Origin of the sequence: Streptomyces platensis (genome assembly GCF_008704855.1) — a bacterium.
GTDB classification, from domain to species: Bacteria; Actinomycetota; Actinomycetes; order Streptomycetales; family Streptomycetaceae; genus Streptomyces; species Streptomyces platensis.
In genome coordinates this window covers 3,951,685-4,064,344 of sequence record NZ_CP023691.1, presented here as the reverse complement: position 1 = coordinate 4,064,344, position 112,660 = coordinate 3,951,685, and the positions used below count along the sequence as shown (strand labels likewise).

Genomic DNA, 112,660 nt, shown 5'->3' with positions numbered 1-112,660 from the left:
GTGGTGGACTGGTCCTGCGAGACCCGCGGCAGGTCGATGCCGATCTGGTTGAACGCGGCCTGCGTCAGGCCGGAGCAGTCGTACGAGGAGGGGCCGCTGGAGCCCAGCACGTAGGCCTTGCCGAGCTGCGCCTTGAGGAAGGCGACGAGCGTGGCGGAGCTGCCGGTGGCGGTCGACGCCGGGGCGGACAGGGTCGAACGCTCGGAGGAGCGCGAGGCACGGGCCTCGGCGGCCTCCTTGGCCTTACGGGCTTCCTCGGCCTTCTTCTTCGCCGCGGCCTTGGCCTTCTTCACGGCCTCGGCCTTGTGCTTCTCCGCGGCCTTGGCGGCGTGCGAGAAGGCGCTGTCCTGGAGCGCCTGACGCTCGTAGTTGAACGCGACCTGCTCGGCCGTGTCGGCGCTCCTGGCGGCGCTGGTCGCCAGCGCCGTCGTGATCGTCGGCATCTCCTGGGTTTCGGAGACGGGCTTTTCCGCGGCGTTGGCCGGCACGGTGGCGCCGGTCACCGCGAGGGTGAGGAAGCCACCGGTCACGCCCGCCCGCAGCGCCCGCGAGGACGCGGAAGGACGGCGGGGCTTCCGGTGGCTGGGTATGAGTGCGTTCGGGGACATGGCAATAACGGCTATCAGGCGCCGCAGGTTGCTGCCAAGAAAGGTGCAGTGCGCCACACTTGACGCGTACGCGACGAACAAAACGGACTTTTGTCCGCTCGCTGCCCCCGCGGCGGGATGTCCGAATTTCGCGATCATGTTCCTACGCATGGCATTTGCTGCTCCATGCGGGCCCGGCGGGCGCCTACCACTTCCGCATCCGCCACGCCAAGGCTTCCCGGGCGTCAAGCGCTTAGTGCTGGAAATAGCGTGGGATAGGTCACTCTTGAGTGTCCGTTATGTTCCCGTGATCTGGCATCGGCCGGCCACTCGTGAACGGAAGCACGTGTCGACGATCACGACCGGGTCACGAGCGGGCCGGATCTACGGGCCCGCCGCGTATAGCAGTTGACCGCGTCCAGCGCCAATTTGCTTGTAGCGACAACCACTTGATATTGGCAACCCCGCACTGACCAGCGGTAACACCAGGGAATGTCACCTCTCGTGATCACTCGCGCGCTTCGCGTATGAAGATCACTGCTCATCCGACTTCATGATCCTTCGCCGGGTGGTGGAGATCACAAAGGCGTTGTTCACCCCCGTGTCGCAGATCACAGACCAGCGGGCATAAGATGCAGGCGGCTCGGGCTTGTGAACTGCCTCACATAGGCACGATCTCCATGGGGCAGCCGGAGGGCCCGGGCGGACCGCCATCCAGTCATCGTCGACTGAAGGGAGCGAGGACGGTGAACGCTTATGCGCCCATCCTCGTACTGGGAGCCCTCGGGGCAGGCTTTGCGATCTTCTCCGTCGTGATGGCCACCCTCGTCGGGCCCAGGCGTTACAACCGGGCCAAGCTCGAGGCCTACGAGTGCGGTATCGAGCCGACGCCACAGCCGTCCGGTGGTGGCCGCTTCCCGATCAAGTACTACCTGACGGCGATGCTCTTCATCGTCTTCGACATCGAGATCGTCTTCCTCTATCCCTGGGCCGTCACCTTCGACGCCCTGGGGCTTTTCGGGCTCGTCGAGATGCTCCTCTTCGCGCTCACCGTCTTCGTCGCCTACGCCTATGTCTGGCGTCGTGGCGGCCTGGAATGGGACTAGGGGTCACACATGGGACTTGAAGAGAAGCTGCCGAGCGGCTTTTTGCTGACCACTGTCGAGCAGGCCGCGGGCTGGGTGCGGAAATCCTCGGTCTTCCCTGCGACCTTCGGGCTGGCCTGCTGCGCCATCGAGATGATGACCACCGGCGCCGGGCGCTACGACCTCGCCCGCTTCGGCATGGAGGTCTTCCGCGGCTCGCCGCGACAGGCGGATCTGATGATCGTGGCCGGCCGGGTCAGCCAGAAGATGGCGCCCGTGCTGCGGCAGGTCTATGACCAGATGCCGAACCCGAAGTGGGTGATTTCCATGGGGGTTTGCGCCTCGTCGGGCGGAATGTTCAATAACTATGCGATTGTGCAGGGCGTCGACCACATTGTTCCCGTTGACATTTATTTGCCGGGTTGCCCGCCGCGTCCCGAGATGCTGATGGACGCCATTCTCAAGCTCCACCAGAAGATCCAGGACACCAAGCTCGGGGTCCATCAGGAGCAGGCCGCCCGTGAGGCGGAGGAAGCGGCACTCAAGGCGCTGCCGCTGATCGAGATGAAGGGGCTGCTGCGGTGAGTGAGCAGAAGAACCCCGAGCGTCCCGAGCCGGAGGGCCCGGACGAGGCGGTGCCCGCGCAGCGCGAGGACACCGGCGAGGCGATCGCCACCCGCCGCGGCATGTTCGGCGCCAACAACGGCGGGGACACCACCGGCTACGGCGGCCTCGTCCGCACGGTCCGGCTGCCCGGCGCGGCCCAGCGGCCGTACGGCGGACCGCGCGGCAGGGGTGGGGGCACCTCCCGGTCGAGCGGAGCCGAGAGTGGGGGAGGCTACGGGGAGTTCGACGAGATCGCCGACGAGCTGGAGGGCGCCCTCGACGAACAGGGGCTGGTCCCCGAGAACGTCATCGAGAAGACCGTCGTGGACCGCGACGAGCTGACCTTCCACATCGAGCGCGGCCATCTGCCGGCCGTCGCCAGGATCCTGCGGGACGACCCGGCGCTGCGCTTCGAGCTGTGCACGGGGGTGAGCGGAGTGCACTTCCCCGGCGACAAGGGCCGTGAGCTGCACGCCGTCTACCACCTGCGCTCGATCACCCATAACCGGCTGATCCGGCTGGAGGTCTCCGCCCCGGACGCCGACCCGCATGTGCCCTCGCTCGTGGAGGTCTATCCGACCAACGACTGGCACGAGCGAGAGACCTACGACTTCTTCGGAATCGTCTTCGACGGCCACCCGGCGCTGACCCGGATCATGATGCCGGACGACTGGCAGGGCTTCCCGCAGCGCAAGGACTACCCGCTCGGCGGCATCCCCGTCGAGTACAAGGGCGCCCGGATTCCGGCTCCCGACCAGCGGAGGTCGTACAGCTGATGACTACTGCACCGCACTCCCACTCCTCGTCCGGCCACCGCACCTCCAGCGACTTCGACACCCAGGAGTCCCTGGCCCGCGAGACCACCGAGGGGACCGTCTACAACGTCTCCGGTGGCGACTGGGACGAGATCGCCGCGGCCGCCGTGAAGGCCGACGACGAGCGGATCATCGTCAACATGGGGCCGCAGCACCCGTCCACCCACGGGGTGCTCCGGCTGATCCTGGAGATCGACGGCGAGACCGTCACCGAGGCCCGCTGCGGGATCGGCTATCTGCACACCGGCATCGAGAAGAACCTCGAATTCCGGACCTGGACGCAGGGCACCACCTTCGTGACGCGGATGGATTACCTGACGCCCTTCTTCAACGAGACGGCCTACTGCCTGGCCGTGGAGAAGCTGCTGGGCATCACCGACCAGATTCCCGACCGGGCCTCGGTCATCCGCGTGCTGCTGATGGAGCTCAACCGGATGTCCTCCCACCTCGTGGCCATCGCCACCGGCGGGATGGAACTGGGCGCCACCACGATCATGATCTACGGCTTCCGCGACCGTGAGCTCATCCTCGACCTCTACGAGCTGATCACTGGCCTCCGGATGAACCACGCCTACATCCGGCCCGGCGGCCTCGCCCAGGACCTGCCCCCGGGCGCGGTCGACCAGGTGCGTGAGTTCGTCAAGAAGATGCGGAAGAACATCGGCGAGTACGACAAGCTCGCCACCGGCAACCCGGTCTTCAAGGGCCGGATGGAAGGCATCGGCTATCTCGACCTGGCCGGCTGCATGGCCACCGGCGCCACCGGGCCCATCGTGCGCTCCGCCGGACTGCCGCACGATCTGCGCAAGACTCAGCCGTACTGCGGCTACGAGGACTACGACTTCGAGGTGCCGACCGCCGACACCTGCGACTCCTACGGCCGGTTCCTGATCCGGCTGGAGGAGATGCGCCAGTCGCTGCGGATCGTCGAGCAGTGCCTGGACCGGCTGGCGCCCGGCCCGGTGATGGTCGCGGACAAGAAGATCGCCTGGCCCGCCCAACTGGCCCTCGGCCCGGACGGCCTGGGCAACTCCCTCGACCACATCAAGAAGATCATGGGCACCTCGATGGAGGCCCTGATCCACCACTTCAAGCTGGTGACCGAGGGCTTCCGGGTCCCGCCGGGGCAGGCCTACGCGGCCGTCGAGTCACCCAAGGGCGAGCTGGGCGTGCACGCGGTCAGCGACGGCGGCACCCGCCCCTACCGGGTGCACTTCCGCGACCCCTCCTTCACCAACCTTCAGGCCATGGCGGCGATGTGCGAAGGCGGCCAGGTCGCCGACGTCATCGTCGCCGTCGCGTCCATCGACCCCGTGATGGGAGGCGTCGACCGGTGAACGCCACTCCGGCAAACCAGGACGTGCAGCTGGGGATGCCCGCGCTCCCCGCCCCCGATTACCCGGCGGACGTACGGGCCCGGCTGGAGACGGACGCCAAGGAGGTGATCGCCCGCTACCCCGGCTCGCGGTCGGCGCTGCTGCCGCTGCTGCACCTCGTGCAGGCCGAGGAAGGGCATGTCACCCGTACCGGCATCCGCTTCTGCGCCGAGATGCTCGACCTCACCACCGCCGAGGTCACCGCCGTCTCGACCTTCTACTCCATGTACCGCCGCAAGAGCAGCGGGGACTACCAGGTCGGGGTCTGCACCAACACGCTGTGCGCGGTGATGGGCGGCGACGCCATCTTCGCCGAGCTCAAGGAGCACCTCGGCGTCGGCAACGGCGAGACCACCGGGGACGGCGCGGTCACCCTCGAACACATCGAGTGCAACGCGGCCTGCGACTTCGCCCCGGTCGTGATGGTCAACTGGGAGTTCTTCGACAACCAGACGCCGGAGACCGCCCGGCAGCTGGTCGACGACCTGCGGGCCGGCCGGACCGTCGAGCCCACCCGCGGTGCGCCGCTGTGCACGTTCAAGGAGACGGCCCGGATGCTCGCCGGCTTCCCGGACGAGCGGCCGGGCGCCGTCGAGGCCACCGGCGGCGCCGGCCCCGCCTCGCTGATCGGGCTGCGGCTGGCCAGGGGCGAGGCCGCTCCCGGCCGCGGCGCCGACCATGTCGTCTCCCCGCGCACCACGGCCGACAGTGCGCCCTCCGACGAGCCCCCGTCCGGCCACCCCGCGGAGGAGGCGCCCGCCGGCCACCCCAGCTCCCATGACGCACCGCAGGAGACCTCGGCCTCCGATGAGCAGCACCCGTCCGGTCCCACAGCAGAGGAGGGGGAGTGATGACAGTGGCAGCCGAACACGGGGGTGCCTCCCGGCGCGAGACCGGCGGGGACCACCCCGAGAAGCTTCTGACGCCCGTCCTGTCCGCCTTCTGGGACCAGTCCGCGTCCTGGACGCTGGAGACCTACCGCCGGCACGAGGGCTACGAGGGACTGCGCAAGGCACTGGCGATGCCCCCGGACGACGTCATCGCCTACATCAAGGACTCCGGGCTGCGCGGCCGCGGCGGCGCGGGCTTCCCCACCGGGATGAAGTGGCAGTTCATCCCGCAGGGCGACGGCAAACCGCACTATCTCGTCGTCAACGCCGATGAGTCCGAGCCCGGGACCTGCAAGGACATCCCGCTGCTCTTCGCGAACCCGCACTCCCTCATCGAGGGCATCGTGATCGCCTGCCATGCGATCCGGTCGAACCACGCGTTCATCTATCTGCGCGGCGAGGTCGTGCCCGTCCTGCGGCGGCTGCACGAGGCGGTGCGCGAGGCCTATGCGGCGGGCTTCCTCGGGAAGAACATCCTGGGCTCGGGGCTCGACCTGGACGTGATCGTGCACGCGGGCGCGGGCGCGTACATCTGCGGTGAGGAGACCGCGCTGCTCGACTCGCTGGAGGGCCGTCGCGGACAGCCCCGGCTGCGTCCTCCCTTCCCGGCGGTGGCGGGCCTGTACGCCTGCCCCACTGTCGTGAACAACGTGGAGTCCATCGCCTCGGTTCCCGCGATCATGAACCGGGGCAAGGACTGGTTCCGCTCGATGGGCAGCGAGAAGTCCCCGGGCTTCACGCTCTACTCGCTCAGCGGCCATGTGGCCAACCCGGGCCAGTACGAGGCCCCGTTGGGCATCACCCTGCGCCAGCTGCTGGACATGAGCGGCGGGATGCGCCGTGGCCACCGGCTGAAGTTCTGGACGCCGGGCGGCTCGTCCACGCCGATGTTCACCGACGAGCATCTCGATGTCCCCCTCGACTACGAGGGCGTCGGCGCGGCCGGCTCGATGCTCGGGACCAAGGCGCTCCAGTGCTTCGACGAGACCACCTGTGTGGTCCGGGCGGTCACCCGCTGGACCGAGTTCTACGCGCACGAGTCCTGCGGCAAGTGCACGCCCTGCCGTGAAGGGACGTACTGGCTGGTGCAGTTGCTGCGCGACATCGAGGCGGGCAAGGGGCGGCCGGGCGACCTCGACAAGATCGACGACATCGCCGACAACATCAACGGCAAGTCGTTCTGCGCCCTCGGCGACGGCGCCGCCTCGCCGATCTTCTCCTCGCTCAAGTACTTCCGCGAGGAGTACGAGCAGCACCTCAACGGCAGGGGCTGCCCCTTCGACCCGGCCAGGTCGACCCTCTGGGCCGACAACGACGCTCACCTGGGGGTGAAGGCATGACCGTCACGACCACGGGGTCGGACAGCGGCTCCGCCGCCCGTCCCTCGGGGGGCGGCGAGGCAGCGATCCCGCCGGAGGACCTCGTCACCCTGACGATCGACGGCATCGAGATCTCCGTCCCCAAGGGGACGCTGGTCATCCGCGCCGCCGAACTCCTCGGCATCGAGATCCCGCGCTTCTGCGACCATCCGCTGCTGGACCCGGCGGGCGCCTGCCGGCAGTGCATCGTCGAGGTCGAGGGCCAGCGCAAGCCGATGGCCTCCTGCACCATCACCTGCACCGACGGCATGGTGGTCAAGTCGCAGCTGACCTCCCCGGTGGCCGAGAAGGCCCAGCGCGGGGTGATGGAGCTGCTGCTGATCAACCACCCGCTGGACTGCCCGGTCTGCGACAAGGGCGGTGAGTGCCCGCTCCAGAACCAGGCGATGCAGGTCGGCGACCCGGAGTCGCGCTTCGAGGGCCGGAAGCGGACGTTCGAGAAGCCGGTGCCGATCTCCACACAGGTGCTGCTGGACCGTGAGCGCTGTGTGCTCTGCGCGCGCTGCACCCGCTTCAGCAACCAGATCGCCGGCGACCCGATGATCGAACTCGTCGAGCGCGGCGCCCTCCAGCAGGTCGGCACCGGAGAGGGCGACCCCTTCCAGTCGTACTTCTCCGGCAACACCATCCAGATCTGCCCGGTCGGGGCGCTCACCTCCGCCGCGTACCGCTTCCGCTCCCGCCCGTTCGACCTGGTCTCCTCGCCGTCGGTGTGCGAGCACTGCGCGGGCGGCTGCGCGACCCGTACGGACCACCGGCGCGGCAAGGTCATGCGGCGGCTGGCGGCCGACGACCCCGAGGTCAACGAGGAGTGGATCTGCGACAAGGGGCGGTTCGCCTTCCGGTACGCGCAGCAGCGCGACCGGCTGGAGCACCCCCTCGTGCGCAACCCGGAGTCCGGCGAACTGGAGCCGGCGAGCTGGCCCGCTGCCCTGGAGGCGGCGGCCCGCGGGCTGGCCGCGGCCAAGGGGCGCACCGGCGTACTGACCGGCGGCCGGCTGACCGTCGAGGACGCCTACGCCTACGCCAAGTTCGCCCGGATCGCGCTGGGCACCAACGACATCGATTTCCGGGCCCGGGTGCACAGCGCCGAGGAAGCCGACTTCCTGGCGTCCCGGGTCGCCGGCCGCGGCCGTGACCTGGACGGCGGGGGTGTCACGTACACCGCGCTGGAGAAGGCGCCGGCCGTACTGCTGGCCGGTATCGAGGCCGAAGAGGAGGCCCCGGGCGTCTTCCTGCGGCTGCGCAAGGCGCACCGCAGGAGCGGACAGCGCACCTACGGGCTGGCCGCCTACGCCTCGCGCGGACTGATCAAGGCGGGCGGCACGCTGCTGCCGGCCGCACCCGGTACCGAGACCGAATGGCTGGACGCGCTCGCGGGCGGGGTCGGCCTGGAGGGCGAGGGCCGTACCGCGGCCGAGGCGCTGCGGGCCGAGGGTTCGGTGATCGTCGTCGGTGAGCGGCTGGCGGCGGCGCCCGGCGCGCTGACCGCCGCGCTCCGCGTGGCGTCGGCCACCGGGGCCCGCCTGGTGTGGATCCCGCGGCGGGCCGGTGAGCGCGGCGCCGTCGAGGCGGGGGCGCTGCCGGGACTGCTGCCGGGTGGCCGGCCGGCCACCGATCCGCGGGCCCGCGACGAGGTCGCCGCCGCCTGGGGCGTGGCCGCACTGCCGCACCGGCACGGCCGGGACACCGGCCAGATCATCGAGGCCGCGGCGACCGGCGAGCTCAGTGCGCTCCTGGTGGCGGGCGTCGAGATCGCCGACCTGCCGGACCCGGCCGGCGCACTGGCCGCGCTGGACCAGGTCGGCTTCCTGGTCAGTCTGGAGCTGCGGCCCTCGCAGGTCACCGAACGGGCGGATGTGGTCTTCCCGGTGGCGGCCGTGGTGGAGAAGGCCGGGACGTTCCTCAACTGGGAGGGCCGGGCGCGGCTGTTCGAGGCCGCGCTCAAACCGGACCAGATGACCCGCCGGCATCTGCTGCCGGACTCCCGGGTGCTGCACATGCTCGCCGACGCCCTCGACGTCCATCTGGCGCTGCCGGATCTCCGTTCCGTACGCCGCGAACTGGACCGGCTCGGCGGCTGGGACGGCCCGTACGCGGGCGAGCCCGCGGAGACCGGGCGGGCGCTGCCCCGCCCCGACAGCGGGGAGGCCGTCCTCGCGGGCCATCGGCTCCTGCTGGACCAGGGGCGGCTCCAGGAAGGCGACCCGGCGCTGGCCGGTACCCGCCACCCCGCGGTCGCCCGGCTGTCGGAGACCACCGCGCAGGAGACCGGGGTCAAGGACGGCGATCTGCTGGCGGTCACCGGGCCGGCCGGCGCGGTCCGGCTGCCGCTCCAGGTCACGCCGATGCCCGACCGGGTGGTGTGGCTGCCGCTCAACTCCACGGGCGGTGGGGTCGCCGCCGATACCGGGGCCCGCCCCGGTGACCTGGTGAAGATCTCCGCCGCCCCGGGCACCCCGGAGCAGCCCGAGGAGGTGGACGCATGATGCAGCTCGATCAACTCGCCGCCGCCGGCAGCACGCTGGCCCAGGAAGACCTGTCGATGTTCGGCCGCGACCCGTGGTGGCTCGTCCTCATCAAGGCGGTCTTCTGCTTCGCGTTCCTGATGCTGACGGTGCTGTTCTCGATCGTCTGGGAACGCAAGGTCGTCGCCTGGATGCAGCTGCGCATCGGCCCCAACCGGCACGGTCCCTGGGGGATGCTCCAGTCCCTCGCCGACGGCATCAAGCTGATGCTGAAGGAGGATCTGGTCGTCAAGCGGGCCGACAAGGTGGTCTATCTCCTCGCGCCGGTCGTGGCGGCCATCCCGGCCTTCATGGCGATCGCGGTGATCCCCTTCGGGCCCGCGGGCAACGAGATCTCGATCTTCGGTGTCCGCACCCCGATGCAGCTGACGGACCTCCCGATCGGCATCCTCTACATCCTGGCCACGGCCTCGGTCGGCATCTACGGCATCGTGCTGGCGGGCTGGTCCTCCGGCTCGACCTATCCGCTGCTCGGCGGGCTGCGCTCGTGCGCGCAGATGATCTCGTACGAGATCGCGATGGGGATGTCGTTCGCGGCGGTGTTCCTCTACAGCGGGTCGATGTCGACGTCGACCATCGTGGAGTCGCAGCAGAACCGGTGGTACATCCTGCTGCTGCCGGTGTCGTTCATCATCTACATCGTCGCGATGGTGGGTGAGACCAACCGCGCGCCGTTCGACATGCCGGAGTCCGAGGGCGACCTCGTCGGCGGCTTCAACACCGAGTACTCGTCCATCAAGTTCGCGATGTTCATGCTCGCCGAGTACATCAACATGGTGACCGTCTCGGCCGTCGCGATCACCCTCTTCCTGGGCGGCTGGCGGGCTCCCTGGCCGATCTCGACCTTCTGGGAAGGCGCGAACCACGGCTGGTGGCCGCTGCTCTGGTTCACCCTCAAGGTGCAGCTGCTGCTGTTCTTCTTCATCTGGCTGCGCGGCACCCTTCCGCGGGTGCGCTACGACCAGTTCATGAAGCTGGGCTGGAAGGTCCTCATCCCGGTCTCGCTGGTCTGGCTGATGCTGGTCGCCACCGTCCGGGCGCTGAAGAACGAGGGCTACGACTTCTCCCAGATCGTGCTGTACGTCGCCGGCGGCGCTGTTCTGCTGCTGCTGATCTCCCTGCTCGTGGACTTCTTCCGGCGCGCCGAGGTGGCGGAGGAGACGGACGGCGACGGGGCCTTCGACCCGATGGCGGGCGGCTTCCCCGTGCCACCGCTGCCCGGACAGAGCCTGCCGCCGGTGCCGCGCCGCAGGCCGCGCCGGGAGCGGGAGCTGATTGTCAGTGGCGGGGCGGACACTGTCAGTGACGGAATCGGAAACGACGGAAAGGGGGGCGACGGTGCCTGAGTTCCAGAACCCCGTGGCCGGCTTCGGCGTGACCTTCAAGGCCATGTTCAAGAAGCGGCTGACCGAGCAGTATCCGGAGGAGAAGAAGCCGACGGCGCCGCGTTTCCACGGCCGCCACCAGCTCAACCGCCATCCGGACGGGCTGGAGAAGTGCATCGGCTGCGAGCTGTGCGCCTGGGCCTGCCCGGCGGACGCGATCTACGTCGAGGGCGCGGACAACACCGACGAGGAGCGCTACTCCCCGGGCGAGCGCTACGGCCGCGTCTACCAGATCAACTATCTGCGCTGCATCCTGTGCGGCCTGTGCGTGGAGGCCTGTCCGACCCGCGCGCTGACCATGACCAATGAGTACGAACTCGCCGACAGGTCCCGTGAATCGCTCATCTACACCAAGGAAGAGCTGCTCGCGGGCCTGGAGGAGACCATGGTCGACAGCCCGCATGCGATCTACCCCGGCATGACGGAGAAGGACTACTACCAGGGCCTGGTGACCGAGGCCGCGCCGGGGACGGTCCGTCAGACCGCCACCTCCAAGGGCGAGAAGACCGACGAGAACCCGCAGGCGAAGGGGGCGCACGCATGACCGGCCTCGCCGCCGCGGCCTCCATGACCTCCACGGGGGAGGCCGTGCAGTTCTGGATCCTGGGCAGTGTCGCCGTCATCGGCGCGCTGTGCACGATCCTGATGAAGCGCGCGGTGCACAGCGCACTGTCGCTCGCCGGGACCATGATCGTCCTGGCGGTCTTCTACCTCGCCAACGGCGCCTACTTCCTCGGCGTCGTCCAGATCGTCGTCTATACGGGCGCGATCATGATGCTGTTCCTGTTCGTCGTCATGCTCGTCGGTGTCACCGCCGCGGACTCCCTCAAGGAGACGCTCAAGGGGCAGCGCTGGCTCGCCGCCGCGGCGGGCCTCGGCTTCGGCATCCTGCTGATCGCCGGGATCGGCAACGCCTCGCTGAAGCAGTTCAACGGCCTGGGCGAGGCCAACGCCGGCGGCAATGTGCAGGGCCTGGCGGCGCTCATCTTCACCAAGTACGTCTTCGCCTTCGAAGTCACCGGCGCGCTGCTGATCACGGCAGCCGTCGGCGCGATGGTGCTCACCCACCGGGAGCGCACGGAGCGCGCCAAGACGCAGCGTGAGCAGTCCGAGGCCCGGATCCGCGAGGGCAAGCAGGTACCGCCGCTGCCCGCCCCCGGCGTCTACGCCCGGCACAACGCCGTCGACATTCCGGGGCTGCTGCCCGACGGCACCGTGTCCGAGCTCAGCGTCAACCCGACGCTGCGGGAGCGCGGTCAGATCCGCGATGTCTCCGGAGCGTCGCTCGCCGAACTGAAGGCGCTGGAGCGGCGCTCCGAGGACTGGCTGGGCCGGGGCTCCGAGGACGAGCCCGGCCCGTCGTCGTCCGGTGGCGCGCCGTCGGCGGAGCACAAGGAGGGGGCCAAGAAATGAACCCGGTCTACTACCTCTATCTCGCCGCCCTGTTGTTCACCATCGGCGCGGCCGGGGTGCTGATCAGGCGGAACGCCATCGTGGTGTTCATGTGCATCGAGCTGATGCTCAACGCCTGCAATCTCGCCTTCGTCACCTTCTCGCGGATGCACGGGAATCTGGACGGCCAGATCATCGCCTTCTTCACGATGGTCGTCGCCGCGGCCGAGGTCGTGGTCGGTCTGGCGATCATCGTGTCGATCTTCCGCACCCGTCATACGGCCTCGGTCGACGACGCCAGCCTGATGAAGCTGTAAGGGGTCGCACAAAGTGGAGAACTTGATCGCGCTGCTTGTCGCGGCACCGCTGGTCGGTGCGGCCCTGCTGCTGTGCGGCGGCAACCGACTCGACCGCACCGGCCACTTGATCGGCACGCTGTTCTCGGTGGCATCGTTCGCCCTCGGGGTGGCGCTCTTCGCCGACATGCTCGGCAGAGGCGCCGAGGACCGTGCCCTGCATCAGCATCTGTTCAGCTGGATCCCGGTCGGCGGCTTCCAGGCCGACGTCGCGTTCCAGCTCGACCAGCTGTCCATGACGTTCGTCCTGCTGATCACCGGTGTCGGCTCGCTGATCCACATCTATTCGATCGGCTATATGGAGCACGACGAGCGGCGCCGCCGCTTCTTCGGCTACCTCAATCTCTTCCTCGCGGCGATGCTGCTGCTCGTCCTCGCCGACAACTACCTTCTGCTGTACGTCGGCTGGGAGGGCGTCGGCCTCGCCTCGTACCTGCTCATCGGGTTCTGGCAGCACAAGCCGAGCGCGGCCACCGCGGCCAAGAAGGCGTTCCTGGTCAACCGCGTCGGCGATATGGGCCTGTCCATCGCGATCATGCTGATGTTCACGACGTTCGGGACCTTCGCCTTCGGCCCGGTGCTCGCCGCCACCGGCACGATGACATCAGGCGCTGCCGCGCCGGGCTCCGAGGGCAAGCTGACCGCCATCGGGCTGATGCTGCTGCTGGCCGCCTGCGGTAAGTCGGCGCAGGTACCGCTCCAGTCCTGGCTCGGTGACGCGATGGAGGGCCCGACCCCGGTCTCGGCCCTGATCCACGCCGCCACGATGGTCACCGCCGGCGTGTATCTGATCACCCGCTCCGGGGCGATCTTCAACGCCGCGCCGACCGCCCAGCTGGCGGTCGTCGTGGTCGGTGCGGTCACGCTCCTCTTCGGTGCGATCGTCGGTTGCGCCAAGGACGACATCAAGAAGGCGCTGGCCGGTTCGACGATGTCGCAGATCGGCTACATGATCATGGCCGCCGGTCTCGGCCCGATCGGCTACGCCTTCGCGATCATGCACCTGGTCACCCACGGCTTCTTCAAGGCGGGCCTCTTCCTCGGCGCCGGTTCCGTGATGCACGGGATGAACGACGAGGTGGACATGCGCCGTTACGGCGGTCTGCGGAAGTACATGCCGGTCACCTTCGTCACCTTCGGCCTCGGCTATCTGGCGATCATCGGCTTCCCCGGTCTGTCCGGCTTCTTCTCCAAGGACAAGATCATCGAAGCGGCGTTCGCCAAGGGCGGCACCGAGGGCTGGATCCTCGGCGGCGCGGCCCTGCTGGGCGCGGCGATCACCGCGTTCTACATGACGCGGGTGATGCTGATGACGTTCTTCGGGGAGAAGCGCTGGAACCCCGACGAGGTGCATCCGCACGAGTCGCCGAAGGTCATGACGCTCCCGATGATCGTGCTGGCCGTCGGATCGGTCTTCGCGGGCGGGCTGTTCAGCGTCAACGAGGCCTTTGTGAAGTGGCTGGAGCCGGTCACCTCGTTCGCGCACGGCCACTCTCCGGTCAGCGCCACCACGGTCACCGCCGCGACGATGGTGGTGCTGCTCATCGGTGTCGGTATCGCCTGGCTGATGTACGGCCGCAAGCCGGTGCCGGTGCTGGCCCCGCGCGGTTCGCTGCTGACCCGGGCCGCCCGCCGCGATCTGCTCCAGGACGACTTCAACCACATCGTCTTCGTACGCGGCGGCGAAGAGCTCACCGGCACCCTCGTCCAGCTGGACCGCACCGTCGTGGACGGCGCGGTCAACGGCACGGCGGCGTCGATGGGCGGGCTCTCCGGCCTGCTGCGCCGGTTGCAGACCGGATTCGTCCGTTCGTACGCGGTCCAGATGCTGGGCGGCGCCGCCGTTCTCGTCGCCGCGACCCTGCTGATGAGGGGTGTCTGAGCCATGTCATTTCCCCTGCTGACGGCGGTGGCCGCGGTCCCGGCGGTCGGTGCGATCGCCACCGCCGCGCTGCCCGCCGCCAAGCGCACCGCGGCCAAATGGCTCGCGCTGGTGTTCTCGCTGCTCACCTTCGCGCTGGCGCTGGTCGTCGCGTTCCGCTTCGATCCGGGTGCGAAGGGCCCCTTCCAGCTCACCGAGTCGCATGCCTGGATCAGCGACTTCGGCGTCCGCTACGAACTCGGCGTGGACGGCATCGCGGTCGCCCTGATCGCGCTGACCACCCTGCTGATCCCCTTCATCATCCTGGCCGGCTGGCATGACGCCGACCCCCTGGAAGAGGCCACGCCCAACCGGCGCTGGCGGCCCACCCAGGGCTTCTTCGCGCTGATCCTGGCCGTCGAGGCGATGGTGGTCCTCTCCTTCGAGGCCACTGATGTCTTCCTCTTCTACATCTTCTTCGAAGCCATGCTGATCCCGATGTACTTCCTCATCGGCGGCTTCGGGGACCGGGCGGGCGGGGACGGCGAGGACCAGGCCGCGAGCCGGCGCTCGTACGCCGCGGTGAAGTTCCTGCTGTACAACCTCGCCGGCGGACTGATCATGCTGGCCGCGGTGATCGGGCTGTACGCCGTCACCGCCGACCAGCTCGGCACCGGCACGTTCTCGCTCCAGCAGATCGTCGAGGCCCGGGCGGCCGGCAAGCTCGACATCGGCACCGGCACCGAGCGGCTGCTCTTCCTCGGCTTCTTCTTCGCGTTCGCGGTGAAGGCGCCGCTGTGGCCGCTGCACACCTGGCTGCCGGGCGCCATGGGGGAGTCCACCGCACCGGTCGCGGTGCTGATCACCGCGGTGGTCGACAAGGTCGGCACGTTCGCGATGCTCCGCTTCTGCCTCCAGCTCTTCCCGGAGGCCAGCAGCTGGGCGACGCCCGCCATCCTGGTGCTCGCCCTGATCAGCGTGCTCTACGGCGCGCTGCTGGCGGTCGCCCAGCGGGACATCAAGCGGCTGATCGCCTATGCCTCGATCTCCCACTTCGGCTTCATCATCCTGGGCATCTTCGCGATGACGTCCCAGGGCCAGAGCGGCGCGACGCTTTACATGGTCAACCACGGCATCTCGACCGCCGCGCTGATGCTGGTGGCCGGCTTCCTGATCAGCCGCCGCGGCTCCCGGCTCATCGCGGACTACGGCGGCGTCCAGAAGGTCGCCCCGGTCCTCGCCGGTACGTTCCTCATCGGCGGTCTGGCCACCCTGTCGCTGCCCGGTCTGGCGCCGTTCGTCAGCGAATTCCTGGTCCTGGTCGGCACGTTCAGCCGCTATCCGGTGATCGGCATCATCGCCACCCTCGGCATCGTCCTCGCCGCGCTGTACGTCCTCGTGCTCTACCAGCGGACGATGACCGGGCCGGTGAAGACCGAGGTGCGCAGCATGCCCGACCTCCGGGTGCGGGAGCTGCTGGTGGTGGCGCCGCTGGTGGCGCTGCTGCTCTTCCTCGGGGTCTATCCGAAGCCGCTCACCGACCTCGTGAATCCGGCGGTCGGCCACACCCTGTCCGTCGTGGACAAGAAGGACCCCAAGCCCACTGTGCAGGTGGACGCCGGGCCCGGTGGAGGCCGGGCCGGCCAGGCCGTGCAGGATCAAGACCGGGAGGCCGCGAAGTGAGTTCCGTGGCAAGTGTCCACAGCCTGTGGACGGTGGCGCACGGCGCACCGGGCAAGATCCCGGCGCCGCACATCGAGTACGCCCAGCTGTCGCCGACGCTGATCGTCCTGGGCGCGGCGGTGCTCGGCGTCGTCGTCGAGGCGTTCGTGCCGCGCCGGCACCGCTACTACTCCCAGCTGCTGCTGACCGTGGTGGCGCTGGCCGCCGCGTTCGCCGCGGTGATCGGGCTGGCGGCCGGCGGCTTCGGCTCGGCCAAGGCGCATATCGCCGCCATGGGCGCCCTCGCCGTCGACGGGCCCGCACTGTTCCTCCAGGGCACCATCCTGCTGGTGTCCCTGGTCGCGGTCTTCACGTTCGCCGAGCGGCGGCTCGATCCGGCGGCGCACGGCAAGCGCGTGGACTCCTTCGCCGCGCAGCCCGCGGCCGTCCCCGGCGGTGCCGCCGAACAGGCCGCGGTCAAGGCGGGGTTCACCACCACCGAGGTCTTCCCGATCGCGCTCTTCGCGGTCGGCGGCATGCTGGTCTTCCCGGCGGCCAATGACCTGCTGACCCTCTTCATCGCGCTGGAGGTCTTCTCCCTCCCGCTGTACATCCTGTGTGCGCTGGCCCGCCGCCAGCGGCTGCTGTCGCAGGAGGCCGCGGTGAAGTACTTCCTCCTCGGCGCCTTCTCGTCCGCCTTCCTGCTGTTCGGCGTGGCCCTGCTGTACGGCTACGCGGGCACGGTCACCTACGCCGGGATCGCCGAGGTGATCTCGGACGGTGCCAAGCAGATCGATCCGGCGCTGGCCGGCACGATGGGCAATGACGCGCTGCTGCTGATCGGCGCCGCGCTGGTGCTGATGGGGCTGCTGTTCAAGGTCGGCGCGGTCCCGTTCCACATGTGGACCCCGGACGTCTACCAGGGCGCCCCGACCCCGGTGACGGGCTTCATGGCGGCCGCCACCAAGGTCGCGGCCTTCGGTGCGCTGCTGCGGCTGCTGTACGTCGTCCTGCCGGGCATGCGCTGGGACTGGCAGCCGGTGATGTGGGGCGTCGCGATCATCACGATGCTGGGTGGGGCGATCGTCGCCATCACCCAGACCGACATCAAGCGGCTGCTGGCCTACTCCTCCATCGCGCACGCCGGCTTCATCCTCGCCGGTGTCATCGCCACCAGCGAGGAGGGCATCTCCTCGGTGCTCTTCTACCTCGCCGCCTACTCCTTCGTGACCCTCGGTGCCTTCGCCGTCGTCACCCTGGTCCGGGACGCCGGCGGGGAGGCCACCCAGCTGTCCAAGTGGGCCGGGCTCGGCCGGCGTTCGCCGCTGGTGGCCGCGGTCTTCGCGGTCTTCCTGCTGGCCTTCGCGGGCATCCCGCTGACCTCCGGGTTCGCCGGAAAGTTCGCGGTCTTCAAGGCGGCGGCGCAGAGCGGCGCGGGCTGGCTGGTGGTGGTCGGTGTGCTCTCGTCGGCCATCGCCGCGTTCTTCTACATCCGCGTCATCGTGCTGATGTTCTTCCAGGAGCCCAAGGCGGACGGCCCGACCGTCGCGGTGCCCAGTCCCCTGACGACCACGGCCATCGCCATCGGCGTCGCGGTCACCCTGGTGCTCGGCCTGGCGCCGCAGTACTTCCTCGATCTGGCCGGCCAGGCCGGGGTCTTCGTGCGCTGACCACGGCGGCGCGGTACGGCAACGGCCGCCGCCCGGAGCCCTCGGGGGGTTCCGGGCGGCGGCCGTTTGCGTGGCGGGGCGGTCAGCTCTTGGGCATCCCGCTCGGCATCTCCGGCATGTCGGGGATCTTCACGCTGCCGTCGGTGGACTTGGTGTACTTCTCGGTGGGGCCGTTCTTCCAGTCGACGGTCAGGGTCTTGCCGTCCGCGCCGGGCTTGAGGGTGCCCATGGTGCGGGTGGTGTCCCCGTCCGTGCACTTGAGCGCGGCCATGGTCATCCCGGCCATCTCCTGGACCTTGCCCAGACAGGCGGCCTTGTGGCCGTTGCTGAACGCGACGGTGCCCTTGGTGACCACCAGGATCAGCTGGTTGCTCTTCGGGCCGGACTTCCAGGCCCCCTCGAACGCGGCGGGGTCCGCGGGCTTGTCGCCGCCTTCCGGAGCCGACGGCGCGTCCGGCGACTTGCTCGGCGTGCTGTCCTTGCCGCTGTCGTTGCCGCCGCTGCTTCCGCAGCCGCTGAGCAGCATCGCGGCGATGGCTGCCGCCCCGGCGATCTGCGCTGCCTTGCGCACGTACGTCTCCTCCGTTGTGGGACCAGGAGACGTGAGGCTAGCAGCGGGCCCGGCAGCCGTCCGAGCCGTCGCCCGGTTTGCGGCAGCGCCGGTACGGAGTTGGTGTGCGGCTGTGACGTGGGAGCGCCGGTGAGGCGGAGGAAGGGATGCCCCGGGGGGCTCGGCCGGGCCGGGCCCGGTTCGGCCCGGCCCGGTCCGGGCTCAGGGGGAGGCCGCGTTCGCCCCCGCCTCCTTGTCCTGGCGGACCGCGCGCTGCACCGCACGGGCCGTCCAGAACTCGCCCGCGAACCGCTTCATCTCGCGGCGCACGGGCCGGTGGCCGCGGCCGGTCAGCAGCCGGCGGTCCAGATCGGTCGCCGAGGCCAGCGCGGCCAGCAGCCGGCCCCGGCGGTCCGGGAACCCGGCGTCGAGCGCCCCGGCGAAGCGGTCCCGGGCCGGGCCGGTGAGGTCCACCGCCCCGGCCGGGAAGCGCTCGTACGGGAACAGGCCCAGGGCACGCCGGGTCGTCCGGCGCAATGCGCCGCGCTGCTCCAGCCGGCGCACACACAGCTCCTGGACCGGCCGGCCGGTCCGGCGCACCCAGCGCTCCGCCGTGATACCCCGGCCCCGCTTGTCCGGGCCGGGCAGCGCCGCCAGCGCGCCGTCCAGCACCGGATCGCCCAGCGGCAGGGGGTTGAGGACCGTGATCCGGTCGCCGCCGCCGACGGTGAGCCGCCCGGCCTCCTCCAGATCGGCCAGCACCGCACCGGCCACTCCGTACCGCAGGTACCTGGCGTTGGTCAGGAACCCGCCGCGGTCCGGTTCGAGGGCGAGCAGCAGCAGCTCCTCCGGGAGGGTGAGCGGTGCGCCGTTCATCCCGTGGGCAGGATGCGGCCGGTGACCTCGCCCAGGCCGATGCGGGCGCCGTCGGGGCCGGGCGCCCAGGCGGTGAGGGTGACCTCGTCGCCGTCCTGGAGGTAGGGGCCCTTGCCCTGGGTGAGTTCCAGCAGGCAGCCGAGCTGGTCGGGGTCGGGCCCGGAGACGGTGCCGGAGGCGAACAGATCGCCGGTGCGCAGCGAGGCGCCGTTGACGGTCATATGGGCGAGCTGCTGGGCGGCCGTCCAGTACATGGCGGAGAACGGCGGCCGGGAGACCGTCTCGCCGTTGATCCGCACCTCGATACGGATGTCGATGCCGCCCGGCTCCGCACCCGCGTCGTCGAGGTAGGGCAGCAGCGGGAAGTCCCGGGCGGGCGGCGCCGTACGGGCCTCGTCGAGGGCGTCGAGCGGGGTGATCCAGGCGGAGACGGAGGTGGCGAAGGACTTGCCGAGGAACGGGCCGAGCGGCACGTACTCCCAGGCCTGGATGTCGCGGGCGGACCAGTCGTTGAGGAGGCAGACGCCGAAGACATGGTCGCGGAACGCGCCCAGTCCGACCGGTTCGTGGAGCGTGGAGGGCGCCCCGACGACGAAGCCGACCTCGGCCTCGATGTCGAGACGGAGGGACGGGCCGAAGGTGGGTGCCTCGTCCGCGGGGGCCTTGCGCTGGCCGCTGGGCCGTACGACCGGGGTGCCGGTGACGACCACGGTGCCCGCCCGGCCGTGGTAACCGATCGGCAGATGCTTCCAGTTGGGGGTCAGCGCCGCGTCGTTCGGACGGAAGATCCGGCCGACGTTGGTGGCGTGGTGTTCGCTGGCATAGAAGTCGACATAGTCGGCGACCTCGAAGGGGAGGTGCAGCGTGACCTCTGCCAGCGGATGGAACAGCGGCGCCACTTCGCCGCGGTGCGCGGGGTCGGTCACGGCGCTGTGGACGGCCGCGCGGATCTGCCGCCATACGGGACGGCCCGCGGCCAGCAGTGGGTTGAGGGTCGGTGCCGTGAGCAGTTCGGCGTGCGGATGGATGGCGGCGGGCAGCGCGCTCGGCAGGGCGCTCAGATCGAGGACGCTGTCGCCGTAGCGGACGCCGAGGCGGCGCCGGTCGGGCGCGTCGGCGGTGCTGAAGACGCCGTAGGGGAGGTTGTGCGGGCCGAAGGGATCGCCTTCCGCCAGGTCGAACGGGCTCTGCTCGGGCATGGACAGCTCCTCGCGTGCGTCGTCGCCGGTGGGCGGCCGGGGCCTGGTCGGCCCGCGGGCCGTGGGGCCGACGATCAGATTACGGCCGGGCGGTGATCAGCGGGGCGGTCTCGGGGCGCGCGGGCGCGGAGGCGTACGCAGACGGTGGGCGGTGGCGCGGTGCGCTGCGCCCCACGCATCGGTCATGTCGGGAAAAGCCTTGCCGCACCGCGCAATTCGGGCCTAACTTCCTTGCCTGACCGGCGGGAGGACGGCGCCACCGGGCGGGAGGGGCCGGACCGGCGGGTGACGGGGCTGTTGCTCCCCCTCGCCGAAGAGGCGGCCGGGCGGCCGTTCTTCACGCGAGGGAGGACCGAAGTGAGCACTCCGGTAGCGGTCATCGGGGCCGGTCCGTACGGGCTGTCGGCGGCCGCGCATCTACGGGCGCACGGCCTGCCGGTGCGGGTCTTCGGGCAGCCGATGGCGAGCTGGCGCACGGGGATGCCCGCGGGCATGCTGCTCACCTCGGCGCCCGCGGCCTCCGGCATCGGCGTCCCGCAGCCCGGCCACACCCTCGGCGACTTCTGCGCGGCGACGGGGGAGGGGCCCTACGTCACCGACCGGGACCTCGTCCCCGTGGAGACCTTCGTGCGGTACGGGCAGTGGGTGCAGCAGCTGCTGGTCCCCGGGCTGGAGCAGGTCCGGGTGGTGTCGGTCGACCGGCGGGCCGACGGCTTCGAGCTGAAGCTGGACAGCGGTGAGCAGGTCGGCGCGCGGGCGGTGGTCGTCGCCTCCGGCCTGACCGGGCTGGCGCAGCTGCCGCCGGAACTGGCCGCCGCGCTCCCGGACGGCCCGTCCGCCACCGGGCCGGTCTCGCACAGCTCCCAGCACCGCGATCTGTCCGCGCTGGCCGGCCGGGACGTGGTCGTGATCGGCGCCGGGCAGTCGGCGCTGGAGAGCGCGGTGCTGCTCACCGAGGCGGGCGCGGCGGCCGTACGGGTGGTGGCGCGCGGCCATGGCGCGGTGGGCTTCGGCGCGCCGCCGGACCACCGGCCGCGGAGGCGCCCGTCCTTGCCGTTCGGCGCCTGGCCCCGGCATGCGCCGGCGTACCGCGCCGGTGCCTTCCGGCGGCTGCCGGTGCCCGCCCGGCGGTATCTGGGGCGCCGGGTGCCCGTCCCACGGGGGGCGTGGTGGCTGCGGGAGCGCTTCACCGACCGGGTGCGGGTGACGCAGGGGCGCCGGATCGTACGGGCCACGGTCCGCGACGGCCGCCCCGTACTGGCGCTGCGTGGCGCCGACGGGCACGGTGGGGAGGTCGTCGCCGACCATGTGCTGGCCGCGACCGGCTACCGGATGGATCTGGCGGCGCTGGACTTCCTGGGAGCGGGGCTGCGCACCGGGATCGTGGTGCGGGCCGGCGGTCCGCTGCTGGACGGCGGCTTCGGCTCGTCCGTGCCGGGGCTGTATTTCACGGGGCTGCCGGCGGCGGCCTCCTTCGGGCCCGCGATGCGCTTTGTGTGCGGTACGGAGTTCGCCTCGCCGCGGCTGGCCAGGGCGGTGGCGCGGGCGTACGGGTGAGGCGGGGGCGCCCGCACGGGCCCGGCATCCGGACGCCCGGGGCCCGTATGCACGGTGTTCGCCTCAGCCGGCCATGACGGCCGGAGGGTGTCGGCGCGGAAGTCGTCCTGCGCCACGGTGATTTCGCCCGGGGCGGTGACCGGTACGTCCGCCGCCGGGGCGGGGCGGTGACCGGGGCGGGGCTTTCCGGCCATGGCCGGTCCGCAGGGCCTTGCCGGAGCGGAAGCGGACCGGGGATGCTGGCGGTTGCCGGTCCCGCTCTTCCCGTTCGCCGGTCCCGCTCTTCCGCGTCGCAGCGCGTCAACAGTTGATCCGGAACATCCCGGCCGAGGGGTCGCCGTGCTTCCCGGGCGGTTCGGGGGGCGGGCGCTCACGGTGATCGAACTGCGACCGGATACGCTGGCCAATGGTGGAGACAGCGACAGATCGACATTCAGTTTGATCGTCAGCAGACAGGAGTACCCCTCGTGACCGTCGTCGGGCCCTTCGGGCTGAGCGTGCGGGACCAGGCTCTTGAGGCCGATGTCCAGGCCGGGTTGGCGGCTGTCGAGGAGGGCCTGCTGGAGGCCACCAAGAGCGACGTGCCGTTCATCACCGAATCTGCGCAGCATCTCGTGCGCGCGGGCGGCAAGCGGTTCCGGCCGCTGCTGGTGATGCTGGCCGCCCAATTCGGTGACCCCTACAGCCCGGGTGTGGTGCCCTCCGCCGTCGTCGTGGAGCTCACGCACCTGGCGACGCTCTACCACGACGACGTGATGGACGAGGCCGATGTGCGCCGCGGGGTGGCCAGCGCCAACGCCCGCTGGGGCAACTCCGTCGCGGTGCTGACCGGCGACTTCCTGTTCGCCCGCGCTTCGCACATCCTCGCCGACCTCGGGCCCGAGGCGGTCCGGATCCAGGCCGAGGCGTTCGAACGCCTGGTGACCGGCCAGATCCTGGAGACCGCGGGCCCGCGCGACGGCCGGGACCCCATTGACCACTACCTGGACGTGCTCGCGGGCAAGACCGGCTCGCTGGTCGCCGTCGCCTGCCGCTTCGGCGCGATGATGTCGGGCGCCGAGGAGTCGACGGTCAGCATCCTCACCCAGTACGGCGAGCGGCTCGGTACGGCCTTCCAGCTGGCCGACGACGTGCTGGACATCGCCAGCGACTCGCACGAATCGGGCAAGACGCCCGGGACGGACCTGCGCGAGGGCATTCCGACGCTGCCGGTGCTGCGGCTGCGGGCGCGGGCCGAGAGCGCCACCGGTACCCCCGAGGACCGCGCGCTGTGCGAGCTGCTGGCCGGCGACCTCACCGATGACGCCCGGCACGCCGAGGCGCTGGCCGGTCTGCGCGCCCACCCGGCGCTCGAAGAGGCCCGCCGCGACACCGTGCGCTATGCGGAGGAGGCCCGCGCGATGCTGGCGCCGCTGCCCTCGTGCCTGGCCAAGTCGGCCCTTGAGGGGCTCTGCGACGCGGTGGTGCACCGAGCGGGCTGAGACCGCCCGCCGTGCCGGTCCCTGAGGTCTCCCGCCCCGCCTGCCTCTGCGATGTGCCTCCGCACCCTGAGGGCATGTCCCCGCATCCCCTAGGGAGCGCTCCGCCTCCTGTGGTACGGCCTCCGACCTGAGGTGAGCGTGCGTCATACCTCAGCAGTAGGACGAGTTGCTCCCGCGGGCTGACGCTTTCTGCCGGGCCCTTTGGTGAGATGGAACCACCTGAGCGCGGCGGGCAGGTCACCATGGGCCCCAGGGGGGAACACGTGGACAGCACAGCAGCCGCCGCACACGACGGAGGTAGGGCAGATGCCACGGAACGAACCGACCGAGGTCACCGACGAATGGGGCGGGGAGCGTTCCCCGAAGCGCCGTAAGGCGGTGCGGTATGGCGTGCCGGTCGCGGTGGCGGGAGTGTCGGCGGCCATGATCGGGCTGGTCCCGGCGTTCGCCGGTTCCGCTCCGGACCTGCCGAAGATCTCGGCACAGGACCTGATAGCCAAGGTCGCCAAATCGGATGTCCAGCAGCTCTCCGGCACGGTCCGGGTCACCACGGACCTCGGCCTGCCGTCCCTGCCGGGCGCAGGCGACGGAGCGGGCGCCTTCGGCGGCGCCCCGGGCGGCGGCGCGCAGGGCGGGGACGGTGCCTCCGCAGCGCCCCAGAACAAGCTGATGGAGCTGGCGTCCGGTGCGCACACGCTGCGCGTCGCGGCCGACGGCCCCGAGAAGCAGCGGGTCTCCATCGTGGACAAGGCCGCCGAGTACAGCCTCGTCCACAACGGCAAGGACGTCTGGGCGTACGACAGCGGCAGCAACACCGCCGTGCACAGCACCGCCCCCGGCGAGCGGTCCGGCAAGCAGCACCGGGCCCCCGAGGGCCTGCCCAAGGACCTGAAGACCGCGACGCCGCAGGACCTCGCGAAGCAGGCCCTGGAGGCGGCCGGTGACACGACCTCGGTCACCGTCGACGGCACCGCCAAGGTCGCCGGACGGGACGCCTACCAGCTGCTGATCAAGCCCAAGCAGGCCGGTTCCACGGTCGGCTCGATCCGGGTCGCGGTGGACGCCGCCAACGGTGTGCCGCTGAAGTTCACCCTGACCCCCAAGAGCGGTGGCGCGGCCGCCGTCGACGTCGGCTACACCAACGTCGACTTCGCCAAGCCCGCCGCGAGCACGTTCTCCTTCACCCCGCCCAAGGGTGCCAAGGTCGTCAACGGCGACAAGGAGCACGCGACCGCGCAGCGCGGGCACGGCAAGGACGCCCCGTCCCGCAAGGAGCTCGCCAAGGACATGGACGGGCTGAACGTCATCGGCAAGGGCTGGACGTCCATCGCCACCATCAAGGGTGACGGTCCCGGTCTGCCCTCCGGCAAGGACAAGGACAAGGCCAAGGGCGCCGGCGGTGACGTCGGCAAGTTCCTGGACAGCATCGGCGACGAGGTCAACGGCAAGTTCGGCTCCGGCCGGGTCTTCAGCACCCGTCTGGTCAATGCCCTGGTCACGGACAACGGCACGGTCTACGTCGGCGCCGTCGACAAGCAGACCCTGATCAACGCGGCCAACGCCGCCAAGTAAGGCACGATCGCGGCCTCGCGGGACCGCCGCGCCACCCCTTCACGGAGGGGGGTGCGGCGTAGCCCGTGGGCCTTCCGCAGGACAGGGGAAACCGATGCCGGCAGCGCCTGCCCCGGGGCCCGGCCCGGGGCGCCCGCTCGTCGACGAGCCCGGGGCCACGCCTGCACCCGCCGGGGAGTGGGCGATCGAGACCCAGGGGCTGACCAAGGCGTACCGCGGCGGGCGGCGCGCCGTCGACGGCCTCGATCTGGCCGTACCGCGCGGCAGCGTCTTCGGCTTCCTCGGCCCCAACGGCTGCGGCAAGACCACCACCATCCGCATGCTGATGGGCCTGATCGAGCCGACCGCCGGCCGCGCCCGGGTGCTCGGGCAGCCGATGCCGGCCGCGGGCCGCCGGGTGCTGCCCCGGGTCGGCGCGCTCATCGAGGGCCCGGCGCTCTACGGCTTCCTCAGCGGGCGGGACAACCTCCGCCGGTTCGACGCCGCCGACCCGGCCGCCGATCCCCGCACCCGCGAGGCGCGGGTCGGCCGGGCGCTGGAGCGGGTGGGTCTGGCCGCGGCGGCCGGCAAGAAGGCGCGCGCCTACTCCCTCGGCATGAAACAGCGCCTCGGCCTGGCCGCGGCCCTGCTCCGGCCCCGTGAGCTGCTGGTGCTCGACGAGCCCACCAACGGCCTGGACCCCAGGGCATGCGGGAGATCCGGGCCCTGGTCCGCGAGCTGGCGGCGGACGGCACGACCGTCTTTCTCTCCTCCCACCTCCTCGACGAAATCGAGCAGATCTGCACCCATGCCGCGGTGATGGCCCGCGGCCGGCTGCTCACCCAGGGCCCGGTCGCCGGCCTCTCCGCCACGGTCCTCGGCCCGCGCGGCCACGCCAGGCTCACGGTCACCACGCCCGACACCGCGGACGCGGCCCGGGTGCTGAAGGAGTGCGGCGTGACCGCTGTGGAGATCACCGACGACCGGGTGACGGGCGAACTCCCGCCCCCGGACGCCCCCATGGGCGGAACGGAGGCCGGGGCGCCGCGGGAGGTCGAGGAGCTCAACGCCGCGCTGGTGCACGCCGGGGTGCGGGTCCGCGGCTTCGGCACGGCGCGCGCCTCGCTGGAGGATGTCTTTGTGTCGCTGACCGGGGAGGGCTTCGATGTCGCAGGCTGAGGCGGTGGCGCGGACGCCCCGGCCGCTGTGGTCGCTGGGGCTGCTGCGCAGCGAGATCGCCGTGACGTTCCGGCGCTGGCGCACCCTCGCGCTGCTGGCGGTGCTCGCGGGCATACCGGTCCTGGTCGGTATCGCCGTCCGGATCGAGACCGGTGACGGCGGGCCGGGCGGTGGCGGTGGTGGCGGCCCGGCCTTCCTCTCCCAGGCCACCCACAACGGCCTCTTCCTGGTCTTCGCCTCGCTCGCGGTGACCCTGCCGTTCTTCCTGCCGATGTCCGTCGGCGTGATCGCGGGCGACTCCCTCGCCGGCGAGGCACACGGCGGGACGCTGCGCTATCTCCTGGTCGCCCCCGCGGGCCGCACCCGTCTGCTGCTGGTCAAATACGCCACGACCCTGACGTTCTGCCTGGTGAGCACCCTGACCGTGGCGCTCTCCGCACTGGCGACCGGTGCGCTGCTCTTCCCCCTGGGCGAGGTCACCCTGCTCTCGGGCACCTCTGTGTCCTTCGGCGAGGGGCTGCTGCGGGCGCTGGCCATCGCGGTCGCGGTGGCGGTGTCCCTGACCGGGGTGGCCGCCATCGGCCTGTTCGTCTCGACGCTCACCACCAGCGGCATAGCGGCCATGGCGACCACGGTCGGCCTGCTGATCACCGTGCAGATACTGGACTCACTCCCGCAGCTGCACGCCCTCCAGCCCTACCTCTTCCCGCACTACTGGCTGTCCTTCGCGGATCTGCTCCGCGACCCCGTCTACTGGGACCAGCTGGAGAAGAACCTCGGCCTGCAGGCGCTGTACGCCGTGGTGTTCGGCTCGGCGGCCTGGGCGCGCTTCACCACCCGGGACATCACTGCGTGAGGCCGGGCGGCCGCGGCGTCCCCGGCTGTTCGGCGGTGGGCTGTGCCGCCGCGGCTGCCGGCGCCGCTTCCGTGGCCGTTTCCGGGGGAGGTGCCGCCGCGGCCGCCTGGGCCGCGGCCTCGGCCAGCGCCGCCCGTGCCCGCCCCGCGGTCCGCAGTGCGTCCCAGGTCAGCATCGCCAGCGCCAGCCACACCAGCGCGAACCCGGCCCAGCGCTCCGGCGGCATCGTCTCGTGGAAGACCGTGAGTCCCAGCAGGAACTGAAAGGTCGGCGCCAGATACTGGAGCATCCCGATCATCGTCAGCGGCAGCCGCACCGCCGAGGCGCCGAAGCAGATCAGCGGTACCGCCGTCGCGACCCCGCAGGCCGACAGCAGCAGCGCCTGGCCCGCCCCGGTGGTGAAACTGGCCTCGCCGTGCAGGCCGAGGAAGACCAGAAAGCCCAGGGCGGGCAGCAGCTGGAGGGCCGTCTCGGCGCTGAAGCCCTCGATCCCGTCGAGCTTGATGCCCTTCTTGACCAGGCCATACGTCGCGAACGAGAAGGCCAGCGCGAGTGCGATCCAGGGCATCCGGCCGTAGGCGACGGTCATCACCAGGACGGCCAGCGCGCCGATCCCCACCGCCGCCCACTGGAGCGGCCGCAGCCGTTCGCGCAGCACAAGGACGCCGAAGGCGATGCTGACCAGCGGATTGATGAAGTAGCCGAGCGAGGCCTCCAGGACGTGCCCGGAGTTGACCGCCCAGATGTAGAGGAACCAGTTCGCCGAGATCACCAGGGTGCTGACCAGTATCAGCCCGAGCCGCCGGGGCTGCCGCAGCAGCGGGCCGATCCAGGACCAGCGGCGGAGCACGGCCAGGAGGACGACGGCGACGGGCAGCGACCAGACCATGCGATGGGCCAGGATCTCGGACGGCGCGGCGTCGTCCAGCAGGCGCCAGTAGAGCGGCAGCAGGCCCCACATGGTGTAGGCGGCGATGCCGTAGGCGAGTCCGGTGCGCTGATCGCTTCGAGGCTGCAAGGGACCCTCCTGGTGGTGCCGTGTCGCCCTGGTGAACGTAACGCCGCCCGGAGCGCCTGTCATGCCCGTCTTGCCATACGGTCATGACGGCCCGTAGGGGCGGCGCTCCGGCGGGCCCGCTTCAGCTGGGCAGCCCGTGCGGCCCCTCCAGTGCCTTCAGCGCTTCCGCGATCGCCTCGGCGACCGGTGTGGTCGGCCGGCCGATGAGCCGGGACAGTTCGCCGGGCGTCGCCGACAGCTCGCCGCGGGCGATCCCGGTGTCCGCGTCGGCGACCAGCTGGGCGCCCAGCGCCGGTACGCCCGCCTCCACCAGCAGCGCCACATACTGCTCGGGCGGCAGATCGCGGTACGCGATGCGCCGCCCGGTCTGCCGCGAGACCTCGGCCGCGTACTCGGCCATCGTCCAGGCGGTGTCGCCGCTCAGCTCGTACACCGTGTTCTCGTGGCCGCTGCCGGTGAGCACGACGGCGGCCGCCTCGGCGTAGTCCCGGCGCGCGGCGGTGGCCACCCGGCCGCCGTCCGCGCTGCCCACGACGGCGCCGGTCCGGAGGGTGTCGGCGAGCGCGCCCGTGTAGTTCTCGTGGTACCAGCCGTTGCGCAGCAGGCAGTACGGCACCCCGGACGCGAGCAGCGCCTGCTCGGTGGCGAGGTGCTCCTCGGCGATCGAGAACGTGGCCGCCGGCCCGCCCAGCACGCTGGTGTACGCCAGCAGCCCGACGCCCGCCTCCCGCGCGGCGTCGATCACGGTGCGGTGCTGGGTGAGGCGCTGCCCCGCCTCGTTCCCGGAGATGAACAGCACCCGGTCACCGGCGGTGAAGGCGCCCTGGAGGGTTTCGGGACGGCTGTAGTCCGCGGTCTTGATCTCCACCCCGCGGGCGGCGAGGCCGGCGGCCTTGGCCCGGTCGCGGGCGAGAGCGACGATCTCGCCGGGTGTGGTGCGCCGGAGCAGTTCCTCGATGACGAGCCGGCCGAGTGCCCCGGTGGCGCCGGTGACGACGAAGCTCATGAGTACCCCCTGTGGGCGTCGCTGCCTGAGGACCCGACCGTACGCCTGCGCTAAACGATCGTCTATGACGGGTGTACGGATAGCTGGTGCGGGATCCCCTTCAGCATCGCCCGGCGGCGCGGCACCGGCACGGCGCAGCGGAGGGGCGGCCCGCCGTGAAGCACAGCCCACAACGAACGGGTGCCTCCGGGAGCGCCCTAACGCGCTTCCGGAGGCACCCGTTTCGGCGCCGTTCGGTCAGCCGACGACCGTCCAGGTGTCATTGCCGGTCAGCAGTGCGGCGAGGTCGCCCTTGCCCTTCTGCTCGATGGCGGCGTCCAGCTGGTCGGACATCAGGGTGTCGTAGACCGGCCGGTCGACGCTGCGCAGCACACCGATGGGGGTGTGGTGCAGGGTGTCGGCGTCGGCGAGCCGGGAGAGCGCGAAGGCCGTCGTCGGCGAGGGGTTGTGGGCGTCGTGCACCAGCACCCCGCCCGTCCCCTCCTCCCGGACGTCGATGACCTTGAGATCGCCGGTGGCCGGGTCGCGGACCACGCCCTTGGAGCCGAAGCCGTCGGGGGCCAGCGCGCCGAAGCGGATCGGCTGCCCGTGCTCCAGCCGGATCACGGCCTCCTCGGCCTGCTCCTTGTCCTTGAGGGCCTCGAAGGCGCCGTCGTTGAAGATGTTGCAGTTCTGGTAGATCTCCACCAGGGCCGTGCCGGGGTGGGCGGCGGCCTCGCGCAGCACCGAGGTGAGGTGCTTGCGGTCGGAGTCGACGGTGCGGGCCACGAAGGACGCCTCGGCGCCGAGCGCCAGCGAGACCGGGTTGAACGGCGCGTCCAGCGAGCCCATCGGCGTCGACTTGGTGATCTTGCCGACCTCGGAGGTGGGGCTGTACTGGCCCTTGGTCAGACCGTAGATCCGGTTGTTGAACAGCAGGATCTTGAGGTTGACGTTGCGCCGCAGGGCGTGGATGAGGTGGTTGCCGCCGATGGACAGCGCATCGCCGTCGCCCGTGACGACCCAGACGGACAGATCGCGCCGCGAGGAGGCCAGGCCGGTGGCGATGGCCGGGGCGCGGCCGTGGATGGAGTGCATCCCGTAGGTGTTCATGTAGTACGGGAAGCGGGAGGAGCAGCCGATGCCGGAGACGAAGACGATGTTTTCCTTCGCCAGACCGAGCTCGGGCATGAAGCCCTGCACGGCGGCGAGGACGGCGTAGTCACCGCAGCCGGGGCACCAGCGCACTTCCTGATCGGACTTGAAGTCCTTCATGGACTGCTTGGCGTCGGCCTTGGGCACCAGGGAGAGCGCCTCGATCTGCGAGGGCCTCTCCGAGATCGCCTCAGTCATTGATGGCCTCCTTAAAGACCTCCGCGAGCTGCTCGGCCTTGAACGGCATTCCGCTGACCTGGGTGTGCGACTGCGCGTCGACGAGGTACTTGGCACGCAGCAGAGTGGCGAGCTGTCCGAGGTTCATCTCCGGCACGATCACCTTGTCGTAACGCGCCAGGACCTCGCCGAGATTCCGCGGGAAGGGGTTGAGATGGCGCAGATGGGCCTGCGCGATGCGGTCTCCCGCACGCCGGACGCGCCGGACCGCGGCGGTGATCGGTCCGTACGTCGAACCCCAGCCCAGGGCAAGGGTCCGGGCGCCCTGGCCGCTCTCGTCGGCGGGGTCGTCGACCTCGAGGTCGGGAACCTCGATGCCGTCCACCTTTGCCTGGCGGGTGCGCACCATGAAGTCGTGGTTGGCGGGGTCGTAGGAGATGTTGCCGGTGCCGTCCTGCTTCTCGATGCCGCCGATGCGGTGCTCAAGACCCGGCGTGCCCGGCACGGCCCAGGGGCGGGCCAGCGTCTGCTCGTCACGCTTGTAGGGCCAGAACACCTCGGTGCCGTCCGCCAGCTGGTGGTTGGTGCCGGAAGCGAACTGGACCCGCAGATCGGGGAGTTCCTCGACGTCGGGGATCCGCCACGGCTCGGAGCCGTTGGCCAGATAGCCGTCGGAGAGCAGGAAGACGGGGGTGCGGTAGGTGAGCGCGATACGGGCCGCGTCCAGCGCCGCGTCGAAGCAGTCGGCGGGCGTCTTCGGCGCCACGATCGGCACCGGCGCCTCGCCGTTGCGGCCGTACATCGCCTGGAGCAGATCGGCCTGCTCGGTCTTCGTCGGCAGTCCTGTGGAGGGCCCGCCGCGCTGGATGTCCACGATCAGCAGCGGGAGCTCCAGGGACACCGCGAGACCGATGGTCTCCGACTTCAGCGCCACACCGGGGCCGGAGGTGGTCGTCACCGCCAGGGCGCCGCCGAAGGCCGCGCCCAGCGCCGCGCCGATACCGGCGATCTCGTCCTCCGCCTGGAACGTCCGCACACCGAAGTTCTTGTGCTTGGACAGCTCGTGCAGGATGTCGGAGGCCGGGGTGATCGGGTACGAGCCCAGATACAGCGGCAGATCCGCCTGCCGGCCCGCCGCGACCAGCCCGTAGGACAGCGCGAGGTTCCCGGAGATATTGCGGTAGGTGCCGGTGGGGAAGTCCTTCGTGGCCGGCGCGACCTCGTAGGAGACGGCGAAGTCCTCCGTCGTCTCACCGAAGTTCCAGCCCGCCCGGAAGGCGGTGACGTTCGCCTCCGCGATGTCCGGCTTCTTGGCGAACTTCGCCCGCAGGAACTTCTCGGTGCCCTCGGTCGGCCGGTGGTACATCCACGACAGCAGGCCCAGCGCGAACATGTTCTTGCTGCGCTCGGCCTCCTTGCGGGAGAGCCCGAAGTCCTTGAGTGCCTCGATCGTCAGCGTGGTCAGCGGCACCGGGTGGACGTTGTAGGCCTCCAGCGAGCCGTCCTCCAGCGGGCTGGTGGCGTAGCCGACCTTCGCCATCGGGCGCTTGGTGAACTCATCGGTGTTGACGATGATGTCCGCGCCCCGCGGGACGTCGGCGAGGTTCGCCTTCAGCGCGGCGGGGTTCATCGCGACCAGCACGTTCGGTGCGTCACCGGGCGTGAGGATGTCGTGGTCGGCGAAGTGCAGCTGGAAGCTGGAGACGCCCGGCAGGGTCCCGGCAGGGGCCCGGATCTCGGCGGGGAAGTTGGGCAGCGTCGACAGGTCGTTGCCGAACGACGCCGTCTCGGAGGTGAACCGGTCGCCGGTGAGCTGCATACCGTCACCGGAGTCACCGGCAAACCGGATGATCACCCGGTCCAGACGTCGGACTTCTTTGCCTTCGCCGCCGTTACCGGACGCGCGTTGTTCCCCGACAAGCGCTGCGTCGGTCTGCTCGGCTGGGCTACTGACCTGGCTGGTCACTGCTTCGGACCTCCCTCGAGGGGTGCGGCGTCCCCGCCGGAGGCAGGGCTCGGGACGTGTCGTACCGACCGGTTGTCCCATAACCATCGTACGTGGGTAAGGGTGACCTTCCTTGGGTCGATCGCATGGTGGACGTCAACGTGAGACAGCGATCTGGTGCGTTTGTCATGAAATCACCGCCCCCGTGACCCCGTTCTTCATGACGCTCCGGACTCCTCCATTGGTTCTACGCCCAAAGTCCTCGACCTGGGCGGAAAATACCTCGAACAGCCCATCTGACAGGGTGTCAGATCCTCAGGAGTTGAGGTAGGTGAGCACTGCAAGCACTCTGCGGTGATCCCCGTCACTCTGCGCCAGACCCAGTTTCGAAAAGATATTGCTGACGTGTTTCTCGACCGCACCGTCGCTGACCACCAGCTGCCGGGCGACCGCGGAATTCGTCCGGCCCTCGGCCATCAGCCCCAGCACTTCCCGCTCCCGGGGTGTCAGATGGGCCAGCACATCCTGCTTACGGCTGCGGCCCAGCAACTGGGCCACCACCTCCGGGTCCAGCGCGGTCCCGCCCCCGGCGACCCGGACCACCGCGTCGACGAACTCCCGCACCTCGGCCACCCGGTCCTTGAGCAGATAGCCGATACCCCGGCTCGAACCGGCCAGCAGCTCCGTCGCGTACTGCTCCTCGACGTACTGCGAGAGGACCAGCACACCGAGGCCCGGGTGGTCCCGGCGCAGCCGGATCGCGGCCCGCACCCCCTCGTCGGTGTGCGTCGGCGGCATCCGTACGTCCGCCACCACCACATCCGGCAGCGCCCCCTCGTCCGCCAGCTCCCCGATCACCTTGATCAGTGCCTCGGCGTCCCCCACACCGGCCACGACCTCGTGCCCCCGGTCGGTCAGCAGCCTGGTCAGGCCCTCCCGGAGCAGCACCGAATCCTCGGCGATGACCACCCGCACCTTGTCCTCCACGGCTCAGATCCCCCCATGTGTCACCCCGTCCCGCCCCTGCCGGACCCCAGCATCCCAGCATCCGGACGGAAGCGAGGCCGGTAAGGGGGTCCGGGGCGCAGACAGGGGTCCGAGGGCGCCGGGTGTGGGGGTGGGCGGGGCCCGGCGGCGCCGACCCGGTGGCTGGCTCAGCGCCGTCCGGTGGTCAGCCAGTGCTGTCCGAGCGGCACCGCAGGCGCCGCCCGGCGGTCCTCCGCCAGTGCCGCCCGGTGGTCATCCGCGCCACGGCAGACAGCCGATGCTCTCCGGTGGTCAGCCGCGCCACGGCAGCTCGGCGGTGATGCAGGTCGGGCCACCGGACGGGGAGTCCACTATCAGCAGGCCGTCGACGGCATCGAGCCGTTCGGCGAGGCCGGCCAGGCCGGTGCCGCTCTCCGTGTGCGCGCCGCCCTGCCCGTTGTCCGCGACCAGCACCATGAGCCGGTCCGCGTTGGTCCACACATCGAGCGTGGCGCTGGTGGCCCGGGCGTGCTTGGAGACGTTCTGGAGCAGCTCGGAGGCGGTGAAGTAGGCGATGCCCTCGATCGCCGCGGCCGGCCGGCGGTCCAGATCCACGGTCACCGTCACCGGAACCGTGCACCGCGCCGACAGCGCCGACAGCGCCGGGCCGAGTCCCCGGTCGGTGAGGATCGCCGGATGGATGCCCCGGGCCAGGTCACGCAGCTCCCGGAGTGCGGTCTTCACCTCGCCGTGCGCCTCGTCCACCATCTTGGCCGCGGCCTCCGGGTCCTCCGCCAGCTTCTCCTTGGCCAGGCCCAGGTCCATGGCGAGCGCGACCAGCCGCGCCTGGGCGCCGTCGTGCAGATCGCGCTCGATGCGGCGCAGGTCGGCCGCCGCCGTGTCCACCACCACCCCACGGTCCGACTCCAGCTGCGACACCCGGGTGGCGAGCAGGGAGGGCCCGAGCAGGCCGTGGACCATGACGCGGTCGACCTGCGTCAGCCCGTGGATCACCCACGGCCCGGCCAGCACCAGCAGCAGCCCGAACCCGCTGGTGAACCCGATCTCCGTCGGGGTGTCGAGATAGACGCCGTGGCCGTGGCCGTCGCCCCACATCAGGGCGCCCGGCTGGTCGAGATACGCGGGGAACGTCCACCGCCACAGCGGGTAGGCCAGCAGCGCCCAGCCGACGGTCCAGAGCGTCAGCGAGAAGACGAAGGAAAAGATCGCCCACGGCAGGTGCAGCAGGGAGTAGACGACGTGCCGCCAGGACGCACCGCTCTTGAGTACGGCTCCGACCCACCCCATCAGGCCCGGCCTGGAGGCGCGGGGCGGCTCCGGGGCGGCGACCTCCAGCCCCAGCAGGGCGCGGGCCCGCGCCCGCTCCAGACCGCCCAGCGCACGGCTGCCGGCCAGGCCGCCCGCCAGCACCGGGATGCCCAAGGTCGTCACCAGCAGACCGGTGCCCAGCGCGAGCACCGTTATCGCGTACGTGAACATCAGGACGGACATCGGGACGCTGAGGAAGAGGTAGAGGAACTCCCGCCAGGTGCGCCCGGAGAACGGGGCGCGCAGCCCCACGGGCATCCGGGAGCCGCGAAGTCGCGGTGCGTATGCGGTATCCATCGTCTCGTCGTCCGTTCTGCCGGGCGCGGCCATGCCCTGTCGGCGCCGCTGTCTGCTCCGCCGCTCACCGCGGCCTTTTCCGCCATGACAAGCGTCCGCGACCGGCGGCCCCCGCACCATGAGGGTTCTCGCAGTCTTCGCCGGGGGTTATCCCCACCCCCGGCCCTGTGGTCGACCACAAGCGGCCGACCACAGCCGGCCGCGCGGCCCCACTCCGACGGCCCGCTGTGTCCTCAGGCCCGCGCCCCGCCGCGCCGACGCGCGGCCCCGGCCCCGCCCCCGACTCCGGCCCCGTCCCCCGTCCGCTCCCGCCACGGCAGCTCCGCCGTCACCCGCGTGGGCCCGCCCACCGGCGAATCCAGCACGAACAGCCCGTCCACCGACCCCAGCCGCTCGGCGAGCCCGGCCATCCCGCTGCCGCCGTCCAGCCGCGCCCCGCCCTTCCCGTTGTCCGACACCTGGATCAGCAGCCGTCCGCCCGCCCGTCGCCCACGACCACCCCTGTCCGAGGCTCCTGCGGACCCGCCCTCCTGGACGCGCCACACCTCGACGGACGCCTGCCGCGCCGCACTGTGCTTGGAGATGTTCTGAAGCAGCTCGGAGACGGTGAAATAGACGATGCCCTCGATGGCGGGCGCGGGCCGCTCGGACAGGTCCACGGTCGTCGTGACCGGCACCGTGCAGCGCCCGGCCAGTGAGGTCAGCGCGGGCCCCAGCCCCCGGTCGGTGAGGATCGCCGGATGGATGCCCCGGGCCAGATCCCGCAGCTCCTGGAGCGCCAGCTTCACCTCGCCGTGCGCCTCGTCCACCATCGCCGCCACGCTTTCATCGGCCCGGCCCTCCAGCAGCTTCTCCTTCGCCAGGCCGAGCCCCATGGCGAGCGCCACCAGCCGGGCCTGCGCACCGTCGTGCAGATCCCGTTCGATGCGCCGCAGATCGGCGGCCGCGGTGTCGGTGACCGTCACCCGGTCCGTCTCCAGCTCGGCGATCCGCCGCTCCAACTCGTCGGACGGCGAGAGGAATCCCCGCACCATCGCCCGGTCCACGTTGGTCAGCCAGCGCGCCACCCAGGGCAGCGCCGGCCACCCCAGGAAGAACAGCACGAAGACGACCAGGAATGTGATCAGGGCCCACGGCAGCCGGATGAACGTGAACAGCGCATGCCGCCAGGCGACCGGATCCTTCAGACTCGCCCACAACCACGGCAGGAAGCCCGGGTGCCGCGCCCGCAGTCGGCTCGGCTCCTCGACCCGGACCCCGAGCAACGCCCGTGCACGGGCCCGCTCCAGCCTCCCGTAGTGCCGGCACGCCTGTAGCCCTGTGGCCAGCAGCGGCAGCGTGATCACGATGAGGGACAGCCCGATCCCCGCCACCACCCACACCATCAGCACCGCGAACGCCACGCATCCCAAAGGGAAGTTGGCCAGCAGATAGGCGATCTCCCGCCACGTCGCGCTGCTGAGCGGCGCTCTTGGAGGCGGTGGTGTGGCGCCCTCAAGGGCGTCCTCGGCAGCACTGGGGCGGGAACTCTCCGTCATGCGCCCCAGCCTGCCCGGTGGCCGACCGGGGTGCCATGGGGTAGCTGGGCGGACCGGGGTGGGGTTTGCCCCATTCCGGTCCGCGCTTCGAGCATCCCGGCGCAGGTCACGGCGGTTGCGCCGGGCCGGGGCACAGTGCCTGTCCCGTTATCGGAGTGGTGGACACGGCGCGCCGACGGGACCGTAAGGTGTGGCGATGCACAACGGGAGGGGCGAGGGGCCATGGCGCGGGGTTACGACGGCCAGTTGCTGAAGCCGGATGACGCCGCAGGCCGGCCGGAGTCCACCACACGGGACCTCGCCGACGCGGTGGCCGCCCCTTTCGAGATCCGCGGCTGGGGATGGGGCGAGCGGAGCCGGGTCTGGACGGCGGTGACGGCGAGTGTGCTGCTCGCGGCGGTCACCGGGGCCTGCGCGGGAAGTTGGTACGCCAACGGGGACGCGGCCCGCTGGCTGGGTGTCGCCGCCGTCCTCGTCACCGCCGCAGGTGCGGCCGTCGGCGCACTCGCCGCGCGACACGGGCAGCAGGCCCCGGGAGCCGCCCTGTTGCTGCTCGGCGGGGTGCTCGGGGTGGCCACGGCCTGGCAGGCGGTTCCGGGCGGCGCGGCGAGGCTCGCCGCCGTCGGACTCACCGTGGCGGCCGTGCTCGCGCTCCTCGGGCTCTGTACGGGGCTGGGGCGGGGCGGCCTGACCGCCGCCGCGTCGCTCGCGCTCGCGGTCGGCGCCTGGGAGCTGGGCCTGGCCCTGACCACCCCCGCACGTACGGGAGTTGTGCTCGGCTTCGTTTCCGTCCTCGTCCTGGGCCAGCTGCCGCGTCTCGCACTGCGGGGTGCCGGCCTGACCCGGCTCGACGATCTGCACTCCGGCGGTACGCCGGTCAGCCGGCACCAGGTGGCGGGCGCACTGGGCGCCACCCACCGGGAGCTGGCCCCGGCAACAACGGTCGTGGCGGCCTCGGCCGGAGCGGCCGGGGTGCTCGCGGTGCAGACACCCGGCCTCTGGACGGTGCTCGCCGCGCTGCTGCTGTGCGGCGTGCTGTGCTCACGGGCACGGGCGTATCCGCTGGCGGTGGAGGTCGTCGCGCTGCTGGCGGCCGGCCTGGCGGTCGGCGTACGGCTGGTGCTGCTCTGGGCCACCGACGGCGGGGCGGCGGCGCCCGCGCTGGTCGTGCTGGGTCTGCTGGCGGTGCTGCCGGTCGCGCTGCTCGCGGTGCGGATCCCGGAGCCCTCGCTCGCCCGGCTGCGCCGGTGGCTGGACCATGCCGAGTCGGTGGCCGTAGTGGCGCTGATCCCGGTCACTCTCGGGGCCCTCGGGCTCTACGGCGCGCTGTTCGGCGCATCCTGACCCGGAGAGGCGGCGGAGCGGACATGTCATCGGCGGAGCGCGATCCGGAGCAAGCGGGAACGGGAGCGGAAGGGGGAGGGGGTGTGGACGCGGTGCGGGCGATGAATCCGACTCCTGGGGCCTATACGGCAAGGGAGTTGAGCACGGCGGGAAATACGGGCGAGAGCGGCGAGTGGGGTATGACGGGCGAGGCGGGAGCGATGAGCGCGTCGGGGGCGATGAGCGAGTCGGACGGTGGTCCGGCGGAGCGGGGGACCGCTCCGGGGATGCCAGGGATTCCGGGGGTGCCCGGGGGCGGTCCGATGCCGCTGAGTACGTCGATGCCTTCGGCCGGGGCGCCGCCGCACGCCGAGCCGATGCCTCCGGCCGGGACAACGCCTCCCGCCGCTCCGCCGATGCCCGCCACCCCGGTCCAGCCACCCGGCCCCGCCGCCACGTCGCCCGGCCCCGCGTCACCCACCCCGCCGGCTTCCGCGCCCCCGGCCCCCGGAGCGCCCGCCGCCGGAGCGCCCGTCTCCGGAGCACCCGCCCCCGCTCCCGGCCGCTACGGCCGGTCCGGGCTGCCGGCCCGGACGCCGCTCTCGGTGCCCCTGCTGCCGCCGGAACTGGCCGACGGTCAGCCCCGGCCGCGTCGCGGCGACCCCGTGGCCCGGCGTGCGGGCCGCGCGCTGCGCAAGGTCTTCGCCTCGTCCCCGGCCGCCGAAACGGCCGCGGTCACCCAGGCCGCGCATGCCATCCAGCAGCCCGTGACCACGGGCCGGCAGATCGCCGTGTCCAGCATCCGGGGCGGCGCCGGCAAGTCCACCCTCGCCGCCCTGCTCGCGCTCACCTACGCGCACTACCGCTCCGACCCGGTGCTCGCCGTCGAGGCCGATCCGGCGCTCGGCACGCTGCCGCACCGGCTCGGCGCCCGCGAGGTGCGGTGGTCGGGCAGCGATCTGGCGCAGATCGTCGAACCGTCGATGCTGATCACGGACCTGACCGGCTATCTCCTCCCGTTCGCGGGCGGCGGCTGGCTGCTGCCCGGCAGCCAGGGCGCCATCGGCACCCGGCTGGACCTCGACACCTACCGCGTGGTCATGACCTCGCTGCGCCGCCACTTCGCGGCCACCGTCGTGGACTGCGAGACGCTGCCCGCCGAAGTGGCGCGCACCGCGCTGGTGACCACCCAGGCGCGAGTGGTGGCCACCCCGGCGACCCCGGAGGGCGTGGCCGCCACCCGCTCCGTACTGGACTGGATCGGCGGACTGCACTCCGGCCTGCTGCCCACCACCGTCGTCGTGCTCACCCACACCTCGCCCGACAGCGGCGTCGACGTCCGCCGGGCCGCCGAACACCTGGGCGCGGGCGGCGCGGCGGTGCTGCCGCTGCCCTACGACCGGCATCTGGCGGCCGGCGGCGCCATCCGTACGGAGCTGCTCGGCGAACGGACGCGGGAGGCGGCGGCACGCATCGCGGCCGAGGTGATGGACCGCGCGGTCTCGCGGGAACCGGGCCGGCGGCAGCAGCAACGGCAGACGACGGTCCACCGCCCGGGACAGCCGCCGGTGTACGTCCCCGGACAGGCGACGGCCCCCGCGCCGCCCCAGGAACCACAGCGGCCCCAGGGGCACGGCGGCCAGCAAGGTCAAGCGCAGCCTCAGGCCGGTCCGCAGTCGCAGGCCCAGGCCGGTCCGCAGGCACCGGCGCAGCCCCAGGCCGGTCCGCAGTCGCAGCCGCAGGCCCAGCCCCAGGCCGTTCCGCAGCCCCAGCCCCCACATCAGCCCCAACCGGCTCCCCACTACTACCCGCCCCAGGCCACGCCCCCGGTGCCCGCACCGCACCAGCCCCCGCCGCACCCCCAGGCGCAGGCCGCCCCCACCCAGCCTCCTTCTCCGTCTCCGTCGCAGCCGCCGTCGCAGCCCCTGCCGACGATGCCGGTGGCGCCCCAGCCGGCCGCCGGTCCGGAAGCCCCCGGTGCCCCCGCGGCCCCCGACCGGCGCAGCCCGTTCGACGGCGGCCCGGTCCACTGACGCCAAGCCCTCCCGGACCGTCTCCGCCCCGCCGTCCGTCCGGTCCGTGAGACAGGTTCTGAGACAACCGGGCGCTCTGTCTACGCTGCCGGCCACCCAGGAAGGGCGAAGTGGGGACAACCCCACCGGCCGCGACGATGCGGCTGCTCACCGGGGCCGGGGCAGGGCCTAGACTCCGGTCCGTACAGATCGTCGAAGTCGTTGAACAATCACAGTCAGGGAGCGAGGGGCGGACGTGCCGGACGCGACCGTACGCACCACCGTCGCCGCGGACTACTTCCAGGGCTACTCGGTCGTCGGGCTCATCGCCGTGATCGGTGTGCTCTTCGTCGCCGTGGCGTTCGGTGCCGGGCGGCTGCTGCGGCCCGTGGTACCGACGCCGGAGAAGCTGCTGACGTATGAGTGCGGTGTGGATCCGGTCGGTGAGGGCTGGGCGCACACCCAGGTCCGCTACTACGTCTACGCCTTCCTCTACGTCATCTTCGCCGTGGACTCGATCTTCCTGTTCCCCTGGGCAACGATCTTCGCCGCCCCCGGTTTCGGCGGCGTGACGCTGGTGGAGATGTTCATCTTCCTCGGCTTCCTCGCCGTCGGCCTGCTCTACGCATGGAAGAAGGGCGTCCTGGAATGGACGTGACCCCCGCCTCCAACGGCGCCGCGGCCGCGGGCGCCGCCCCCGAGTTCCTGCCGGAGCCGCGGCGCCTGGGCACCCTCGCCCGGCTCGCGCCCGAACCGATGAAGGTGGTCCTCAACTGGGGCCGCCGCTACAGCCTGTGGGTCTTCAATTTCGGCCTGGCCTGCTGTGCCATCGAGTTCATCGCCGCGTCCATGGCGCGCCACGACTTCATCCGGCTCGGCGTGATCCCGTTCGCGCCCGGCCCCCGCCAGGCCGACCTGATGGTCGTCTCCGGCACCGTCACCGACAAGATGGCGCCCGCGGTGAAGCGGCTCTACGAGCAGATGCCGGAGCCGAAGTACGTCATCTCCTTCGGGGCCTGCTCCAACTGCGGTGGCCCCTACTGGGACTCGTACTCCGTCACCAAGGGCGTCGACCAGATCATCCCGGTCGACGTGTACGTCCCGGGCTGCCCGCCGCGTCCGGAGGCGCTGCTCCAGGGCATCCTCAAGCTCCAGGAGAAGATCGCGCGCGAATCGCTGGGGGAGCGGTACGCGAAGGGCGGCGCGGCCCGGCCCTCGGCGGCCGCGCTGCGCAGCGGACTCGTCACGCCGCCCGCGCCGACGACGGCGGGGGAGGAGCCCCGATGAGCGAGCAGCCCGAGCAGCAGCCGAAAACCCCCGGGCAGCAGCCGGAGACCTCCGGGCAGACGACGCCCGCCGGGCAGACGACGCCCGCCGGGCAGACGACGCCCGCCGGGCAGACGGCGGCCCCCGAGCAGTCGGCGGCGCCGGACCCGGGTGAGCAGCCCGAGCAGCCCCCGGCCGAGCCGGCCGTCGGCTGGCTGCCGCGCCCCGCGAGCGAGATCTTCGGCCCCGGGGCCACCGCGGAGCTGGCGTACGACCTGCTGACCGTCGACGTCCCCGTGGACGGCTGGCTCACCGCGCTGACCGCCGCCCGCGACACCCTGGGGTGCAGCTTCTTCGACTGGCTGAGCGCGGTCGATGAGCCCGGCACCGGCTTCCGGATCTGCGCCCACCTCGCGGAGGTGACGCACCCCGGTACCGTCCACCGGCTGATCGTGCGGACGACCGTGCCGCACGACGCGGCCGCGCTGCCCACCGCCGTCGGTGTGTACGCGGGCGCGGGCTGGCACGAGCGGGAGACCCACGAGATGTTCGGGGTCGACTTCACCGGCCACCCGCACCTCGAACCGCTGCTGCTCCCGGAGAACTTCGAAGGGCACCCGCTGCGCAAGGACTTCGTGCTGGCGGCCCGGGTCGCCAAGGCGTGGCCCGGCGCCAAGGAGCCGGGCGAGTCCGAGCACGGCGGCCCCAAGCGGCGCCAGATGCTGCCCCCGGGCGTACCGGACCCGAACGAGTGGGGCCCGCTGAAGGGCCAGTTGCCGCCCGCGCCCGCACGTCCGGCGCGGGGCGCGCGGGCGGCCGGCGGAGCCGCGGGCGAGCGTCCGGCACGCCGTACCCGTACGGCGGCCGCGGGTTCGGCCGGCCAGCAGGCGGCGGCGGAGGGGACCGGAACTCCGGCGGCCCCGGCGCGTGCCGAGCGGCCCGAGCGCCCGGCACGGCGTACCCGTTCGGTGAGCGAGGGGTCGGCCGGCCAGCAGCGCGCGGCGGCGGAGACGGCTGCGGCGGACGCGGCGGCAGAGGCGGCGCCGGCGGCGGCAGCAGCCGCGGAGAAGCCTGCGGAAGCGGCGCCCCCGACCTCCTCCGACGCGCCCTGGCACCACGCCCGTCCGGCCTTCGACGAGCCGGAACGGAAGCCGGACGAGCCGAAGGCGGCACCCGAACGGAAGCCGGAGCCGGCGCCGAAGGCGGAAGCGGATTCCGAGTCGAAGCCGGAGCCCCGTAAGGCGGCCGAGCCGGACGCGCCGGAAGAGAAGCCGGAACCGGCCACCACTACGGAGCCGGAGCCCGAACCGGCCGCCACCCCCGAGCCCGACCCCAGCCCCCAGGACCCGGCAGGAGGCGACACCCCATGAGCGACGCTCTCGACATCGCGCTGCGTCTGCTCGCCGTCTTTGTCGTGTTTCTGGTCTTCCCCCTGGTCATCGGGCAGACCGAGCACAAGGTCATGGCCCATATGCAGGGCCGGCTCGGGCCGATGTACGCGGGCGGGTTCCACGGCTGGGCGCAGCTCGTCGCCGACGGTGTGAAGTTCGCGCAGAAGGAAGACATCGTGCCGGCCGGTGCCGACCGGCGGATCTTCCAGCTCGCGCCCGCCGTAGCGCTGCTGCCGTACCTCCTGGTCCTGGTCGCCATCCCGATAGGGCCGCACAACGCCGTCGGACAGGACCTGGACGCGGGCATCTTCTTCGTCCTCGCCGTCATGGGCGTCGGGGTGCTCGGCTCGCTGATGGCGGGCTGGGCCTCGGCGAACAAGTTCTCGCTGCTCGGCGGTCTGCGGACGGCCGCGCAGCTGCTGGCGTACGAGCTGCCGATGCTGCTCGCCGCGGCCTCCGTCGCGATGGCGGCCGGCACGCTCTCCCTGCCCGGCATCCTCGAGGCCTTCCACTGGTGGTGGGTGCCCTGGCAGATCGTCGGCGGCGTGGTCTTCTTCACCGCGGGGCTCGCCGAGCTCCAGCGGCCGCCGTTCGATATGCCGGTCGCCGACTCGGAGATCATCTTCGGTGCGTACACCGAGTACACCGGCCTGCGCTTCGCCCTCTTCCTCCTCGCCGAGTACGCGGGCATCGTCGTTCTCTCCGCGCTGACCGCCGTCCTCTTCCTGGGCGGCTGGCACGGCCCGTTCGGGGCCGACGGCCTCGGCTGGCTGTGGACCCTGCTGAAGACCGTGCTCCTCGCCTTCGGAGTCATCTGGCTGCGGGTGACCTACCCGCGGCTGCGCGAGGACCAGCTGCAGAAGCTCGCGTGGACGGTCCTCATCCCGCTCGCGCTCGCCCAGATCGCCCTCACCGGCGTCGTCAAGGTGGTGATCTCGTCATGAGCTTCCCCGGTTCCGGCCTCGCCAAGGGGCTGGCCGTCACCCTGCGGACGATGACGAAACGATCGGTCACCGCGCAGTACCCGGACGTCCAGCCCGACCTCCCGCCCCGTACCCGCGGCGTCATCGGGCTGTTCGAGGAGAACTGCACGGTCTGCATGCTGTGCGCCCGCGAGTGCCCGGACTGGTGCATCTATATCGACTCCCACAAGGAGACGGTGCCGCCGGCCGCCCCCGGAGGCCGTGAGCGCAGCCGCAATGTGCTGGACCGCTTCGCGATCGACTTCGCGCTGTGCATGTACTGCGGTATCTGCATCGAGGTCTGCCCCTTCGACGCGCTCTTCTGGTCACCGGAGTTCGAGTACGCCGAGACGGACATCCGTGAGCTGACCCATGAGCGGGACAAGCTCCGCGAGTGGATGTGGACGGTGCCCGAGCCCCCGGCGCTCGACCCGGCGGCTGAGGAGCCCAAGGAGCTCGCCGCCGCCCACAAGGCCGCGGACAAGCTCGCCGCCCAGCAGCAGGCCGAAGCCGAGGCCGCCCGGGCCGCGGCGGCGGAGCCGGACCAGGACCGACCGGACACCCCAGGGGAGGGACAGTGACGCTCGCCGCCACCGCAGCCGGCCAGGGCTTCCTCTCGCCCACGGGCGTGGAGGTCGCCTTCGTCCTCGTCGGCATCGCCACCCTCGGCGCGGCCGTCATCACCGTCACCACCAGGCAGCTGGTGCACGCCGCCCTCTGGCTGGTCGTCGCCCTCGGCGGGATCGCCGTCGAATACCTCCTGCTCACGGCCGAGTTCATCGCCTGGGTGCAGGTGCTGATCTACGTCGGTTCGGTCGTCGTCCTGCTGCTCTTCGGGCTGATGCTCACCAAGGCGCCCATCGGCCGCTCCCCGGACGCCGATTCGGGCAACCGCTGGGCCGCCCTCGCGGTGGCCCTCGCCTCGGCCGCCGCCCTGGTCTGGGTCGTCGTGGACGCCTTCCGGGCCACCTGGATCAGCTTCGAGGGCGCCGCCCAGGGCTCCACCGAAGCCTCCGGGCGCAGCCTCTTCCAGTACTGGGTGCTGCCCTTCGAGGCGCTGTCCGTGCTGCTGCTCGCCGCGCTCGTCGGGGCGATCGTGCTGTCCCGCAGGACCGGGGAGGGCAGGGCCGCGGCGGCGGACCTCAAGACCGGCGCCTTCCGCGCCCCCGCCCCGCGAGAGGAGCAGCGCTGATGCATCTCGTCTACCCGGCCGTCCTCGCCGTCCTGCTCTTCTGCACCGGGCTGTACGGCGTGCTCGCCCGCCGCAACGCGATCCTGGTGCTGATGTCCGTCGAGCTGATGCTCAACGCCGTCAACCTCAACCTCGTCGCCTTCGACGTCTGGCTGCGCGACACCCTGCACACCGGCCAGGCGCTCACCCTCTTCACCATCGCCATCGCCGCCGCCGAGATCGGCATCGGGCTGGCGATCGTGCTGCTCGTCTACCGCAACCGCGGCAGCTCCGACATCGACCGGCTCCGTGACCTCGCCGAGCAGGCGGGCGCCGGGGACGGGGACCCGCAGCCGGACACCACGGCGGAGGCCGCCGCGTGACCCTCACCACCACCGCCGTTCTCGTTCCCCTTCTGCCCTTCCTCGGGGCCGCCGCCGGCCTCCTCCTGGGCCGCCCACCCGTCTCCCGCCACCGCCCCGAGGAGCTTCGCGCTGTTCTGCATGCGCCCGGATTCGTCCGGCCGCTGGCCGTGCTGCCGACGCTGGCCGCGGCCGCGCTCGCGGTGACCGTCGCCATCGGACAGGACGGGGGCCCGGCCACCGATATCGCCACCCGGCTCACCCCGACCGGCTCGATCCCCATCGACCTGGCCCTGCACATCGACGGCTTCGCCGCGCTGCTCGCCGTCCTGGTGGGGATCGTGGCGTCCTGTGTGCAGATCTACTCCACCGCCTATCTGCGCGACGATCCGCGCTACCCCTCCTACGCCGCGCTGGTCTCGCTCTTCACCTCCGCGATGCTGCTGGTCGTCTACACCGGCGACCTGATGCTGCTGCTGGTCGGCTGGGAAGTCATGGGCATCTGCTCCTACTTCCTCGTCGGCCACTACTGGGAGACCGAGGCCGCCCGCGCTGCCTCCCTCAAGGCCTTCCTCGTCACCAAGCTCGGTGATGTCCCCTTCCTCTTCGGCATCTTCGCGCTGGCCGCCGACGCCGGGACCTTCCGCATCACCGGCATCCTCGGCACCGTCGCCAGTGGCGGCCTGGACCATCCGACGCTGATCGCGCTGCTGCTGCTCGCCGGTGTCGCGGGCAAGTCGGCGCAGTTCCCGCTGCACACCTGGCTTCCGGACGCGATGGCCGGTCCGACGCCCGTCTCGGCGCTGATCCACGCCGCGACGATGGTGGCGGCCGGTATCTATGTCGTGGCCCGTCTCCTCCCCGTCTTCGCCGCCTCCGCGGCCGCGCTGGTGGTGATGGCCGTCATGGCCGCGATCACCATGGTCGGCTCCGGTCTGGCCGCACTGGCCCAGGACGACATCAAGCGCGTCCTGGCCTATTCGACGGTCGGGCAGCTCGGCTACATGCTCGGCGCGCTGGCCGTCGGCGACCGCGGCGCCGCCGTCTTCCACCTCATCTCGCACGGTGCGTTCAAGGCCCTCCTCTTCCTCGGCGCGGGCGTGATCATCCACGCCGCGGGCACCAACTCGCTGGCCGCCATGTCCCGGATGAGCGGCCTGGCCCGGCGCATCCCGGACGCCTACTGGACCGTCACCGTCGGCCTGCTCGCGCTCGCCGCGATCCCCCCGTTCGCCGGCTTCTTCTCCAAGGAAGCCGTCCTGGGCGCCGCCGAGCACGCCGCCACCGGTGCGGCGCACGGCATCCCCGGCGCGGCCGGCTGGACCGTCCTGGTCTCCGGACTGCTCACCGCCCTCCTCACCGCGGCCTACGCCACCCGGCTGTGGCTGCTGGCCTTCAAGGGCACGGGCGTCGAAGCCCCCGACCACGGCCCGCAGCCGGTCGCCATGAACGCCGTGCTGTGGGTGCTCTTCCTCCCGACCGTCGCGCTCGGCCTCGCCGCCCCCCTCCTGCCCGGCTGGTTCGACGGGCGCTCGCTCGCCCCGACCCTGACCACCTCCGTCCTGGGCACCGGTGTCGCCCTCGTCGGCGGCCTGGTCACCTACGCGGCCTGGCGCCACACCACCGCCCTGGCCGCCCGCACCCCGATCGGCGCGGTCGTCACCGACCCGGACGCCCCGCCCGGGCTCGCCGAGGAGACGGCCATCGCCACCCACACGCCGGTCTACGGCAGCATCGCCGGCGCCCCGGACCCGGCCGACCCCGGCCGCCTCCTCCTCGGCCCGCTCCAGCCCCACGCCGCCGTCGGCTTCCACCTCGACGCCGTCTACTCCGCCCTGTTCGTCCGGCCCGTACGCGCCGCCGCCACGCTCGTCCGCTTCCTGGACCGCGAGGTCGTCGACACCTACGTCCGCGGTGCCGCCGCCACCCCCCGGTGGCTGGGCGCCGCCGTCCGCCGCGCCCAGACCGGGAACGTGCAGACCTACCTCGGCGCCCTGCTCGCGGGCTCACTCGTCCTGGCCGTCGCCGCCGTCCTCGTCGCCACGGGCACGGGGGCCTGACCGTGCTGCCATCCCCCGGGGGCCGACCCCCGCACCCCCACGGGGGCCGACCCCCGCACCCCCACGGGGGCCGACCCCCGCACCCCCAGCCGACAGCCTTCGTGGCCTGCCTCGCCGGAGCCGAACCCCGCAGGAGGGCCTGACCCGTGAATCACACCGCTATGCAGCTTCTCCTCGCGGCCGTCGTCGTCCTCCCCCTCGCCGGCGCGCTCGCCGCCCTGTTCCCGTCACGCCCGTCGCCCGACCACCACCCCGGCACGAAGCGCTCCGCGCTGCCCCTACCCCCCGGCCTGCGCGGCAAGAACCCCGACCAGGCCGTACTGCGCCACGGCGTGACCGTCACCGGTGTCGTGCTCGCCGCCTCGATCGCGCTGGCGATCGGCTTCGACCACGACCAGCCGGCCCGTATGCAGGCCACCACCGACATCAGCTGGATCCCGGCGCTCGACATCCGCATCCACCTCGGCGTCGACGGCATCTCGCTCCCCCTTGTCGTCCTGACCGCGCTGCTGACCTTCCTCTGCGCGCTCTACTCCTACTTCCACATGCCGACGGGCCCGTCTCCCAAGGCATTTGTGGCCCTGCTGCTCACTCTTGAGGGCGGCACCCTCGCCACCTTCGCCGTCCTCGACCTGATGCTCTTCTTCCTCGCCTTCGAGATGGTCCTCATCCCGATGTACTTCCTCATCGCCCGCTGGGGCGGGGCGGGAAAGCAGGCGGCGGCCTGGAAGTTCATCCTCTACACGCTGCTCGGCTCCGTCGTGATGCTGCTCGGCCTCCTCCTCATCGGCGTGAAATCCGGCACGTTCGACATGGTGGCACTCGCCACTGACAACGGGCCGAAAGACCGGCTCAGCCACACCGTTCAGCTGCTGGCGGTGCTCGCGGTCGGAATCGGACTGGCCGTCAAGTCCCCGATGTGGCCGCTGCACAGCTGGCTGCCCGACGCGCACACCGCCGCCCCCACCGTCGGCTCGGTGCTGCTGGCCGGTGTGCTGCTGAAGATGGGCACCTACGGCTTCGTGCGGATCGCGCTGCCCATCACGCCCGAGGGCATGCAGACCTTCGCGCCGTACCTCGCCGCGCTGGCCGCCGTCGGCATCATCTACGGCTCGCTCGCCTGCCTCGCCCTGGTCCGCAAGGGCGCCAAGGGCGACCTCAAGCGTCTGATCGCCTACAGCTCCGTCGGCCACATGGGCTTCGTCCTGCTCGGCATCGCCAGCATGACCCCCACCGGCGTCAACGGCGCGCTGTTCGCCAACATCGCGCACGGCCTGATCACCGGCCTGCTCTTCTTCATGGTCGGCGCCCTGAAGGACCGCACCGGAACCACCGACCTCGACGCTCTGGCCGGGACCACCGGTGCCGCCCTCTACGGCAAGGCGCCCCGCTTCGGCGGTCTGCTCGCCTTCGGCGCCGTCGCCTCCCTGGGCCTCCCCGGACTCGCCGGGTTCTGGGGCGAGATGCTGGCCATGTTCGGCGCCTTCCAGCCGGCCGCCGGCCTCAGCCGCCCGGCCTTCCTGACGTTCATGGTGCTGGCCGGCCTCGGCACCCTGCTGACCGCCGCCTACCTGCTGCTCGTCGTCCGCCGCGTCTGCATGGGCGGCACCCCGCACCTCGCCCCGACCGCCCCGCTCGGCAGCGCCGACCCGGCCGGCGAGGACCCGTCCGGACAGCCCGCACCGGCCCCCGCCGTCCCCGACATCGCGCGCTACGAATACGCGGCCTGGTCCCCCCTCGCCGTCCTCACCGTCCTTGCCGGACTGTGGCCCGCGGCCCTCCTCGGCCTCACCGACCCGGCCGTCCAGCAGCTCCTCGGAGGCGGTAAGTGATGAGTTCGATCACGCCCCTGGTCCAGTCCGTCGACTGGCTCGCCCTCGCGCCGCCCACGCTCACCGCGGCCGTCGCCCTGGTGGTGCTCGTCGCCGACCTCTTCCTCCCGGCGGCCCGCAAGCCGCTGCTGGGCTGGATGGCCACGGCAGGGCTCGCGGCCTCCGCGCTGCTCCTGCTGCCGCTCCTGGGCGGCGGCCGCCGCACCTTCTGCCTGCCCGCCCACCCCGACGTGTGCAGCTATGTGGCCGACCCGTTCGCCCTGGTCATCCAGTTCCTGGTGCTCGGCGGGGCGCTGCTGACCGCCCTGCTGTCCATCGACACCGTCAAGGACCAGGGCCTGCCCACCGGCGAGTACTGGTTCCTGCTGCTCTCCTCGGCGGCCGGCGCCGCCCTGCTGCCCGCCTCCCGGGACCTCGCCACCCTCGTCATCGCCCTCGAAGTGGCCTCGCTGCCCGCCTTCGCCCTCGTCGGGCTGCGGCGCGGCGACCGGCTCTCCTCCGAGGCGGCGCTGAAGTTCTTCCTGTCCTCGGTGGCCGCCACCGCGGTGATGCTGCTCGGCGTGAGCTTCCTGTACGCGGCCACCGGCAGCCTGCACCTCTCCCAGGTGGCGCACGCGCTGACCGCGCTGCCCGACCCGCGGCTGGCCACTCTGGCGAGCGCCGGCGCCGCGCTCACCCTCGTCGGCTTCGCCTTCAAGACGGCCGCCGCCCCGTTCCACTTCTGGGTGCCGGACACCTACGTCGGCGCACCGCTGCCCATCGCCGGCTACCTCTCCGTGGTCGGCAAGGCCGTCGGCTTCTCCGGCCTGATCCTCGTGACGGTCCAGGGCTTCCCGTCGTACGCGGACGTCTGGGGCCCGGCGCTGGCCGTCCTCGCCGCCCTCACCATGACCGTCGGCAATGTCGCGGCCGTCCGCCAGGACGCCCGCCGCGCGCGCAGCGCCGTCCGCCTGCTCGCCTGGTCGTCGGTCGGTCAGGCCGGCTACCTCCTGGTGCCGATCGCGGCGGCCGGCTACACCAGCGACCCGGCGCACGCCATCGGCTCCACCGTCGCCTACGCCCTGATGTACGCGGCCGTGAACCTCGGCGCCTTCGCCGTCGCCGCCCTGGTGGCCCGTACGAGCCCCGCCAACCGCATCATCGACTACCGGGGCCTGTACGCCCGCCGCCCGCTGGCCGCGCTCGCCCTGGGCTTCTTCCTGCTGTGCCTGGCCGGCCTGCCGCCGGGCATCATCGGCCTGTTCGCCAAGGTCACGGTCTTCTCCGTGGCCGTCGACGCGGGCCTGGCCTGGCTCGCGGTGATCATGGCGATCAATGTCGTGATCGCGCTCTACTACTACCTGAAGTGGACCACGGTCCTCTTCCGGGGAACCGGGGCGACCGAGGCCGCGCCCGCGACCGCCCCGGCGGAGCAGCAGCCGACCCGCGCCGGGATCCCGGCCGCCCTCGCCACCGCCATCGCCCTCGCCACCGTCCTCGGCATCGTGCTCTCCGGCGCCCCGCAGCTCGTCCTGCGCTTCGCCTCCGGGGCGCTGCTCTAACCGGCCGGCCGGCGGATACCCGCCCGCTCCGGCCCGCTCCCGGCGGCACGGAGCGGCCCCCAGACCGCCCGTACGGCGGCGGGCTCCACCGGGCGCCACTCCGTGCCCCGCCCGGCCCGCCATGCGCGCACCGGGGAACCAGGCTCGTTCATCTCGCGTTGACCAGTGAGTAAGGATCCACTGGAGCGTGGAGAACGCAGCACAGGGTTCCCCTGCCGCACCGCTTGGAGGGCGTACCGTGCACCGCCGGCACAACGGGCTCAGGACCGCCGTACTCCTCGGGGGACTGTCCGCCCTCATCATCGTCATCGGCAGCCTGTTCGGCCGTACGGGCCTGATCATCGCCGTCGTCGCCGCCCTGGGCACCAACGCCTACGCGTACTGGAACAGCGACAAGCTCGCCCTGCGGGCCATGCGCGCCCGCCCGGTCAGCGAGTTCGAGGCCCCACAGCTCTACCGCATGGTCCGCGAGCTCTCCACCACGGCCCGCCGGCCCATGCCGCGCCTGTACATCTCCCCGACCCAGGCGCCCAACGCCTTCGCCACCGGCCGCAACCCCCGCAACGCCGCGGTCTGCTGCACCGACGGCATTCTCCAGCTGCTCGACGAACGTGAGCTGCGCGGCGTCATCGGCCATGAGCTCAGCCATGTCTACAACCGCGACATCCTCATCTCCTCGGTCGCGGGCGCACTGGCCTCCGTCGTGATGTTCCTCGTCAACTTCGCCTGGCTGATTCCCCTGGGCCGTTCCGACGACGACGAGGGCCCCGGCCTCCTGGGCATGCTGCTGATCATGATCCTCGGGCCGGTCGCGGCCGGGATCGTCCAGCTCGCCGTCAGCCGCTCCCGTGAGTACCAGGCGGACGCCTCGGGCGCCCAGCTCACGGGCGACCCGCTGGCCCTGGCCTCCGCCCTGCGCAAGCTGGAGACGGGCACCCGGCAGCTTCCGCTGCCGCCCGAGCCGAGGCTGGAGACCGCCGGCCACATGATGATCGCCAATCCGTTCCGGGCGGGCGAGGGCATGACCCGGCTCTTCTCCACCCACCCCCCGATGCGCGAGCGCATCGCCCGTCTGGAACGGATGGCGGGCCCCCGCTCCTGACGGACCACGGGCACCGGGGGAACGGTGGCCGCCGCGTGCCGCCCGCCGCATGATGAACGCAACGCAACGCTTCACCCGGCCCAGGGCGTCTTGCCCGGCAGTTACGTTCTCCGCCGTGCCCGTGGAAGGCTGCTGATCATGAAGTTCATCCTCAACATCCTCTGGCTGGTCCTCAGCGGCTTCTGGATGGCGCTCGGCTATGTGCTCGCGGGCATCATCTGCTGCATCCTCATCGTCACCATCCCGTTCGGCATCGCGTCCTTCCGGATCGCCGGCTACACCCTGTGGCCCTTCGGCCGGACGACCGTGGTGCGCCATGACGCCGGTGCCGGCTCGGCGATCGGCAACGTCATCTGGATCATCTTCGCGGGCTGGTGGCTGGCCCTGGGGCACATCGTCACCGGCCTCGCCCTGTGCGTGACGATCATCGGCATCCCGTTCGGCATCGCCAACTTCAAGCTGATCCCGATCTCCCTGATGCCGCTGGGCCGCGACATCGTCCCCACGGACGAGCCCTTCGCGACGCGCTGACCGCCCGCCCCACCCGGCCCCTCACCCTCGGCCCGTACGAGCCCCCGAGGGGCCCGCCGCCCCACAGGACCGCTCGGTTCCCCGCCCGATACACCGGTGGGGCGGCACGCCGCAGCGCGCCGCCCCATCCTGTGGCACCCGGAAACCGGGCTCCTACCGGTAGTTCACGAACTGGAGCGCGAAGTCCAGGTCCTTGCCCTTCAGCAGCTGCTGCACCGCCTGAAGGTCGTCCCGGCTCTTCGAGCTGACCCGCAGCTCGTCGCCCTGCACCTGCGCCTTGACGCCCTTCGGGCCCTCATCGCGGATGATCTTGGCGACCTTCTTCGCGTTGTCCTGCGAGATCCCCTCCTCGATCGAGGCGAAGATCTTGTACTCCTTGCCCGAGGCCTGCGGCTCGCCGGCGTCCAGCGCCTTCAGGGAGATCCCACGCTTGACCAGCTTGGACTGGAAGATGTCGAGTACCGCCTTCACCCGCTCCTCGGCGTTGGCCCGCATCTCGATCTTCTCGCCCGACCACTCGATCGACGCGCCCACGCCCTTGAAGTCGTAGCGCTGCGAGATCTCCTTGGCGGCCTGGTTGAGGGCGTTGTCGACCTCCTGCCGCTCTACCTTCGAGACGATGTCGAAACTGGAGTCGGCCATGTTGAGTTGGCTCCTCGTACCTAGATCCGTCAGGGGTGCGGCCCGTCCCCGGACCGCCTGCCAAGCCTAGCCACCCGGCCAAGATCCAGCGCTCCCGAATCGAGTGGCGAACCACCCCCAGCCATCGGGTATGGTTTACGTCGTTGCCACGGAGCACCGCCCCACAGCGGCTCTCCCGGCAGCAAACCCAGGCGGTGTGCCCGAGCGGCCAAAGGGAGCAGACTGTAAATCTGCCGGCTCAGCCTTCCCAGGTTCGAATCCTGGCGCCGCCACAGGTGAGAAGGGGCCCGTGACCAGCGTAAAAGCTGGCCGCGGGCCTCTTTTTCGTTGTCGCCGCCGGAAGATCCGCTATGGGTGGCATGCCCCACTCTGTCTCACCCTGTTTCGCGTACTGACCAGCGCGTGTGGGGCACGTGTGGGGCAGCCCCACGGGGCTAGCTCCCACCCTTCAAGGCAGCCTCGATGCGGGCATTCGCCGCGGCAGCCGCGCCATCCAGGCACTTTGCGTAGACGCGGAAGAGCACGGCCACGCTGTGGCCAGCACGTGCCGCCACCACCTGCGGCTCCACTCCCGAGCTGAGCCAGGTTGAGACCGCCGCGTGGCGAAGGTCATAAGGGCGTTTGGCCAGCGGTGATGCGTGCTGGGCGGGGGTGAGGGCCCGGCGTCGCGCTTCCGCCCAGACTTCGCCATACCCGGTGTCCTGGATGAGCCCTCCGCGCTGTGTACGGAACACGCGACCGTCAGGCGCCACCCCGTAGGCCGTGACGTGCCAGCGCAACAGGGCGACCAGGTCAGGCGGGATGGGGACCACGCGGACCGCCTTGCGGGGGCGATGCTTCAGGCCACGCCTGTCGTGGGATTCCCCGTTGTCCGTCCAAGCGGCACCCGATCGTGGGCGGGTCTCCCTGAGGCGCAGAGTGCCCCAGCCTCGGCGTGGGAGGTCGCAGTCCTCTGCCCGCAGCCCGATCACTTCGGCCGGCCGCGCCGCCGCGTAGTACATGCACCCGAAAAAGGCCACCAGGCGTCGCCCGCGGGGGCTCTGCGACCGCACAGCGGCGAGTAGGGCCGACGCCTGGCGAGGATCCGGCACGGCGGCGAGGTCCAGTTCCTCCTCCACCTGCTCAGGCGCCTTCCACTGGACTTGCGGCAAGGGGTTGCCCGCCAGGCGTTCGGCGTCGACCGCGTAGCCGAGAGCGTTGTGGAAGATGGCCCGCTTTCGTCGGATGGTCCCAGCTGCGGCCGTCGTCCCGTCCAGCTTTTTCGTCAGCGCGATGAGAGCTGTCCGCACGTGCATCCGGTCTGCCAGTGCCGACGTGGGCAGAGACTTTCGCTCGAACCAGTCCAGGACCTTCGCCACGTCGGTGGGTGGCTTCTCGTCGTGACGATTCATGTTGAAGGCCCAGCCATACAGGGCCGCGCGGACCGTCCTGGCGTCGGCCATGCCCTTGGTATCCCTGACCAGGGCGGGGGTAACCGTCGCCATGGCCTCGGCCAGCGTCCTCCGGGTCGAGCCCGGGGCGTACGGCCACTTCATCGCGATGTAGTCGCGGGCGTGCTGGTACCAACTCACGTCGTTCCGGTCGCGGAGTTCCCTGAGGGGAACGCCGGTCGCTTCGTCGAAGGGCTCTCCCTCGTGAACCGCACGCATCAGCTCGGCGCGGCGGCCGTCAGCGAGGGTCTTGGTCTGAAAGGTCTGTGAGTGCGGGGTGTCGCCGGTTTTCCAGCGCAGTTCGGCTGACGCCTGTTTGCGGTCCTTGCGCTGCCGAACAGCCCAGATACGAACGTCGTACGTCTTGCCCATGCGGGGCCTTTCGCTGAAAGGGGCCCGGCACATGCCGGGCCCCTTGTGGAACGTCGGGGAGGTTCAGGCGGCGGCGGACTGCTCGCAGGCTGCCCACCACTCATCGAGGTCTGCTCGGCTGACCCGGAGGTGGCCGTTCGGGAGTTTGCTGATCTTGGGCGCCTTGCCGCGGGCGCGCATGCGGTAGAAGGCAGCGCGGCTCATGTCGATCTCTTCGAGAACTTCGGGGAGCTTGAGCATCTTGGGGCGTGCCACGGAAGCGACTCCTTCATGCGGGAGCGGGGTAGTGGAGCCTGCGACTGGGGTTGGACTTGGGTCTTGTCGAGAGCCCGCGTGTGTCCGAGGTGCGGATTTCTGCGTCATTGCGTCATTAGCGTCACTTAGGCTTTTGACCTGCGGTTTTGTGTGACGCAGTGGTCTGGGGGTGCGTCATCGGCGCGTCATGGGCTGCGTCATCCGGTGACGCAGATGACGCAGGATGACGCAGAGACCGCCGTCTGCGTCATGGCTATAGCCGCAGGTCAAGGGCTGTTTTTCCGCCTGGATGACGCGGATGACGCAGCGTCTTCCCTCTTAGGACAAAGAGAGGGGGGTGGTGTCTGTTGTGGTGCGGTGCGCCTTACAGCGTGAAGAAGGAGCCGCTGCGCGGCGCGACCTTTGGGCGGCGTTCCGCCGAACAGCAAGAAGAGCACGCCGCGCCCGGGGTGCTCTTCTTGCTTGTCCCGGCGAGCGCGCTGCGGGTCAGAACGCTCCCTGCTGCTCGTGTGGGGGCGAGGTGGCCTGGCGGGTCATTTCGAGGTAGCGGCCCTCGCTGGTGCGGCCGGTGTCGATGAGGACACCGCGAGCGGCCAGGGTCGGTTGGAGGCGCTTGAGGCGGTCGGAGAGGACTTTGCCGGTGGTCGGCCAGCCCTTGGGTAGGGGGCGCAGGTCGTCGCTGCTGTAGAGGCGACTGAGGCAGTGCAGCCACTCAGTGGAGGTCATGCGCTGGTCTGCGCCCGGTTCGATGCTGTCGGCGTGCTTGAGGACGGTCTGCGCGAGGAGGTCGCCCTCGATCACGTCGTCGTTGAGGTCGTCCAGGCTGGCTCGGTAGGCGGTGAGTGCTCCGAGGCCGGTTGCCGCGTCGAGCTGCGCGCACAGGTGCGCGAAGTCCGCCATCCGCAGGTCGGTGGGGGTCTCCGCCTCGGCGGCGCGCACCTTGACCGTGAGGTCGAGGAGGGATCCGAGGATCACGGGCAGAACCTCTGCGTACTCCGCCCACAGTTCCGCTTCGGTGCGCCGGACGCGGGGCCGCTCCAGCCGCAGGGGCAGGAGCCGTTCGGCGAGGTCGGGGCGGATGACGCCGACGTCGATGCCGGTCAGGAGCAGGGGGCGGCGGTAGCGGGCGCGGTGAACGTCCCCGTCGGTGAACAGGGCGCGTTTGACGTTTTCGATGCCGGTGACGATGCAGCACATGGCGTCGGACAGGTCCGGGGTCATGTGGGAGAGGTTGTCCAGGGCGGTGACCCAGCCGGCGGCCACGGCCGCGGTCAGGTTGTCCTCGTCCTTCGGGGGGCGGCGCAGGTCGCTGCTCATGCCCTCGATGATCCGCAGGAGCATGCGCCCTGCGGTGGATTTGCCGGCGCCCTGGGGGCCGGTGAGGAAGGGGGCGGGGACGGGCACGGACGGGCCGAGGCAGCCGATCAGCCAGGCGATGGCCAGGCATTCGGTCTCCGCGGTGGCGAAGTTGCAGAGCCTGAGCAGCAGGTCGATGCCCTTGTCGTCGGTGTCTTTGGCCGGCAGGGGGAGTTCCCCGGTGAGTTGGGTGCGTCGCCAGCACACTTCGCGCGGGTCGGGGATGGCGATGTCCCAGCCGGTGGGGTGGATGCGGACGGACTGACCGTCGGTGCGGCCCAGGTCCAGCCACGTTGCCCCGTCGAATCCGGGGGCGACGCGGATGTGGACGGCCTGGGTGTCCTCGGTCAGCGCGAGTGCTTCGATCAAGTCCAACGCCTCCTTGAGCGCGGTCCCGTTGAACACGCCGCGCCCGTCGCGGAACAGGCCGACCATGAGTTCCTGGCGGTGGCTGCCCGTGGTGCCCTGGGAGCGGATCGGGCGGGCGACGGGGTGGCCGTTCTTCTGCGCGTACACGGTCCCGTCGGCGGTGCGGAAGTACCGGAAGTGGGATTGCGCGTAGTCGGTGATGACCTCGCGGGCCGGGTTCTTCTCGTCCTCGGACATGGCTCACATCCCCAGTGCGGTGCGGGCGTTGGTCCACGCGTCCGTGCAGTGCCGGACGGTCTCGCCCTTGGCCTGCGCGGCGGCGAACAACCGGGCCATGTGGGCGTCGGTCAGGCAGCCGCACCGGCCGTGCGTGGACAGGACGGCGAGGAAGGTGCGGTAGACGGTGGTGTGCACCGCGCTGCTCGCCTCGGAGATGCGCTGCTCAGCCATCGCGATGCCACGGGCCAGATAGGTGGGCGTGCGGTGGCGGCACTCCCCGCCCCCGACCGGCACGGGCACGGCCACGGCGCGCGCGACGGGGGCCGGAGCCTTGACGATCAGAGCGCGCACGACGTCCGGCAGGGCGGTCATGGAGCCAGCGCCGCGCCCGAGCCACCGGGCGTAGGTCATGGTCGACTTGATGTCGACGTCATCGCGGACCGCGTTCGCGGACTGCATCGCGCCCCGGTAGATCCAGTGCTCGCCCCGCGTGGTCGCGACGGTGCGGGTGGCGGGGAGCGTCCGACGGGCCCAGGTGACGGCTTCGGCGTCGTCGAGGTCGACGACGGTCAGCCCTGCACCGCCGGGGTGGTAGGCCACCGCCTGAGCCTGCGTCCAGGCCGACGCCCATCCGGGCCCGGTGAGGGTTGTGAGGTCGGTGGTTGCGGCGGCCCAGGCGTGGCAGGGTGCCGGGCACGTGCAGGGGCCGGGGTTCTTCATGTTCGGCCGGCCACCGCAGGCGTTCTTGGCGCATGCCGGGCAGTTGCCGAAGGGGACCTTGCCCTTGCGCAGCGGCAGCACGGGCAGGCCGTAGTTCGCGAGGCGGAGAGCCGTGCGCAGATGCTCGCTCATGCCGCCACCTCCAGCGCGGCCTGGGCGAGGAAGGCGCGACCGATGTGCTCGCTGTAGGCGGGCGGGATGGCCTCGGTCAGCTCCTCGCGCACGTCGGTCCACGTGATGCCCATCGCCTGCTGCATTTCCGGAACGGTGGCCTTGCCCCCGCCGGCCCCGTAGGGGGCGACGTAGGGCCCGTCGCGGTAGACGCCGTGCCGATAGCCGCGCACGTACCCCCGGTGCTTGGGGTGTGCCGGCTGCGGCATCGTCCAGCCACCCAGCTCGAAGTTGCGGTGCCGCAGAACACCGAGGTGGAACATCTCTCCGCACAGCCACAGGTCGCGGCGGACGGGGGCTTTGCCGGTGGGCTGCTCGATGACGTAGGGCAGGCCGGTGGCGTCGAGGAGGGTGCGGAGTGCGGGGATGAGCTGGACGTGCTTGCGTCCCCAGCCGCGCGCCGTGTTGGTGCCGATGGTGAGGGCGCATCCGGCCTGGCACGGCGGGGAGGTGTGCACCGCTGCGAACCGGGCGATCTCCCCCGACGCGATCAGGCCGGCGAGGTATTCGAGCGCGTCGGCCCGGACGAACGGGTGCGGGTAGTTGGGGCGGTCGACGATGTCGACGCCGATCACGTCGAATCCGGCCCGGTGGTAGCCGGCGGCCGCGCCGCCGGCGCAGCAGAACAGATCCAGCAGTAAGGGCCGGTGGTCGTCTCGCCGAATGTCGGTGGGTTGGGTCATGCTGGAGACCTCCATAGGTCTGATCAGGACTGGAGACCAGGGCGGGCCGCTTCTCGCCAAAGACCGCGGCCCGCCCTAGCCATGGCTAGGAGTGGAAAGGCTCGGGGCTGGTGTCCTGCTGGGCGTGCCAGAGGGCGTACTGCTGGCGGACGTAGGCGCGCGGGTCGTAGTCCCGCCGCGCCTGGTCCAGGTCGAGGAGCATGACGGCCGCGGCGTCAGCTTCCTCGGCCGCGTGGGCGGCGCCCGGCTGGTTGTCGAGGTGTGCGATGCCCAGGGCGATGCGGTCCAGCACCGCGGCGTGGCGCAGGTACCACTCCCGATCCAGGCCCTCGTCCGCCCACTCGTTGGCGGTACGGGTGGCCCAGTCGCTCTCGCTGTTGATGCTCGGCGCCGCGGCGTACGCCTGGTCCGGGGAGGGCCACGTCTGGGTGCGGTGGTAGGTGGCGAGTTGGGCGTCTAGGCCGTCGTCGTCTCCGCTGTCGCGGTAGCGGCCGTACGGGGCGCCCTGGGGGCCGGGGATCTTCGCGACGATGGTGCGGGCTTCGGTGACCATCTCGTCGGGGGTGGGCAGCACGCCGCAGAAGAGGTCGACGATCCAGTCCAGGCCGCCTTGCGAATCGTCGTCTCCCCATCCGGCCATCCAGCCTCGGTCTTCCCTCCACAGGAGGTTGACCTCGGTGTCGTCGCCGTAGGCGGGGGCGGTGATCTGGCGGTCGAACTCCAGGTGGGCGTCTCGGGGGTCGGTGTCGTCGGCGTTCCAGTCGACGACGGTCAGGCCGGCCGCGTCGAGGGCGTTGGCGATCGCCTCGATGTACGGGACGTGCGAGATGTACGGGGTGGGTTCGCTCATGCGGTGCTCCTAGCGGTGGTTGATGGTTCCGTTGGCGCGGCCGAGGAAGCCGGTGGCGGTGATGTGCTGGGTGATGTGGGGGCGCTCAAGGCGTGCGCGGATGGCGCTGATGACTTTGCCGAGCAGGGAGGCGGCGGCCATGGCGCAGGCGGCGCCGCCGGCGGCGATGACGGCGAGGGTGTAGAGGGCGGGTTCGAGGTAGGGGCCCCAGGCGGCGGTCTGTCCGATGCCCCATCCGGCGAGGCCGACCGCTCCGCCGGTGCTGAGGGCGAGGGCGCTGTAGCGCCACACCCATGCCGGTACGGCCGGTGCGGCGGGCGGCGCCGGGCGTGCCCAGGCCGGAGGCGGCGGCGAGAACTGGGCGGCGCGGCGGTGCTCTTCTTCGCGGATGTGCTGCCAGATGGCCGCCAGGTCGGCGGGGTCTGCGGCCGGCCGCGCCGATGCGGTCTGGGTATCGGCCAGTTCGGGGGCGGGGCGGGGCCGGGGTACGGCGGGGGTGTTGGAGGCGGTCAGGAGGCGGGTGGTGTCGGCGTCGAGGAGGCGGCAGATGTCGGTGTGGTCGAGGGCTTGGGAGATCTCGGTGTAGCTCAGCGGGGTGAGCGGCATGGCGGCCGTCCTATCCGAGGGAGTGGCCGAGGGCGGCGATGGCTTTGGCGAGGGAGGTGAAGAAGCTGTTGATGGCGGGGGCGGCGCCGCTGGTGGCGAGGAAGTAGCCGAGGCAGGCGGCGACGAGGGCGCCGCCGAGGCGCAGGTAGCGGGTGTGGAGCATCACCGCGGTGATGACGAGGGTCAGGACGATGCCGCTGATCGAAAGCACCATGACGGGGTCACTTTCTGTCGTGTGAGCGGGTTTCGGCGTGGGAGTCCCACGCGCGCCGAGGGAGAGCCCCAGAGGCCGTCAGGTGGGCGTTCAGGGGCTCTTGAGGGCATGTTTTTTGTGGGACTCCCACGTCCACACATGCAGGTCACCGGCCCCCACAGGCGTGTGGGAGTCCCACAGCGTGTGGGGGTGTGTGGTGGGGCGGCGTGTGGGGGCCCCACCACGTGCAGTGTGGTTACTGTCCGTTGCGGACGGTGTAGGCGCGGATGGCGGCGGCGAGGGTCTCGGCGGTGTAGCCGGACTTGGATTCGCCGTCCGCTCCGGCGCGGACGGTGCCCTTGCCGGGGCGCTCGATGCCCACCTCGCGCAGCAGCTTGCCCAGTTCGGTGCCGAGCACGAGCGAGTCCATGCCCAGCGGCTCGGCGAGGTCGGCGGTGTGCATCCGGCCGCCCGCGGCCACGACGGCGTTGTGGGCGTCGGCCAGGAGCTGCGGGACGGGGTTGGGCCGGTCGGCCGGGACGCCGGCCTGCTGGACGACCCGCCCGAACTCGGCCCGGATCACCTGCGACTCGTCAGCGCCCGCCCTCTGTCCGGTGTCCGCTGCGGGAGCGGCGAGCAGGGCCGCCAGTGCATCCGATCCGAACCGCGGCCGGGCCGGGGCGCTCTCGCTTCCCGCGGCCGGAGCGATGGAGTCGGTGGTCTTGCGGGGCTTGCCGCTGGTGGTGACGGGAAGGCCGGTGGCCGCGTCCAGCGGCGGCCACAGGATGTCCATGTCGGTGTAGGGGTGGGTGGTGGGGCTGAGCTTCTTGGTCTTGTAGAGGCGGGGAAGGATGCGGCCCCAGCGGCTGGCGTAGTAGCGGCCCGGTTCGGTCTCCAACGTCACCGCGTCCACGACCGGGCGCCGCTCGGCCAGCTGCGGGGCGATGGCGTTGATGACCCGGGGCTTGATCCGAAAGCACTTGAACGAGCCCGGCTGGGAGTCGACATCGTCCTCATCCGGCGCGGACAGGAACCCCGACCCCTTGTGGGCCGCGGACCTCGGGTCGAGCCTGCCACTGCCGGTGGGGAAGAGGTGGTGCAGCTCCTCGGGATCCGAGACGCGCATGCCGATCCGGACCCGGGACTGCTTCTTCATCGCGGCGGTGATGACGTCCTGGGTGGCGCGCAGGCCGGAGATGACCGTGCGGACGCGGGCGGCGCGGCCGGTGTCGACGACGCTGTCGAGCTTGGCCAGGATCTCGTAGGGCAGCTCGGCGATCTCGTCGACGACGAGGATGATGGCCGGCACCTCGGGGCTGACGGGGATCTTGTCGTCGTTCGCCTCGTGCATCAGGTCCTGGTAGGCCGCCTTGCGCGTGTTGATCGCGGCGATGGCCACATCCAGCATGATGTGCGCTTCTTCGACGGTGTCAGCGGTCCAGTCGATGAGCGGGACGTCGCTCGTGCCGTCGATGGCCCAACTGCGCAGCCACGGCAGGCTGATACCGGCACCCGTGACGTCCAGGTGCCACACAACGGCATCGACGGTGCGCAGGGCCTGGGCGTTGGTGACGTTGATGAGGTTGGACTTGCCGGAGCCGGTCTGGCCGATCTCCAGGGCGCAGACATCCGCCAGCGGGAAGTCAGCGGGCTCGCCGTCGGTCAGCAGCCCGATCTGCATGCGCTGGTAGATGCTGGTGGCGGACAGGTCGTCGGGGAAGTCGATGGTCTCGGCAAGAACGTCCTTGGCCGTGACGCGGATGTGGAGTTCGCCGTAGACCTCGCCGTCAACGATCTGGATGCCGCCGCCCTTGGGCAGGCGCAGGTCCACCGCCAGCTTCCGGATCGCGTCCGCGGGCAACTCCGGGGTGTCGGAGGGCATCCGGACGCGGACGGTGTAGCCGACGTCGCCGGTCCAGGGCTTGACGCCTTCCACCTCGTGCTCCTCCAGGCGGAAGAGGCGGTGCAGACGCTCGTGCCACTCCTTGGCCTGGTCGTTGGCCCACTTCTGAAGGCGCCTGCTGGCCCGCTCGGTGCGGGCGCTCTGCTCGGCGCGGACCAGGCCGCGCGCCAGCGTCATCCCGGCCGCGGTCCCGGCCGCCCACCATCCGGTGGCGCCCCAGGTCAGGGCGGTGTGCCCGGCGAGGGTGACGGCCGTCCAACCGCCGGTGGCCAGCCAGGCCGCGCACCGGGCGGCGGTGTGGCCGGCGGGGCGGCGCTGGTAGAGGTCGGCACCGGCCTGCGCGGCAGCTCCGACACCGCTGACCAGCAGGGCGTAGGAGGCGGGCAGGCCGGTGGCCGCGCCAACCGTGGCGACGCTGTAGGCGCCGCCCGCCACCAGGGCGGCGGTGGTGGCGGGGGTGGTGCTCCAGGCCCAGTCCAGGGCCGGGGCGTTGCTACTAGCCATTGAGTTCGGCTCCTCGGTGTCGCGTGGCGGGAGGGAGCGCCGTGGGCCGGACACCTGTCGGTGTCCGGCCCACGGTGATCGGGTTGGCGCTGGTCAGACGTCCCACATGGCTTCGGACTCCTCGCCGTTGCGGGGCGCCTCGTGACGGGAGATGTCCGGGGCGTGCAGGCGCCTGAAGTTCGGCATCAGGTCCTGCGCCGCGCTCGCCGCCTTCATCAGCAGCATGTGGACATCGGCGAGAGCGTCCACGACGGCCTTGTCGACCGGGTACCGCTCGTTGCTGCGCACCTGGAGCAGCTGCACGGCGGCGGCCACGTTCTCGATGCCGCCGGGGATGCCCTCGAACTCGGCCGCGACCTGCTTCATGTGACCGGGCTCGTAGCGGGCGTAGACGTGCGCCACGTCCTGCGTCACCGCGACGAAGTGCGAGGGCTGACGCTGCGAGAACGAGCCGTCCTGGCGGCGCTCCAGGATGTTCCACATGTGCTCGCCCGGCCGGGGCTCCTCGTAGCGGCGCAGGTCGTGTTCGTGGACCTTCGCGAACAGCGGGCCGACCTCGGCAGCCTTCTGCGCGGCCTGGTGGAGCAGGGAGTAGACCTGGGCCACCAGGTCCGCCATGCGGGCATCGGCCGGGTACTTGTCGGCGACGTTGACCGCCAGCTGCCGGATCGCCTCACCGGTCGAGGTCAGCCCCTCCGGCAGGCCCCAGTACTCGGCGGCGACCGCCAGCATCATCGGCGGCTCGTAGCGGGCGTAGGCGTCGCGGACGCCTTCGGTCTCACGCTGGAAGACGGACACCAGATTCCCTCCAAAATGATCGCCCGGCCACGCGAACTCCCCGCCCGGTCCGACGGTGGCGCGGCGGCCGGGCTCGGCGAAGTCGGTCAGCACGTCCGGCCGGACCGCGGCGGCGTACTTGTCCTTCGCCGAGCGCATCAGCTTGGCGAAGGCCCACTTGGCGGCCTTGGGGCCCCAGCGGGTGAAGCGGGCACCCCAGGGCTTGCCGCTCCGCGGCGCCAGGTGCAACCACCGCAGCACCCCGCCGCACGTGGCGGCCACGCCCCGCAGGATCAGACCCGGCACCGACACGAGCGCTCCGAGCGCTCCGGCCAGCAGGCCGGCACGGGCCGCCCGCAGAAGGAACGGCACCGCTGCCCTGCCCCTCTTTGCCAGCGCCCGCCGGGCACTGCGAATCCGCTCCCCCAGCCGCGCCAGCAGCGGCGGGGCCGCTGACTGCACCTGGTTGGCCAGGCGGAGATAGCCGCTGCGGACGGCGTCCCGAACGGACTGCATCCGCGGGGACTCCCACGCCCCAGCCGCCTTGCGCCCGGCTGCCGCGACACCACGGGCCGCGGCGCGTGCAGCGCGGCCGGTGGCTGCGGCCACCGTCGACCGCGCCCCCTGCGAACGGCCAGCAGACGGCTTCGACAACGACCCGCCAGCGTCCAGCCCCCTGCTGGCAGGGCCCGTGGTACCGCCCTGACGGCCCGCGAGACGGGACAACAGCCCGCCCGCACCGCCCGGACGGTGCTGCCCACCACCGGACTGCCCCGCCCCGGCAGCACCCCGGCCAGCAGAGGCGACCTTGCCCGCGGAGGAGCGGTGCCGGTCGGCCATTCCCGTGGAGGACTGGCCTGCGCCGCCGCGGGGAGTGTGGCGATGGGCGGCAGGGCTGCGGAGGGTCGAGGCTCCCGTGCTGCTCGCTCCGAGAGCACTGCCCCGGCGCTGACGGCCGATACCGCCCGCTCCACCCGAACGCGAACCAGAGCCAGAGGAGCCAAGAGAGTTACCGGCCCGGTGCGATCGGCCCGCGCTGCCCAGGCGGCCGCTGTGGAACCCGCGGGCACGACCCGGACCGCGCTTGCTCCGGGATCTGGCCGTCGCCACGCCTGCCGCGGTAAGGGCAGCGCCGCCGACGACCACGCCGGCCGCCGTCAGCGCCCCGGTCAGCCCGGTTGCCGAGTACAGGGCCGCGGATCCGGTCGAGAGGGCTTCCGCGCCGAACACGGCTGCGGGCAGCGCCCGCAGGCGATGGGCCGCGCGCGTCTGGGTGGGCGTCTCCACCTCGGCCGGAGCCTGGGTGAGGGTGAACTCGATCGGTACGGATGCGCCGTCAACTTCGGCGGTGGTGGTGGCGGATTCGGGTGCCTTGGAGGGGGTTGTGGTGGTGGCTTCGGTGGTGGTGTCAGACACTGATGAAGCTCCTTCGGAGTGCACGACGGCGCCCCGGCCGGGCCGTAGGAAGCGGGCCGGGGCGCCAAACGCAGGCGGGCTCAGAGCTGATTGGGCTCCAGGGCGAAAAAGATGACGGTGGCCCCGGCGAGTTCCGGGTTCTCCGCCTCGATCCCGCTCTTGAGCACCGTGAACACGTCGTGGCGTGTGGCGCCGGCGGGCGGGGTGTAGGCCCCGTACCAGCTTCCCGAGACTCGGCCGGGCTTCTCCAGAGTGATCACCCACTGGTGAGTGCCCTGCTGCTGGGCGGTCTGGGTCTGGTTCTGGCTGGTCACAGCGAATCTCCTTGAATAAGCGGTTGTCAGGCGGCGAGGGAGGTTGCGTCCGCGCAGGTCACGCAGACGCCTAGCGAGTTGGGGATGATGTAGCCGCGGTCCAAGCCGCAGGAAGGGCAGAGGCGGCGGGCGGCGAGGGCCGCGTCGACGGCCGCCCACTTCGCCGGCGTCATCGGCCGGACCGGCTTGGCCAGGTCGATGCGGTAGAGGTAGGCGGCGCGGATGCCGCCGTGTGCGCGGCGCGAGCGCCACAGGATCTGTGCGGCGATCTCCTGTCCGCCCGGCCTCAGCCCTGCCGCGCGCAGCTGCGCGCGGGTGGCCAGACCGTCCGGGGCGAGGTGCCACGGGTAGGTGGGGACCCCGAACTTGGTGCCGTCGGGGTCCCAGAAGCGGGGCGCCGGCATCAGGCTGCGCTGGTCGCCGCGGTGCCGTTAACGGCGTGGTGCGCGGCTGCGCGCGGCTGGTGCGCGGCGAGCTGCGCGGCGCGCGCGGCACGGAAGTCCCGCAGCCAGTTCCGCGCGTTCCCGCCGTCCACACCGAACCGCTCGGCCAGGTCGGCCGCCGTCGGCTCGGCACGGCCTTCGGTGGCCGTCAGGGTGTGGAGGTAGTGCTGCCAGCCCTGCTCCTTGGCCGGCGACTTCCACACCGGCCCCTCCCCTGACACGGCCCCTTCCGGAGCCTGCGGGCGCAGGGCAGCCAGGTCGCCGCGCAGCCGGTCACGGATCAGTGTGGCTTCCTCAATGTCGCGGCTGACCTGCGCCAACTCGTCCTGCTGGCCGCTGGTCTCGTCGCGCGCCTGCTGCGCCTGGCGGGTGAGGGAGGACAGGACTTCCTGCTGCTCGGTGATGGCGCCGCGGACCTCTTCCAGGCCGGCCGCGGCCTCGGTCCGCAGCCGCTCGGCGTCGGCCTGCGCGGTCTTGAGGACCTCTGCCGCGCGCTGCCGCGCGTCCTGCTCGGCCTTCCGCGCGTCTTCCGCGCGCTGCCGCGCACCGCGCGCCTGCTCGGCCACCCCGGACTCGTCCTCAAGGGCCGCATCGCGCGCCTCTTGCACGCGGGCCAGCTCCTCCCGCGCGGCAGTCAGGGCCTCTTCCGCGCGCTGCCGCGCACCCTCCGCCTCCTGCCGCGCATCGTCGGCTTCCTCCCGCGCGGCCTCCGCGCGCTGCCGCGCGTCCTCGGCTTCCTCCGCCAGCGCGGAGGATTCGAGGCGCTGCGCTCCCGCCGTCACCGCCAGATCCTCGATCAGCGCCAGGACGGCCGTGGTGTCGGAGTAGTCCAGGCGCGCGACTTCCTCCGCGCGGGTCAGGGCGGCCAGCCGCCGCACCAGCGCCAGCGACTGCGCAGAATCGGTCGCCACGTCCGCACGGTCCAGGGCCTTTTGGGCCCGGCCCCGCAGCTTCTCCCGCCGACGCTCCACCCGCCGCGCCGCCCGAGGACGACCAGCAGGCGCACCGGCCTCCAGAGCCAGCCGCAGCCGGTAGACGCGCAGCGCCGCTCGCTGTGCCATCGCCGCGCGGGCGATGGCGGAGGAAGACGTGCGGGCGTCCAGGCCCAGCACAGCGAACAGGCCGGACCAGGCGTGCTGCCACAGCAACGCCACCAGCCGCGCGGGCCCCGGCCGCGCACCCTCCTCGTCCGCGTCCGGCTTCGGGCTGTGGAGCTTGCTGCGCAGCTGGAGTTCGATCAGCCACGCGGCCAGTGCCGGCACCGCGGCGAGCACCGGCCGGGCCCACCAGTTCGGGGCGTGGACGGCGTTCATCGCGCCGGAGAAGCCCACCAGGGTCCAGGCGGTGCGGTGCATCAGGTGCAGCTCCCGCGTCCAGCCGACCTGGGGGTCGGCGGTGCGGTAGAGCATCACCAGCAGCGTCATCTCCGCCGCGTCGAACACCGAGATGAACGCAACCGCGAGCAGCGTGGGCAGGTGCACGGTCTCGGTGGCAAAGCCCCACAGACCGTAGACGCTGACCGCGACACCGCCCAGCGCCACGATCGCCTGCGGGCCGATGCCCGACAGCCACGCGGACTTCCGCAGCCGTCCCACACCCCACATCGCCACCGCGACGGCGAGAAGCGCGCCAGCAAGCGGGACCGCCCAGGACAGCCAACCAGGCTGACCAGGCAGAAGGTTGGAGAGGTTCGGGATCATCCGGCATCACCGCCGTCCGCGACCGCCCACTTGCTCAGCGGCGAGATGCGCCAGACCGACTCCACAACCGGACGGTCGCTGGGGACCGTGCCCCAGGCGTCCGGGTCGATGCCGAAGGAGGCCGCGTGCCGCTTGGCCGCCGCCTCGTCGCGATGGAGGCTGTGGAGCTGCCCGTAGTGCAGCAGCACCACAGCCTCGGCCATGGCGTCCAGGTCGCCGCTCAGCGCGTCGATCCGCGCGGCCTGCTCAGTCACCGTCGCACGCGCGTCGGCGAGCTGGGCCTCCGTGCGCTCCAGGATCTCCCGGGCAATCTGCGCGTCGGCTCGGTTCGCCTCGGCCGCGCGCTCGGCGGCCTCCGCGTCGGTGGTCAGGATCCAGGCAGTGCGCAGGTGACCGGCGTAGGACGCATCCGCAGCAGCCTGCACCTCACGAGTGCGTTCGCGGTACCGGGCGACGTCCTCCTGGAGGGCAGCCAGCCGGGTCCGGGTGATGACGCGGATCATGCCGCCACCTCCGGCACGAACGCCGCAGCGGACCGGTTGGCGATCTCACGGCGCGCAGCCAGCACACGGCGCCGGGCCCGGCGCAGCCTGCGCTCATCCTCCTCGGACGGCGTCCGGTCCAGCGTGGCGATCTGCGCATCGAGCAGCTCGACCTCGGCGGAGATGAGCGGCATCTCCGCCTCGATCACCTCCAGCTCCGCGTCCGACGGGCCGCCGACGGGCGGGTTGGCCGTAACGAGCGCCTGAAGTGCAGCGATGGTCTTCATGGGTCGTGTACTCCTTCAACAGTGGGACGGCCCAAAGGCACCCCTCGGAGCGGCTACTCCGGGGGGTGCAGGCCGTTGCGGGTGGTGGATCAGGGACGGGACAGGACGCGCGCCGCCGTTCCGGCCAGGCAGTCGGCCGCATCGACGGCCGACTCCTGCCGGGCCGCCAGGACGACAGCGTTCGAGGCCCCGCGCATCTCGTACGTGGCGTGAACAGCGGCGTCCACCTCGGCACGGACCTGCGGCAGCAGCGCCATCAGGGCGACCTGCGGGGCGGTGACGGCGGACCGGGTGACGTGGCTGGCCTCACGGGCGGCAGCCACATCAGCCGGCGCCGCACCGGACAGCCGCAGGTCCTCGCGCACCCACATCGCGCGGCGGTGATCGGCCAGCGCGGTGCTCAGCTCGCACAGGGCCTTCAGGGCCCGGTCCCGCAGGGCCTCACGGCGCTGCGACCGAGCCGTGCAGTACTGCTGGACACCGACGACACCAGCACCCAGCACGGTGCCGATGACCGCGACAACGGCGGCAGCGATCTCCATCGAACTCCCCCTCTCGGGGCCGGGCTTCCGGCTCCCCTCAGCCCCGCCCGTACAGCGCGCAAGACGCGCGGGACGGGCGGAGGAGGCAACCGGCCGCCGCATCAAGTGCGGCGGAACCAGGTAGAAGCGGACCGGATCTCGTGCAGGCGCCGCCGGCCGGTCCATCAGGACGGCGCCCAGGTATGTCGTCGGGTCACACCGACCTCCCGCAGGAGCAGGGACACGGCTTCACCGATGTGCCGTTGCCACGGAGCATCGGTCCCGAGCCGGGAAAATCGGGCGCGTCATCGTCACTGCTCTGACGCCAGCAGGGCGGCTGCACGGGGTGGCACAGTTAGGGGTGTTCTCCAGAGCCGGTGCAGTGGCATGTGGTGCCGCCGACGACATCACCCGGTCGTCTCGGGGGCGATCTGTCTCATCTCGCCACGTGCGTTGGGGCCCCGCTGTACTGCTCCTACCGCCTGCCAAGCGCTAGAAGGAGAACGTCGTCCATCACGGCGGTTTGCCCCCGGACCCTCGCCCTAGGCACCTACCGCGACCGCCGCTCTCGCGTCAGCCCCGCACGATCACTGTTCAGTTCTCAAGCAACGACCGCTTCCTTTCGACCCGTGTCACGGGGCCGTCCGGGCGGCGCAGATCACGCAAACAGGCATGCTCAATGGTGCTGCACCGCCTGCGCAACTTGTAGGTACAAGCTGCTGGGAAAGATGCTGCCCTGTGATGCGAGTCTCGTCAAGCCACATGTACCAACAAGTTGAGCGAGTGCGTCATGATGGAGGCATGACTAAGCAGCCGAAGTACCGACAGGTGGCCGACGCCCTTCGGCGGGAGATCGTCAACGAGGTGTATCGCCCGGGTGAACGGCTGCCCTCTGAGAGCGAGCTGTCAGCGCGATTCGAAGCGTCCCGAAACACGATTCGGTCCGGACTGAGTCAGCTGGTCAGCGAGGGTCTGATCTCGTCCAGTCAAGGTCTCGGGTACGAGGTGCGGACGCATGAGGTCTTCGAGCTGAATGCATCCCGCTTCGAGAACCTGAGCTTCCCTCAGAACGGCGACGCGTACAGCACGGACGTGACCAATGCCGGTCGCCGGCCGCACCAATCGTTCCGGGTCGAGATCCTGACGACGCCGGCCGACATTGCCGAGCGGCTGAAGGTCGAGCCGGAATCCCGCGCAGTTCTGCGGTTCTGCCACCGCTTCGTGGACGACGTGCCGTGGTCGACGCAGGCTACGTACTACCCCTCCTGGCTCGCTGACAAAGCCCCGCGCCTGGCCGAGCCGGGGGACATCGCCGAGGGCACGACGCGGTACCTCGCCGGTCGAGGCGTTGAGCAGGTCGGCTACTTCGATGAGATCGCTACCCGGATGCCGACCCCCGATGAAGCGCGGCTACTGGAGATCGGTGCGGGCATTCCGATCCTCATCTGGACGCGTACGGGCTATTCGGCGGACCGCCCGATTCGCTGCACTGTCACCACGTTCCGCGGTGACCTCAACCGGATGAACTACGAGATCGGCGACCTCTCCGCCCGAAGCGAAAACGAGTCCCAGTGAAAATCACCCCAGCTCAGCCAGGCGACGTAGCCAAGCTGCTGGCCTTCCGCGAGGAAGCCGCAGCCTGGCTCACCCAGCTTGGAAGCGACCAGTGGCAGCGGCCATATCCGGCTGACCGCCTACTGGCCACGATCCGGCGCGGCACCGTCTTCATGGTGCTGGATGGGGATGCGACCGCCGCCACCATCACGCTCACGCCGGAAGCCGAGGACGGGCTCTGGACGGAGCAGGAACTTGGTGAGCCCTCCATGTTCGTCAACAAGCTCACCGTGGCCCGCACTCACTCGGGGCAAAACCTCGGCGGCCGACTACTCGACTGGGCGGGGGATCGGGCGTTCCGTGCCGGCGCCAACTGGCTGCGCCTCGACGCATGGACGTCCAACGACGCGCTACAGCGGTACTACCTTCAGCAGGGGTTCGAGCATGTGCGCACCGTGCGGGAGGGCGGGGCGGTCAACGGTGGCCCACGGGTCTCGGGGTGGCTGGCGCAGCGCCGAGCCGTACCCGCGGAGCACGGGTTCGATGACCTGGCACCGGCCCCGCCGAGCCTGCCAATTGGCCGCTGAACAGGGCTCTTGTGGGGCCCCTGTGGGGCATACGCACCCTCGACGAGTGAAAGCCCAGCTCAGGCACCCTCCCCTGAGTGGCCTGTAAATCTGCCGGCTCAGCCTTCCCAGGTTCGAATCCTGGCGCCGCCACAGGTTGTGAAGGGGCCCGTGACCAGCGTAAAAGCTGGTCACGGGCCCTTTCGTCATTTCCTGCCCCAGCAGTGCCGGGCGGCAACCCGCCTGCACAGGGACCAAACGCCGGCGAGGACCCGACGGCTTTCAGCCCCCCGGCGGCGCCGCTCCTGCCGCGCTCAGCAGTGAAACGGCCCCTGATCCGCGGAAACGTAGATCAGAGGCCGTTTCGTTGTGCCGTCTCTCCCCCCCGCGCACGGGCGGACGGAGCGGGCGGGCCCGCCCCTCAGCGCCCGGCCACCGCCCGCACCGCGTCCTCCACCGGTACCTCCCCGGCGATCAGCTCCAGCGTCCGGCCGGTGGTGCCCGGCTCGTCGAGCAGCGCCACCAGGACGGCCGCCACATCGTCCCGGGTCACCTCGCTGCGGCCGGTCGCATCGGCCAGCGCCACCAGGCCGGTGCCGGGGTCGTTGGTCAGCCGGCCCGGCCGCAGGATCGTCCAGTCCAGCCCGGCGCGGGCCCGTACGTCCGCGTCCGCGGCGCCCTTCGCCCGCAGGTACGCGGCGAAGACCGGGTCGGTGCCCTCGGGGGGCTCACGGTCCGCGCCCATGGACGAGACGACGAGGAAGCGCCGTACCCCGGCCGCCTCGGCCGCGTCCGCGAAGACCGCCGCCGCGCCGCGGTCCACCGTGTCCTTGCGTTCGATGCCGCTGCCCGGTCCCGCGCCCGCCGCGAAGACGGCCGCGTCGGCGCCCTCCATGTGCCGGGCGACATCCTCCACCGACGCCGACTCCAGGTCGCAGACCACCGGTTCGGCTCCCGCGGCCAGCACGTCACCGGCCTGTTCCGGCCGGCGGATGATGCCCGCGACCTCGTCCCCGCGCTTGGCGAGCAACCGCTCCAGCCGCAGCGCGATCTGACCATGTCCACCTGCGATGACAATGCGCATGATCCCGACCGTACGCCGAAGCGCCGCCGCGCCGTGCGGGACCGGCCGGGGGAGCGGCCGTTGTCCCCGCGCGCGGCTCAGCGCTGCGACTGCCGCGGCAGCTCCAGTGCCACCTCCGCCGCCGAGTCGCAGTACTCCCGCACCGCGCTGGTGCGGGCGACCACCCGCCCGCGGTGGATCACGATCCGGCTGTACGCGAGCGAGAGCACCCCGGCGATCCGCTCGCCCCGCACCGCCAGCAGCTCCGCGGGAAAGCCCGCCTCGACCCGTACCTCCGGCAGCCCCAGGGTCGCCCGCGCGGCCGAACTCACGCTCTCGTAGGCCGCCTCCGGCGTGGCCTCACCCAGAGAAGCCAGCAGATAAGCCGCCTCCAACGGGTCACCGCGCCCCACCGGATTCGCCACGTCCCGCAGCGCCCCGCTGCCCGCCGCCACCTGGACACCGGCCGCCCGCAGCAGCCGTACGGGCGCCGGCCGCGACACCCGCGAGCCGTACCGCTCCAGACCGGTGCAGTCGCCCTGCGGCAGACAGACGACGGCGACCCCGGCGGCCGCCAGCTGCTCGGCGACCCGCGCCGCCACGCTCCGCGGCATCCGCGCCATCCCGGCACACGGGCCGAGCGCGACGCCCGGCCGCAGCCCGCCCGACATCGCCGCGAACCGCGCCAGCCGCGCCGGATCGTCCCCGTCGGTGTGCAGATCCACCGGGCAGCCGTGCTCCCCGGCCAGCTCCAGGACCGTCTCGACGTACCCGGCCGGATCGGGGTCGAGGTCCGGGCAGCCGCCGATGACCGAGGCGCCCATCTTCACCGCGTCCCGCAGCATCGCCAGCCCGTCCGCCCCGGCCACCCCGGTCAGCACCCGCGGCACCGCGACCGCCGCCAGATCGGCCAGCCCGCGCAGCGACCGGCGCGCCTGGAGCACCGCCTCCAGTGAGCGCAGCCCCTGTACATCGCCGATCCTGACGTGGCTGCGGGAGGCGGTGGCGCCGTGCCCCAACTGGAGCAGCGCGGCCTCGGTCGTCCGGCGCTGCACGTCCTCGGGCGAACGGGAGGCGGGGCCGTCGGAGTCGGCGGTCAGGGCGGTGTCGCAGTGCGCGTGGGGTTCGGCGGGGGCGGGGAGCAGGAGGTAGCCGGCGAGGTCGACGCGGGCGCCCTGCGGGGCGAGGCTGCCGGCCGTCCCGACGGCCTCGATGCGTCCGCCGCCGAGCCGTACGTCCACCATCCGCCCGTCGGCGAGCCGGGCGCCGCACAACACCAGCGCACCGCTTTCCGACCTGGCGAACCGGCCGGGCCCGACGGGCTTTCCCGGCTGCGGCTGCGGCGAACTGCTGTCGGACATCGCGCTCCTCGAAGGCACCGGCGTGCAAGATCACGCAGCGTTCTTCCGAGCCTAGGCCGCAGCCGGGAGAGCGTTGCGCAGGCGCGAAATAGTCGTACCGGTGTGGTGCGCGGGGCCGCTGTGGCACGGCCCGGATACGGATTTCACGTTTGGCGGCGGGCCGTGTAATGTCTTCATCGCTCGCCCCAATAGCTCAGTCGGCAGAGCGTCTCCATGGTAAGGAGAAGGTCTACGGTTCGATTCCGTATTGGGGCTCTGATGTGTGAGGTTCCCGCCTTCGGGCGGGGCCCCCTCGCATCGCAGCGGTGTAGCTCAGTCGGTAGAGCAAGCGGCTCATAATCGCTGTGTCACCGGTTCAAGTCCGGTCACCGCTACTGACAGTAGCCGATTGTGGGGTCGGTCCTCCGATCGGCTACTCTTTTATGCGTTAATCCGACCACCCGTCCGTCCAAGGAGCACTCACGTGGCTGCCACCGACGTCCGCCCGAAGATCACGCTGGCCTGCGTGGAGTGCAAGGAGCGGAACTACATCACCAAGAAGAACCGGCGTAACGACCCGGACCGTCTTGAGATGAAGAAGCACTGCCCCCGTTGCAACTCGCACACCGCGCACCGCGAGACGCGATAACACAGGCTCGTCCGTGAGGCCGTCCCCATTCGTGGGGGCGGCCTCACGGCGTTGTCACCATCAGTACAGGGAGGTTGCGAGCCCATGGCGCTCGACCAGTCTTTTGTCGGACGCACGTACCCGCCCACCGACCCGTACGAGGTCGGCCGGGAAAAGATCCGCGAATTCGCCGAGGCGATCGGCGACTCCAACCCCGCTTACACCGACGCCGAAGCGGCCAAGGCACTCGGGTACTCCGATGTGATCGCACCGCCGACTTTTGTGTTCGCCATCACTTTCAAGGCCGCGGGCCAGGTCATCGAGGACCCGCAACTGGGCCTGGACTACAGCCGGGTGGTGCACGGCGACCAGAAATTCGCCTACACCCGTCCGGTGCGCAGCGGGGACCGGCTTTCCGTCACCTCCACCATCGAGGCCATCAAGACCATGGCGGGCAACGACATCATCGATATCCGCGGCGAGGTGCACGACGAAGCGGGCGAACACGTCGTGACCGCGTTCACCAAGCTGGTGGCCCGTGCCGCGAAGGAGGCCTGAGATGACCGCGAAGATTTCCTATGACGAGGTCGAGGTCGGCACGGAACTCCCGGCGCAGACCTTCCCGGTGAGCCGCGCCACGCTCGTCCGGTACGCGGGCGCCTCCGGTGACTTCAACCCGATCCACTGGAACGAGAAGTTCGCCAAGGAGGTCGGGCTGCCGGACGTCATCGCGCACGGCATGTTCACCATGGCCGAGGCGATCCGGGTGGTCACCGACTGGGCCGGGGACCCGGGCGCGGTCGCCGAATACGGGGTGCGCTTCACCAAGCCCGTCATCGTCCCCAACGACGAGACCGGCGCACTGATCGAGGTCAGCGCCAAGGTGGCCGCCAAGCTGGACGACGACGACCGTACGGTCCGCGTCGACCTCACCGCGATGAGCGCCGGCCAGAAGGTGCTGGGCATGTCCCGCGCCGTGGTCCGCCTCGCCTGAGCCGGGGCCGCCGGGGGCGTCCGGCCGAGCGCTGTCGGACCGCCCCCGTACCCTTGGGCGCGTGCAGGAACTCCACGACGCCCCCCTCGCCCCGCTGACCACCTTCCGCCTCGGCGGCCCGGCCACCCGCCTCGTCACGGCCACCACCGACGACGAGGTGATCGCGGCCGTCCGTGCGGCCGACGACACCGGCACCCCGCTGCTGATCATCGGCGGCGGCAGCAACCTCGTCATCGGCGACAAGGGCTTCGACGGCACGGCTCTGCGCATCGCCACCCGTGGCTTCGCGCTCGACGGCACGACCCTCACGCTCGCCGCGGGGGAGAACTGGTCCGACGCGGTCGCCCGCACGGTCGAGGCCGGACTGGCCGGTGTGGAGTGCCTGGCCGGTATCCCCGGCTCCGCGGGCGCCACCCCGATCCAGAACGTGGGCGCGTACGGCCAGGAGGTCTCCGCCACGATCACCGAGGTCGTCGCCTACGACCGCCGCCTCGGCGAGACCGTCACGATCCCCAGCGCGGAGTGCGGCTTCTCCTACCGCCACAGCCGCTTCAAGCAGCACCCCGACCGGTTCGTGGTGCTGCGGGTGCGCTTCGCCCTGGAGGACGCCGGGGGCCTCTCCGCGCCCCTGAAGTACCCCGAGACCGCCCGCGCCCTCGGCGTGGAGGCCGGCGACCGGGTCCCGGCCGCCGTCGCCCGGGAGACCGTGCTGGCCCTGCGCGCCGGCAAGGGCATGGTGCTGGACCCCGAGGACCACGACACCTGGTCGGCGGGCTCGTTCTTCACCAACCCGATCCTCACCGAGGCCGAACACGCCGTCTTCCTCGGCCGCGTCCGGGACCGCCTCGGCCCCGACGTCGCCCCGCCGGCCTTCCCGGCCGGCGACGGCCTGGTGAAGACCTCCGCGGCCTGGCTCATCGACCGGGCCGGCTTCACCAAGGGCTACGGCAGCGGCCCCGCCCGCATCTCCACCAAGCACACCCTCGCGCTCACCAACCGCGGCACGGCCACCACCGAGGACCTGCTCGCGCTGGCCCGCGAGGTCCGCGACGGCGTGCACGCGGCCTTCGGCGTCACGCTCGTCAACGAACCGGTCACGGTCGGCGTCAGCCTCTAGCCGATCTCCAGCAGCCTCTGACGGGCCCTGGGCGGCCCCTGGCGCCGCTACGCGGCCAGCCAGGCGTCGATCTCCGCCAGCAGCCGCTGCTGCTCGTCCTGCGGCGCGCAGGAGCCGCGGACCGACTGCCGGGCCAGCTCGGCCAGTTCGGCGTCGGTGAAGCCGTGTGCGGTGCGGGCGATCTCGTACTGCGCGGCCAGCCGCGCGCCGAACAGCAGCGGATCGTCCGCCCCCAGCGCCATCGGCACGCCCGCGTCGAAGAGCGCCCGCAGCGGCACGTCCTCCGGCTTCTCGTAGACCCCCAGCGCCACATTCGACGCGGGGCACACCTCGCAGGTCACCCCGCGCGAGGCCAGCCGGCTCAACAGCACGGGATCCTCCGCGGCCCGTACGCCGTGCCCGACGCGGCCGGCGTGCAGATCGTCCAGACAGTCCCGGACGCTCGCCGGCCCCGACAGCTCACCGCCGTGCGGCGCCGCCAGCAGGCCGCCCTCCCGGGCGATGGCGAAGGCGCGGTCGAAGTCCCGGGCGAAACCCCGGCGTTCGTCGTTGGACAGCCCGAAGCCGATCACGCCGCGGTCGGCGTAGCGCACCGCGAGACGCGCCAGCGTACGGGCGTCCAGGGGGTGCTTCATCCGGTTCGCGGCCACCAGGACACGGATACCGAGCCCGGTGTCCCGGGAGGCGCTGTACACCGCGTCCAGGATGATCTCCAGGGCCGGGATCAGCCCGCCCAGCCGCGGGGCGTACGAGGTCGGGTCGACCTGGATCTCCAGCCAGCGCGACCCGTCCCGGACATCCTCCTCGGCGGCCTCGCGCACCAGCCGCTGGATGTCCTCGGGCGTCCGCAGACACGACCGCGCGATGTCGTACAGCCGCTGGAAACGGAACCAGCCGCGCTCGTCCGTGGCTCTGAGCTGGGGAGGTTCACCGCTCCGCAGCGCCTCCGGCAGATGGACGCCGTACTTGTCGGCGAGGTCCAGCAGGGTCTCGGACCGCATCGAACCGGTGAAGTGCAGGTGCAGATGGGCCTTCGGCAATCGGCGCAGGTCTCGGATGGCGGCTTCGCCGCGGGCACGAACGCTCTCCATCCGAAGATCTTGCCGTATAGGAGCGGCCGCCGGTAGGGCCTTTCCCGAAGGGGTGTCCGGCGGAACGGGCGAGCGGGCGGCCGGACCCTCGTCCGGCCGCCCGCTCCTGTCCACTTACGAAAATCCGTAGGTGACGCTACTTGGCCTCCGCCAGCAGCTTCTGGATCCGCGACACGCCCTCGACCAGGTCCTCGTCGCCCAGCGCATACGAAAGCCGCAGGTAGCCGGGGGTGCCGAAGGCCTCACCCGGGACGACGGCGACCTCCGCCTCCTCCAGGATCAGCTCGGCCAGCTCGACGCTGGTCTGCGGGCGCTTCCCGCGGATCTCCTTGCCCAGGAGCTCCTTGACCGACGGGTAGGCGTAGAACGCGCCCTCCGGCTCCGGGCACAGCACCCCGTCGATCTCGTTGAGCATCCGCACGATGGTCTTGCGGCGCCGGTCGAAGGCGACCTTCATCTCCTCGACGGCCGTCAGATCCCCGGAGACCGCCGCGATGGCCGCGGCCTGCGCGACGTTGGAGACGTTGGACGTGGCGTGCGACTGGAGGTTCGTGGCGGCCTTGATGACGTCCTTGGGGCCGATCGCCCAGCCCACCCGCCAGCCGGTCATCGCGTAGGTCTTCGCCACCCCGTTGACGATGATGCACTTCTCGCGCAGCTCGGGCACGACCACCGGCAGCGACGAGAACGCGGCGTCGCCGTAGACCAGGTGCTCGTAGATCTCGTCGGTCAGCACCCACAGGCCGTGCTCGGCGGCCCAGCGGCCGACCGCCTCGACCTGCTCGCGGCTGTAGACCGCGCCGGTCGGGTTCGACGGCGAGACGAACAGCAGCACCTTGGTGCGGTCCGTGCGGGCCGCCTCCAGCTGCTCCACGGTCACCCGGTAGCCGGTGGTCTCGTCCGCGACGACATCGACCGGCACCCCGCCGGCCAGACGGATCGACTCGGGGTACGTGGTCCAGTACGGCGCCGGGACGATGACCTCGTCGCCCGGGTCGAGGATCGCCGCGAACGCCTCGTAGATCGCCTGCTTGCCGCCGTTCGTCACCAGGACGTTCGCGGGCTCGATCTCGTAGCCGGAGTCGCGCAGCGTCTTCGCGGCGATCGCGGTCTTCAGCTCGGGGAGGCCGCCGGCCGGGGTGTAGCGGTGGTACTTCGGGTTGCGGCAGGCCTCGATCGCCGCCTCGACGATGTAGTCGGGCGTCGGGAAGTCGGGCTCACCGGCGCCGAAGCCGATCACCGGGCGTCCGGCGGCCTTGAGGGCCTTCGCCTTGGCGTCGACGGCGAGGGTCGCGGACTCGGAAATCGCACCGACCCGGGCCGAGACGCGGCGGTCGGCAGGGGACGAAGCGGGAGGAGTGGCAGCGCTCATACCTGCATCGTCCCAGACCCCCGACAAGCCCGGCGCACGCATCGGCGGGCACCACCCGGGACGTTTCTGTTCGACGCCCGGCCCTGAAGCACGTACACTCGCTGATCGTTGGCTCCCGACAGGTCGCCGCGGTGCACGCACGTAGTGCAGTCAGCCGCATGCGGTAGGTTGGGGGAACCACAAAGGGTCGTAGCTCAATTGGTAGAGCACTGGTCTCCAAAACCAGCGGTTGGGGGTTCAAGTCCCTCCGGCCCTGCTACACGCACTTCGTCACCACAGTGCGTGCACGCGTACGTATGAAATGCACCGCCGTGCGGCTCAACCGGGCGCGGCACGGCCACGACCCGGATTCAGGTGAGGACGAGTGACGGACGCCCTGGGCTCCATCGACATGCCTGAGCGCGGTCGTTCCGAGGACGAAACCGCGGACTCCCAGAAGAAGCCCCGTCGCGGCGGCAAGCGCGGCAAGAAGGGCCCCTTCGCGCGTCTCGCGCTCTTCTACCGCCAGGTCGTGGCGGAACTCCGCAAGGTCGTCTGGCCCTCGCGCAGCCAGCTGTCGACGTACACCAGCGTGGTGATCGTCTTCGTTGTCATCATCATCGGTCTCGTAACCGTGATTGACTTGGGAATCAACCGAGTCGTCGGGTACGTCTTCGGCTGATCCCGCGGAGGGCGCCTCAGCGGGCGCCCATTTCGCATGTTCAACCCCTTGAAGCCAGGAAGAAGCAGCCACCGTGTCTGACCCGAACCTGAACGACGCCGCCGACTCCGCCGAGACGGCAGCGGCCGACGTGGACGCGGCTGCCTCGGCCGAGGTCCAGGGCGACGACACCGAACTCGAGATCGTCCAGGCCGCCGACGAGACCGACGAGCTGGACGCCGAGGAAGCCGCCGCCGGTGAGCCCGCCGAGGTCGCCGCGGTGCACGTCGAGGACGAGGACGAGGCCGTCGCTGAAGCCGCAGAGAAAGAGGAGCCGGTCGACCCGGTGGCCGCCCTCCGCGACGAACTCCGCGGCCTCCCCGGTGAGTGGTACGTCATCCACACCTACGCGGGTTACGAGAACCGCGTGAAGACCAACCTCGAGCAGCGTGCCGTTTCGCTGAACGTCGAGGACTACATCTTCCAGGCCGAGGTGCCGCAGGAAGAGGTCGCCCAGATCAAGAACGGCGAGCGCAAGACCATTCGCCAGAACAAGCTCCCGGGCTACGTTCTCGTGCGCATGGACCTGACGAACGAGTCCTGGGGCGTCGTCCGCAACACCCCGGGCGTCACGGGCTTCGTCGGCAACGCCTACGACCCCTACCCGCTGACGCTGGACGAGATCGTCAAGATGCTCGCCCCGGAGGCCGAGGAGAAGGCCGCCAAGGAGGCCGCCGCGGCCGAGGGCAAGCCGGCGCCGTCCCGCAAGGTCGAGGTCCAGGTGCTGGACTTCGAGGTGGGCGACTCCGTCACCGTCACCGACGGCCCGTTCGCGACGCTCCAGGCCACGATCAACGAGATCAACGCCGACTCGAAGAAGGTCAAGGGCCTCGTCGAGATCTTCGGCCGCGAGACCCCGGTCGAGCTGAGCTTCGACCAGATCCAGAAGAACTAGGTTCTTCCGGACCACCAGCCAAATCGACCAGGTCAGACGGGCTCATAGCCGGTCTGACCTGCTCGGTTTTTGGCCGCACGACTATACCCGTTATCGTTGTGCGGTATGCCTCCATCCGGATGACCGGATGGATCGGCGAAACACCTCTCACTAGGACCCGGAGAGAGCATGCCTCCCAAGAAGAAGAAGGTCACGGGGCTTATCAAGCTCCAGATCCAGGCCGGTGCCGCAAACCCGGCTCCGCCGGTCGGCCCCGCGCTGGGTCAGCACGGCGTCAACATCATGGAGTTCTGCAAGGCCTACAACGCCGCGACCGAGTCGCAGCGTGGCATGGTCGTGCCGGTGGAGATCACGGTCTACGAGGACCGTTCCTTCACCTTCATCACCAAGACCCCGCCGGCCGCGAAGCTCATCCTGAAGGCCGCGGGCGTGGAGAAGGGCTCCGGCGAGCCGCACAAGACCAAGGTCGCCAAGATCACCGAGGCGCAGGTCCGCGAGATCGCCACCACCAAGATGCCCGACCTGAACGCCAACGACCTGGACGCCGCGTCGAAGATCATCGCCGGCACCGCCCGTTCCATGGGCATCACGGTCGAGGGCTGATCCCAGCCCTTCAGGCACCACCCGTGGCAGGACCAGGCGCTGGTCCGCACCACGACTCCACCCCACTGCATCAGGAGCAGAAGTGAAGCGCAGCAAGACTCTTCGCACCGCGGACGCGAAGATCGACCGGGAGCGTCTGTACGCCCCCCTCGAGGCCGTCCGTCTCGCCAAGGACACCGCGTCCGTCAAGTTCGACGCGACCGTCGAGGTCGCCATGCGTCTGGGTGTCGACCCGCGCAAGGCGGACCAGATGGTCCGTGGCACCGTGAACCTCCCGCACGGCACCGGTAAGACCGCCCGGGTCCTGGTCTTCGCGACCGGTGACCGTGCTGCGGCCGCGGAAGCCGCCGGCGCCGACATCGTCGGCTCGGACGAACTGATCGACGAGGTCTCCAAGGGCCGTCTGGACTTCGACGCCGTCGTCGCCACCCCGGACCTCATGGGCAAGGTCGGCCGCCTCGGCCGCGTGCTCGGTCCGCGTGGTCTGATGCCGAACCCGAAGACCGGCACCGTCACCCCGGATGTCGCCAAGGCTGTCACCGACATCAAGGGCGGCAAGATCGAGTTCCGCGTGGACAAGCACGCGAACCTCCACTTCATCATCGGCAAGGTCTCCTTCGACGAGGCCAAGCTGGTGGAGAACTACGCCGCGGCGCTCGAGGAGATCAACCGCCTCAAGCCGTCCGCCGCCAAGGGCCGCTACATCAAGAAGGCCACCATCACCACCACGATGGGCCCTGGCATCCCGGTGGACTCCAACCGCACCCGCAACCTCCTCGTCGAGGACGAGGCCGTCTGATCTTCCCGATCGGCGCCTCGTAGCGTGTGACCACTGTCGTCAGGCCCCGCTCTCCCGCAAGGAGGGCGGGGCCTGACGCATGCTGTGCCGCCCTCAGCGGCCACGTAGGCCCCTGAAGAAAGGGGCGGGGCGGAGGGCGCGCTCCAGCAGCCGGGAGCGCGGCCGGTGCCCCCTCTCGGTCGATTTGCCTGACGCAGGGCTCTCCCGTACCGTATGCGGAAGCCAAAGACCGCTGGTTGTCTCTGTGCGCCCGATCCCGGGTGTGCAGTGGCCGAAGGATCCGCTAGCTGCGGACGGCCTGCGCAGGTGTGTGTGGATGAACTCCCGGGCAGATTTCTGTCTTGGTCGAGTACGCCCCGTGCGCCTGCGCCGGGGCGTTTGTTTTGCCCAGCCCCTTCTGCGCGGTCCTCATCACCCGGAAGGAGGCCGAGGCTCATGGCGACGTCTGACAAGATCGCAGCCGTTGAGGAGATCACTTCTAAGCTCCGTGACTCCAACGCAGCTGTTGTGACTTCTTACACCGGACTGACTGTGGCGCAGCTCAAGGAGCTGCGTCGTTCTCTCGGCGAGAACGCTCAGTACCGTGTGGTGAAGAACACGCTGACCAAGATCGCGGCCCAGGAGGCCGGGATTCAGCTGGACGAGCACCTCAAGGGCTCGACCGCTGTTGCTTTCGTGACCGGTGACCCGGTCACGGCGGCGAAGGGTCTGCGTGACTTCGCCAAGGAAAACCCCTCTCTCGTCATCAAGGGCGGTGTCCTTGAAGGCAAGGCGCTGTCCGCCGACGAGATCAAGAAGCTTGCGGACCTCGAGTCCCGTGAGGTTCTGCTCGCCAAGCTGGCGGGTGGCATGAAGGCGTCCATGGCCAAGGCCGCGGCGACCTTCCAGGCCCCCCTCACGAAGTTCGCCCGCACCGCGGACGCGCTTCGCAGCAAGGTCGAGCAGGGCGGTGCCGGTACGCCGGCTCCCGCCGAGGCTGCCGAGTAATCACTCGGACGCCCAGCGGGCCCGTAGTACGCCCGCCAGACATGTACATCCGGCACCAGCCGAATTAGTGGAAGGACCGCCACCATGGCGAAGCTCAGCCAGGAAGACCTGCTCGCGCAGTTCGAGGAGATGACCCTCATCGAGCTCTCCGAGTTCGTGAAGCTCTTCGAGGAGAAGTTCGACGTCGAGGCCGCCGCCCCGGTCGCCGTTGCCGCCGCCGGCGCCCCGGGTGCCCCGGCCGCCGCCGAGGCCGAGGAGCAGGACGAGTTCGACGTCATCCTCACCGGTGCGGGCGACAAGAAGATCCAGGTCATCAAGGTCGTGCGTGAGCTGACCTCCCTGGGCCTGAAGGAGGCCAAGGACCTCGTCGACGGCACCCCGAAGCCGGTCCTCGAGAAGGTCGCCAAGGACGCCGCCGAGAAGGCCGCCGAGTCCCTCAAGGGCGCAGGCGCCTCCGTCGAGGTCAAGTGACCCCACTGAGTCTCTGACTCACGTCCACAGCGCCTCTGGCGCGCCGGACACCAGCGAAGGGCGATCACCCATGCGGGTGGTCGCCCTTCGGCGTGCTCGCCACGGCTGCGTTGTCTCGCGCCTGCGTGCGAGTATGGTGATCATCGTTGCCCGGACGTGCCCCCATGTGACGATCTCGCAGAGGTGGGGGGCCTTGACGAACCGGACGCGGCGCGCAATTCTCGGGACGCGACGCAGAAGCGATCCAGGGTTCGAGGCATGGATCGCGGACGAAGAGGGAAGCATCGGTGTGCGCCACTGGCGCAGGGCTTTCGGCAGGCGCAGGGCATTGAGACGAACAAATGAGGGCTTCCTCCGGTGCGGAGGGCATGACCTCCCGGAGGGAGAAGATCGGTATCACGGTGCTGAACCGGTCTCCGGAACCTCGCTCTGGACATCAGTGTGCCAAGTGGCTACACTGACCCTTTGCGCTGCCTGTTAGCTGCTCCCTGCCCGTCACCAGGGGCATACCCGAGCCCGAGCAAACCTGAATGAACCGCCCTGATCTGGGCTTTTCCTCAGTCTGCTCGATTCGGGACCGGTACGCGCGTAGTGAGTCCGAGCCCTCGGAAGGACCCCCTCTTGGCCGCCTCGCGCAACGCCTCGACTGCCAATACGAACAACGGCGACAGCACCGCCCCGCTGCGCATCTCTTTTGCGAAGATCAAGGAGCCCCTCGGGGTTCCGAACCTCCTTGCGCTGCAGACCGAAAGCTTCGACTGGCTGCTCGGCAATGCCGCATGGAAGGGTCGCGTCGAGGCTGCGCTGGAGAGTGGGCAGGAAGTCCCCACCAAGTCCGGTCTTGAGGAGATCTTCGAAGAGATCTCCCCGATCGAGGACTTCTCCGGGTCGATGTCGCTGACGTTCCGCGACCACCGCTTCGAGCCCCCGAAGAACTCCATCGACGAGTGCAAGGAGCGCGACTTCACGTACGCGGCTCCGCTCTTCGTCACCGCCGAGTTCACCAACAACGAGACCGGCGAGATCAAGTCCCAGACGGTCTTCATGGGCGACTTCCCGCTCATGACGAACAAGGGCACTTTCTGCATCAACGGCACCGAGCGTGTCGTCGTCTCGCAGCTGGTGCGCTCGCCGGGCGTGTACTTCGACAGCTCCATCGACAAGACGTCCGACAAGGACATCTTCTCCGCCAAGATCATCCCGTCCCGGGGTGCCTGGCTGGAGATGGAGATCGACAAGCGTGACATGGTCGGTGTGCGCATCGACCGTAAGCGCAAGCAGTCCGTGACCGTTCTGCTCAAGGCGCTCGGGTGGACCACCGAGCAGATCCTCGAGGAGTTCGGCGAGTACGAGTCCATGCGCGCCACCCTGGAGAAGGACCACACCCAGGGCCAGGACGACGCGCTGCTCGACATCTACCGCAAGCTGCGTCCGGGCGAGCCGCCGACCCGCGAGGCCGCGCAGACGCTGCTCGAGAACCTGTACTTCAACCCCAAGCGCTACGACCTCGCGAAGGTCGGCCGCTACAAGGTCAACAAGAAGCTCGGCGGCGACGAGCCGCTCGACGCCGGTGTGCTGACCACCGATGACGTCATCGCGACGATCAAGTACCTGGTCAAGCTGCACGCGGGCGAGACCGAGACGATGGGCGAGTCGGGCCGTTCGATCGTCGTCGAGACCGACGACATCGACCACTTCGGCAACCGCCGTCTGCGCAACGTCGGCGAGCTCATCCAGAACCAGGTCCGCACGGGTCTGGCTCGTATGGAGCGCGTCGTGCGTGAGCGCATGACGACCCAGGACGTCGAGGCGATCACGCCGCAGACCCTGATCAACATCCGGCCGGTCGTCGCCTCCATCAAGGAGTTCTTCGGCACCAGCCAGCTGTCCCAGTTCATGGACCAGACCAACCCGCTGTCGGGTCTGACCCACAAGCGCCGTCTGTCGGCGCTGGGCCCGGGTGGTCTCTCCCGTGAGCGGGCCGGCCTGGACGTCCGTGACGTGCACCCCTCGCACTACGGCCGTATGTGCCCGATTGAGACCCCTGAAGGTCCCAACATCGGTCTGATCGGCTCGCTGGCCTCCTACGGCCGGGTCAACGTCTTCGGCTTCATCGAGACGCCGTACCGCAAGGTCGTCGACGGCCAGGTCACGGAGGAGGTGGACTACCTCACCGCTGATGAGGAGGACCGCTTCCTGATCGCCCAGGCCAACGCGAAGCTCTCCGAGGACATGCGGTTCTCCGAGCAGCGTGTCCTGGTCCGCCGTCGTGGCGGCGAGGTCGACCTCGTCCCCGCCGACGAGGTGGACTTCATGGACGTCTCGCCGCGCCAGATGGTGTCGGCCGCGACCGCCATGATTCCGTTCCTCGAGCACGACGACGCCAACCGCGCGCTCATGGGATCGAACATGATGCGCCAGGCCGTGCCGCTGATCAAGGCGGAGTCGCCGCTGGTCGGCACCGGCATGGAGTACCGCTGCGCGGTCGACGCCGGTGACGTCATCAAGGCCGAGAAGGACGGTGTGGTCCAGGAGGTCTCCGCGGACTACATCACCGTCGCCAACGACGACGGCACGTACACCACGTACCGCGTCGCCAAGTTCACCCGCTCCAACCAGGGCACCTCCTTCAACCAGAAGGTCGTCGTGGACGAGGGCGCGCGGGTCATCGAGGGCCAGGTCCTCGCCGACGGTCCGTCCACGGACGAAGGCGAGATGGCGCTCGGCAAGAACCTGCTCGTGGCGTTCATGCCGTGGGAGGGTCACAACTACGAGGACGCGATCATCCTGTCGCAGCGCCTCGTGCAGGACGACGTCCTCTCCTCGATCCACATCGAGGAGCACGAGGTCGACGCCCGTGACACCAAGCTGGGCCCCGAGGAGATCACCCGGGACATCCCGAACGTCTCCGAAGAGGTCCTCTCCGACCTCGACGAGCGCGGCATCATCCGTATCGGTGCCGAGGTCGTCGCCGGCGACATCCTCGTCGGCAAGGTCACGCCCAAGGGTGAGACCGAGCTGACCCCCGAGGAGCGTCTGCTCCGCGCGATCTTCGGTGAGAAGGCGCGCGAGGTGCGCGACACCTCGCTGAAGGTGCCGCACGGTGAGATCGGCAAGGTCATCGGCGTCCGCGTCTTCGACCGCGAAGAGGGCGACGAGCTGCCCCCGGGCGTGAACCAGCTGGTGCGCGTCTACGTGGCGCAGAAGCGCAAGATCACCGATGGTGACAAGCTCGCCGGCCGTCACGGCAACAAGGGCGTCATCTCGAAGATCCTGCCGGTCGAGGACATGCCGTTCCTCGAGGACGGCACCCCGGTCGACATCATCCTCAACCCGCTGGGTGTCCCGTCCCGAATGAACCCGGGACAGGTCCTGGAGATCCACCTCGGCTGGCTCGCCAGCCAGGGCTGGAAGGTCGAGGGTGTCGAGGAGGAGTGGAAGAAGCGTCTCCACTCGATCTCCGCCGACGAGGTCGCCCCCGGCTCCAACGTCGCCACCCCGGTGTTCGACGGTGCGCGCGAGGACGAGATCTCCGGTCTCTTCGAGTCGACGATCCCCAACCGTGACGGTGAGCGGATGGTCAAGGGCTCCGGTAAGGCCCGGCTGTTCGACGGCCGCTCCGGTGAGCCGTTCCCGGACCCGATCTCGATCGGGTACATGTACATCCTCAAGCTGCACCACCTGGTCGACGACAAGCTCCACGCGCGTTCGACCGGTCCGTACTCGATGATCACCCAGCAGCCGCTGGGTGGTAAGGCTCAGTTCGGTGGCCAGCGGTTCGGTGAGATGGAGGTGTGGGCGCTGGAGGCATACGGCGCCGCATACGCCCTCCAGGAGCTGCTGACGATCAAGTCCGACGACGTGACCGGCCGCGTGAAGGTCTACGAGGCCATCGTCAAGGGCGAGAACATCCCCGAGCCCGGCATTCCCGAGTCCTTCAAGGTGCTCATCAAGGAAATGCAGTCCCTGTGCCTCAACGTGGAGGTGCTGTCCTCGGACGGCATGTCCATCGAGATGCGCGACACCGACGAGGACGTCTTCCGCGCTGCGGAGGAGCTCGGCATCGACCTGTCCCGGCGCGAGCCGAGCAGCGTCGAAGAGGTCTGACGGGAGTTCGGCCGGGGAGCCAGTGATGGTTCCCCGGCCGGCCCCAGGACCCCCGTTTCAGACCCCAAGACTTACAACCCTGAGAGGGATTGACGCATAGTGCTCGACGTCAACTTCTTCGATGAGCTCCGGATCGGTCTGGCTACCGCTGACGACATCCGTCAGTGGAGCCACGGCGAGGTCAAGAAGCCCGAGACCATCAACTACCGCACGCTCAAGCCCGAAAAGGACGGACTCTTCTGCGAGAAGATCTTCGGTCCGACCCGGGACTGGGAGTGCTACTGCGGTAAGTACAAGCGCGTCCGCTTCAAGGGCATCATCTGCGAGCGCTGCGGCGTCGAGGTCACTCGCGCCAAGGTGCGACGTGAGCGGATGGGCCACATCGAGCTTGCCGCTCCCGTGACCCACATCTGGTACTTCAAGGGCGTGCCGAGCCGGCTGGGCTACCTGCTGGACCTCGCGCCCAAGGACCTCGAGAAGGTCATTTACTTCGCCGCCTACATGATCACGTGGGTGGACGAGGAGCGCCGTACGCGCGACCTGCCCTCGCTGGAGGCGCATGTCTCCGTCGAGCGTCAGCAGATCGAGCAGCGCCGCGACTCCGACCTGGAGGCCCGCGCCAAGAAGCTCGAGACCGACCTGGCCGAGCTGGAGGCCGAGGGCGCCAAGGCCGATGTGCGCCGCAAGGTGCGCGAGGGTGCCGAGCGTGAGATGAAGCAGCTGCGTGACCGTGCGCAGCGCGAGATCGACCGTCTCGACGAGGTCTGGAACCGCTTCAAGAACCTCAAGGTCCAGGACCTCGAGGGCGACGAGCTGCTCTACCGCGAGCTGCGGGACCGCTTCGGCACGTACTTCGACGGCTCCATGGGTGCCGCTGCTCTGCAGAAGCGCCTGGAGACCTTCGACCTCGACGAGGAGGCCGAGCGCCTCCGCGAGATCATCCGCACCGGCAAGGGCCAGAAGAAGACCCGTGCGCTCAAGCGCCTCAAGGTCGTCTCCGCCTTCCTGCAGACCCGCAACAGCCCCAAGGGCATGGTGCTGGACTGCATCCCGGTGATCCCGCCGGACCTGCGTCCGATGGTGCAGCTGGACGGTGGCCGCTTCGCGACCTCCGACCTGAACGACCTGTACCGCCGTGTGATCAACCGCAACAACCGTCTGAAGCGGCTTCTCGACCTCGGTGCGCCCGAGATCATCGTGAACAACGAGAAGCGGATGCTCCAGGAGGCCGTCGACGCGCTGTTCGACAACGGCCGCCGTGGTCGCCCGGTCACCGGTCCCGGTAACCGTCCGCTGAAGTCCCTCAGCGACATGCTGAAGGGTAAGCAGGGCCGCTTCCGTCAGAACCTGCTCGGTAAGCGAGTCGACTACTCGGCGCGTTCCGTCATCGTCGTCGGCCCGCAGCTCAAGCTGCACCAGTGCGGTCTGCCCAAGGCCATGGCGCTGGAGCTCTTCAAGCCGTTCGTGATGAAGCGCCTGGTGGACCTCAACCACGCGCAGAACATCAAGAGCGCGAAGCGCATGGTCGAGCGCGGCCGCACGGTCGTCTACGACGTGCTCGAAGAGGTCATCGCCGAGCACCCGGTGCTGCTGAACCGTGCGCCCACGCTGCACCGTCTGGGCATCCAGGCCTTCGAGCCGCAGCTGGTCGAGGGCAAGGCCATTCAGATTCACCCGCTCGTCTGCACCGCGTTCAACGCGGACTTCGACGGTGACCAGATGGCCGTCCACCTCCCGCTGTCCGCGGAGGCCCAGGCCGAGGCCCGCATCCTGATGCTGTCCTCGAACAACATCCTCAAGCCCGCCGACGGCCGTCCGGTCACCATGCCGACCCAGGACATGGTGCTCGGTCTCTTCTTCCTCACCACGGATGAAGAGGAGCGCAAGGTCATCGGTGAGGGCCGCGCGTTCGGCTCGGCCGCCGAGGCGATCATGGCGTTCGACGCCAAGGAGCTCTCGCTCCAGGCGAAGGTCGACATCCGCTTCCCGATCGGCACCGTCCCGCCCCGCGGCTGGACCCCGCCGGTTCCGGAGGAGGGCGAGCCCGAGTGGCAGCAGGGTGACAGCTTCCGGCTGCGGACGACCCTGGGCCGTGCGCTCTTCAACGAGCTGCTGCCCGAGGACTACCCGTTCGTCGACTACTCGGTGGGCAAGAAGCAGCTCTCCGCGATCGTCAACGATCTGGCCGAGCGCTACCCCAAGGTCATCGTGGCGGCGACGCTCGACAACCTGAAGGCGGCCGGCTTCCACTGGGCGACCCGTTCCGGCGTCACCGTCGCCGTCTCGGACATCGTCGTGCCGGAGGCCAAGAAGGCCATCGTCGCGGGCTACGAGGCCCAGGACGAGAAGGTCCAGAAGCAGTACGAGCGCGGTCTGATCACCAAGGACGAGCGCACGCAGGAACTCATCAACATCTGGACCAAGGCGACCAATGAGGTCTCCGAGGCGATGAATGAGAACTTCCCCAAGACGAACCCCATCTTCATGATGGTTGACTCGGGTGCCCGAGGAAACATGATGCAGATGCGGCAGATCGCCGGTATGCGTGGTCTGGTGTCGAACGCGAAGAACGAGACCATCCCGCGTCCGATCAAGGCGTCGTTCCGCGAGGGTCTGTCCGTGCTGGAGTACTTCATCTCCACCCACGGTGCCCGTAAGGGTCTGGCGGACACCGCCCTTCGTACCGCCGACTCCGGTTACCTCACCCGTCGTCTGGTCGACGTCTCCCAGGACGTCATCATTCGCGAGGAGGACTGCGGCACCGAGCGCGGCCTCAAGCTGCGGATCGCCTCGAAGGACGCCGCGGGTGTCCTGCGCAAGGCGGACGACGTCGAGTCCAGCGTCTACGCCCGCATGCTCGCCGAGGACGTCGTCGTCGACGGCAAGGTCGTCGCCCCGGCGAACGTCGACCTCGGTGACGTGCTCATCGACGCGCTGGTCAACGCGGGCGTCGAGGAGGTCAAGACCCGCTCGGTCCTGACCTGTGAGTCCGCGGTCGGCACCTGTGCCTTCTGCTACGGCCGTTCGCTGGCCACCGGCAAGCTGGTCGACATCGGTGAGGCGGTCGGCATCATCGCCGCCCAGTCCATCGGTGAGCCCGGCACCCAGCTGACGATGCGTACCTTCCACACCGGTGGTGTGGCCGGTGACGACATCACCCTGGGTCTGCCGCGTGTCGTCGAGCTCTTCGAGGCCCGTACGCCCAAGGGCGTCGCCCCGATCTCGGAGGCGGCCGGCCGCGTCCGGATCGAGGAGACCGAGAAGACCAAGAAGGTCGTCGTCACCCCGGATGACGGCAGCGACGAGATGGCCTACGGCGTCTCCAAGCGTGCCCGTCTCCTGGTCGGCGAGGGTGACCACGTCACGGTCGGCCAGCCGATGACCGTGGGTGCCGTCAACCCGCACGACGTGCTGCGGATCCTCGGCCAGCGTGCCGTCCAGGTCCACCTGGTCGGCGAGGTCCAGAAGGTCTACAACAGCCAGGGCGTGGCGATCCACGACAAGCACATCGAGATCATCATCCGGCAGATGCTGCGCCGTGTGACGATCATCGAGTCCGGCGACGCGGAGCTGCTGCCGGGCGAGCTGGTGGAGCGCACGAAGTTCGAGGGCGAGAACCGTCGGGTCGTGGCGGAAGGCGGCCACCCGGCCTCCGGCCGTCCGCAGCTGATGGGTATCACCAAGGCTTCGCTGGCGACGGAATCCTGGCTGTCGGCCGCCTCCTTCCAGGAGACGACCCGAGTGCTGACGGACGCGGCGATCAACGCCAAGTCCGACTCGCTCATCGGCCTCAAGGAGAACGTCATCATCGGTAAGCTCATCCCGGCCGGTACGGGCCTGTCCCGCTACCGCAACATCCGGGTCGAGCCCACCGAAGAGGCCAAGGCCGCGATGTACTCGGCCGTCGGTTACGACGACATCGACTACTCGCCCTTCGGCACCGGCTCCGGCCAGGCGGTCCCGCTGGAGGACTACGACTACGGTCCGTACAACCAGTAATCCTGGTCCGTACGACAGCGACAGGGCGGTCATCCCTTACGGGGTGGCCGCCCTGCGGCGTTGCCGCGGCCCCTGTACCGGGCGTTTCCTCAGGTCCGTTGCCGCGCAGGGGAACTTGTCCTCCCATTGCTGCGTCTGTGATGAGAAGATGAGGGAACTGTCGAGCGGGGGGAGGTTCGCGAAGTGGCATTCCAGCCGTGGCAGGGTGGTCAGCCGGCTCAGCCGTCGAATCAGGTGCCTGCCATGCGTGCCTCGCACGCCGACCGTGAACGGACGGTCGATGTGCTCAAGGCGGGATTCGCCGAGGGGCGGCTTCAGCAGCCGGAGTACGAGCAGCGGATCACACGGGCCTACAAGGCGCAGACGCACGCCGAGCTACAGATGCTGGTAGCCGATCTGCCGCAGGGGCCGGTGCCGCAGGCGCAGTTCGTGCCGCAGCGGCCGATGGTGCCGGCGACGTTCATGCCGATGCAGATGCCGGTGCCGGTGACGACGAACAGCTCGGCGACGGGCGCGCTGGTCTGCGGCCTCATGACGCCGGTGACATGGGGGCTGACGGCGATTCCGGCGGTGATCCTGGGGCACAAGGCGCGGGCCGAGATCCGGCGGTCGGGTGAGCGCGGTGACGGCCAGGCGCTGACGGGGCTGATCGTGGGCTGGCTGGCGATCGGCGGCTGGGCGCTGTTCCTCCTGGTCTTCATCCTCTCCGCCGCGGCCAACCTGTAGGGGCCGTCCGGTAGAGCCGTCCGCGGTCGGGCGGCGGTTCCCGGGGCCGCCGGGGGAGGGCCGGCGCGGGGCGTGGTGCCTTCTTCCGTACGGCGGTGGATCCCACTACGGTGACCGCAACGCCGTGAGGAGTCCGGCGTGTCCTTCGCGTGTGCATTTGTTTTGACCGCAGCCCATGCGGTAGGTACGCTCTGACCTTGTGCCTGGGGTGTCCCTGGGCTGCCGTGCGTGCACTCTCCCACTGGAGTACCTGCCGGGCCGTAAGGCCGCGGAAGGACTTCGCCCGGAGTGCCACCAGCGCGGAAGCCAGGTTTTGACACCGCAATCTGCCGCCTCCCTCGTTCCAGCGAGGGACCGGAGTGCAGTATTCGACACACCCGACCGCGTGGGTCGGGGAATGTTCCAGGTTAGCTTTACCGAGACTGGCACACAGAAACCGGAGAAACGGTGCCTACGATCCAGCAGCTGGTCCGGAAGGGCCGGCAGGACAAGGTCGAGAAGAACAAGACGCCCGCGCTCGAGGGTTCTCCCCAGCGCCGTGGCGTCTGCACGCGTGTTTTCACGACCACCCCGAAGAAGCCGAACTCGGCCCTGCGTAAGGTCGCGCGTGTGCGTCTGACCAGCGGGATCGAGGTCACCGCTTACATTCCGGGTGAGGGCCACAACCTGCAGGAGCACTCGATCGTGCTCGTGCGCGGTGGCCGTGTGAAGGACCTGCCGGGTGTTCGGTACAAGATCATCCGCGGCTCCCTCGACACGCAGGGCGTCAAGAACCGCAAGCAGGCTCGCAGCCGCTACGGCGCCAAGAAGGAGAAGTAAGAATGCCTCGTAAGGGCCCCGCCCCGAAGCGCCCGGTCATCATCGACCCGGTCTACGGTTCTCCTCTGGTGACCTCCCTCATCAACAAGGTGCTGCTGAACGGAAAGCGCTCCACCGCCGAGCGCATCGTTTACGGCGCCATGGAGGGTCTGCGCGAGAAGACCGGTAACGACCCGGTCATCACGCTCAAGCGCGCGCTCGAGAACATCAAGCCGACTCTTGAGGTCAAGTCCCGCCGTGTCGGTGGCGCGACCTACCAGGTCCCGGTCGAGGTCAAGCCCGGCCGCGCCGGCACCCTCTCGCTCCGCTGGCTCGTGGGCTACTCCCGCGCCCGCCGCGAGAAGACCATGACCGAGCGCCTCATGAACGAACTGCTCGACGCCTCCAACGGCCTCGGCGCTTCGGTCAAGAAGCGTGAGGACACGCACAAGATGGCCGAGTCCAACAAGGCCTTCGCGCACTACCGCTGGTAGTCGCAACCCACATCGAGACCGAGAGAAGATTGAGCCACTATGGCCACCACTTCGCTTGACCTGGCCAAGGTCCGCAATATCGGGATCATGGCCCACATCGACGCGGGCAAGACGACCACCACCGAGCGGATCCTGTTCTACACCGGTGTTTCGTACAAGATCGGTGAGGTCCACGACGGCGCTGCCACGATGGACTGGATGGAGCAGGAGCAGGAGCGCGGCATCACGATCACGTCTGCCGCGACGACCTGCCACTGGCCGCTGGAAGACGTCGACAACACCATCAACATCATCGACACCCCGGGCCACGTCGACTTCACGGTCGAGGTGGAGCGCTCGCTGCGCGTCCTGGACGGCGCGGTGACGGTGTTCGACGGCGTTGCCGGTGTTGAGCCGCAGTCCGAGACCGTCTGGCGTCAGGCGGACCGCTACGGCGTGCCGCGTATCTGCTTCGTCAACAAGCTCGACCGTACGGGTGCCGAGTTCCACCGCTGCGTCGACATGATCGTGGACCGCCTGGGCGCGACCCCGATCGTGATGCAGCTGCCGATCGGCACCGAGGCGGACTTCAAGGGCGTCGTCGACCTCGTCACCATGAAGGCCCTGGTCTGGTCGGCCGAGGCCGCCAAGGGCGAGATGTACGACACCGTCGACATCCCGGACACTCACATCGAGGCTGCCGACGAGTGGCGCGGCAAGCTGCTCGAGGCCGTTGCCGAGAACGATGAAGAGGTCATGGAGCTGTACCTGGAGGGCCAGGAGCCCACCGTGGAGCAGCTCTACGCCGCGATCCGCCGGATCACCATCGCTTCGGGCAAGGCCGAGAACACCACCGTCACCCCGGTGTTCTGCGGTACCGCGTTCAAGAACAAGGGCGTCCAGCCCCTGCTCGACGCGGTCGTGCGCTACCTCCCCTCCCCCCTCGACGTCGAGGCCATCGAAGGCCACTCCGTCAAGGACCCGGAAGAGGTCGTCAAGCGCCAGCCGTCCGAGAGCGAGCCGCTGGCCGCTCTGGCGTTCAAGATTGCGAGCGACCCCCACCTGGGCAAGCTCACCTTCATCCGCATCTACTCGGGCCGCCTCGAGGCCGGCTCGCAGGTGCAGAACTCGGTGAAGGGCAAGAAGGAGCGCATCGGCAAGATCTACCGGATGCACGCGAACAAGCGTGAGGAGATCGAGTCGGTGGGTGCCGGTGACATCGTCGCCGTCATGGGTCTGAAGCAGACCACCACCGGTGAGACCCTCTGCGACGCGGGCAACCCGGTCATCCTTGAGTCGATGGAGTTCCCGGCCCCGGTCATCCAGGTCGCCATTGAGCCCAAGTCCAAGGGCGACCAGGAGAAGCTGGGTGTCGCCATCCAGCGCCTCGCCGAAGAGGACCCCTCGTTCCAGGTGCACACCGACGAGGAGACCGGCCAGACCATCATCGCGGGTATGGGCGAGCTGCACCTCGACGTGCTGGTCGACCGTATGAAGCGTGAGTTCCGGGTCGAGGCCAACGTCGGCAAGCCGCAGGTCGCCTACCGCGAGACCCTGCGCAAGGCCGTCGAGCGTCTCGACTACACGCACAAGAAGCAGACCGGTGGTTCCGGTCAGTTCGCCAAGGTGCAGATCGCGATCGCGCCGCTCGAGGGCGACGGGTACGAGTTCGAGAACAAGGTCACCGGTGGCCGTATCCCGCGGGAGTACATCCCGTCCGTGGACGCGGGCTGCCAGGAGGCCATGGAGTTCGGTGTTCTCGCCGGCTACCCGCTGACGGGCGTCAAGGTCACCCTGCTCGACGGTGCGTTCCACGAGGTCGACTCGTCGGAAATGGCCTTCAAGATCGCCGGTTCGATGGCCTTCAAGGAGGCCGCGCGCAAGGCCTCCCCGGCCCTGCTCGAGCCGATGATGAAGGTCGAGGTCACCACGCCCGAGGACTACATGGGCGACGTGATCGGCGACATCAACTCCCGCCGCGGTCAGATCCAGTCCATGGAAGAGCGCAGCGGCGCCAAGCTCGTCACGGGCCTGGTCCCCCTGTCGGAGATGTTCGGCTACGTCGGAGACCTCCGCAGCAAGACGTCGGGTCGCGCAAGCTACTCGATGCAGTTCGACTCCTACGCCGAGGTTCCCCGGAACGTCGCCGAGGAGATCATCGCGAAGGCCAAGGGCGAATAGGTCCGTCTCCCGAGAGCCGGAACACGCTTTAGGCTTGACACCGTCTGATGGGGTAATCCCCGCAATCCGCGAGGATTGCCCCGTCAGCCGGCATCCCAGCAAAGATCACCTGGCGCCGATGAGTAAGGCGTACAGAACCACTTCAGGAGGAACCAGTGGCGAAGGCGAAGTTCGAGCGGACTAAGCCGCACGTCAACATCGGCACCATCGGTCACATTGACCACGGTAAGACGACCCTCACGGCCGCCATTACCAAGGTGCTGCACGACGCGTACCCGGACCTGAACGAGGCCTCGGCCTTCGACCAGATCGACAAGGCTCCTGAGGAGCGCCAGCGCGGTATCACGATCTCGATCGCGCACGTCGAGTACCAGACGGAGAACCGTCACTACGCCCACGTCGACTGCCCCGGTCACGCGGACTACATCAAGAACATGATCACGGGTGCGGCGCAGATGGACGGCGCCATCCTCGTGGTTGCCGCCACCGACGGCCCGATGCCGCAGACCAAGGAGCACGTGCTCCTGGCCCGCCAGGTCGGCGTTCCGTACATCGTTGTCGCCCTGAACAAGGCCGACATGGTGGACGACGAGGAGATCCTGGAGCTCGTCGAGCTCGAGGTCCGTGAGCTCCTCTCCGAGTACGAGTTCCCCGGCGACGACGTTCCGGTCGTCAAGGTCTCGGCGCTCAAGGCGCTCGAGGGCGACAAGGAGTGGGGCGACTCCGTCCTCAAGCTCATGGCCGCCGTCGACGAGTCGATCCCGCAGCCCGAGCGCGACGTCGACAAGCCGTTCCTGATGCCGATCGAGGACGTCTTCACGATCACCGGCCGTGGCACCGTTGTCACCGGTCGTATCGAGCGTGGTGTCCTCAAGGTCAACGAGACCGTCGACATCATCGGCATCAAGACCGAGAAGACCACCACCACGGTCACCGGCATCGAGATGTTCCGGAAGCTCCTCGACGAGGGCCAGGCCGGTGAGAACGTCGGTCTGCTCCTCCGTGGCATCAAGCGCGAGGACGTCGAGCGCGGCCAGGTCATCATCAAGCCGGGCTCGGTCACGCCGCACACCTCGTTCGAGGCCCAGGCGTACATCCTGTCGAAGGACGAGGGCGGCCGTCACACCCCGTTCTTCAACAACTACCGCCCGCAGTTCTACTTCCGTACCACGGACGTGACCGGCGTGGTGACCCTCCCCGAGGGCACCGAGATGGTCATGCCGGGCGACAACACTGAGATGACCGTTGAGCTCATCCAGCCCGTCGCGATGGAAGAGGGCCTGAAGTTCGCCATCCGTGAGGGTGGCCGGACCGTCGGCGCCGGCCAGGTCACCAAGATCACGAAGTAATTTCGCTGATCCGGTTGATCCGGTAGCTCCCGGCCTTCGGGCCGGGGGTCCGGGGCGCTTGCCCCGGAAAAGCACGACGAGGAGCCCTGTCCGCCGTCAGGTGGGCGGGGCTCCTTGACAGTTGGGCCCCGATTAGCCTTACGCGTCCCAGGTGTGGCACACTGTCCAGGTTGCTCGGTTGAGTGCCGATGCTGCGCGCCTCCCGCCGGGAGGACCGGAAGCGAGTCCCAGGTATTCGTCGCCCCTTTTCAGGGTCGGAAATACGGGAATCTTCCGGGAAGCGTCAGCGGGGTGCCTCGACCAGGCGCCCGGTGGGTGTTCTTCCCCTGCCGACTCCTTCTGAAGGATCTCCTTTATGGAGATTTACGGGAAGGGGTGCGACACGCCCGACCGCGTGGGTCGGAGAAGAACAGTGTTTCCCAGGGAGCACAGCGCATCGGGTCCCAGAGCGTTTCGAGAGACAGGACTACTGAGTAGCCATGGCGGGACAGAAGATCCGCATCCGGCTCAAGGCCTACGACCACGAGGTCATCGACTCTTCGGCGAAGAAGATCGTCGAGACGGTGACCCGTACTGGTGCGTCGGTCGCGGGCCCGGTGCCGCTGCCCACTGAAAAGAACGTGTACTGCGTCATCAAGTCGCCGCACAAGTACAAGGACGCGCGCGAGCACTTCGAGATGCGCACGCACAAGCGCCTGATCGACATCCTCGACCCGACGCCCAAGACCGTTGACTCGCTGATGCGCCTGGACCTTCCGGCCGGCGTTGACATCGAGATCAAGCTCTGAGAGGCGCGGAAGAGATGGCTAAGCAGATCAAGGGCATCCTGGGCGAGAAGCTCGGCATGACCCAGGTCTGGGACGAGAACAACCGTGTCGTCCCGGTCACTGTGGTCAAGGCCGGCCCCTGTGTCGTTACCCAGGTGCGCACCAATGACCAGGACGGCTACGACTCCGTCCAGATCGCCTTCGGCGAGATCGACCCGCGCAAGGTGAACAAGCCCCTCAAGGGCCACTTCGCGAAGGCCGACGTCACCCCCCGTCGTCACCTCGTCGAGGTCCGTACCGCCGACGCCGGCGAGTACACCCTCGGCCAGGAGCTGACCGCTGAGACCTTCGAGTCCGGCGTCAAGGTGGACGTGACCGGCAAGAGCAAGGGCAAGGGCTTCGCCGGTGTCATGAAGCGTCACGGCTTCCATGGCGGCAAGGCCTCCCACGGTGCCCACCGCGTGCACCGTAAGCCTGGCTCCATCGGTGGCTGCGCCACCCCGGGCCGCGTGTTCAAGGGCATGCGGATGGCCGGCCGTATGGGCAATGAGCGGGTCACCACCCAGAACCTGACCGTCCATGCCGTTGACGCGGAGAAGGGCCTGCTGCTCATCAAGGGCGCAGTTCCTGGTCCGAACGGCGGCCTCGTCCTGGTCCGTACCGCGGCCAAGGGGGCCTGAGGTAACCGATGAGCACCATTGACATCCTTTCGCCGGCAGGCGACAAGGCCGGTAGCGTCGAGCTCCCCACGGAGATCTTCGACGCCAAGGTCAGCGTTCCGCTGATCCACCAGGTCGTTGTCGCGCAGCTGGCCGCTGCCCGTCAGGGCACGCACAAGACCAAGACTCGCGGCGAGGTCCGCGGCGGTGGCAAGAAGCCGTACCGCCAGAAGGGCACCGGCCGCGCGCGCCAGGGTTCGACCCGTGCGCCGCAGTTCGCCGGCGGTGGCATCGTTCACGGCCCCGTGCCGCGTGACTACAGCCAGCGGACCCCGAAGAAGATGAAGGTTGCCGCCCTGCGCGGTGCCCTCACCGACCGGGCCCGCAACAGCCGTATCCACGTCGTTGCCGGCGTGGTCGAGGGCGACATCTCCACCAAGGCCGCCAAGACTCTCCTCGGCAAGGTCAGCGAGCGCAAGAACGTGCTCCTGGTCGCCGAGCGCAGCGACGAGGCCGCGTGGCTGTCCGCCCGCAACCTGCCCCAGGTTCACATCCTGGAGCCGGGCCAGCTGAACACGTACGACGTGCTCGTCTCCGACGACGTGGTCTTCACCAAGGCCGCCTTCGAGTCCTTCGTGTCTGGCCCCAAGGCCGCTGAGACCGAAGGGAGCGACGCCTGATGAGTGAGGCCGTCGTCACCAGCAAGACCTTCTCGGACCCGCGCGACGTTCTCGTCAAGCCGGTTGTCTCGGAGAAGAGCTACGCCCTGCTGGACGAGAACAAGTACACGTTCATCGTCGCGCCGGGCTCGAACAAGACCCAGATCAAGCAGGCCGTCGAGGCGGTCTTCTCGGTCAAGGTCACCGGGGTCAACACGATCAACCGGCAGGGCAAGCGCAAGCGCACCCGCACCGGTTACGGCAAGCGCGCAGACACCAAGCGCGCCATCGTGACCCTCGCCGAGGGCGACCGTATCGACATCTTCGGCGGCCCGGTCTCCTAACGGAGTCCGAGTCGTCCGGAATCGGACGAGGACTGAGAAATGGGTATCCGCAAGTACAAGCCGACGACCCCGGGCCGTCGTGGCTCCAGCGTCGCCGACTTTGTCGAGATCACGCGGTCCACGCCGGAGAAGTCGCTGGTCCGCCCGCTGCACAGCAAGGGCGGCCGTAACAACGCCGGTCGTGTGACCGTTCGCCACCAGGGCGGTGGCCACAAGCGCGCCTACCGAGTGATCGACTTCCGTCGTCACGACAAGGACGGCGTGCCGGCCAAGGTCGCGCACATCGAGTACGACCCGAACCGCACCGCGCGCATCGCGCTGCTGCACTACGCAGACGGCGAGAAGCGCTACATCATCGCGCCCCGTGGCCTGGTCCAGGGTGCTCGGATTGAGAACGGCCCTGGCGCCGACATCAAGCCGGGCAACAACCTGCCGCTGCGCCACATCCCCGTGGGTACGACGATCCACGCGATCGAGCTGCGTCCGGGCGGCGGTGCGAAGTTCGCCCGTTCGGCCGGTGCCTCCGTGCAGCTGCTGGCGAAGGAGGGCCGCATGGCCCACCTGCGCATGCCGTCCGGTGAGATCCGCCTGGTCGACGTCCGCTGCCGCGCCACTGTGGGCGAGGTCGGCAACGCCGAGCAGTCGAACATCAACTGGGGCAAGGCCGGCCGTATGCGCTGGAAGGGCGTCCGCCCGACGGTGCGTGGTGTCGTGATGAACCCCGTCGACCACCCGCACGGTGGTGGTGAGGGCAAGACCTCCGGTGGTCGCCACCCGGTCTCGCCGTGGGGTCAGAAGGAGGGTCGTACTCGCTCGCCGAAGAAGGCCAGCAACAAGTACATCGTCCGCCGCCGCAAGACGAACAAGAAGCGCTAGGAGCGGGTTTAGATGCCGCGCAGTCTCAAGAAGGGGCCCTTCGTCGACGACCACCTTTCCAAGAAGGTGGATGTTCAGAACGATGCCGGCACCAAGAACGTCATCAAGACCTGGTCCCGCCGCTCCATGATCGTCCCGGCCATGCTCGGCCACACGATCGCGGTGCACGACGGCCGCAAGCACGTCCCGGTGTTCGTCACCGAGTCGATGGTCGGCCACAAGCTCGGCGAGTTTGCGCCGACCCGCACCTTCCGCGGCCACGAGAAGGACGACCGCAAGTCGCGGCGTCGTTGATCGGCGGAGTGCGAAGACTATGACTGACACCGAAGGGACAACCATGGAAGCCAGGGCCCAGGCGCGGTACATCCGCGTCACGCCCATGAAGGCCCGCCGCGTGGTGGACCTTATCCGTGGCATGGATGCCACGGAGGCTCAGGCGGTCCTGCGTTTCGCCCCGCAGGCCGCGAGCGTGCCGGTTGGCAAGGTGCTGGACAGCGCCATTGCCAACGCTGCACACAACTACGACCACACGGACGCCTCCACGCTGGTCATCAGCGAGGCTTACGTCGACGAGGGCCCGACCCTGAAGCGGTTCCGTCCGCGTGCTCAGGGCCGTGCCTACCGGATCCGCAAGCGGACCAGCCACATCACCGTGGTCGTCAGCAGCAAGGAAGGAACCCGGTAATGGGCCAGAAGGTAAACCCGCACGGGTTCCGGCTCGGCGTCACGACGGACTTCAAGTCCCGGTGGTACGCCGACAAGCTGTACAAGGACTACGTCAAGGAAGACGTCGCCATTCGTCGCATGATGACGAAGGGCATGGAGCGCGCCGGTATCTCCAAGGTGGAGATCGAGCGCACCCGTGAGCGCGTCCGCGTTGACATCCACACCGCTCGTCCGGGCATCGTCATCGGCCGCCGCGGCGCCGAGGCCGACCGCATCCGCGGCGAGCTGGAGAAGCTGACCGGCAAGCAGGTCCAGCTGAACATCCTCGAGGTCAAGAACCCCGAGACCGATGCTCAGCTCGTGGCCCAGGCCGTCGCCGAGCAGCTGTCCTCCCGCGTCTCCTTCCGTCGCGCCATGCGTAAGAGCATGCAGTCGACGATGAAGGCCGGCGCCAAGGGCATCAAGATCCAGTGTGGTGGCCGTCTCGGCGGCGCCGAGATGTCCCGCTCGGAGTTCTACCGCGAGGGCCGTGTGCCCCTGCACACGCTCCGTGCGAACGTCGACTACGGCTTCTTCGAGGCCAAGACCACCTTCGGCCGCATCGGTGTGAAGGTCTGGATCTACAAGGGCGACGTCAAGAACATCGCCGAGGTGCGTGCCGAGAACGCTGCCGCCCGTGCGGGTAACCGCCCGGCCCGCGGTGGCGGCAACGACCGCCCGCGCCGCGGTGGCGAGCGTGGCGGCCGTGGTGGCCGCAAGCCGCAGCAGACCGCCGCTGCCGAGGCCCCCAAGGCCGAGGCCGCTGCCGCTGCTCCGGCGGAGACCCCCGGAACGGAGGCCTGACCGACATGCTGATCCCTCGCAGGGTCAAGCACCGCAAGCAGCACCACCCGAAGCGCAGCGGTATGGCCAAGGGTGGCACCGAGCTGGCCTTCGGTGAGTACGGCATTCAGGCCGTCACCCCGGCTTACGTGACGAACCGTCAGATCGAGTCCGCTCGTATCGCGATGACCCGTCACATCAAGCGTGGCGGCAAGGTCTGGATCAACATTTACCCGGACCGCCCGCTCACGAAGAAGCCGGCCGAAACCCGCATGGGTTCCGGTAAGGGTTCTCCGGAGTGGTGGGTCGCGAACGTCAAGCCCGGTCGGGTGATGTTCGAGCTGTCCTTCCCGAACGAAAAGGTTGCCAAGGAGGCGCTGACCCGCGCCGCCCACAAGCTTCCGATGAAGTGCCGCATCGTGCGGCGCGAGGCAGGTGAGTCGTGATGGCGGCCGGTATCAAGGCGACCGAGCTGCGCGAGCTGAATGACGAGGACCTCGTCGGCAAGCTTCGTGAGGCCAAGGAGGAGCTGTTCAACCTCCGCTTCCAGGCGGCGACCGGACAGCTTGAGAACCACGGTCGGCTCAAGTCCGTCCGTAAGGACATCGCCCGGATCTACACCCTGATGCGTGAGCGCGAGCTGGGCATCGAGACGGTGGAGAGCGCCTGATGAGCGAGAAGAATGTGACTGAGACGAACGAGCGCGGTTTCCGCAAGACCCGTGAGGGTCTCGTCGTCAGCGACAAGATGGACAAGACTGTCGTCGTCGCTGTCGAGGACCGCGTCAAGCACGCGCTGTACGGCAAGGTCATCCGCCGTACCAACAAGCTCAAGGCGCACGACGAGCAGAACGCTGCCGGCGTCGGCGACCGCGTCCTCCTGATGGAGACCCGGCCGCTGTCCGCCACCAAGCGCTGGCGCATCGTCGAGATCCTCGAGAAGGCCAAGTAATCCCTCCTAGGGGGACCCCCTAGGAACAGTTCCGCCAGGCTCGGCAGGGGCCCACTCGTCAGAGGAAAGCCCCTGCCGGGAACCGGCAGACAAACAGGAGATAGACGTGATCCAGCAGGAGTCGCGACTGCGTGTCGCCGACAACACTGGTGCGAAGGAAATCCTTTGCATTCGTGTTCTCGGTGGTTCCGGTCGCCGCTACGCGGGCATCGGTGACGTCATCGTCGCCACCGTGAAGGACGCGATCCCCGGTGGCAACGTGAAGAAGGGTGACGTCATCAAGGCGGTCATCGTTCGCACCGTCAAGGAGCGCCGCCGTCCGGACGGCTCGTACATCCGCTTCGACGAGAACGCGGCCGTCATCCTCAAGAACGATGGCGACCCCCGCGGCACCCGCATCTTCGGCCCCGTGGGCCGGGAGCTGCGCGAGAAGAAGTTCATGAAGATCATCTCGCTCGCGCCGGAGGTGCTGTAACCGATGAAGATCAAGAAGGGCGACCTGGTCCAGGTCATCACCGGTAAGGACAAGGGCAAGCAGGGCAAGGTCATCCAGGCCTTCCCCCGCGAGGACCGTGTCCTGGTCGAGGGTGTCAACCGGGTCAAGAAGCACACCAAGGCCGGCCAGACCGCTCGTGGTTCGAAGACCGGCGGCATCGTGACGACCGAGGCCCCTGTCCACGTCAGCAATGTTCAGCTGGTTGTGGAGAAGGACGGCAACAAGGTCGTTACCCGCGTCGGATACCGCTTCGACGACGAGGGCAACAAGATCCGCGTTGCCAAGCGGACCGGTGAGGACATCTGATGACTGCCACCACCAACGCGCCGCGTCTGAAGACGCGCTACCGCGAAGAGATCGCCGGGAAGCTGAAGGACGAGTTCTCGTACGAGAACGTCATGCAGATCCCCGGTCTGACCAAGATCGTGGTCAACATGGGTGTGGGCGACGCCGCCCGCGACTCCAAGCTGATCGAGGGCGCCATCCGCGACCTCACCACGATCACCGGCCAGAAGCCGGCCGTCACCAAGGCCCGTAAGTCCATCGCGCAGTTCAAGCTGCGTGAGGGCCAGCCGATCGGTGCCCACGTCACCCTCCGCGGTGACCGCATGTGGGAGTTCCTGGACCGCCTGCTGTCGCTCGCGCTGCCGCGCATCCGCGACTTCCGTGGTCTGTCCCCGAAGCAGTTCGACGGTCGGGGCAACTACACCTTCGGTCTCACCGAGCAGGTCATGTTCCACGAGATCGACCAGGACAAGATCGACCGTACCCGGGGTATGGACATCACCGTGGTCACCACGGCGACCAACGACGATGAGGGCCGCGCTCTCCTTCGTCACCTCGGCTTCCCGTTCAAGGAGGCGTGAGCGAGATGGCGAAGAAGGCTCTGATTGCCAAGGCTGCTCGCAAGCCGAAGTTCGGTGTGCGCGCGTACACCCGCTGCCAGCGCTGCGGCCGTCCGCACTCCGTTTACCGCAAGTTCGGCCTGTGCCGCGTGTGCCTTCGTGAGATGGCTCACCGTGGCGAGCTGCCGGGCGTGACCAAGAGCTCCTGGTAATCCCTTCATTGGGATGACCAGGGCTCTCGGTAAGCATTCGGCCGGTGGGCGCCCCACCTCTTCTTCCCGTAGGGTAGAAGGGTTTGGGCGCCCCGCCGCCCGAGACCGACCGCGGGCCGAGCCCGCATAAAGTCGCTTACTACGCCGTAGGTCCCCGCGCCGCACCCGTCCCGACTCTGATCGGGGAGAGGGATGGCGCACATAGGAAACCCCGGCGAGAGAGGCCGAAGGCCAATTCATGACCATGACTGATCCCATCGCAGACATGCTGACCCGTCTGCGTAACGCGAACTCGGCGTACCACGACACCGTCGTGATGCCGCACAGCAAGATCAAGTCGCACATCGCGGAGATCCTCCAGCAGGAGGGCTACATCACCGGCTGGCGCGTCGAGGACGCCGAGGTTGGCAAGAACCTCGTCCTCGAGCTGAAGTTCGGCCCGAACCGCGAGCGCTCGATCGCCGGCATCAAGCGGATTTCGAAGCCGGGCCTGCGGGTCTACGCAAAGTCCACCAACCTGCCGAAGGTCCTCGGCGGCCTGGGCGTGGCGATCATCTCCACGTCCCACGGTCTCCTGACCGGTCAGCAGGCCAGCAAGAAGGGCGTGGGTGGGGAAGTCCTCGCCTACGTCTGGTAACCAGGGAACGGAGGAATAGCTAATGTCGCGTATTGGCAAGCTGCCCATCCAGGTTCCCGCTGGTGTGGACGTCACCATCGAGGGCCGTACGGTCGCGGTGAAGGGCCCCAAGGGTTCCCTCTCGCACACCGTCGCGGCGCCCATCGAGGTCGCCAAGGGTGAGGACGGTGTGATCACCGTCTCCCGCCCGAACGACGAGCGTCAGAACAAGGCCCTGCACGGCCTGTCCCGCACGCTGGTGGCGAACATGATCACCGGCGTGACCCAGGGCTACAGCAAGGCGCTCGAGATCAGCGGTGTCGGTTACCGCGTCCAGGCGAAGGGCTCCAACCTGGAGTTCTCCCTGGGCTACAGCCACCCGATCCTGATCGAGGCCCCCGAGGGCATCTCCTTCAAGGTCGAGTCCCCGACCAAGCTCAGCGTCGAGGGCATCGACAAGCAGAAGGTCGGCGAGGTTGCGGCGAACATCCGCAAGCTGCGCAAGCCTGACCCGTACAAGGCCAAGGGCGTCAAGTACGCCGGCGAGGTCATCCGCCGCAAGGTCGGAAAGGCTGGTAAGTAAGCCATGGCATACGGTGTGAAGATCGCCAAGGGCGACGCTTACAAGCGGGCCGCTGCGAAGCGCCGCCACATCCGCATCCGTAAGCGGATTTCGGGTACCCCGGAGCGTCCGCGTCTGGTGGTGACGCGGTCCAACCGTGGCATCACCGCTCAGGTCATCGACGACATCGCGGGCCACACGCTGGCCTCGGCGTCGACCCTGGACGCGTCGATCCGTGGTGGCGAGGGCGACAAGAGCGCTCAGGCCCAGAAGGTCGGCTCCCTGGTCGCCGAGCGTGCCAAGGCCGCCGGTGTCGAGGCCGTCGTGTTCGACCGTGGTGGCAAGCAGTACGCCGGGCGGATTGCCGCTCTGGCCGACGCCGCCCGCGAAGCCGGGCTGAAGTTCTAAGCCCCGGTTCCGGAGCTAGCGGACGTAACAGAGAGAGGTAAATCCAATGGCTGGACCCCAGCGCCGCGGGAGCGGTGCCGGTGGCGGCGAGCGGCGGGACCGGAAGGGTCGCGACGGTGGCGCTGCCGCCGAGAAGACCGCATACGTTGAGCGCGTTGTCGCGATCAACCGTGTCGCCAAGGTTGTCAAGGGTGGCCGTCGCTTCAGCTTCACCGCGCTGGTCGTGGTGGGCGATGGTGACGGCACCGTAGGTGTCGGTTACGGCAAGGCCAAGGAAGTTCCGGCTGCCATCGCCAAGGGCGTGGAAGAGGCCAAGAAGAACTTCTTCAAGGTCCCCCGTATCCAGGGCACCATCCCTCACCCCATCCAGGGCGAGAAGGCTGCGGGCGTCGTCCTGCTCAAGCCGGCTTCCCCCGGTACCGGTGTGATCGCCGGTGGCCCCGTGCGTGCCGTTCTGGAGTGCGCGGGCATCCACGACGTGCTGAGCAAGTCGCTCGGTTCGTCGAACCCGATCAACATCGTGCACGCCACGGTGACCGCGCTTCAGGGCCTTCAGCGCCCCGAGGAGATCGCGGCCCGTCGTGGCCTGCCGCTGGAGGACGTTGCTCCCGCCGCTCTGCTGCGGGCGCGTGCCGGGGTGACCGCGTAATGGCGCACCTCAAGATCACGCAGACGAAGTCCTTCATCGGTAGCAAGCAGAACCACCGCGACACCCTCCGTTCGCTGGGCCTCAAGCGGCTCAACGACGTGGTTGTCAAGGAGGACCGTCCCGAGTTCCGCGGCATGGTGCACACCGTCCGCCACCTCGTGACGGTTGAGGAGGTCGACTGACATGGCGGAGAACAACCCGCTGAAGGTCCACAACCTCCGGCCCGCCCCGGGCGCCAAGACCGCCAAGACCCGTGTGGGTCGTGGTGAGGCGTCCAAGGGTAAGACCGCTGGTCGTGGTACCAAGGGCACGAAGGCCCGTTACCAGGTTCCGGAGCGCTTCGAGGGTGGGCAGATGCCCCTCCACATGCGCCTCCCGAAGCTGAAGGGCTTCAAGAACCCCGCTCACAAGCAGTTCCAGGTCGTGAACCTGGCCAAGCTGGCCGAGCTCTACCCGCAGGGTGGCGAGGTCACGGTGGCCGATCTGGTCGCCAAGGGCGCGGTGCGCAAGAACGAGCTCGTCAAGGTCCTGGGCCAGGGCGAGATCTCCGTGGCGATTCAGGTTTCGGTTGACGCCGTTTCCGGGTCCGCCAAGGAGAAGATCGCCGCTGCCGGCGGCACCGTCACCGAGCTCATCTGAGTTCGTTGGTTCAACTGACCGGGGATGCCCATCGATTGGGGCATCCCCGGTTGGTCGTTCCAAGGGGGTACGGTCGCCGGTAAGGTGGCGTGCAGTGTTGTTTTGTCCGGGACCAGTCCTCGGACGTTCGCCGCACAGGCCGTGCCTGTGCGGTTTTGGCCGCTAACTATTCGTCGATCCTCAAGACCGTCACCTCTCGCACAGGCGGGAGGCGCAGGAGGCACCGTGCTCACCGCGTTCGCCCGAGCGTTCAAGACGCCCGACCTGCGCAAGAAGCTGCTGTTCACATTGGGCATCATCGTGCTCTACCGGATCGGCGCGCATGTCCCGGTCCCCGGGGTGAATTACGCGAACGTCGAGACCTGCATGAAGCAGGCCGGCGGTAACAGCGGGTTGTTCGCCCTGGTGAACATGTTCAGCGGTGGTGCGCTGCTGCAGATCACGATCTTCGCGCTGGGGATCATGCCGTACATCACGGCGAGCATCATCCTCCAGCTGCTGACCGTCGTGATCCCCCGGCTGGAGGCCCTCAAGAAAGAGGGACAGTCCGGCCAGGCCAAGATCACCCAGTACACGCGCTATCTGACCGTGGCGCTCGCGATCCTCCAGGGCACCGGCCTGGTGGCCACCGCCCGCAGCGGTGCGCTCTTCCAGAACTGCCAGGTCGCCAGGGAGATCGTGCCCAGCGACTCGATCTTCACCACCATCACGATGGTCATCACGATGACCGCCGGCACCGGCCTGATCATGTGGCTCGGCGAGCTGGTCACCGACCGCGGTATCGGCAACGGCATGTCGATCCTGATGTTCATCTCGATCGCCGCCGGCTTCCCGGGCGCGCTGTGGCAGATCAAGCTCACCGGCAAGCTGGCCGACGGCTGGATCGAGTTCTTCGCGGTGATCGCGGTGGGCCTGGCGATGGTCGCCCTGGTGGTCTTCGTCGAGCAGGCTCAGCGGCGGATCCCGGTGCAGTACGCGAAGCGGATGATCGGCCGCCGGTCCTACGGCGGTACGTCCACTTACATCCCGCTCAAGGTGAATCAGGCAGGTGTGATTCCTGTCATCTTCGCGTCATCGCTGCTCTACATTCCAGCCCTCATCGCACAGTTCAGCGGGTCGAAGGCGGCATGGGCGACGTGGATCGCCACCAACTTCACCAAGGGAAATCACCCGGTTTACATCGTTACGTACTTCCTGCTGATCGTGTTTTTCGCCTTCTTCTACGTGGCCATCAGCTTCAACCCCGAAGAAGTTGCCGACAACATGAAGAAGTATGGTGGCTTCATCCCGGGTATCCGGGCTGGTCGCCCGACGGCCGAGTACCTCAGCTACGTGCTCAACCGGATCACGTGGCCGGGCTCGCTGTACCTGGGGCTGATCGCGCTCGTACCAACAGTGGCGTTGGTGCTTTTCAACGCGAACCAGAACTTCCCGTTCGGCGGGACAAGCATCCTGATCATCGTGGGTGTGGGTCTGGAGACCGTGAAGCAGATCGAGAGCCAGCTTCAGCAGCGCAACTACGAAGGGTTCCTCCGCTGATGCGAATCGTCCTCGTCGGACCCCCGGGGGCCGGCAAGGGTACGCAGGCTGCGTACCTTGCCAAGAACCTCGCGATCCCGCACATCTCCACGGGGGACCTGTTCCGCGCCAACATCAGCCAGGGGACGCCCCTCGGCCGCGAGGCGAAGTCATACATGGACGCCGGCAATCTGGTGCCCGACTCGGTCACCATCGCGATGGCCGAGGACCGTATGGAGCAGCCCGACGCAGCCGACGGCTTCCTCCTGGACGGCTTCCCCCGCAACCTGGGCCAGGCCAAGGCGCTGGACGAGTACCTCAAGGACAAGCACCTCACGCTGGACGCCGTCCTGGACCTGGAGGTCCCCGAGGACGAGGTCGTCAAGCGGATCGCCGGCCGGCGCATCTGCCGCAACGACAGCAGCCACGTCTTCCACGCCGAGTACAACAAGCCGGAGACCGAGGGCGTCTGTGACGTCTGCGGCGGCGAGCTGTACCAGCGGGACGACGACCGCGAGGAGACCGTCCGCAAGCGGCTGGAGGTCTACCACACGGAGACCGAGCCGATCATCGACTACTACAAGGCCCAGGACCTGGTCGTCACCATCCCGGCCATGGGCAAGGTCGACGAAGTCACCAAGCGCGCGATGGCGGCCCTGCCGTCCCGGGACGCGTAGCAGCAAGAACGGCGTGCCTACGGCCGCGGTGCCCGCAACGGGTACCGCGGCCGTATCGTGTACGGGGCGGTCGTGACGGCCGCCGGACAAGCGTTGTAGTCGGTTCAGGAAAGGCGCCAGCCGTCATGGTGGAGATCAAGACCCCCGAGCAGATCGCGAAGATGCGCGAGGCGGGGCTGGTGGTCGCCGCCATTCACGCGGCGACCCGGAAGGTCGCGGTGCCCGGCGCCACGACCAAGGACCTGGACGACGCGGCACGCAAGGTGCTCGCCGAACACGGTGCGAAGTCGAACTTCCTCGGTTACGGCGGCTTCCCCGCGACGATCTGCACCTCGGTGAACGACGTCGTGGTCCACGGCATCCCGGACGCCGAGACGGTGCTGCAGGACGGCGACATCATCTCCATCGACTGCGGCGCGATCATCGACGGCTGGCACGGCGACGCGGCGTACACCGCCTTCGTCGGGTCCGGTCACGCGCCGGAGCTGGTCGAGCTGAGCCGGGTCACCGAGGAATCGATGTGGGCCGGCATCGCGGCGGTCGCCAAGGGCAACCGCCTGGTCGACATTTCCAAGGCGATCGAGGGCTACATCCGCCGCCAGCCCCGCCCGGCCGGCGGTAAGTACGGCATCGTCGAGGACTACGGCGGCCACGGCATCGGCTCGCAGATGCACATGGACCCGCATCTGCTGAACTACGTCGACCGCAAGCGCGGCCGCGGCCCGAAGCTGGTGCCCGGCTTCTGCATCGCGATCGAGCCGATGGTGAACCTCGGCACGGCCAAGACCCATGTCCTCGACGACGACTGGACGGTCAAGTCGAACGACGGCAGCTGGTCCTCGCACTGGGAGCACTCGGTCGCGCTGACCGAGGAGGGCCCGCTGGTGCTGACCGCGCCGGACGGCGGCAAGGCCAAGCTCGCCGAGCTGGGGATCACCGCGGCGCCCGACCCCCTGGCATGAGCCGGACGGCCCGGGCGTAAGGATCACGCCTGATGGGCAATAATCCAGGATTCGTCTTTTCCTGGGCCCTGGCGTAGACTGACGCGTCGGCTCTCGTGCATCCGTATGCCCTCTTGGTTGAGGGCGTGGTGCGGGATAGTCGATCAAGGTAGCCGATTCGAAGGGCGAAGCGTGGCCAAGAAGCAAGGTGCCATCGAAATCGAGGGCACCGTGATCGAGTCCCTCCCGAACGCCATGTTCAAGGTGGAGCTCCAGAACGGTCACAAGGTCCTCGCGCACATCAGCGGAAAGATGCGGATGCACTACATCCGTATCCTCCCGGATGACCGGGTCGTCGTGGAGCTTTCTCCCTACGACCTGACGCGTGGCCGGATCGTCTACCGCTACAAGTAGATCTTGTCGGCGCCCCGCTCCCGTGGGGTGACGGCACTGACCCGGAGAACCTCACATCCCATGAAGGTCAAGCCGAGCGTCAAGAAGATCTGCGACAAGTGCAAGGTGATCCGCCGCCACGGCCGGGTCATGGTCATCTGCGACAACCTGCGCCACAAGCAGCGCCAGGGCTGACGCACGCCGACCACCTGCATTTCGCAGTTTTCGCGCGACGCAAGCACATACGTACATACGCAGTCACCCGACCCCCGCATCGCTTGCGTGGGGACGACACCCCCGGCTCGGAGGCCGGGGACCCGGCTCGTAATTCTTCAGAGTCTTACGGGAACGGTGCTGCGGAAGACCTCCGAATAGCCATCAGGAGCCACATCAATGGCACGCCTCGCAGGCGTTGATCTCCCGCGCGAAAAGCGTGTGGAGGTCGCCCTCACCTACGTCTTCGGTATCGGGCGGACGCTGTCGCAGCAGACTCTCGCCGCCACCGGCGTGAACCCGAACACCCGTGTTCGCGACCTGGCCGAGGAAGACCTCGTCAAGATCCGCGAGTACGTGGACAACAACCTCAAGACCGAGGGTGACCTCCGTCGCGAGATCCAGGCCGACATCCGCCGCAAGGTCGAGATCGGCTGCTACCAGGGTCTGCGCCACCGCCGCGGTCTGCCGGTGCACGGTCAGCGCACCAGCACGAACGCCCGTACCCGCAAGGGCCCGCGTCGCGCGATCGCCGGCAAGAAGAAGCCGGGCAAGAAGTAGTCCTCAGCAGGACGCACTGTGTGCTCTGGGGGGACACCCCCCAAGCCCCCCAAGCGGTCTTCGCTGTAGGACCGACCACCTCCACGGGAGTAATGAATGCCTCCGAAGGGCCGTACGGCCGGCGCCAAGAAGGTGCGCCGCAAGGAGAAGAAGAACGTTGCCCACGGGCACGCTCACATCAAGAGCACGTTCAACAACACGATCGTCTCGATCACGGACCCCACGGGCAACGTGATCTCTTGGGCCTCTGCCGGCCACGTCGGCTTCAAGGGCTCGCGCAAGTCCACCCCCTTCGCCGCGCAGATGGCCGCCGAGTCGGCCGCCCGCCGCGCGCAGGAGCACGGCATGCGCAAGGTCGACGTCTTCGTCAAGGGTCCCGGCTCCGGCCGTGAGACCGCGATCCGCTCCCTCCAGGCCACCGGCCTCGAGGTGGGTTCGATCCAGGACGTCACCCCCACCCCGCACAACGGATGCCGCCCGCCCAAGCGCCGGCGCGTCTGACGCACTGAGGTAACGGAGACAACTGGAAAATGGCGCGTTATACCGGGGCCGACTGCAAGCGTTGCCGTCGGGAGAAGCAGAAGCTCTTCCTCAAGGGGAGCAAGTGCGAGAGCGCAAAGTGCCCGATCGAGATCCGTCCTTACCCCCCGGGTGAGCACGGTCGCGGGCGCACCAAGGACAGCGAGTACCTGCTCCAGCTTCGTGAGAAGCAGAAGTGCAGCCGTATCTACGGTGTCCTTGAGAAGCAGTTCGTGAACTACTACAAGGAAGCGAACCAGAAGACCGGCAAGACCGGTGAGAACCTTCTGCGCATCCTTGAGACCCGCCTCGACAACGTGGTCTACCGGGCCGGCTTTGCCAAGTCCCGCGACCACGCCCGTCAGCTGGTGCGTCACGGACACATCACTGTGAACGGCCGCAAGACCGACATCCCGTCGGCGCGGGTGGCCGTGAACGACATCGTCGAGGTCCGCGAGGGCTCTCGGAACCTGACCCCCTTCGAGGTGGCCAAGGCCGAGGCCGGCGAGAAGACGGTTCCGGCCTGGCTGGAAGCGATTCCGTCGAACCTGCGGATTCTCGTGCACAGCATGCCCGAGCGCCAGGTGATCGACACCCAGGTGCAGGAGCAGCTGATCGTTGAGCTCTACTCCAAGTAAGAGCTGACCGGTGGGGGCGGTACGGAGCCGATGGCGCCGTGCCGCCCGTACCCTTGTCGGTACAGCGGGCGTCAAATAGCGGGCGTCCACGACTGAAGGATCGAAGAACATGCTGATTGCTCAGCGTCCCTCGTTGACCGAAGAGGTCGTCGACGAATACCGCTCCCGGTTCGTGATCGAGCCGCTGGAGCCGGGCTTCGGCTACACCCTCGGTAACTCTCTGCGTCGTACCCTCCTGTCCTCGATTCCGGGTGCGGCGGTCACGTCCATCCGCATCGACGGTGTCCTGCACGAGTTCACCACCGTGCCGGGCGTCAAGGAGGACGTCACCGACCTCATCCTCAACATCAAGCAGCTGGTCGTCTCCTCGGAGCACGACGAGCCGGTCGTGATGTACCTGCGCAAGCAGGGTCCCGGCCTGGTCACCGCTGCTGACATCGCGCCCCCGGCCGGTGTCGAGGTGCACAACCCGGACCTGGTCCTCGCCACGCTCAACGGCAAGGGCAAGCTGGAGATGGAGCTGACCGTCGAGCGCGGTCGCGGCTACGTCTCCGCCGTCCAGAACAAGCAGGTGGGCCAGGAGATCGGCCGTATCCCGGTCGACTCCATCTACTCGCCGGTGCTCAAGGTCACCTACAAGGTCGAGGCGACCCGTGTCGAGCAGCGCACCGACTTCGACAAGCTGATCGTCGACGTCGAGACCAAGCAGGCCATGCGCCCGCGTGACGCCATGGCGTCCGCCGGTAAGACCCTGGTCGAGCTGTTCGGTCTGGCGCGCGAGCTCAACATCGACGCCGAGGGCATCGACATGGGCCCGTCCCCCACGGACGCCGCCCTCGCCGCCGACCTGGCGCTGCCGATCGAGGAGCTGGAGCTCACGGTCCGCTCGTACAACTGCCTCAAGCGTGAGGGCATCCACTCCGTGGGTGAGCTCGTGGCGCGCTCCGAGGCCGACCTGCTCGACATCCGCAACTTCGGTGCGAAGTCGATCGACGAGGTCAAGGCGAAGCTGGCCGGCATGGGCCTGGCCCTCAAGGACAGCCCGCCCGGATTCGACCCGACCGCCGCCGCCGACGCCTTCGGCGCGGACGACGACGCGGATGCGGGCTTCGTCGAGACCGAGCAGTACTAAGAGTTCGGTCGAGACGGCTGGATTGTGACTGCGCGGCCGCTGTGGCTGGTCGCGCAGTTCCCCGCGC

The 112,660-nt window shown here is 69.7% G+C and carries 114 protein-coding genes, 4 tRNA genes and 1 pseudogene (1 of these 119 cut by a window edge); 86 read left to right on the top strand and 33 right to left on the bottom strand.

The window, feature by feature from the left end; translation table 11 throughout:
* Positions 1 to 608, bottom strand: partial view of a C40 family peptidase gene (locus CP981_RS17860; protein ID WP_085924396.1) — the 5' portion only. Its footprint begins 190 nt before the window's first position; only the first 608 of its 798 coding nucleotides appear in the window; it begins with the start codon at positions 606 to 608; its stop codon lies beyond the left edge, outside the window.
* Between the two features lie 725 nt (positions 609 to 1,333).
* Here CP981_RS17860 and CP981_RS17855 point away from each other — a divergent pair.
* Genes CP981_RS17855 through nuoN form a run of 14 tightly spaced genes read left to right on the top strand, consistent with a single transcriptional unit; the run spans position 1,334 to position 17,592 of the window.
* Positions 1,334 to 1,693: an NADH-quinone oxidoreductase subunit A gene (locus tag CP981_RS17855; protein WP_030262580.1), complete on the top strand. Its 360-nt coding sequence runs from the start codon at positions 1,334 to 1,336 to the stop codon at positions 1,691 to 1,693.
* Positions 1,694 to 1,702: 9 nt separating this feature from the next.
* Entirely contained in the window at positions 1,703 to 2,257 is a 555-nt protein-coding gene (locus CP981_RS17850; protein WP_042155737.1) for a NuoB/complex I 20 kDa subunit family protein, read from the top strand.
* Positions 2,254 to 3,054 (top strand): NADH-quinone oxidoreductase subunit C, encoded by an 801-nt coding sequence (locus CP981_RS17845; RefSeq protein ID WP_085924397.1) that lies wholly within the window; start codon positions 2,254 to 2,256, stop codon positions 3,052 to 3,054. Before CP981_RS17850 ends, CP981_RS17845 begins: the two co-directional genes overlap by 4 nt.
* Positions 3,054 to 4,430 (top strand): NADH-quinone oxidoreductase subunit D, encoded by a 1,377-nt coding sequence (locus tag CP981_RS17840; RefSeq protein WP_244329688.1) that lies wholly within the window; start codon positions 3,054 to 3,056, stop codon positions 4,428 to 4,430. Before CP981_RS17845 ends, CP981_RS17840 begins: the two co-directional genes overlap by 1 nt.
* The gene (nuoE, locus tag CP981_RS17835; protein ID WP_425282137.1) at positions 4,427 to 5,320 is read left to right on the top strand and encodes an NADH-quinone oxidoreductase subunit NuoE; all 894 of its coding nucleotides are present in this window, start codon (positions 4,427 to 4,429) and stop codon (positions 5,318 to 5,320) included. Before CP981_RS17840 ends, nuoE begins: the two co-directional genes overlap by 4 nt.
* The gene (gene nuoF, locus CP981_RS17830; RefSeq protein WP_371874005.1) at positions 5,317 to 6,699 is read left to right on the top strand and encodes an NADH-quinone oxidoreductase subunit NuoF; all 1,383 of its coding nucleotides are present in this window, start codon (positions 5,317 to 5,319) and stop codon (positions 6,697 to 6,699) included. The genes nuoE and nuoF overlap by 4 nt, the downstream gene beginning before the upstream one ends.
* A complete protein-coding gene (locus CP981_RS17825; protein WP_085924399.1) occupies positions 6,696 to 9,227 on the top strand; it encodes an NADH-quinone oxidoreductase subunit G in 2,532 nt (843 codons plus the stop codon). The genes nuoF and CP981_RS17825 overlap by 4 nt, the downstream gene beginning before the upstream one ends.
* Complete coding sequence (gene nuoH, locus CP981_RS17820) at positions 9,224 to 10,612, top strand: NADH-quinone oxidoreductase subunit NuoH (RefSeq protein ID WP_085924400.1); 1,389 nt, start codon at positions 9,224 to 9,226, stop codon at positions 10,610 to 10,612. The genes CP981_RS17825 and nuoH overlap by 4 nt, the downstream gene beginning before the upstream one ends.
* Complete coding sequence (gene nuoI, locus CP981_RS17815) at positions 10,605 to 11,195, top strand: NADH-quinone oxidoreductase subunit NuoI (protein WP_229893832.1); 591 nt, start codon at positions 10,605 to 10,607, stop codon at positions 11,193 to 11,195. The genes nuoH and nuoI overlap by 8 nt, the downstream gene beginning before the upstream one ends.
* Positions 11,192 to 12,064: an NADH-quinone oxidoreductase subunit J gene (locus CP981_RS17810; RefSeq protein ID WP_085924402.1), complete on the top strand. Its 873-nt coding sequence runs from the start codon at positions 11,192 to 11,194 to the stop codon at positions 12,062 to 12,064. The genes nuoI and CP981_RS17810 overlap by 4 nt, the downstream gene beginning before the upstream one ends.
* Positions 12,061 to 12,360 (top strand): NADH-quinone oxidoreductase subunit NuoK, encoded by a 300-nt coding sequence (gene nuoK / locus CP981_RS17805; protein ID WP_018090964.1) that lies wholly within the window; start codon positions 12,061 to 12,063, stop codon positions 12,358 to 12,360. Before CP981_RS17810 ends, nuoK (CP981_RS17805) begins: the two co-directional genes overlap by 4 nt.
* Before the next feature lie 13 nt (positions 12,361 to 12,373).
* Positions 12,374 to 14,281 (top strand): NADH-quinone oxidoreductase subunit L, encoded by a 1,908-nt coding sequence (gene nuoL, locus CP981_RS17800; protein ID WP_085924403.1) that lies wholly within the window; start codon positions 12,374 to 12,376, stop codon positions 14,279 to 14,281.
* Positions 14,282 to 14,284: 3 nt separating this feature from the next.
* A complete protein-coding gene (locus CP981_RS17795; protein ID WP_085924404.1) occupies positions 14,285 to 15,943 on the top strand; it encodes an NADH-quinone oxidoreductase subunit M in 1,659 nt (552 codons plus the stop codon).
* Complete coding sequence (nuoN, locus tag CP981_RS17790; RefSeq protein ID WP_085924405.1) at positions 15,940 to 17,592, top strand: NADH-quinone oxidoreductase subunit NuoN; 1,653 nt, start codon at positions 15,940 to 15,942, stop codon at positions 17,590 to 17,592. Before CP981_RS17795 ends, nuoN begins: the two co-directional genes overlap by 4 nt.
* 82 nt (positions 17,593 to 17,674) lie before the next feature.
* Here nuoN and CP981_RS17785 read toward each other — a convergent pair whose 3' ends face one another.
* The 3 genes from CP981_RS17785 to fahA form a co-directional block, all read right to left on the bottom strand.
* Positions 17,675 to 18,163 (bottom strand): hypothetical protein, encoded by a 489-nt coding sequence (locus tag CP981_RS17785; protein WP_085924406.1) that lies wholly within the window; start codon positions 18,161 to 18,163, stop codon positions 17,675 to 17,677.
* 201 nt (positions 18,164 to 18,364) lie between these two features.
* On the bottom strand, positions 18,365 to 19,018 hold the full coding sequence (locus tag CP981_RS17780; protein WP_085924407.1) for a GOLPH3/VPS74 family protein: 654 nt from the start codon (positions 19,016 to 19,018) through the stop codon (positions 18,365 to 18,367).
* Positions 19,015 to 20,217, bottom strand: coding sequence for a fumarylacetoacetase (gene fahA / locus CP981_RS17775; protein ID WP_085924408.1), 1,203 nt, complete (start codon positions 20,215 to 20,217; stop codon positions 19,015 to 19,017). The genes CP981_RS17780 and fahA overlap by 4 nt, the downstream gene beginning before the upstream one ends.
* 357 nt (positions 20,218 to 20,574) lie before the next feature.
* Here fahA and CP981_RS17770 point away from each other — a divergent pair, with 357 nt between their 5' ends.
* From CP981_RS17770 to CP981_RS17750, 5 genes and pseudogenes are all read left to right on the top strand, one after another.
* Positions 20,575 to 21,774 (top strand): FAD-dependent oxidoreductase, encoded by a 1,200-nt coding sequence (locus CP981_RS17770; protein WP_085924409.1) that lies wholly within the window; start codon positions 20,575 to 20,577, stop codon positions 21,772 to 21,774.
* A 467-nt stretch (positions 21,775 to 22,241) separates the two neighbouring features.
* Positions 22,242 to 23,255, top strand: coding sequence for a polyprenyl synthetase family protein (locus CP981_RS17765; RefSeq protein WP_085924410.1), 1,014 nt, complete (start codon positions 22,242 to 22,244; stop codon positions 23,253 to 23,255).
* Positions 23,256 to 23,561: 306 nt separating this feature from the next.
* The gene (locus CP981_RS17760; protein ID WP_085924411.1) at positions 23,562 to 24,827 is read left to right on the top strand and encodes a LolA family protein; all 1,266 of its coding nucleotides are present in this window, start codon (positions 23,562 to 23,564) and stop codon (positions 24,825 to 24,827) included.
* Positions 24,828 to 24,921: 94 nt separating this feature from the next.
* Positions 24,922 to 25,985, top strand: a pseudogene (locus CP981_RS17755) (ABC transporter ATP-binding protein).
* On the top strand, positions 25,972 to 26,841 hold the full coding sequence (locus CP981_RS17750) for an ABC transporter permease (RefSeq protein ID WP_085924412.1): 870 nt from the start codon (positions 25,972 to 25,974) through the stop codon (positions 26,839 to 26,841). Before CP981_RS17755 ends, CP981_RS17750 begins: the two are co-directional and overlap by 14 nt.
* Here CP981_RS17750 and rarD read toward each other — a convergent pair.
* From rarD to CP981_RS17715, 7 genes are all read right to left on the bottom strand, one after another.
* A complete protein-coding gene (gene rarD / locus CP981_RS17745) occupies positions 26,831 to 27,859 on the bottom strand; it encodes an EamA family transporter RarD (RefSeq protein ID WP_085924413.1) in 1,029 nt (342 codons plus the stop codon). The genes CP981_RS17750 and rarD overlap by 11 nt on opposite strands.
* A gap of 121 nt (positions 27,860 to 27,980) precedes the next feature.
* Positions 27,981 to 28,865: an SDR family oxidoreductase gene (locus tag CP981_RS17740; RefSeq protein WP_085924414.1), complete on the bottom strand. Its 885-nt coding sequence runs from the start codon at positions 28,863 to 28,865 to the stop codon at positions 27,981 to 27,983.
* Between the two features lie 237 nt (positions 28,866 to 29,102).
* Positions 29,103 to 30,197, bottom strand: a complete 1,095-nt coding sequence (locus CP981_RS17735) for a 2-oxoacid:ferredoxin oxidoreductase subunit beta (RefSeq protein ID WP_085924415.1) — start codon at positions 30,195 to 30,197, stop codon at positions 29,103 to 29,105.
* Positions 30,190 to 32,142 carry a 2-oxoacid:acceptor oxidoreductase subunit alpha gene (locus CP981_RS17730; RefSeq protein ID WP_085924416.1) on the bottom strand — a complete coding sequence of 651 codons (1,953 nt, stop codon included), beginning with the start codon at positions 32,140 to 32,142 and terminating at the stop codon, positions 30,190 to 30,192. The genes CP981_RS17735 and CP981_RS17730 overlap by 8 nt, the downstream gene beginning before the upstream one ends.
* A gap of 294 nt (positions 32,143 to 32,436) precedes the next feature.
* The gene (locus CP981_RS17725) at positions 32,437 to 33,096 is read right to left on the bottom strand and encodes a response regulator transcription factor (protein ID WP_167536228.1); all 660 of its coding nucleotides are present in this window, start codon (positions 33,094 to 33,096) and stop codon (positions 32,437 to 32,439) included.
* A 303-nt stretch (positions 33,097 to 33,399) separates the two neighbouring features.
* Entirely contained in the window at positions 33,400 to 34,713 is a 1,314-nt protein-coding gene (locus CP981_RS17720) for a sensor histidine kinase (RefSeq protein ID WP_085924453.1), read from the bottom strand.
* A gap of 233 nt (positions 34,714 to 34,946) precedes the next feature.
* A complete protein-coding gene (locus CP981_RS17715) occupies positions 34,947 to 36,251 on the bottom strand; it encodes a sensor histidine kinase (protein WP_085924418.1) in 1,305 nt (434 codons plus the stop codon).
* Positions 36,252 to 36,473: 222 nt separating this feature from the next.
* Between CP981_RS17715 and CP981_RS17710 the strand changes: the two genes are divergently transcribed.
* The gene (locus CP981_RS17710) at positions 36,474 to 37,595 is read left to right on the top strand and encodes a ubiquitin family protein (RefSeq protein ID WP_085924419.1); all 1,122 of its coding nucleotides are present in this window, start codon (positions 36,474 to 36,476) and stop codon (positions 37,593 to 37,595) included.
* Between the two features lie 121 nt (positions 37,596 to 37,716).
* Here the strand turns inward: CP981_RS17710 and CP981_RS17705 are convergent, their stop codons facing one another.
* A complete protein-coding gene (locus tag CP981_RS17705; protein WP_085924420.1) occupies positions 37,717 to 38,055 on the bottom strand; it encodes a hypothetical protein in 339 nt (112 codons plus the stop codon).
* A 124-nt stretch (positions 38,056 to 38,179) separates the two neighbouring features.
* Here CP981_RS17705 and CP981_RS17695 point away from each other — a divergent pair, with 124 nt between their 5' ends.
* From CP981_RS17695 to CP981_RS17635, 13 genes are all read left to right on the top strand, one after another.
* Positions 38,180 to 39,607, top strand: a complete 1,428-nt coding sequence (locus CP981_RS17695; protein WP_244329687.1) for a MinD/ParA family ATP-binding protein — start codon at positions 38,180 to 38,182, stop codon at positions 39,605 to 39,607.
* 235 nt (positions 39,608 to 39,842) lie between these two features.
* Positions 39,843 to 40,244 (top strand): NADH-quinone oxidoreductase subunit A, encoded by a 402-nt coding sequence (locus CP981_RS17690; RefSeq protein WP_176740708.1) that lies wholly within the window; start codon positions 39,843 to 39,845, stop codon positions 40,242 to 40,244.
* Complete coding sequence (locus CP981_RS17685) at positions 40,235 to 40,873, top strand: NADH-quinone oxidoreductase subunit B (protein WP_085924422.1); 639 nt, start codon at positions 40,235 to 40,237, stop codon at positions 40,871 to 40,873. Before CP981_RS17690 ends, CP981_RS17685 begins: the two co-directional genes overlap by 10 nt.
* A complete protein-coding gene (locus tag CP981_RS17680) occupies positions 40,870 to 42,222 on the top strand; it encodes an NADH-quinone oxidoreductase subunit C (RefSeq protein WP_208852946.1) in 1,353 nt (450 codons plus the stop codon). Before CP981_RS17685 ends, CP981_RS17680 begins: the two co-directional genes overlap by 4 nt.
* Positions 42,219 to 43,187, top strand: a complete 969-nt coding sequence (locus tag CP981_RS17675) for a complex I subunit 1/NuoH family protein (RefSeq protein ID WP_085924423.1) — start codon at positions 42,219 to 42,221, stop codon at positions 43,185 to 43,187. The genes CP981_RS17680 and CP981_RS17675 overlap by 4 nt, the downstream gene beginning before the upstream one ends.
* On the top strand, positions 43,184 to 43,786 hold the full coding sequence (locus CP981_RS17670; RefSeq protein ID WP_085924424.1) for a NuoI/complex I 23 kDa subunit family protein: 603 nt from the start codon (positions 43,184 to 43,186) through the stop codon (positions 43,784 to 43,786). The genes CP981_RS17675 and CP981_RS17670 overlap by 4 nt, the downstream gene beginning before the upstream one ends.
* Positions 43,783 to 44,397 (top strand): NADH-quinone oxidoreductase subunit J family protein, encoded by a 615-nt coding sequence (locus CP981_RS17665; RefSeq protein WP_085924425.1) that lies wholly within the window; start codon positions 43,783 to 43,785, stop codon positions 44,395 to 44,397. Before CP981_RS17670 ends, CP981_RS17665 begins: the two co-directional genes overlap by 4 nt.
* Entirely contained in the window at positions 44,397 to 44,759 is a 363-nt protein-coding gene (gene nuoK / locus CP981_RS17660) for an NADH-quinone oxidoreductase subunit NuoK (protein ID WP_042155798.1), read from the top strand. The genes CP981_RS17665 and nuoK (CP981_RS17660) overlap by 1 nt, the downstream gene beginning before the upstream one ends.
* Positions 44,756 to 46,798: an NADH-quinone oxidoreductase subunit 5 family protein gene (locus CP981_RS17655; RefSeq protein ID WP_085924426.1), complete on the top strand. Its 2,043-nt coding sequence runs from the start codon at positions 44,756 to 44,758 to the stop codon at positions 46,796 to 46,798. Before nuoK (CP981_RS17660) ends, CP981_RS17655 begins: the two co-directional genes overlap by 4 nt.
* A 161-nt stretch (positions 46,799 to 46,959) precedes the next feature.
* Positions 46,960 to 48,630, top strand: a complete 1,671-nt coding sequence (locus CP981_RS17650) for a complex I subunit 4 family protein (protein ID WP_085924427.1) — start codon at positions 46,960 to 46,962, stop codon at positions 48,628 to 48,630.
* A complete protein-coding gene (locus CP981_RS17645; RefSeq protein ID WP_085924428.1) occupies positions 48,630 to 50,171 on the top strand; it encodes an NADH-quinone oxidoreductase subunit N in 1,542 nt (513 codons plus the stop codon). The genes CP981_RS17650 and CP981_RS17645 overlap by 1 nt, the downstream gene beginning before the upstream one ends.
* Positions 50,172 to 50,409: 238 nt before the next feature.
* A complete protein-coding gene (gene htpX / locus CP981_RS17640) occupies positions 50,410 to 51,273 on the top strand; it encodes a zinc metalloprotease HtpX (RefSeq protein WP_085924429.1) in 864 nt (287 codons plus the stop codon).
* Between the two features lie 138 nt (positions 51,274 to 51,411).
* On the top strand, positions 51,412 to 51,804 hold the full coding sequence (locus CP981_RS17635; RefSeq protein WP_085924430.1) for a YccF domain-containing protein: 393 nt from the start codon (positions 51,412 to 51,414) through the stop codon (positions 51,802 to 51,804).
* A 153-nt stretch (positions 51,805 to 51,957) separates the two neighbouring features.
* On the opposite strand, the gene CP981_RS17630 is transcribed toward CP981_RS17635, so the two are convergent.
* Positions 51,958 to 52,446 carry a YajQ family cyclic di-GMP-binding protein gene (locus CP981_RS17630; RefSeq protein ID WP_018090929.1) on the bottom strand — a complete coding sequence of 163 codons (489 nt, stop codon included), beginning with the start codon at positions 52,444 to 52,446 and terminating at the stop codon, positions 51,958 to 51,960.
* Positions 52,447 to 52,636: 190 nt separating this feature from the next.
* Here CP981_RS17630 and CP981_RS17625 point away from each other — a divergent pair.
* Positions 52,637 to 52,718 (top strand) — tRNA-Tyr (locus CP981_RS17625).
* Between the two features lie 162 nt (positions 52,719 to 52,880).
* Here CP981_RS17625 and CP981_RS17620 read toward each other — a convergent pair.
* The 16 genes from CP981_RS17620 to CP981_RS17545 all read right to left on the bottom strand — a co-directional run bounded on the left by CP981_RS17620 (position 52,881) and on the right by CP981_RS17545 (position 68,038).
* Positions 52,881 to 54,248: a tyrosine-type recombinase/integrase gene (locus CP981_RS17620; RefSeq protein WP_085924431.1), complete on the bottom strand. Its 1,368-nt coding sequence runs from the start codon at positions 54,246 to 54,248 to the stop codon at positions 52,881 to 52,883.
* Between the two features lie 63 nt (positions 54,249 to 54,311).
* Complete coding sequence (locus CP981_RS17615) at positions 54,312 to 54,503, bottom strand: helix-turn-helix transcriptional regulator (RefSeq protein ID WP_085924432.1); 192 nt, start codon at positions 54,501 to 54,503, stop codon at positions 54,312 to 54,314.
* Between the two features lie 486 nt (positions 54,504 to 54,989).
* A complete protein-coding gene (locus tag CP981_RS17610) occupies positions 54,990 to 56,465 on the bottom strand; it encodes an ATP-binding protein (protein ID WP_085924433.1) in 1,476 nt (491 codons plus the stop codon).
* A gap of 3 nt (positions 56,466 to 56,468) precedes the next feature.
* Positions 56,469 to 57,299: a bifunctional DNA primase/polymerase gene (locus CP981_RS17605; RefSeq protein WP_085924434.1), complete on the bottom strand. Its 831-nt coding sequence runs from the start codon at positions 57,297 to 57,299 to the stop codon at positions 56,469 to 56,471.
* Positions 57,296 to 58,021 carry a DNA cytosine methyltransferase gene (locus tag CP981_RS17600; protein WP_085924455.1) on the bottom strand — a complete coding sequence of 242 codons (726 nt, stop codon included), beginning with the start codon at positions 58,019 to 58,021 and terminating at the stop codon, positions 57,296 to 57,298. The genes CP981_RS17605 and CP981_RS17600 overlap by 4 nt, the downstream gene beginning before the upstream one ends.
* A gap of 85 nt (positions 58,022 to 58,106) precedes the next feature.
* A complete protein-coding gene (locus CP981_RS17595; RefSeq protein WP_085924435.1) occupies positions 58,107 to 58,871 on the bottom strand; it encodes a DUF6292 family protein in 765 nt (254 codons plus the stop codon).
* A 9-nt stretch (positions 58,872 to 58,880) separates the two neighbouring features.
* Positions 58,881 to 59,477, bottom strand: coding sequence for a hypothetical protein (locus CP981_RS17590; protein WP_085924436.1), 597 nt, complete (start codon positions 59,475 to 59,477; stop codon positions 58,881 to 58,883).
* Positions 59,478 to 59,487: 10 nt separating this feature from the next.
* A complete protein-coding gene (locus CP981_RS17585; RefSeq protein ID WP_085924437.1) occupies positions 59,488 to 59,691 on the bottom strand; it encodes a hypothetical protein in 204 nt (67 codons plus the stop codon).
* Positions 59,692 to 59,926: 235 nt separating this feature from the next.
* On the bottom strand, positions 59,927 to 62,077 hold the full coding sequence (locus CP981_RS39165; RefSeq protein ID WP_085924438.1) for a hypothetical protein: 2,151 nt from the start codon (positions 62,075 to 62,077) through the stop codon (positions 59,927 to 59,929).
* 93 nt (positions 62,078 to 62,170) lie between these two features.
* Positions 62,171 to 63,370: a hypothetical protein gene (locus CP981_RS17575; RefSeq protein WP_085924439.1), complete on the bottom strand. Its 1,200-nt coding sequence runs from the start codon at positions 63,368 to 63,370 to the stop codon at positions 62,171 to 62,173.
* 980 nt (positions 63,371 to 64,350) lie between these two features.
* A complete protein-coding gene (locus CP981_RS17570; RefSeq protein WP_085924440.1) occupies positions 64,351 to 64,584 on the bottom strand; it encodes a hypothetical protein in 234 nt (77 codons plus the stop codon).
* A gap of 26 nt (positions 64,585 to 64,610) precedes the next feature.
* Positions 64,611 to 64,988: an RRQRL motif-containing zinc-binding protein gene (locus CP981_RS17565; protein ID WP_085924441.1), complete on the bottom strand. Its 378-nt coding sequence runs from the start codon at positions 64,986 to 64,988 to the stop codon at positions 64,611 to 64,613.
* On the bottom strand, positions 64,988 to 66,727 hold the full coding sequence (locus CP981_RS17560) for a coiled-coil domain-containing protein (RefSeq protein WP_150522351.1): 1,740 nt from the start codon (positions 66,725 to 66,727) through the stop codon (positions 64,988 to 64,990). Before CP981_RS17560 ends, CP981_RS17565 begins: the two co-directional genes overlap by 1 nt.
* Positions 66,724 to 67,230: a hypothetical protein gene (locus CP981_RS17555; protein WP_150522350.1), complete on the bottom strand. Its 507-nt coding sequence runs from the start codon at positions 67,228 to 67,230 to the stop codon at positions 66,724 to 66,726. The genes CP981_RS17560 and CP981_RS17555 overlap by 4 nt, the downstream gene beginning before the upstream one ends.
* Positions 67,227 to 67,496 (bottom strand): DUF6284 family protein, encoded by a 270-nt coding sequence (locus tag CP981_RS17550; protein ID WP_150522349.1) that lies wholly within the window; start codon positions 67,494 to 67,496, stop codon positions 67,227 to 67,229. The genes CP981_RS17555 and CP981_RS17550 overlap by 4 nt, the downstream gene beginning before the upstream one ends.
* An 89-nt stretch (positions 67,497 to 67,585) precedes the next feature.
* On the bottom strand, positions 67,586 to 68,038 hold the full coding sequence (locus CP981_RS17545) for a protein kilB (protein WP_150522348.1): 453 nt from the start codon (positions 68,036 to 68,038) through the stop codon (positions 67,586 to 67,588).
* 780 nt (positions 68,039 to 68,818) lie between these two features.
* Here CP981_RS17545 and CP981_RS17540 point away from each other — a divergent pair.
* Together CP981_RS17540 and CP981_RS17535 are read left to right on the top strand one after the other, a co-directional pair.
* A complete protein-coding gene (locus CP981_RS17540; RefSeq protein ID WP_085925669.1) occupies positions 68,819 to 69,592 on the top strand; it encodes a GntR family transcriptional regulator in 774 nt (257 codons plus the stop codon).
* Complete coding sequence (locus CP981_RS17535) at positions 69,589 to 70,158, top strand: GNAT family N-acetyltransferase (protein WP_085925670.1); 570 nt, start codon at positions 69,589 to 69,591, stop codon at positions 70,156 to 70,158. Before CP981_RS17540 ends, CP981_RS17535 begins: the two co-directional genes overlap by 4 nt.
* Positions 70,159 to 70,558: 400 nt before the next feature.
* On the opposite strand, the gene CP981_RS17530 is transcribed toward CP981_RS17535, so the two are convergent.
* Positions 70,559 to 71,221: an NAD(P)H-binding protein gene (locus CP981_RS17530; protein WP_085925671.1), complete on the bottom strand. Its 663-nt coding sequence runs from the start codon at positions 71,219 to 71,221 to the stop codon at positions 70,559 to 70,561.
* A 77-nt stretch (positions 71,222 to 71,298) separates the two neighbouring features.
* A complete protein-coding gene (locus CP981_RS17525; RefSeq protein ID WP_085925672.1) occupies positions 71,299 to 72,561 on the bottom strand; it encodes an amidohydrolase family protein in 1,263 nt (420 codons plus the stop codon).
* A 182-nt stretch (positions 72,562 to 72,743) separates the two neighbouring features.
* Here CP981_RS17525 and CP981_RS17520 point away from each other — a divergent pair.
* The 6 genes from CP981_RS17520 to CP981_RS17495 all read left to right on the top strand — a co-directional run bounded on the left by CP981_RS17520 (position 72,744) and on the right by CP981_RS17495 (position 75,279).
* Positions 72,744 to 72,816, top strand: a tRNA-Thr gene (locus CP981_RS17520).
* A gap of 46 nt (positions 72,817 to 72,862) precedes the next feature.
* A tRNA-Met gene (locus CP981_RS17515) sits at positions 72,863 to 72,935 on the top strand.
* 89 nt (positions 72,936 to 73,024) lie between these two features.
* The gene (gene rpmG / locus CP981_RS17510) at positions 73,025 to 73,189 is read left to right on the top strand and encodes a 50S ribosomal protein L33 (protein ID WP_006604855.1); all 165 of its coding nucleotides are present in this window, start codon (positions 73,025 to 73,027) and stop codon (positions 73,187 to 73,189) included.
* Positions 73,190 to 73,273: 84 nt separating this feature from the next.
* The gene (locus CP981_RS17505; RefSeq protein WP_085925673.1) at positions 73,274 to 73,726 is read left to right on the top strand and encodes a MaoC family dehydratase N-terminal domain-containing protein; all 453 of its coding nucleotides are present in this window, start codon (positions 73,274 to 73,276) and stop codon (positions 73,724 to 73,726) included.
* 1 nt (position 73,727) lies between these two features.
* Positions 73,728 to 74,162 carry a MaoC family dehydratase gene (locus CP981_RS17500; RefSeq protein WP_042155818.1) on the top strand — a complete coding sequence of 145 codons (435 nt, stop codon included), beginning with the start codon at positions 73,728 to 73,730 and terminating at the stop codon, positions 74,160 to 74,162.
* 61 nt (positions 74,163 to 74,223) lie between these two features.
* Positions 74,224 to 75,279, top strand: coding sequence for a UDP-N-acetylmuramate dehydrogenase (locus CP981_RS17495; protein WP_085925674.1), 1,056 nt, complete (start codon positions 74,224 to 74,226; stop codon positions 75,277 to 75,279).
* A gap of 47 nt (positions 75,280 to 75,326) precedes the next feature.
* Here the strand turns inward: CP981_RS17495 and CP981_RS17490 are convergent, their stop codons facing one another.
* Positions 75,327 to 76,370 carry an adenosine deaminase gene (locus CP981_RS17490; RefSeq protein WP_085925675.1) on the bottom strand — a complete coding sequence of 348 codons (1,044 nt, stop codon included), beginning with the start codon at positions 76,368 to 76,370 and terminating at the stop codon, positions 75,327 to 75,329.
* A gap of 136 nt (positions 76,371 to 76,506) precedes the next feature.
* Positions 76,507 to 77,742 carry a pyridoxal phosphate-dependent aminotransferase gene (locus tag CP981_RS17485; RefSeq protein WP_085925676.1) on the bottom strand — a complete coding sequence of 412 codons (1,236 nt, stop codon included), beginning with the start codon at positions 77,740 to 77,742 and terminating at the stop codon, positions 76,507 to 76,509.
* Between the two features lie 183 nt (positions 77,743 to 77,925).
* On the opposite strand from CP981_RS17485, the gene CP981_RS17480 reads away from it, so the two are divergent.
* The 44 genes from CP981_RS17480 to CP981_RS17255 all read left to right on the top strand — a co-directional run bounded on the left by CP981_RS17480 (position 77,926) and on the right by CP981_RS17255 (position 112,593).
* Positions 77,926 to 77,998, top strand: a tRNA-Trp gene (locus tag CP981_RS17480).
* 108 nt (positions 77,999 to 78,106) lie between these two features.
* Positions 78,107 to 78,403 (top strand): preprotein translocase subunit SecE, encoded by a 297-nt coding sequence (secE, locus tag CP981_RS17475; protein ID WP_085925677.1) that lies wholly within the window; start codon positions 78,107 to 78,109, stop codon positions 78,401 to 78,403.
* A gap of 73 nt (positions 78,404 to 78,476) precedes the next feature.
* Positions 78,477 to 79,337 (top strand): transcription termination/antitermination protein NusG, encoded by an 861-nt coding sequence (nusG, locus tag CP981_RS17470; RefSeq protein ID WP_085925678.1) that lies wholly within the window; start codon positions 78,477 to 78,479, stop codon positions 79,335 to 79,337.
* 168 nt (positions 79,338 to 79,505) lie between these two features.
* The gene (rplK, locus tag CP981_RS17465) at positions 79,506 to 79,940 is read left to right on the top strand and encodes a 50S ribosomal protein L11 (RefSeq protein ID WP_085925679.1); all 435 of its coding nucleotides are present in this window, start codon (positions 79,506 to 79,508) and stop codon (positions 79,938 to 79,940) included.
* An 82-nt stretch (positions 79,941 to 80,022) separates the two neighbouring features.
* Positions 80,023 to 80,739, top strand: coding sequence for a 50S ribosomal protein L1 (gene rplA, locus CP981_RS17460; protein ID WP_085925680.1), 717 nt, complete (start codon positions 80,023 to 80,025; stop codon positions 80,737 to 80,739).
* A gap of 435 nt (positions 80,740 to 81,174) precedes the next feature.
* Positions 81,175 to 81,726, top strand: a complete 552-nt coding sequence (rplJ, locus tag CP981_RS17455) for a 50S ribosomal protein L10 (protein ID WP_042155838.1) — start codon at positions 81,175 to 81,177, stop codon at positions 81,724 to 81,726.
* 84 nt (positions 81,727 to 81,810) lie between these two features.
* Positions 81,811 to 82,197, top strand: a complete 387-nt coding sequence (gene rplL, locus CP981_RS17450; protein ID WP_018090915.1) for a 50S ribosomal protein L7/L12 — start codon at positions 81,811 to 81,813, stop codon at positions 82,195 to 82,197.
* A gap of 621 nt (positions 82,198 to 82,818) precedes the next feature.
* On the top strand, positions 82,819 to 86,304 hold the full coding sequence (rpoB, locus tag CP981_RS17440) for a DNA-directed RNA polymerase subunit beta (protein WP_030074767.1): 3,486 nt from the start codon (positions 82,819 to 82,821) through the stop codon (positions 86,302 to 86,304).
* A gap of 99 nt (positions 86,305 to 86,403) precedes the next feature.
* The gene (locus tag CP981_RS17435) at positions 86,404 to 90,303 is read left to right on the top strand and encodes a DNA-directed RNA polymerase subunit beta' (protein ID WP_085925681.1); all 3,900 of its coding nucleotides are present in this window, start codon (positions 86,404 to 86,406) and stop codon (positions 90,301 to 90,303) included.
* Between the two features lie 243 nt (positions 90,304 to 90,546).
* Positions 90,547 to 91,029 (top strand): DUF1707 and DUF4190 domain-containing protein, encoded by a 483-nt coding sequence (locus tag CP981_RS17430; protein ID WP_085925682.1) that lies wholly within the window; start codon positions 90,547 to 90,549, stop codon positions 91,027 to 91,029.
* A gap of 447 nt (positions 91,030 to 91,476) precedes the next feature.
* Complete coding sequence (gene rpsL, locus CP981_RS17425) at positions 91,477 to 91,848, top strand: 30S ribosomal protein S12 (RefSeq protein ID WP_003948652.1); 372 nt, start codon at positions 91,477 to 91,479, stop codon at positions 91,846 to 91,848.
* Between the two features lie 2 nt (positions 91,849 to 91,850).
* Positions 91,851 to 92,321 carry a 30S ribosomal protein S7 gene (rpsG, locus tag CP981_RS17420; RefSeq protein WP_085925683.1) on the top strand — a complete coding sequence of 157 codons (471 nt, stop codon included), beginning with the start codon at positions 91,851 to 91,853 and terminating at the stop codon, positions 92,319 to 92,321.
* Between the two features lie 39 nt (positions 92,322 to 92,360).
* Entirely contained in the window at positions 92,361 to 94,481 is a 2,121-nt protein-coding gene (fusA, locus tag CP981_RS17415) for an elongation factor G (RefSeq protein ID WP_085925684.1), read from the top strand.
* A 155-nt stretch (positions 94,482 to 94,636) separates the two neighbouring features.
* On the top strand, positions 94,637 to 95,830 hold the full coding sequence (gene tuf, locus CP981_RS17410; RefSeq protein WP_006604872.1) for an elongation factor Tu: 1,194 nt from the start codon (positions 94,637 to 94,639) through the stop codon (positions 95,828 to 95,830).
* A 479-nt stretch (positions 95,831 to 96,309) separates the two neighbouring features.
* Complete coding sequence (gene rpsJ / locus CP981_RS17405) at positions 96,310 to 96,618, top strand: 30S ribosomal protein S10 (protein ID WP_014054162.1); 309 nt, start codon at positions 96,310 to 96,312, stop codon at positions 96,616 to 96,618.
* Between the two features lie 14 nt (positions 96,619 to 96,632).
* Positions 96,633 to 97,277 (top strand): 50S ribosomal protein L3, encoded by a 645-nt coding sequence (gene rplC / locus CP981_RS17400; protein WP_042155856.1) that lies wholly within the window; start codon positions 96,633 to 96,635, stop codon positions 97,275 to 97,277.
* Between the two features lie 8 nt (positions 97,278 to 97,285).
* A complete protein-coding gene (gene rplD, locus CP981_RS17395) occupies positions 97,286 to 97,936 on the top strand; it encodes a 50S ribosomal protein L4 (protein ID WP_085925685.1) in 651 nt (216 codons plus the stop codon).
* Positions 97,936 to 98,259 (top strand): 50S ribosomal protein L23, encoded by a 324-nt coding sequence (gene rplW, locus CP981_RS17390; protein WP_085925686.1) that lies wholly within the window; start codon positions 97,936 to 97,938, stop codon positions 98,257 to 98,259. Before rplD ends, rplW begins: the two co-directional genes overlap by 1 nt.
* A gap of 39 nt (positions 98,260 to 98,298) precedes the next feature.
* Entirely contained in the window at positions 98,299 to 99,135 is an 837-nt protein-coding gene (gene rplB, locus CP981_RS17385) for a 50S ribosomal protein L2 (protein WP_042155863.1), read from the top strand.
* Positions 99,136 to 99,147: 12 nt separating this feature from the next.
* Positions 99,148 to 99,429 carry a 30S ribosomal protein S19 gene (gene rpsS / locus CP981_RS17380; RefSeq protein WP_018090899.1) on the top strand — a complete coding sequence of 94 codons (282 nt, stop codon included), beginning with the start codon at positions 99,148 to 99,150 and terminating at the stop codon, positions 99,427 to 99,429.
* Between the two features lie 43 nt (positions 99,430 to 99,472).
* Entirely contained in the window at positions 99,473 to 99,820 is a 348-nt protein-coding gene (gene rplV, locus CP981_RS17375) for a 50S ribosomal protein L22 (protein WP_009997296.1), read from the top strand.
* Positions 99,820 to 100,644 (top strand): 30S ribosomal protein S3, encoded by an 825-nt coding sequence (gene rpsC, locus CP981_RS17370; protein ID WP_085925687.1) that lies wholly within the window; start codon positions 99,820 to 99,822, stop codon positions 100,642 to 100,644. Before rplV ends, rpsC begins: the two co-directional genes overlap by 1 nt.
* Before the next feature lie 5 nt (positions 100,645 to 100,649).
* Complete coding sequence (gene rplP / locus CP981_RS17365) at positions 100,650 to 101,069, top strand: 50S ribosomal protein L16 (RefSeq protein WP_006604880.1); 420 nt, start codon at positions 100,650 to 100,652, stop codon at positions 101,067 to 101,069.
* Positions 101,069 to 101,293 (top strand): 50S ribosomal protein L29, encoded by a 225-nt coding sequence (gene rpmC / locus CP981_RS17360; protein ID WP_030074787.1) that lies wholly within the window; start codon positions 101,069 to 101,071, stop codon positions 101,291 to 101,293. Before rplP ends, rpmC begins: the two co-directional genes overlap by 1 nt.
* Entirely contained in the window at positions 101,293 to 101,574 is a 282-nt protein-coding gene (gene rpsQ, locus CP981_RS17355) for a 30S ribosomal protein S17 (protein ID WP_006604882.1), read from the top strand. The genes rpmC and rpsQ overlap by 1 nt, the downstream gene beginning before the upstream one ends.
* 106 nt (positions 101,575 to 101,680) lie before the next feature.
* Positions 101,681 to 102,049 (top strand): 50S ribosomal protein L14, encoded by a 369-nt coding sequence (gene rplN, locus CP981_RS17350; protein ID WP_003992364.1) that lies wholly within the window; start codon positions 101,681 to 101,683, stop codon positions 102,047 to 102,049.
* Positions 102,050 to 102,052: 3 nt separating this feature from the next.
* Positions 102,053 to 102,376, top strand: a complete 324-nt coding sequence (gene rplX, locus CP981_RS17345) for a 50S ribosomal protein L24 (protein WP_006604883.1) — start codon at positions 102,053 to 102,055, stop codon at positions 102,374 to 102,376.
* Positions 102,376 to 102,936, top strand: a complete 561-nt coding sequence (gene rplE / locus CP981_RS17340; RefSeq protein WP_016571061.1) for a 50S ribosomal protein L5 — start codon at positions 102,376 to 102,378, stop codon at positions 102,934 to 102,936. Before rplX ends, rplE begins: the two co-directional genes overlap by 1 nt.
* 5 nt (positions 102,937 to 102,941) lie before the next feature.
* Positions 102,942 to 103,127: a type Z 30S ribosomal protein S14 gene (locus CP981_RS17335; RefSeq protein WP_003956452.1), complete on the top strand. Its 186-nt coding sequence runs from the start codon at positions 102,942 to 102,944 to the stop codon at positions 103,125 to 103,127.
* 238 nt (positions 103,128 to 103,365) lie between these two features.
* Positions 103,366 to 103,764 (top strand): 30S ribosomal protein S8, encoded by a 399-nt coding sequence (rpsH, locus tag CP981_RS17325; protein WP_006604885.1) that lies wholly within the window; start codon positions 103,366 to 103,368, stop codon positions 103,762 to 103,764.
* A 22-nt stretch (positions 103,765 to 103,786) separates the two neighbouring features.
* Entirely contained in the window at positions 103,787 to 104,326 is a 540-nt protein-coding gene (gene rplF, locus CP981_RS17320; protein ID WP_085925688.1) for a 50S ribosomal protein L6, read from the top strand.
* A gap of 3 nt (positions 104,327 to 104,329) precedes the next feature.
* A complete protein-coding gene (rplR, locus tag CP981_RS17315; RefSeq protein WP_085925689.1) occupies positions 104,330 to 104,713 on the top strand; it encodes a 50S ribosomal protein L18 in 384 nt (127 codons plus the stop codon).
* A 46-nt stretch (positions 104,714 to 104,759) separates the two neighbouring features.
* On the top strand, positions 104,760 to 105,362 hold the full coding sequence (rpsE, locus tag CP981_RS17310; RefSeq protein WP_006604888.1) for a 30S ribosomal protein S5: 603 nt from the start codon (positions 104,760 to 104,762) through the stop codon (positions 105,360 to 105,362).
* Complete coding sequence (gene rpmD / locus CP981_RS17305; RefSeq protein ID WP_030074796.1) at positions 105,362 to 105,544, top strand: 50S ribosomal protein L30; 183 nt, start codon at positions 105,362 to 105,364, stop codon at positions 105,542 to 105,544. Before rpsE ends, rpmD begins: the two co-directional genes overlap by 1 nt.
* Position 105,545: 1 nt before the next feature.
* Complete coding sequence (gene rplO, locus CP981_RS17300) at positions 105,546 to 106,001, top strand: 50S ribosomal protein L15 (RefSeq protein ID WP_085925690.1); 456 nt, start codon at positions 105,546 to 105,548, stop codon at positions 105,999 to 106,001.
* A gap of 225 nt (positions 106,002 to 106,226) precedes the next feature.
* Positions 106,227 to 107,540, top strand: a complete 1,314-nt coding sequence (gene secY, locus CP981_RS17295; RefSeq protein ID WP_085925691.1) for a preprotein translocase subunit SecY — start codon at positions 106,227 to 106,229, stop codon at positions 107,538 to 107,540.
* Positions 107,540 to 108,196 carry an adenylate kinase gene (locus tag CP981_RS17290; RefSeq protein ID WP_085925692.1) on the top strand — a complete coding sequence of 219 codons (657 nt, stop codon included), beginning with the start codon at positions 107,540 to 107,542 and terminating at the stop codon, positions 108,194 to 108,196. The genes secY and CP981_RS17290 overlap by 1 nt, the downstream gene beginning before the upstream one ends.
* Positions 108,197 to 108,321: 125 nt before the next feature.
* Positions 108,322 to 109,158, top strand: a complete 837-nt coding sequence (gene map, locus CP981_RS17285; protein WP_085925693.1) for a type I methionyl aminopeptidase — start codon at positions 108,322 to 108,324, stop codon at positions 109,156 to 109,158.
* A 171-nt stretch (positions 109,159 to 109,329) separates the two neighbouring features.
* A complete protein-coding gene (gene infA, locus CP981_RS17280) occupies positions 109,330 to 109,551 on the top strand; it encodes a translation initiation factor IF-1 (RefSeq protein WP_003956442.1) in 222 nt (73 codons plus the stop codon).
* A 60-nt stretch (positions 109,552 to 109,611) separates the two neighbouring features.
* Positions 109,612 to 109,725 (top strand): 50S ribosomal protein L36, encoded by a 114-nt coding sequence (gene rpmJ / locus CP981_RS17275; protein ID WP_003956441.1) that lies wholly within the window; start codon positions 109,612 to 109,614, stop codon positions 109,723 to 109,725.
* A gap of 198 nt (positions 109,726 to 109,923) precedes the next feature.
* The gene (gene rpsM / locus CP981_RS17270; RefSeq protein WP_018090888.1) at positions 109,924 to 110,304 is read left to right on the top strand and encodes a 30S ribosomal protein S13; all 381 of its coding nucleotides are present in this window, start codon (positions 109,924 to 109,926) and stop codon (positions 110,302 to 110,304) included.
* Between the two features lie 96 nt (positions 110,305 to 110,400).
* Positions 110,401 to 110,805 carry a 30S ribosomal protein S11 gene (gene rpsK, locus CP981_RS17265; protein WP_004571845.1) on the top strand — a complete coding sequence of 135 codons (405 nt, stop codon included), beginning with the start codon at positions 110,401 to 110,403 and terminating at the stop codon, positions 110,803 to 110,805.
* Between the two features lie 29 nt (positions 110,806 to 110,834).
* Positions 110,835 to 111,461: a 30S ribosomal protein S4 gene (gene rpsD, locus CP981_RS17260; RefSeq protein ID WP_042155896.1), complete on the top strand. Its 627-nt coding sequence runs from the start codon at positions 110,835 to 110,837 to the stop codon at positions 111,459 to 111,461.
* A 109-nt stretch (positions 111,462 to 111,570) separates the two neighbouring features.
* The gene (locus CP981_RS17255; RefSeq protein WP_003956430.1) at positions 111,571 to 112,593 is read left to right on the top strand and encodes a DNA-directed RNA polymerase subunit alpha; all 1,023 of its coding nucleotides are present in this window, start codon (positions 111,571 to 111,573) and stop codon (positions 112,591 to 112,593) included.
* Positions 112,594 to 112,660 lie beyond the last annotated feature (67 nt).

Coding starts and splice junctions, on each gene's coding strand:
- rpsJ (WP_014054162.1), top strand. CDS start 96,310: ATGGCGGGACAGAAGATCCGCATCCGGCTCAAGGCCTACGACCACGAG.
- CP981_RS17670 (WP_085924424.1), top strand. CDS start 43,184: ATGAGCTTCCCCGGTTCCGGCCTCGCCAAGGGGCTGGCCGTCACCCTG.
- rplR (WP_085925689.1), top strand. CDS start 104,330: ATGGCATACGGTGTGAAGATCGCCAAGGGCGACGCTTACAAGCGGGCC.
- rpsG (WP_085925683.1), top strand. CDS start 91,851: ATGCCTCGTAAGGGCCCCGCCCCGAAGCGCCCGGTCATCATCGACCCG.
- map (WP_085925693.1), top strand. CDS start 108,322: ATGGTGGAGATCAAGACCCCCGAGCAGATCGCGAAGATGCGCGAGGCG.
- rpsM (WP_018090888.1), top strand. CDS start 109,924: ATGGCACGCCTCGCAGGCGTTGATCTCCCGCGCGAAAAGCGTGTGGAG.
- CP981_RS17560 (WP_150522351.1), bottom strand. CDS start 66,727: ATGATCCCGAACCTCTCCAACCTTCTGCCTGGTCAGCCTGGTTGGCTG.
- CP981_RS17780 (WP_085924407.1), bottom strand. CDS start 19,018: ATGAACGGCGCACCGCTCACCCTCCCGGAGGAGCTGCTGCTGCTCGCC.
- CP981_RS17650 (WP_085924427.1), top strand. CDS start 46,960: ATGCAGCTTCTCCTCGCGGCCGTCGTCGTCCTCCCCCTCGCCGGCGCG.
- CP981_RS17335 (WP_003956452.1), top strand. CDS start 102,942: ATGGCGAAGAAGGCTCTGATTGCCAAGGCTGCTCGCAAGCCGAAGTTC.
- rpsK (WP_004571845.1), top strand. CDS start 110,401: ATGCCTCCGAAGGGCCGTACGGCCGGCGCCAAGAAGGTGCGCCGCAAG.
- CP981_RS17500 (WP_042155818.1), top strand. CDS start 73,728: ATGACCGCGAAGATTTCCTATGACGAGGTCGAGGTCGGCACGGAACTC.
- CP981_RS17575 (WP_085924439.1), bottom strand. CDS start 63,370: ATGCAGTCCGTTCGGGACGCCGTCCGCAGCGGCTATCTCCGCCTGGCC.
- CP981_RS17505 (WP_085925673.1), top strand. CDS start 73,274: ATGGCGCTCGACCAGTCTTTTGTCGGACGCACGTACCCGCCCACCGAC.
- CP981_RS17290 (WP_085925692.1), top strand. CDS start 107,540: ATGCGAATCGTCCTCGTCGGACCCCCGGGGGCCGGCAAGGGTACGCAG.
- CP981_RS17710 (WP_085924419.1), top strand. CDS start 36,474: ATGGCGCGGGGTTACGACGGCCAGTTGCTGAAGCCGGATGACGCCGCA.
- rplV (WP_009997296.1), top strand. CDS start 99,473: ATGGAAGCCAGGGCCCAGGCGCGGTACATCCGCGTCACGCCCATGAAG.
- rpsE (WP_006604888.1), top strand. CDS start 104,760: ATGGCTGGACCCCAGCGCCGCGGGAGCGGTGCCGGTGGCGGCGAGCGG.
- rpmC (WP_030074787.1), top strand. CDS start 101,069: ATGGCGGCCGGTATCAAGGCGACCGAGCTGCGCGAGCTGAATGACGAG.
- CP981_RS17630 (WP_018090929.1), bottom strand. CDS start 52,446: ATGGCCGACTCCAGTTTCGACATCGTCTCGAAGGTAGAGCGGCAGGAG.
- rplJ (WP_042155838.1), top strand. CDS start 81,175: ATGGCGACGTCTGACAAGATCGCAGCCGTTGAGGAGATCACTTCTAAG.
- rplF (WP_085925688.1), top strand. CDS start 103,787: ATGTCGCGTATTGGCAAGCTGCCCATCCAGGTTCCCGCTGGTGTGGAC.
- rpmD (WP_030074796.1), top strand. CDS start 105,362: ATGGCGCACCTCAAGATCACGCAGACGAAGTCCTTCATCGGTAGCAAG.
- CP981_RS17740 (WP_085924414.1), bottom strand. CDS start 28,865: ATGAGCTTCGTCGTCACCGGCGCCACCGGGGCACTCGGCCGGCTCGTC.
- CP981_RS17590 (WP_085924436.1), bottom strand. CDS start 59,477: ATGCCGCTCACCCCGCTGAGCTACACCGAGATCTCCCAAGCCCTCGAC.
- CP981_RS17565 (WP_085924441.1), bottom strand. CDS start 64,988: ATGCCGGCGCCCCGCTTCTGGGACCCCGACGGCACCAAGTTCGGGGTC.
- rpsD (WP_042155896.1), top strand. CDS start 110,835: ATGGCGCGTTATACCGGGGCCGACTGCAAGCGTTGCCGTCGGGAGAAG.
- rplB (WP_042155863.1), top strand. CDS start 98,299: ATGGGTATCCGCAAGTACAAGCCGACGACCCCGGGCCGTCGTGGCTCC.
- CP981_RS17810 (WP_085924402.1), top strand. CDS start 11,192: ATGACCGGCCTCGCCGCCGCGGCCTCCATGACCTCCACGGGGGAGGCC.
- rplE (WP_016571061.1), top strand. CDS start 102,376: ATGACTGCCACCACCAACGCGCCGCGTCTGAAGACGCGCTACCGCGAA.
- CP981_RS17685 (WP_085924422.1), top strand. CDS start 40,235: ATGGACGTGACCCCCGCCTCCAACGGCGCCGCGGCCGCGGGCGCCGCC.
- CP981_RS17530 (WP_085925671.1), bottom strand. CDS start 71,221: ATGCGCATTGTCATCGCAGGTGGACATGGTCAGATCGCGCTGCGGCTG.
- rplK (WP_085925679.1), top strand. CDS start 79,506: ATGCCTCCCAAGAAGAAGAAGGTCACGGGGCTTATCAAGCTCCAGATC.
- CP981_RS17525 (WP_085925672.1), bottom strand. CDS start 72,561: ATGTCCGACAGCAGTTCGCCGCAGCCGCAGCCGGGAAAGCCCGTCGGG.
- CP981_RS17605 (WP_085924434.1), bottom strand. CDS start 57,299: ATGAGCGAGCATCTGCGCACGGCTCTCCGCCTCGCGAACTACGGCCTG.
- rplC (WP_042155856.1), top strand. CDS start 96,633: ATGGCTAAGCAGATCAAGGGCATCCTGGGCGAGAAGCTCGGCATGACC.
- CP981_RS17720 (WP_085924453.1), bottom strand. CDS start 34,713: ATGGATACCGCATACGCACCGCGACTTCGCGGCTCCCGGATGCCCGTG.
- CP981_RS17550 (WP_150522349.1), bottom strand. CDS start 67,496: ATGAAGACCATCGCTGCACTTCAGGCGCTCGTTACGGCCAACCCGCCC.
- rpsH (WP_006604885.1), top strand. CDS start 103,366: ATGACCATGACTGATCCCATCGCAGACATGCTGACCCGTCTGCGTAAC.
- CP981_RS17585 (WP_085924437.1), bottom strand. CDS start 59,691: ATGGTGCTTTCGATCAGCGGCATCGTCCTGACCCTCGTCATCACCGCG.
- CP981_RS17485 (WP_085925676.1), bottom strand. CDS start 77,742: ATGAGCGCTGCCACTCCTCCCGCTTCGTCCCCTGCCGACCGCCGCGTC.
- CP981_RS17545 (WP_150522348.1), bottom strand. CDS start 68,038: ATGGAGATCGCTGCCGCCGTTGTCGCGGTCATCGGCACCGTGCTGGGT.
- CP981_RS17795 (WP_085924404.1), top strand. CDS start 14,285: ATGTCATTTCCCCTGCTGACGGCGGTGGCCGCGGTCCCGGCGGTCGGT.
- CP981_RS17850 (WP_042155737.1), top strand. CDS start 1,703: ATGGGACTTGAAGAGAAGCTGCCGAGCGGCTTTTTGCTGACCACTGTC.
- CP981_RS17680 (WP_208852946.1), top strand. CDS start 40,870: ATGAGCGAGCAGCCCGAGCAGCAGCCGAAAACCCCCGGGCAGCAGCCG.
- CP981_RS17840 (WP_244329688.1), top strand. CDS start 3,054: ATGACTACTGCACCGCACTCCCACTCCTCGTCCGGCCACCGCACCTCC.
- rplL (WP_018090915.1), top strand. CDS start 81,811: ATGGCGAAGCTCAGCCAGGAAGACCTGCTCGCGCAGTTCGAGGAGATG.
- CP981_RS17825 (WP_085924399.1), top strand. CDS start 6,696: ATGACCGTCACGACCACGGGGTCGGACAGCGGCTCCGCCGCCCGTCCC.
- rpsQ (WP_006604882.1), top strand. CDS start 101,293: ATGAGCGAGAAGAATGTGACTGAGACGAACGAGCGCGGTTTCCGCAAG.
- rplP (WP_006604880.1), top strand. CDS start 100,650: ATGCTGATCCCTCGCAGGGTCAAGCACCGCAAGCAGCACCACCCGAAG.
- CP981_RS17610 (WP_085924433.1), bottom strand. CDS start 56,465: ATGTCCGAGGACGAGAAGAACCCGGCCCGCGAGGTCATCACCGACTAC.
- CP981_RS17600 (WP_085924455.1), bottom strand. CDS start 58,021: ATGACCCAACCCACCGACATTCGGCGAGACGACCACCGGCCCTTACTG.
- CP981_RS17735 (WP_085924415.1), bottom strand. CDS start 30,197: ATGACTGAGGCGATCTCGGAGAGGCCCTCGCAGATCGAGGCGCTCTCC.
- rplD (WP_085925685.1), top strand. CDS start 97,286: ATGAGCACCATTGACATCCTTTCGCCGGCAGGCGACAAGGCCGGTAGC.
- CP981_RS17635 (WP_085924430.1), top strand. CDS start 51,412: ATGAAGTTCATCCTCAACATCCTCTGGCTGGTCCTCAGCGGCTTCTGG.
- rplO (WP_085925690.1), top strand. CDS start 105,546: ATGGCGGAGAACAACCCGCTGAAGGTCCACAACCTCCGGCCCGCCCCG.
- fahA (WP_085924408.1), bottom strand. CDS start 20,217: ATGCCCGAGCAGAGCCCGTTCGACCTGGCGGAAGGCGATCCCTTCGGC.
- CP981_RS17645 (WP_085924428.1), top strand. CDS start 48,630: ATGAGTTCGATCACGCCCCTGGTCCAGTCCGTCGACTGGCTCGCCCTC.
- CP981_RS17490 (WP_085925675.1), bottom strand. CDS start 76,370: ATGGAGAGCGTTCGTGCCCGCGGCGAAGCCGCCATCCGAGACCTGCGC.
- CP981_RS17620 (WP_085924431.1), bottom strand. CDS start 54,248: ATGGGCAAGACGTACGACGTTCGTATCTGGGCTGTTCGGCAGCGCAAG.
- rplX (WP_006604883.1), top strand. CDS start 102,053: ATGAAGATCAAGAAGGGCGACCTGGTCCAGGTCATCACCGGTAAGGAC.
- CP981_RS17555 (WP_150522350.1), bottom strand. CDS start 67,230: ATGATCCGCGTCATCACCCGGACCCGGCTGGCTGCCCTCCAGGAGGAC.
- CP981_RS17715 (WP_085924418.1), bottom strand. CDS start 36,251: ATGACGGAGAGTTCCCGCCCCAGTGCTGCCGAGGACGCCCTTGAGGGC.
- rpmJ (WP_003956441.1), top strand. CDS start 109,612: ATGAAGGTCAAGCCGAGCGTCAAGAAGATCTGCGACAAGTGCAAGGTG.
- CP981_RS17760 (WP_085924411.1), top strand. CDS start 23,562: ATGCCACGGAACGAACCGACCGAGGTCACCGACGAATGGGGCGGGGAG.
- nuoH (WP_085924400.1), top strand. CDS start 9,224: ATGATGCAGCTCGATCAACTCGCCGCCGCCGGCAGCACGCTGGCCCAG.
- CP981_RS17430 (WP_085925682.1), top strand. CDS start 90,547: ATGCGTGCCTCGCACGCCGACCGTGAACGGACGGTCGATGTGCTCAAG.
- CP981_RS17750 (WP_085924412.1), top strand. CDS start 25,972: ATGTCGCAGGCTGAGGCGGTGGCGCGGACGCCCCGGCCGCTGTGGTCG.
- rpsC (WP_085925687.1), top strand. CDS start 99,820: ATGGGCCAGAAGGTAAACCCGCACGGGTTCCGGCTCGGCGTCACGACG.
- CP981_RS17675 (WP_085924423.1), top strand. CDS start 42,219: ATGAGCGACGCTCTCGACATCGCGCTGCGTCTGCTCGCCGTCTTTGTC.
- fusA (WP_085925684.1), top strand. CDS start 92,361: ATGGCCACCACTTCGCTTGACCTGGCCAAGGTCCGCAATATCGGGATC.
- nuoK (WP_018090964.1), top strand. CDS start 12,061: ATGAACCCGGTCTACTACCTCTATCTCGCCGCCCTGTTGTTCACCATC.
- CP981_RS39165 (WP_085924438.1), bottom strand. CDS start 62,077: ATGGCTAGTAGCAACGCCCCGGCCCTGGACTGGGCCTGGAGCACCACC.
- rpsS (WP_018090899.1), top strand. CDS start 99,148: ATGCCGCGCAGTCTCAAGAAGGGGCCCTTCGTCGACGACCACCTTTCC.
- nuoK (WP_042155798.1), top strand. CDS start 44,397: ATGCATCTCGTCTACCCGGCCGTCCTCGCCGTCCTGCTCTTCTGCACC.
- CP981_RS17255 (WP_003956430.1), top strand. CDS start 111,571: ATGCTGATTGCTCAGCGTCCCTCGTTGACCGAAGAGGTCGTCGACGAA.
- CP981_RS17595 (WP_085924435.1), bottom strand. CDS start 58,871: ATGAGCGAACCCACCCCGTACATCTCGCACGTCCCGTACATCGAGGCG.
- CP981_RS17540 (WP_085925669.1), top strand. CDS start 68,819: ATGACTAAGCAGCCGAAGTACCGACAGGTGGCCGACGCCCTTCGGCGG.
- rplW (WP_085925686.1), top strand. CDS start 97,936: ATGAGTGAGGCCGTCGTCACCAGCAAGACCTTCTCGGACCCGCGCGAC.